We start from the raw sequence: 115,343 nt of genomic DNA on the forward strand, positions 1-115,343 counted from the left end.
GCCGAAAAAGTATCTCCGTTAGGAAAAGTAGTCGTTCCACTGCCGGTTACTAAAAAAGCATTGTCTTCCCAATTAAACCAAGTATCATAACCCGCAACCATTTCTTTTACCAACGAACCTTTTCTGGTATATACACCGCCATCATCAAAAGTAATAGTCATATCAACAGTTGCGGTAGAAACCGGATGTGCTGTTGCTAATAAGTTAGTTGTTTTTATAGTTCTAACGATGCTTTTGCTTCCCTGAAGTTTTTTGCCATTATGATAAAAACCGTCAAAAGTATAACTAATCGTTTGTGTAGAAGAAGAAAAATCGTTGGCAAACGAGACAACCATTTTTCCTTTAACCACATTTCCGTTATCAAGCGTGCATCCTTCAACACCAAAATCGACTGTTTTTGTCCATGTATTATTCGTTAAAACTGTTGTAATAGTAGCACAACTCGGCAAAAAGTTTTTTACAGGACCGCCAGGTTTAGCAGTACTATTTTGTTGTGCGTTAAATTGATCTTCGGCAATATTAGTTACATCCTCAATTGAAGCATCAATTTTAGAAGTTGTAATAATTTCACTGTTCGAAATTGCCGCAGTAGTTCCGTCATTTGTTTTTTCATCAGAATTGCAACTAACAAAAAAAGATAAAGCGACTAATGTTCCAATAAATAAAACTTTTGTTTTCATAGTAAATAGTTTAAGTGGTTTTACTTTTAAAAAATGAATTCAAATTAGGCTTTATAAAAAATGTTCTTGGTAGAGTTTTTTTGAGTTAATACTTAAATTATTGTTATACTAACTTAAAATAGACAACGTTTTTTTATTTAAAATAGTATATTTGGAATCGAAATGAATATTACTTCTCAAATAAAACAGCCCATTTTTAACGAGATGGAACTTTTTGAAAAAAAGTTCCATGAATCGATGACCTCAAAGGTGGCTTTACTGAACCGTATTACCTATTATATCGTAAACAGAAAAGGGAAACAAATGCGTCCGATGTTTGTTTTTCTGACTGCAAAAATGGTTTCAGAAGGCATCGTAAATGAGAGAACTTATCGTGGTGCATCTGTAATTGAGCTTATTCATACCGCAACTTTGGTTCATGATGATGTCGTGGATGATAGTAATCGTCGTCGCGGATTTTTCTCTATAAATGCACTTTGGAAAAATAAAATTGCCGTTTTAGTTGGTGATTATTTATTGTCTAAAGGTTTGTTACTTTCTATAGATAATGGTGATTTTGATTTACTCCGAATTATTTCTGTCGCAGTTCGTGAAATGAGCGAAGGAGAATTACTTCAAATCGAAAAAGCCCGCAGACTTGATATTACCGAAGAAGTATATTATGAAATCATCCGCAAAAAGACCGCTACACTTATTGCTGCTTGTTGTGCTCTTGGTGCAAAATCAGTAATTGAAGATGATGCTCAGGTTGAGAATATGCGCAAATTTGGTGAGCTTATCGGAATGGCTTTTCAAATCAAAGACGACTTATTCGATTATAGCGAAGAAGCCATTGGTAAACCAACAGGAATTGATATTAAGGAGCAAAAAATGACTTTGCCGTTAATTCATGTTTTAAATACTTGTACTCCGCAAGAAAAAAAGTGGTTGATAAACTCCATCAAAAACCACAATAAAGACAAAAAACGCGTCAAAGAAGTTATTGCCTTTGTGAAAAACAATAATGGTTTGGCTTACGCCGAAAATAAAATGGTAGAATTCCAACAAGAAGCTCTTTCGTTACTTCAAAATTTCGAAGATTCTGAGTTTAAAGATGCCCTTATTTTAATGGTGAACTACGTTATTGAAAGAAAAAAATAATTTTAGATCGAATCTACTATTAAGATATTAGTATTTATTTCTTCTATTTCTTTTTTCATTCTAATACAGTTTTCAAGAAACCAGTCAGCGCAAAAAATAGTAGCGTAATCAGGATCTCTTGAGTTATAGTTTTTGTCTAAATCTTCTTCCTCTTTTTCTTTGAGAAAATTTTGCTTTAACCAAACAAATTCAGCCTCTATTCTTTCAAATAACAATTTGTTTTCTTGATTTAAATTTTCAATTTTGGATATTTCTTCGATTTCTTCTTTAGAAAATAAGTGTTTATATTCACTTTTATCTAAATCAGCTTCTATAATCTTTTTCATTAAAAGAATCATGTAATCTAAAAAGCGTATAAAATCTTTAGTATCTACATTGTGTCCAGAATCCATTTCTCTTACTTCATTTAATTCGAAGTAATCAGTAAAATTTCCATATTGGAACATAAAACCATAGGCATTTCTGTTTTGTAATTCATATAGTGATTCGATGCCGTTATTGATGTATAATTCATCATACAATTTCTCATAGCTTTCTCCTTGAAAAGTTCTTCTTTCATATTCAATTTCGCTAAGCCAAAAAGTCAACTCCCATAATTCGCTTGGGAGAATAGTATTAATATTAGAACTGACTTTTTGAATTACATTGTCAAATGTTACATCAAAATCATCTCGAAACTCATTTTTTCTTTCAATAATAAAATCTTCAAAAGACTTTTTAAATTTAGTTTTAGAATGTAAATCTAAAATTAAATTAGTTTTTGCTTTTTCAGCATTTAATTTAAAAAACTCTGTTGTTCTTCCCATTTCTATTAAACTATTAATCAAATATAATTTATATATTTTTATTTTCAACAATATGATTCTAAAACCAAGAATCTATTATAGTTTTGGAATTTAGAATTTATTTTTAAAATTTTTTCAACCCCGATGCAACCATTTTGAATCGACAATCGTCTATGCTAATAGAAGACCATTGCAAAACCAAAAACCAGAAAGCTTATTAATGAAAATTATTCATTTACATCAAGAAGAAACCGAAATTATAAAGTTGGCTGTCGAAAATAATCGGCAAGCACAACAGCAAATATACAGTCGGTTTTCACCAAAGATGTTGAGTGTTTGTCGACAATATATAAAAGACATTCAATTGGCAGAAGACGTAATGATAACAGCTTTTATGAAAGTGTTTACCAACTTAAACAAATTTGAAAATAAAGGAAGTTTTGAAGGTTGGATTCGTAGAATTATGGTCAACGAATGTATCTCTTATTTAAGAGTTCAGAAAAAAGTAAAGTTTACCGAAGATGAGATTTATGTCGAAGAAAGTTTCAATGCAATTGACAGCAAGTTTTCGACAGATCAGATTCAGTTTTTAATAGACGCTTTACCGGACGGTTACAAAATGGTTTTCAATTTATACGCCATAGAAGGATACAAACACAATGAAATTGCCAAGATGTTAGGAATTAATGAAGGAACATCGAAATCGCAATTATCGCACGCCAGAAAAATGCTGCAAACACAAATTAATACATTAAAAAAACAAGATAATGGAACCGAATAATTTTGAAAAGGATTTCCGTGAAAAGCTAAACGAACGTCAGATCGAACCAAGCAATAAAGCCTGGGATAGATTAGACGCAATGTTGAGTGTTGCTGAAGAAAAGAAACCGACAGTTCGACTTCGCTCACTGCAGGCTCCAAAAAGCCGAAAATGGCTTTATATCGCTGCAAGTATTGTTGGTTTCTTGTTAGTTGGAACTTTCTTTTTTAATCAGAAGAAAAGTGTTATTGAAACTCCTAAAGAAACGGTTGTAATAGAAGAAAATGCTAAGAAAGATTCGGTTGAAAAACCAATTTTAAATGTACCCAATTCTGCTAAAGAAGAAGTGGCAGTTTCAGAAAAAACGGCAACACAAATTTCAGAAAAAGAAGGAAAAAATAAGCCTGATACTTTAAAACAAAACCTAAATCAAACGATAAAAAATGAGAAAAATCAAATAGCGGAGTCTTCAATCATCATCAAAAACAATCAAGAAAAACAATCAATCAATAATGCGAATCCAATTGTCGAAACTTTTAAAAAAGAGAATGTAGATCAGTTGTTAGATTCTGCCGAAAAAACTGTTGTTGCACAGAATTCGGTTAAACCAAAAGCAAAAATTAAAATAAATGCCAACGATTTATTAAATCAGGTCGATGGTGAATTAGAACTTTCGTTTAGAGAAAAAGTAATAACAAAAGTCAATAAAAATTACCAGACAGTAAAAGTGGCTTTAGCAAATCGGAATCAGCAAGAGTAGAGGATATAGAATCAAGAGTAAAGAGTAAAGAAGAAAGAGTAAAGAAGAAAGAGTAAAGAAGAAAGAGTAAAGAAGCAAGAGTGTAGAGGAAAGAATATAGAGTATAGATTTTTAGTTCCGGAGGAACGATCCATATTGTAGCGTCGGGTTTTAACCCGATGTAGATGGGATTCATATTTCACATTTCGCAATCTATATTTCACATTTCACATTTTACAATCGATAATCAACATTTCGCAATCAACAATTAATCATCAATAATTAACAATTAATAATCATCATCAATCAATTTTAAAAAATCAATCAATCATGAAAAATTTTACCATTTATCTCGTTATCCTTATTTTTCTATTTGTTAGTAAAGTACTTGGACAGGAAACTTTTGAATCGAAAGCAAGGCAGATTGCTAACAAAATAGAAAAGATAACTAAGGAAGAAAAAGCAACGTTAAAAGAAGAAGTTGAAGCCGTAAATGTTCAGTTATCTGAAGGGAAAATTACGCAGGAACAAGCTGATAAACGCAAAAAAGAATTAGCGGAAGTCAGAGCTACAATTATTGAGCAAAAAGTAACTGAAGCTCAAAATGAACTGAATGATTTGGTTCAGCAAAAAGTAGACGGAAAAATCAAAGAAGGAGATTCGATAAAGAAACATACTTTGGTTATTCATTGGAATGATAAAGAATGGAATGAGAATAAAAAAAGAAAAGATTCTATTCGCGGAGAAAAACGTACAACATCGCAATTTGTATTTGCAATGGGTTTGAATAATATGATGGTCGATGGAAAACTTCAGGATTCGAATTACAGTTTTATAGGTTCGCATTTTTATGAATGGGGTTTTACCTATAATTCAAGATTAATGAAAAATGATAATTTATTGCACGCTAAATACGGACTTTCATTGATGTACAATAATATACGACCAACAGATAATCGCAGTTTTGTTGTCAACGGAAATCAAACAGAGTTGCAGACAAATGCTATAAATTTAGATGAATCCCGTTTTAGAAATGTTTATATCGTTGCGCCAGTTCATTTAGAGTTTGATTTTTCTAAGCCTAAAGTAGTTAACGGAAAAACGTATTTTAGAACACATAAAAGTTTCCGTTTTGGAATTGGAGGATATGCTGGAATCAACGTAAAATCAAAACAAATTCTGAAATACGATCAAGACGATTTAGATTATAAAACAACAATAAAAGGAGATTACAACGTGAATAATTTTATTTACGGATTAAGTTCTTATATAGGATATAAAGAAATGAGTTTGTATGTGAAATATGATTTGAACCCATTGTTTCAGGATAATTTAATAAAAGAAAATAATATTTCGTTAGGATTAAGATTTGATTTAAATTAAGAATACAATCGATTAGTTAATGGAAAAAGTGCCTTGAAAAAGGCACTTTTTTTATTTGAAATCATCAGATTTCAAGATGGATTTGTGTACTTTTACAGACTTCAAATTTTTTAAATATTTTACGTTTTGATTTCACAAGCTACAATTGATTCTGTTTTTGAAACTGCTCGAGTAGAGGAGGTTATTGGTGATTATGTTAACTTAAAACGTGCAGGAAGTAACTACAAAGGTCTAAGTCCATTCTCAGATGAGCGCTCTCCGTCGTTCATGGTGTCGCCTGCAAAAGGAATCTGGAAAGATTTTAGTACAGGAAAAGGAGGGAATTCTGTTAAGTTCTTAATGGAACATTCACAATTTACCTATCCGGAAGCCATTCGATACCTGGCTAGAAAGTACAATATTGAGATCGAAGAGACGGAACAAACAGATGCTGAAAAAGCAATGACGGATGTTCGCGAAAGTATGTATTTGGTTTCGGAATTTGCAAAAGATTACTTTAATAAAACGCTTTTAAATTCTGAAGAAGGAAAAGCAATTGGACTCTCTTATTTTAAAGAAAGAGGTTTTACCAATGAAACAATCAAAAAATTTAGTTTAGGATATTCGCCTGAAACCTGGGATGCTTTGACAAAAGAAGCATTGGGTAAAGGTTATAAATTGGAATTTCTGGAAAGCACCGGTTTGACAATTGCAAGAGAAGATCGACCGTTTGACCGTTTCAAAGGCCGTGTAATGTTTCCTATTGAAAGTATGTCCGGACGTGTTCTAGGATTTGGAGGACGTATCTTAACGAATGATAAAAAAGCAGCAAAATATTTAAACTCGCCCGAAAGTGATATTTACCATAAAAGTAAAGTGCTTTACGGAATTTTTCAGGCGAAACAGTCGATAGCAAAACAAAACAATTGCTATTTGGTTGAAGGTTATACAGATGTAATTCAGTTTCATCAAGCCGGAATCGAGAATGTGGTTGCTTCTTCTGGAACAGCTTTAACACCGGATCAGATTCGTTTAATTAATCGTCTGACAAGAAATATTACAGTACTTTTTGATGGAGATGCGGCGGGTTTACGTGCTGCCATTCGAGGAATCGATTTGATTCTTGAAGAAGGAATGAATGTAAGAGTTTGTGCTTTTCCTGATGGAGAAGATCCTGATAGTTTTGCGCGAAAAACTTCGCATGATGATCTTGTTGCCTATTTAGAAGAAAATAGTAAAGATTTTATACAGTTTAAAGCATCTCTCTTAATGAAAGAAGCTAAAAACGATCCTATAAAAAAAGCCGATTTGATTCGTGATATGGTTGTTAGTATTTCGAAAATTCCGGATCGTATTCAGCGTGAAGTTTATACTCAGGAATGTGCCAGAATTATGGATATTTCTGAGCAGGTTTTGGTAAGTACTTTAGCGCAGTTGATTCAAAAAGATATTACAGAAGCTAATAAAAAACAAAAGCAGGAACAAAAACCTTTTGAAGTTTTTAGAAACCAACCTCCAGCTAATGCCGGATATTCAGGAGGAGATCCAGATGATCCAAGAACAGGGCCACCAGATGATTATTATCCGGGAGGACCGGGATATGCTGCGCCAGCACAGCAGACAGAAAAAGTTGATATTTTATACCGTTTAGAACGTAAAGTGATTGAGATTTTATTGCTTTACGGAGATACAATGGAGGAATTTGAAGATGTGCTTTTAAAGAATAATGAAGAAGGTGAGGTTATAATGGTTTCTGAAATGAGACAATATAAGGTACATCAACGAATTTATTTGAGTTTGCAGGAAGATGAGGTAGAACTATCAAATAATTTGTTCCGTGATATTTATACGGATTTAATAGCCTTTTATAATCAAAACGAAAAGTTTAGTTTAGAGCAATATTTAATGCGTCTACAGCCTGATTTTGCTCAGGAAGTAACGGATATTTTAATGGAAGATGAGCGATTGACGCTTCACGATTGGGAAGGGCAGAACATTTTTTCGAAAATGAAGCACGAAACAATTGCGCAATATGTTACGGAAACAATTATGTCTATGCGTTGGTTTTTGGTAGATAAAATCATCCAGGAATTAAAAAGCTCTATACAACCTGATAATTCAGATAATACAGAGCTTTTGTCGATGGTGGTTGATTACTCAAAACTAGTTAATTCATTTTCGAAAAAACTGGGAAGAGTAATGTCAAGATACCATTAAATAATTTCTAAAGTCTTTGCTTTGTTAACAAGATCTACTAAATTAGTAACATTTAATTTAGTCAATAATCTTAATTTGTAAGTACTGATCGTTTTTTCGTTCAGGTTTAAGATTTTAGAGATTTCATTGTTTTTCTTACCATCACTTAAGTAACGTAAAACTTCGATCTCGCGATTAGAAAGTTTTCTGTACAAACGTTCGCTTTTGCTTTGTTTCGCAATAAGAGCCATGTTTTTACGCACAGTTTCGTTGATGATAATTTTTCCTTCATGTACTTTAATAATAGAAAGACCTAAAGTTTCAAGTTTTTCTGTTTTGTGCACATACCCAGAAACTCCTGCTTTGATCGCATTTGGAGCGTACATTTGTTCAGCGAGGTCACTAAAAATTACAATTTTTGTTTTTGGGAAGTTTTTCAGAATAGATTTTACTTCAAAAATACTTGAGAGACCTTCTAATTCTAGATCTAGAATTAGGATATCGATCTCCTTCGTCTGAAGAATATCTCTAACCATTGAAAAATTGCCTACGTTGGCAACAATTGAAATTTGATCGTGGTCTTTAAAATAAGACTTAACGCCAAAGTGAGTCACAGGATGATTGTCTGCAAGACATACTTTAATCATAATTTTTACCTTTTTTAGAATTGTTCATGTTTTTGGAACTGTAAAATTAATAAATAAATTCTGTAATTAATTGCAGACAAATGTTAAAAAGTTTTATTTTAACGTTTTTGGTATAATGCAGACCGGAATTGCGTCCATTTTATGCTTGTTACTGGTGTTTAAACGTTTATAAATTTCAAAGACAGATTTTTCTCTCCCACTGTAGTCAGCTGGCGTATTTCCTGACTCCGCGGCTAACATCGCCCATTCAAGTTCGTCATAACTTGCTCCTAATTGGTCTTCATCGGTACGATTATCTCCAAATAATCCATCAGTTGGCGCAGCTGTTAAAATTGATTGCGGAATGGTTAAAAATTCTCCAAGAGCATAAACATCCGACTTCATTAAGTCGGCAATTGGACTTAAATCGACTCCGCCATCTCCGTATTTGGTGTAAAATCCTACTCCAAAATCCTCTACTTTGTTCCCGGTTCCAGCAACTAATAACCCGTGAATTCCGGCCAAATAATATAAAGAAGTCATTCGCAAACGAGCACGTGTATTAGCTAATGATAAGCTAACTTTTGCTTCGTCATCTGTTTTTGGTACAGAACTTTTAAAAGCTTCAAAAGTGGCAGTTAAATCCGTTTCTACGTTTGAAACATTCGGAAAACGCTTTTTTAATTGCTCAATATGTTCTCTTCCTCTCGAAACTTGGTTTTCGGCTTGGTGAATTGGCATTTCTACACATAAAACTTTCAAACCGGTCTGGGCACATAATGTAGACGTTACAGCAGAGTCAACACCGCCGGAAATTCCAATTACAAAACCATTTACTTTTGCATTGTTAGCATAATTTTTCAACCACTCTACAATGTGGTTATTCACTTTTTCTGTTTGAATAGTACTTTTTTTAGCCATAATAGTTCAAGATTTAAGATGCAGGGGTGTATATTTGCACAAATATTTTTAAGTAACGTTTATTTAAAATATAGGCAACACAAATCTAATTAAAATAAAATGAAAATATATCGCTTTGTAGTGGTTCTGGGCTTGTTTTTTTTGTCCTGTGATCAAAAAACTAAAGTTGAAAAAGCAGTAGAAGAAATTCCGGTTGATATTAAGGTTGAACGTTTTGATAAAGCCTTTTTTGAAAGCAAACCAGAGGATTTAGCTAAATTAAAAAGAGAATATCCTTTCTTTTTTCCGGCAGGAAATGATGATAGTGTTTGGTTAAAGAGAATGCAAGATCCGCTTTGGAGAGAAGTGTATACAGAAGTGCAAAAAAAATACAGCAATTTTGAACCAGTGCGGGAGAAATTCAATGCACTTTTTCAGCATGTAAAATATTATTTTCCTAAAACTAAAACGCCAAAAGTTATTACTGTAATTGGAGAAATGGATTATAATTCTAAAGCAATTTATGCAGACAGTCTGGTAATTGTTGCCTTAGAATTGTATTTGGGAAAAAATCATAAGTTTTATGAGTTTCCAAATTATCTAAAGGAAAACTTCGAGGAAAATCAGATTATGCCAGATGTGGTTTCTAGTTTTACGTATCGAAATATTCCTGCTTCTGCAGATAAAGATTTGCTTGCTAAGATGATTTTTGACGGAAAACAGCTTTATGCAAAAGATCTGCTTCTGCCTGAATATTCAGATGCTGAAAAAATAGGATATAAGCCGGAACAAATAAAATGGTGTGAAGAAAATGAAGCCTATATGTGGCGTTTTTTTATAGAAAGCGAAATGCTATATAGTCAGGATCCAAAATTGACGACACGTTTTATGACACCAGCTCCGTTTTCTAAATTTTATTTAGAAATAGATAATGATTCTCCAGGAAGAGTTGGTGCCTGGATTGGTTGGCAAATCGTACGATCTTATATGAAAAATAATAATGTAACGTTGCCGGAATTATTAAAAACAAACCCAAAAGAAATTTTCGAAAAGTCAAAATATAAACCGAAGAAATAATGTCAGATACAATAAACTCAGAAATTAGATTCAATATAGAATTGGACGGAAACCGCGTTCCGGAAAAATTAACATGGAGCGCACAAGATGGTGGTGTGCAAGCTGAAGAAGCAAAAGCAATAATGTTGTCTATTTGGGACAGCAAAGCCAAAGAAACGATGCGTATTGATTTATGGACAAAAGATATGCCGGTTGATGAAATGAAGATTTTCTTTCACCAGACTTTGGTTGCAATGTCAGATACTTTTAAGCGCGCAACAGACGATGAAAAGATGTCAGATACAATGAAAGATTTTTGTGATTATTTTGCAGAAAAACTAGAGTTGACAAAGTAATTTAAAATTCCAATAAAGAAATCCCAAATTCCTATAGTAAAGATGGGGATTTGGGATTTTTTCGTTTGTAATTCTTTTTTTAGAATTTAAATCTTAACTTTAGAAAGCATTTGTTCGTAAAGTTGCTTTTTGGTAAAAGTAATTTGTAGTTGAGATAGTTTTATGATCTGAAAAAAAAGAATAATATGTTGTTTCCATTTTTTATAAGCCTTTTAGGATTGTTTTTTTTACTGATAAACAGTATTCGGTTTTATAGAACGCGAAAAAACAAAGATGTGCGATATATCATAATTATGATTTATTTAATTTTTTTGTTTGTACAAGAACTACTTTGTAATATTATTGGATTTTGTTACCCCGGATCTAATTTCTTCCTTTCTCATTACTATTTCATTTTTCAATTTATTGCCTTGAGCATATTCTTCTATAGTTTGTTTTCGAATATTGTTTTAAAAAGGATAATACTTTCGTTTCTAATATTGGTTTTGATTCTATTAGTAATTCAATATTCCAGAACGCCTGATCTTTATTGGAGGTTTAATTTATTTGAAATAGGAATAACTTCAATGTTGTTAATTGTGTATGCGTTAATTTTTTTGATTGAGAATTTTAAAACGGCGAAACACAATTATTTGTATTTCTGCAATGGATTGATCATTTATCTCGCAAGTAGTTTGAGTATTTTTTTAAGTGGTAATACTGATTGGGTGATTTTTACCGAACCATTTGTGCTTGATTTGTGGTTTTTTAATTCTCTGTTTTATATACTGTATCAATTTTTAATCTATAAAGAATGGAAAGATTTGAATCATAAAGAAGTAAGCAGGGAGTCAGATCCGGTGGATACTTTTGATGATCCCGGAAAAGTGTAAGGAATAAAGTAATTAATAAATAAAAAACCCCAAACTTCAAGTTTTATAACCGAAGTTTGGGGTTTTTCTATTTAACAGATCTTTTGTCGAGATCTTTCAATATCTTTTTTAAAGCTCCAGTCATTAATTTATTTGAGCTTTTGTAAAATTTTACATTGTCGAGAAGTTTGCTTGATTTTTCTGTTTCCCACACAGATTCGTCTTTAGTTTTTCTGGCAACTCCAACAACATTTTGAGAGTAAATAATTTCTTGTAAGTTCAAGTCATAAATTTCGACAAGTACAGAAGCTTCGTTTCTTCCTGTTTCGTTATCAGATTGATAAAGTTCAATCGAAGAGAAATCACTTTTATTTTTTTTGGTCGAAATATTGATAAAGAAATCAAAACCAGTTCCTTCTTTCAGTTCCTTTAATTTTGTTTTATTTGGGTTGAAACTAATTTTTCGGGGAACAAGTAATCCGTTAACGTCGTGAATATAAGATACTCGTTCACCTAATTTCTTTTTGAAAAATTCTAAAGATTCTGCGGTCAGTTTATCTCTTTGGTTTTTAGGACTGTCTAATTCATTTAATAACCATTTTCCAGAAGTAAAATCAACACCGGATCTTGGTCCGGAAGTAAACATGTAAGTTTTTGTTGAGCACGATGAAAATAAAATAGAAAGAAAAAAAATAAAAAAGATTGGTTTGATATTCTTCATGAATTAGGTTTTGGTTCCTTCAAATGTAGTTTAAAACATACATTTTTTTAAAAATAAAGCAATAAAAAAAATCCAAATTCCAATTATAAAGTTTGGAACTTGGATTTTATATTTTTGACTCAGTTGAGTGAGCTGTTGGAATTTAAAATTGCGAATTGTTTTTAAAAACTTCCTGATTTACTTCGTCAATATAATTTAAAACATCATCTTTTCCTATTGATTCTGTAGCTGAGGTTACAAAATAGTGTGGCATTTCTTCCCAGTTATTGGCAAACATTTGTTTTTTGTATGCTGCAATATGAGAGTCCACTTTAGTCTTACTGATTTTATCTGCTTTAGTGAAGATAATACAAAACGGAATTTCACTTTCTCCCATATACGACATGAATTCAATGTCTATATTTTGAGCTTCATGGCGAATATCAATCAAAACAAAAGCGCAAACAAGCTGTTCTCTTGTTTCGAAATAATCAGTTATAAATTGCTGAAAAACCGATTTTGTTTTTTTTGATACTTTAGCATAACCATAACCTGGTAAATCGACCAAAAACCAATTGTTGTTAATCTTAAAGTGATTAATCAGCTGAGTTTTTCCTGGTCTTCCTGAAGTTTTAGCTAAGTTTTTATGATTGGTAAGCATATTGATCAACGAAGATTTACCAACGTTAGATCGTCCGATAAAAGCATATTCCGGCAAAAAATCCTGTGGACATTTTGCTACTTCGGAATTACTTATAATAAATTCGGCGGTATTAATTTTCATGTTTTTTGTTTTTAAAACCTCCTTAAAGTCGAAAGTTAGATGCTATAAATTCTTTTTAACGAGCCATTCTTCAAGAATTGTGTTGAATTCCTGAGGGTGTTCCATCATAGCAGCGTGTCCACATTTGTCTATCCAATACAAAGTTGAATTAGGCAATAATTTATCAAATTCTTCGGCAACATTGGGTGGTGTAACGGCATCATTTTTACCCCAAATGATACAGGTTTCTACTGTCATTTTTGGTAAATCTTTTGCCATATTATGACGAATTGCACTTTTGGCAATCGTTAAAGTTTTGATTAGTTTGATGCGGTCGTTTACCGTTGCATACACTTCATCAATAAGCTCGGGAGTTGCAATTGCAGGATCGTAAAATACATCTTCAGCCTTCTTTTTGATGTATTCATAGTCGCCTCTTTTTGGGTAACTATCGCCCATTGCACTTTCGTAAAGTCCAGAACTTCCGGTAATTACGAGTCCGGCTACTTTTTCAGGATACATTTTGGTGTGATAAAGAGCAATGTGTCCTCCAAGAGAGTTGCCTAATAAAATTACCTGATCAAATCCTTTAAAAGTGATAAAGTCTTTAACGTATTTAGCAAAACTTTTTACGTTTGTTTTTAAAATACTTTGGGTATAGATTGGCAAATCCGGGATAACAACTTTGTATCCTTTCGATGGGAAATATTCTGCTACAGCATCAAAGTTACTTAGGCCTCCCATTAAGCCATGTAAAATCACGATAGGAGTTCCTTCTCCAGCTTCATAATAGCTGTATTTGCCTTCTTTTTTGTAGTGTTTGTCCATTTAATTTAATGCCAATTTCAATTTGGACAAATATAGGGTTTAATAAATAAAAATGAATTTTTGCTACCGTTTTTTAACTAGATAATTTCAGTAGAATTTCTAAGTGATTAAAAATCAGGTTTTATGGGGGTTTTTTGAGGAATATCCAAATGTTAAGAAATTAGCATAATACTTATTTTTTTAAGAAAAAAGGTGCGTATTTTTTTTGATTGATCAGTGTTGTCAGGAATTGATTAATAATTAGTTAACGTATTGATTGCTTATGAATTAGGAGAGGTGGTAGGAAAGTGGTTAAACTTATTAACAAAGTGGTATATTGTGGTAAATAGTGGTAATATTTTTTATATTTTTGTCCTATAACATATTAATGAATTTTTCTTGAACACAATTGTCGGAACATATGAGTGTAAAGTCGATGCTAAAGGAAGGCTTATGTTGCCCGCACCTTTGAAAAAGCAATTGACTGCATCTCTTCAAAACGGATTTGTTTTGAAGCGCTCTGTTTTTCAACCGTGTTTAGAATTGTATCCAATGGACGAGTGGGATTTGATGATGCAAAAAATCAACAAGCTGAATCGTTTTGTAAAAAAAAACAATGACTTCATTCGAAGATTTACTGCTGGTGTTAAAATGGTAGAAATTGATGCGTTAGGAAGATTATTGGTTCCAAAGGATTTAGTAGCTTTTTCAAGTATTTCTAAAGATGTCGTTTTTTCATCTGCGGTTAATATTGTGGAGATTTGGGATAAGGATTTATATGAAAAATCAATAAGCGGCGAAGATATGGATTTTGCAGATTTAGCCGAAGAAGTAATGGGAAATATTAATGACGACGACAATGGAATATCATAATCCGGTTTTGCTTCATCCTACAGTTGATGGTTTAAATATTAAACCTGACGGCATATATGTAGATGTTACGTTTGGTGGCGGTGGTCATTCAAAAGAGATTTTGAGACGATTAGGGCCAAACGGTAAATTATTTGCTTTTGATCAGGATGAAGATGCTCTTGCAAATGCGTTGCCGGACGAACGGTTTACCTTAATTAATGAGAACTTTAGATTTATAAAAAGGTTTTTACGTTTTCATGGTGTTAAAGGAGTAGATGGAATTTTGGCAGATTTAGGAGTTTCATCACATCAGTTTGATGTTCCTGAAAGAGGTTTCTCAACAAGATTTGATGCTGAACTCGATATGCGGATGAGTCAAAAAAATGATTTAAGTGCTTACCGTGTGGTTAACGAATATGAAGAACAGGATTTACGTCGTGTTTTTTTTGATTATGGGGAGTTGAAGAATGCGCCACTTTTATCGAGAACAATTGTAGAGGCAAGAGAGCACAGGCCAATTAAAACTACAGATGAATTGAAAGATGTTCTGGCGAAGTTTTTACCGGAAAGAATTCGAAACAAAGTATTGGCTCAGATTTATCAGGCTATTCGAATTGAGGTAAATCAGGAAATGGATGTTTTGAAAGAGTTTATAGAACAGTCTTTAGAAATTCTAAACCCCGGCGGAAGATTCTCAGTAATCTCTTATCATTCTCTTGAAGACAGATTGGTAAAAAGATTTATTAAAAACGGAATGTTTGAAGGAGAACCAGAACGTGATTTTTTCGGAAATTTTTCTGTTCCTTATAAAACGATAGGAAAGTTGATTGTTCCGGATGATGCCGAAATCAAAATCAACAATAGAGCAAGAAGTGCAAAATTGAGAATTGCTGAGAAGATATAATATATATAGGTAGAAAATGAAAGGTGGAGTATTTAGCATATTAAAAGCAAGATTTCTGATTAACGATGATGCAGTAAAAAACTGGAGATTCATTGTTTTCATCATTCTTCTTGCTATACTGATGATTGCAAATACGCAACGATACGAACAGAAAGTTTTTGAAATTGCAAAGCTCAATAATGAAGTAAAAGAATTGCGATCAGAATTTGTAGATCGCCGTTCAGAATTGATGAAGTTAAAAATGGAGTCGACTATATCGGATAAAATGCTTGAAAAACAGATTTTTCCATCAACGGTTCCTCCGGTTAAAATAGAAGTTAAAAAAGAAGAAGAAAAAAGTTTCTTTAAAAGAATATGGCAGTAGACGATAAACATATATCCTACAGAATTTACCTCGTAGCAGTTTTCATCTTTGTGATGGCAATTGCTATTGTCGTTAAATTAACCAATATTCAATGGGTTGAAGGAGATTATTACAGAAAGCTGGCGAAACAACGTACGGTTAGAAATTTTGTGATTCCGGCAAACAAAGGAAATATTTATTCGGCTGATGGGAGTTTATTGGCAACATCGATTCCTAATTATGAAATTAGATTTGATGCTAAAGCGCCAAAAACAGAAACTTTCGAAAAATATGTAAAAGCATTATCAGATTCATTGGCTACAATTCTGGACAGACCGGGAGGTTATTACGAACAGGAATTAAGAAAAGCCAGAGCTAATAAGAATCGTTATTATTTGATTGCCCGCAATTTAAGTTATACTGAATATGTAAAAATTAAAGGTTTTCCATTATTCAAATTAGGTGCTTTCAAAGGCGGAATTATTATCGAACAAGAAACGGTTAGAAAACATCCGATAGGGAAAATTGCAGAAAGAACAATTGGTTACGATCGTATTGATCCGACGTCAGGAATTGAGGTTGGAAAAGGAATAGAGTGGGCTTTTAAAAGTTATCTGAACGGAAAAGACGGAAAAATTCTAAAGCAAAAAATTGCAAAAGGTCAGTGGAAACCTATTCGAGATGTAAATGAAGTAGATCCAATAGATGGTTATGATGTAATTTCTACGATAGATGTTTTTATTCAGGATATTGCGCACCACGCTTTGTTGAAGCAATTGGAAGATTATCAGGCAGATCACGGTTGTGTAGTGGTTATGGAAACTGAAACGGGACATGTAAAAGCAATTTCTAATTTAGGAAGAGCAGAAGATGGATCGTATTATGAAACTACAAACTACGCTATTGCAGAATCTCACGAGCCGGGATCGACTTTTAAATTAGTTGATTTAATGGCAATTTTAGAAGATAAAGTAGCTGATACAAGTACGGTTTATGACAGTCACGGAGGTCAGATAAGATATTATGGACGTCCGGTTAATGATTCGCACAGAGGTGGTTACGGAAAAGTTTCGTTAGCTCGTGGATTCGAACTTTCGTCAAATACAGTAATGGTTCAGGCGGTTTATGAAAATTACAAAACCAATCCGGCAAAATTTGTGGATCACATTAATAGCTACGGATTAAATAAGACGTTAGGATTGCATTTTAAAGGAGAAGGAAGACCATATATTCCGCAACCGGGAGACAAACATTGGTCAGGAATTTCACTTCCGTGGATGGCTTTTGGTTATGGAGTTTCGGTGACACCAATGCAAACATTAGCGCTTTATAATGCAATTGCGAATAACGGAGTAATGGTGAAACCTCAATTTGTTTCTGAAATTAAAGAATGGAACAAAACCATCAAGAAATTTGATGTTGAAGTGATTAATCCAAAAGTATGTTCGCAGGAAACTATTAATAAAGTAAGAGCTGTATTGCAGAATGTGGTTAAAAAGGGAACAGGTTCTAAGTTGTATTCGAAAGATTTTTCGATGGCAGGAAAAACAGGAACAGCTCAGGTAAATTATGGTGGAAAAGAAGGAAAATCAGCGTTGTATTATGCATCTTCTTTTGTTGGTTATTTCCCGGCAGATCATCCTAAATATTCTTGTATAGTTGTGGTTCATAAACCTAATACATCTAAGAATAATTATTATGGAGCAGACGTTTCCGGGCCGGTTTTTAAGAGAATTGCTCAAAAAATATTTACAGACGCACCTTCGACAAATAAAATTAAAAAGTTAGACTCAAGGATTCCGAAACAAGAAGACAATTATAATCAATATACTGTCGATGTAAATAAAAAATTAAATCAGATTCCTGATTTAAAAGGAATGCCGGGAATGGATGCAATTGCTTTACTGGAGAATTTAGGTTTGAAAGTAAAAGTAAATGGGGTAGGAAAAGTAAAAAAACAGTCTTTACAAGCTGGACAAAATATTAGTAGAAACACAACAATAGTATTAGAATTATCGTGAAAATACTTAAAGACATATTATACAAAGTAGCAATTGAATCTGTAACAGGTTCGACTGAAATTGATATACACAAAATTGATTTTGATTCAAGAAAAATTGAAGCAAATGATGTTTTTGTGGCAATTCGCGGATCACTTTCTGATGGACATGATTATATCCAGAAAGCTATTGAACTAGGTGCTATTGCGATTATTTGCGATACTTTGCCTGAGAATATTGAAAAAGGAATTACATATATACAAGTAAAAGATACCAATACAGCATTGGCTTTTATGGCGGCTAATTATTTTGGAAATCCTTCTGAAAAATTAAAATTAGTTGGTGTTACAGGAACAAACGGTAAAACAACGATTGCATCATTATTGTTTCAGTTGTTTCAAAAAGCAGGATTTAAAGTTGGGTTATTATCAACTGTAAAAATCATGGTTGATGAAACGGAATATCCTGCAACACATACAACACCAGATTCTATCATAATAAATCATTATCTAAATGAAATGATTGAAGCTGGAGTGACACATTGTTTTATGGAAGTGAGTTCACACGGAATTCATCAAAAGAGAACAGAAGCATTGCATTTTGTTGGAGGGATTTTTACCAATCTTTCGCATGATCATTTAGATTATCATCCAACTTTTGCAGAATACAGAGATGTAAAAAAATCATTTTTTGATTCATTGCCAAAAACAGCTTTTGCATTATCAAACGTTGATGATAAAAACGGAACTGTGATGTTGCAAAATACAGTTGCGAGAAAATTTACATATGCCTTGAAATCTTATGCTGATTTTAAAGCGACAATATTAGAAAGTCAATTGTCTGGTTTATTGCTAAAAGTAAATGACAATGAAGTTTGGGTAAAACTTATCGGAACTTTTAATGCTTATAATGTTTTGGCAATTTACGGAACTGCTGTAGAATTAGGAATGGATAGTCTGGAAGCGTTACGCTTACTATCTGATTTAGAGAGTGTTTCTGGTCGTTTTCAATATATTGTTTCAGAAGGAAATATTACAGCAATTGTAGATTACGCACACACGCCGGATGCTTTGGATAATGTATTAAAAACGATTAATGATATCCGTACTAAAAACGAACAGCTAATTACGGTTGTTGGTTGTGGCGGAAACAGGGATAAAACGAAAAGACCAATTATGGCAAAAATTGCTACAGATCTTAGTGATAAAGCAATTTTAACTTCTGATAATCCAAGAAATGAAGATCCTGAAGTGATCTTAGATGAAATGGAAAAAGGTGTTGAAGCTCATAATTATAAAAAAATATTAAGGATTACCGATCGTAAACAAGCTATAAAAACGGCTTGTCAATTGGCTCAGCCAAATGATATTATTCTAATTGCAGGTAAAGGCCACGAAACTTATCAGGAGATAAGCGGAGTTCGTCATCATTTTGATGATATGGAAACTGTAAAAGAAATCTTAGATCAACTAAACAAATAATAAAAATAAATTTTTAAGTTCAAATACCACCACAATGACTGGAATTTGGAATTTCTAAATTGGAATTTAAAAAATATAAAATATGCTATACTATTTATTTGAATATTTCGACAAAACACTAGACATCCCAGGAACTGGAGTTTTTCAATACATCACTTTTAGATCAGCTTTAGCGTTAATGCTTTCGTTGCTTTTGTCAACGATTTACGGAAAAAGAATTATCAATTTTTTGCGTAATCAACAAGTTGGTGAAACAGTTCGTGAATTGGGTTTACAAGGTCAAAATGAAAAAGCAGGAACGCCAACAATGGGTGGATTGATTATCATTTTTGCAACTCTTGTACCGGTTTTGTTGTTTGCTCGTTTGCATAATATTTATATCGTATTGCTTATTGTAACCACGCTTTGGATGGGAACAATTGGTTTTATTGATGATTATATTAAAATATTCAAAAAAGATAAAGCAGGTCTTAAAGGAATTTTTAAAGTTATTGGTCAGGTTGGTTTAGGACTTATCGTTGGAACTGTTTTGTATTTTAATCCGGCAGTTACAGTAAGAACTGACACAGGATATGTTGGTACTCAAAAAAATGTTAGTACAGCTGTGGTTATGCCTGCTCCAATGGAAGAGAAATCAACTGCAACGACAATTCCTTTTGTAAAAAATAATGAGTTTGATTATGCCGAATTGTTATCATGGACTGGAGAAGGATATGAAAAATGGGCTTGGTTAATTTTTATTCCGGTTGTGATTTTTATTATTACAGCAGTTTCAAACGGAGCAAATTTAACAGACGGTATCGATGGTCTCGCAGCGGGAACTTCGGCGATATCTGTCTTGGCGCTCGGAATATTTACGTTTGTTTCCGGTAACATTATATTCTCTAATTATTTGAATATTATGTATATCCCCAATTCGGGAGAAATGACTGTGTTTATATCTGCATTTGTTGGTGCTTTGATTGGATTTCTTTGGTACAATTCTTATCCCGCATCTGTTTTTATGGGAGATACAGGAAGTTTGACTATTGGTGGAATTATTGCAGTTTTGGCAATTGCGGTTAGAAAAGAATTATTAATTCCGTTATTGTGTGGAATCTTTTTAGTGGAGAATTTCTCAGTGGTTTTGCAGGTGAGTTATTTTAAATTCACTAAAAAACGTTTTGGTGAAGGACGCAGAATTTTTCTGATGTCGCCATTACATCATCATTATCAAAAGAAAGGATATCATGAAAGTAAAATCGTAACCCGTTTTTGGATTGTTGCGATTATGTTAGCCATATTATCAATTGTTACTTTAAAACTTAGATAATTTCAATTAAAAATTGAGAATTAAAAATTAAAGTATTGCATGTTCTTATAAATGAAAGAAAATATTATTCAGGATAAATCATTCCTTTTTGCAGTTAGAATAATCAATTTGTATAAATATCTAACCACTAAAAAGAAAGAGTTTGTTTTGAGTAAGCAGATTTTAAGATGTGGAACCTCAATTGGGGCAAATATAGAAGAGTCAATTGGAGGACGTTCTGATAAAGAGTTCTTATTTAAGCTTGAAATTTCATATAAAGAAGCTAGAGAAACAATTTATTGGTTGAAATTATTAAAAGCAACAGATTATATTTCTGTAAGTGAATTCGATAGTGTCTTTGGTGAGGCTGATGAAATTTGCAGAATATTAGCGAAAATTATAATAACCCTAAAAGGAAAATAGGAATTCGATTGAAAGTCATACTGATTTTTAATTTTTAATTCTAAATTTTTAATTACATAGCCTATGAGATTGGTAGTATTAGGAGGAGGAGAAAGTGGTGTAGGTACCGCTATTCTTGGGAAGAAAAAAGGATACGATGTTTTTGTATCGGATTTTGGAAAGATAAAGGAAAGTTATAAAGAAGTTCTTATCATTAATAAAATTGCCTGGGAAGAGGAACAGCACACTGAAGACCTGATTTTAAACGCCGATGTGGTGATGAAAAGTCCGGGAATTCCTGAGAAGTCTCCAATAGTACAAAAACTTATCGCTGCGGGAATTAAAGTAATCTCGGAAATTGAGTTTGCAAAACCTTTTACTGAAGCGCTGACAATTGGAATTACAGGTAGTAACGGTAAAACGACTACAACAATGTTAACGCATCATTTGCTGAAATCGGCAGGTTTGAATGTAGGTTTAGGAGGAAACATCGGGAAAAGTTTTGCCTGGCAAGTAGCCGAGAATAAATTCGATGCGTATGTTCTTGAGTTAAGTAGTTTTCAGCTTGACGGAATTATAGATTACAGACCTGATATTGCAATAATTACGAATATTAGTCCAGATCATTTAGATCGATACGAATATAAATATCAAAAATATATTGATTCAAAGTTTCGAATAACAATGAATCAAACGGAAAGCGATTATCTTATTTACGATGCAGATGATGAAGCAATTACGGAATGGTTAAAAAATAACACAACAAAAGCAAAATTAATTCCTTTTTCATTGTCTAAAACGTTCGATGAAGGGGCTTCTATAAATAACAACAAAATGGAAATAAAGATCAACCAAGAAGAGTTTACAATGGAAACAGAACACATTGCGTTAGAAGGAAAACATAACATGAAAAACGCAATGGCAGCAAGCTCCGTGGCGAAATTGATGCAGATTAGAAATGCAACAATTCGCGAAAGTTTATCAAATTTTCAAGGTGTTGAACACCGTTTAGAGAAAGTACTTAAAATTCAGAATGTACAATATATCAATGATTCAAAAGCAACAAATGTAAATGCTACATTCTTTGCTTTAGACAGTATGAATGTTCCAACGGTTTGGATTGTTGGTGGAGTTGATAAAGGAAATGATTACAACGAATTGATGTCACTAGTTCGTGAAAAAGTAAAAGCAATTATCTGTTTAGGACTTGATAATCGTAAGATCATTGAAGCTTTTGGAAATGTTGTTGATATCATGGTTGAAGTAAATAATATGAACGACGCTGTAAAAACAGCACAACGTTTAACGGAAAAAGGAGATGCAGTTTTATTGTCACCAGCCTGCGCAAGTTTCGATTTATTCGAAAATTACGAAGACAGAGGAAAGCAATTCAAACAAGCAGTACACAATTTATAAAAATAGTTTAAAGTTTCATGTTTCAGGTTTCAAGTTTGACGCCTAAAACATGAAACCTGAAACAAAAGAAACTTGAAACAAAAGGCATGAAAGAACTAGTAAACAAACTAAAAGGAGATAGAGTAATATGGTCATTCGTGGCTTTATTAGCGCTGTTTTCGTTTATGCCAGTTTTTAGTGCGAGTAGTAATCTGGCATATATTGGTCACGGAACCGGAAATACATTGGGATATTTGGTAAAACATTTAGCTCACGTTTGTATTGGATTCCTGATTATTTATTGGGTGCACAGAGTTCCGTATCATTATTTTAGAGCGATTTCGAAAATAGCCTTGCCAATTGTTTGGTTTTTATTGCTTTATACATTGTTGAAAGGAACTGTAATTGCCGGAGCAAATGCGAGTCGTTGGATTCAGGTACCTTTTATTGGTATTACATTTCAAACGTCGACTTTGGCGGCCAGCATATTATTCATATTTGTAGCGCGTTATTTGTCAAAAACCAGAGACGAGAATGAGCCGTTTCAAGCTTCATTAATACAGCTTTGGTTACCGGTTTTTATAACATTGGCACTTATTTTGCCAGCAAACTTTTCGACAACAGCGTTGATTTTTTCAATGGTTATGATGCTGACATTTATTGGTAAATATCCATTAAAATATATCGGTTTTATTATAGGTTCGGGAATTGCAATGTTAGCGTTCTTCCTTTTGGTGGCGAAAGCTTTTCCTGATTCAAGATTCTTTAGCAGGGTATCAACTTGGGAAAGTCGTATTATGAACTTTACCACAGATAAACCTGATGAAGATGATTATCAAATCGAAAAAGCAAAAATTGCGATTGCATCAGGAAAACTTGGAGGATTAGGGCCAGGTAAAAGTGTTCAGAAGAACTTTTTGCCTCAATCATCTTCGGATTTTATCTATGCAATTATTGTTGAAGAATATGGATTAGTGGGCGGAGTATCGATATTGATTTTGTATTTATTGTTATTGTTCCGATTTGTTATCGCATCGCATAAAGCAACTACTTTGTTTGGAAAATTAGTCGTCGTCGGGCTCGGGTTTCCAATGATATTTCAGGCGATGATTAATATGGCGGTTGCTGTAGAATTATTGCCGGTAACGGGACAAACGCTTCCGCTGATAAGTTCCGGAGGTAGTTCGATTTGGATGACATGTTTCTCTCTTGGAATTATCATTAGCGTGACTAAAAAAGACGAAGAAATCGCCGAAGAGCAAGAAGAAAAAGAAAGACGTAAAGAAGCACTTCAACGATTAATTGATAAAGAATTATCAGAAGAAGATTTGCCGGCTGACGAAAAAATATATGAAGAAGAAGGAATGTATTCGATTGAGGATACTTCCAGAAATCCAATGAATGCAGTATTAAATAAAGCTTAGAAACAGGATAATTTTTAAGCGTTATAATTTTAAAGAATATGACAAAGTATAAATTCATACTAAGTGGCGGTGGAACTGGAGGGCATATTTATCCGGCAATTGCAATTGCAAATGAATTAAAATTACAATTTCCTGATGCTGAATTTCTTTTTGTAGGTGCAAGAGATAAAATGGAAATGCAAAAAGTGCCTCAGGCAGGTTACGAAATAAAAGGTCTTTGGATAGCTGGTTTACAAAGAAAATTAACGTTGCAAAATTTGATGTTTCCGTTAAAATTGGCAACAAGTTTGCTAGAGTCAAGACGAATTATCAAACAATTTAAACCAAACGTAGTAATAGGTACCGGAGGTTTTGCCAGCGGACCATTATTGCAAGCGGCAGGTTCGGCAGGAATTCCAACAGTAGTTCAGGAACAAAATTCTTTTCCGGGAATTACAAATAAGTTGTTGAGCAAAAAAGCAAAAGCAATTTGTGTTGCTTACGAGAATTTAGAAAGGTTTTTTCCAAAAGAAAAAATTGTTTTAACAGGGAATCCGGTTCGTCAGGATTTAATAGATATTGAAAGTAAACGCGACGAAGCAATTGCTTTTTATGGTTTAGATCCGAATAAAAAAACATTGTTGGTTTTAGGAGGAAGTTTAGGAGCAAGAAGAATCAATCAGTTAATTGAAAAAGAATTGCAAAATATGCTTTCGCAAGATGTACAAATCATCTGGCAATGTGGAAAATTATATTTTGAAGATTATAAAAAGCACAATCAACAAAACCTTAGAGTAGTTGATTTCATAGAAAGAATGGATTTTGTGTATGCTGCTGCAGATGTGATTATTTCGCGAGCAGGAGCGTCATCGGTTTCAGAATTATGTATTGTTGGGAAACCAGTAATTTTTATTCCGTCACCAAATGTGGCCGAAGATCATCAAACAAAAAATGCGCAGGCAATTGTAGATGCAAAAGGAGCTATTTTATTGAAAGAATCAGAATTGGAAAATGAGTTTAGTATTGTTTTTGAAGCTTTATTGAAAGACCAGGGAAAACAAAAACAATTAAGCGATAATATCAAGAAACTGGCGATGCCAAATGCAACGAAAGTGATTGTGGATCAGATTAAAAAGTTGTTATAATATAACTTTTTACGAAAATTATAGAACAAAATTAAAAATTTAGAACGCTATTTTTAAGCGTTTTGAGTTGTTAAAATAATAAAATTACAAAGGCTTAATTACTAGTTTTTTATAAAATAAAGCAACTTGTAAATAGCTCAAAACTAAATAGAAATGAATTTAAATCAAATACAAAACGTTTATTTTATTGGCATTGGAGGCATCGGAATGAGTGCTCTGGCTCGCTATTTTAAAAATATAGGGAAACAGGTTTCTGGTTACGACAAAACGCCATCAATGTTAACAAGCGAATTGATAGAAAGTGGTATTGATATTCATTTTGAAGATAATATTAGTTTGATTCCGAGTGAGTATTATGCAGAGAATACGTTGGTAATTTTTACGCCAGCGGTTCCAAAATCACATTCAGAGTGGAATTATTTTATCGAAAGAAATTATGAAATTAAAAAGCGTGCCGAGGTTTTAGGAATTATTACCAAAGACACTTTTAGTTTTGCGGTTGCCGGAACACACGGAAAAACTACAACTTCAAGTATTCTTGGACATATTTTATTTGAAAGCGGAGCTGATGTTACGGCTTTCGTTGGTGGAATTGTAGAGAATTATAATTCTAATTTAATTGGAAGCGGAAAAACCGTAACAGTTGTAGAAGCAGACGAGTTTGATCGTTCATTCTTGCATTTGCATCCTAATATTGCCTGTATTACTTCAATGGATGCAGATCATTTGGATATTTACGGAACAAGTGAAGCTATTGAAGAATCGTTTGTAGAATTTGCTTCAAAAGTAGAAGACAAGAATAAGCTGTTTATAACCAAAGAATTACCTCTGGAAGGAGTTCAATGTGCTATAAATGAAGATGCTGTATATAAAGCGTTCAATGTGCGTATCGAAGATGGAAGCTATGTTTTTGATGTAGAAACTCCATCAGAAATCATGAAAGATTTGCATTTTGGATTGCCTGGAAAACACAATTTAATGAATGGCTTAATGGCTATTGCGATGGCAAAAACTTTTGGCACCCCGACCGATGCCATCGCAAAAGCCATTGCATCATTCAACGGAATCAGAAGACGTTTTTCTTATCAGATTAAATCTGAAAAGTTAGTTTATATAGATGATTATGCGCATCATCCAACAGAAATAAATGCTGTACATCAAGCGGTTAGGGAATTGTATCCAAATCGTAAAGTATTGGCAATTTTTCAGCCGCATTTATTCAGCAGAACAAGAGATTTTGCAGATGGATTTGCTGAAAGTTTATCTCAATTTGATGAAGTGTTTTTAATGGATATTTATCCTGCACGTGAATTACCGATGGAAGGAATTACATCTGATTGGTTGTTGGGTAAAATGACAAATTCGAACAAGAAAATTGTTGCAAAAAGTGATTTATTAGCGGAGATCAAAGCCAGTGATGCGCCAATAATTGTGACAATAGGAGCTGGTGATATTGGTGAAATGGTTCCGTCAATTAAAAAAATGCTAAATGAAAATATTTAATTGGACAAATATTCGATTATTTCTCATTTTAGGGCTTGTTCTTTTTTTATATTCTTTTGCTCAACATCGAAATGGAGATCGAAAATTGAAGAAATCGATGGTCGTTTTTGTAGGAGAAAATACGCTTTTTGTGAAGCCGGAAACGGTTAATAAATTGTTGATAGAAAATAAAAGAGACGCTTCCAGTATCCGAAAAGATGAGTTAGATTTGAATAAGATAGAAAAAACCCTTGATACGCAAGACATGATTGAAAAGTCAGACGTTTTTGTAAGTATCGATGGCGTTCTAAAAGCGGTAGTAAAACAGAAGACACCAATAGCGCGAGTTTATGATGGTGATCAATCTTTCTATATTGACTATGAGGGTAATAAAATGCCTTTGTCCGACAATTTTACATCGCGAGTTCCTCTTGTTTCAGGGGCAATAAATAAAAAAAATAACGAAGATTTAGCTGCTTTATTTCGCACAATTTATGACGATGCGTTTTTGAAAAAAAACATCATTGCAATACAAATTATGCCGAATGGCAGCCTAAAAATGTTTAATCGAAATTATAATTACGTCATCGATTTTGGCAGAACGATGAATGTTGATAAGAAATTTAGAAACTATAAAGCTTTTTTTCAAAAAGCAGTTTTAGATAGTTCGTTATACAAATACAATAAAATTGACCTTAGGTTTACGGAACAAGTAGTTTGCACAAAATAATAGAAAATGGAAAAAGATAACATTGCAGTAGGTCTAGATATTGGAACAACCAAAATAGTTGCCATGATAGGCAAGAAAAATGAGTATGGTAAGTTGGAAATTTTGGGTATTGGAAAATCCAAAAGTTTGGGAGTTGCACGTGGAGTTGTAAACAACATTACGCAAACTATTCAATCAATTCAGCAAGCAATACTTGAGGCAGAAAATAATTCAGGTTATAAAATTAAAGATGTGGTTGTTGGTATCGCAGGACAACACATAAGAAGTATACAGCATACAGATTACATCAGCCGTAATAATCCGGAAGAAGTAATTGGCGAAAAAGATATTCAGCTTTTGATTGACCAGGTTAATAAATTGGCCATGTTACCGGGAGAAGAAATTATTCATGTTTTGCCGCAAGAATTTAAAATCGACGGACAATCTGAAATTAAAGAACCAATTGGAATGTACGGTGGAAGACTGGAATCTAGTTTTCACGTAGTAGTTGGGCAAGCTTCTTCGATCAGAAATGTTGGAAGATGTATTCAAAGTTCAGGAATCGAATTGTCAGGATTGACATTAGAACCATTGGCTTCGGCAGATGCAGTTTTGAGTCAGGAAGAAAAAGAAGCAGGTGTAGCTTTAATTGATATTGGTGGTGGAACAACAGATTTAGCCATTTTTAAAGATGGTATTATTCGTCATACAGCAGTGATTCCTTTTGGAGGAAATGTAATAACAGACGATATTAAAGAAGGTTGTTCGATTATCGAAAAACAAGCAGAGCTTTTAAAAATAAAATTCGGATCGGCTTGGCCGGGAGAAAATAAGGACAACGAGATTGTTTCTATTCCGGGTTTAAGAGGAAGAGAACCAAAAGAGATTTCGCTTAAAAATTTATCTAAAATTATTCACGCTCGTGTTGTGGAAATTGTAGAACAGGTTTTTGCAGAAATTAAAGCTTATGGACACGAAGATCCTCGTAAAAAATTAATTGCCGGAATCGTTCTTACAGGTGGTGGAGCTCAACTAAAACATATTAAACAATTAGTAGAGTACATTACAGGAATGGATACCAGAATTGGATATCCAAACGAGCACTTAGCAGGAAATTCAAGTGAAGAAATTTCTAGTCCTTTATTTGCAACAGCAGTTGGATTAGTAATGAATAGTATCGAAAATAGTACGCAAAGTGCTGTTAGAATGGAGATTGTAAATGAGCAGCCAAGAGTGGTGTACAGAAATGTTCCGCCTCAGCAACAACAACCTGTACAACAACGATACGAAGTAGAAGAAAACTACGTTGAAAGAGTAGAAACTATTGAAGAGACAAGAGAAGTTAGAAGTAATGCCTCTAAAGAAGAATCTACCGAAACAAAAATTAGAAGATCATTTTTTGATAGGTATGTCGACAAAATCAAAGATTTTTTAGACAACGCAGAATAAGACAATAAAAGAAAAGGATTACTTTTTTGGCCCCAAGTCAAGAAGTAAAAAATGTATTAAATAAGAATTTCAAAAACCAAAAAGATGATGAGCAACTCAGAATTTGGAAGTATTTCATTTGATTTACCAAAAAACCAATCAAATGTAATCAAAGTAATAGGTGTAGGTGGTGGAGGTAGTAATGCTATTAACCACATGTTTAAACAAGGTATTAAAGGCGTTGATTTCATCGTTTGTAATACAGATTCACAGGCACTACAGAACAGTTCGGTACCTAATAAAATTCAGTTAGGTATGAATTTAACAGAAGGTCTTGGAGCAGGAGCAAATCCTGATGTAGGACAACAATCTGCTATAGAAAGTATCGCTGATATCGAGAAAATGTTGGACCGTGGTACTAAGATGGTATTTATTACCGCTGGTATGGGTGGAGGAACAGGTACAGGTGCAGCTCCGGTAATCGCACAATTGGCAAAAGAAAGAGAAATTTTGACAGTTGGTATCGTTACCATTCCGTTTCAGTTTGAAGGGAAAGTACGTCAGGAACAAGCACTTTTAGGAATCGAAAAATTGCGTAAGCAAGTAGATTCTTTAATTGTAATTAATAATAATAAGTTAAGAGAAGTATACGGAAATCTTGGTTTTAAAGCAGGATTCTCTAAAGCTGATGAAGTTTTGGCAACAGCCTCAAGAGGTATTGCTGAAGTAATTACGCATCACTATACTCAAAATATCGATTTACGTGATGCTAAAACTGTTCTTTCGAATAGTGGAACAGCTATCATGGGATCTTCTGTTGCTGCAGGTGAAAACAGAGCTAAAGATGCTATCGTTTCGGCATTGGATTCTCCGTTGTTAAACGACAACAAAATTACAGGAGCCAAAAACGTATTGTTGCTTATCGTTTCTGGATCAAACGAAATTACATTGGATGAGATTGGAGAAATCAATGATCATATTCAGGTAGAAGCAGGTCATAATGCTAATATTATCATGGGAGTTGGTGAAGACGAAACTCTTGGTGATGCTATTGCTGTGACTATTATTGCAACAGGTTTTGATGTTGAACAACAAAATGAAATTGTAAATACTGAGCCTAAAAAGATCATCCATACATTAGGAGATGATCAAAGAAGTGTTTATGATTTGACAAATAAATCAGTTACTTCTTTTGATTTAAATGCTGAAACACCAACTGCGAAATCAGAAGAAAAAATTGTTTTCGATTTAATGGATGACACTTCATTTGCGGATACGGTTGCTCCCGTAATACCAACTCCGGTTACTCCAGTTACTCCGGTTGCAGTTGCTCCATCTATGAATCAGGAAGAATTGGTTGTAATGTCTGAGTTTATCAAGAATCTTGATGTTACTTTTGAAATTGTTTCACCAATTACAGATATTGATTTTACAATTACAGCGCCAACTCCTCAAGTACAGGCTTTTCAGGAAGTAAAACCTGTTCAGCAAAGAACTTTCGAAAGAGAAGAACAAACTACTTTCTCATTTGACTTACCTCTTTACAGATCAGAACCAGAAGCTAGAAAAGAGCCTGTTGTTGAACAAGAGACTAAAATTTTATTCGAATTATCGAATGAAACACGTAATATAAAAGTGAATGATCCAGTACAATTTGTGCCGGTAACTGAAGTTTCAGAGAACGGAATCATCAAATATTCTCTAGAAGAATACATGGAGGTTGAAAATGAACTAACAGCATCAAAACCGGTTGAAAAAGTGATAGAAGATGTAATTCCTGAGGAATTAAATATCACTATGAAACCAAGAGATTTTGCAAGTGAAGCTGATTATTCTACAACATCAAATGTTTCTCCGATGGAATTAACAATTGAAGAAACATTACGTTTAAGAGCTGATGAAAGAAGAAAGAAACTAAAAGAATTTAATTATAAATTTCATAATAATGTTTCCAGAATCGATGAACTTGAAAAAGAACCTGCTTATAAAAGATTAGGAATCGATTTGTCTAATTCACAATCAAATAACACGGGTTCCAGAATATCAGTTGGGACAGATAGTAATAATGATTTGCAATTGCGTTCAAACAATTCATTTTTGCATGACAATGTAGATTAATTTTACAATCATAATAAATATGGATAACCCGAGAATTGGATTTAATTTTCGGGTTATTTTTTTTATCTTCGCACAGAATTTTAAATTTGACTTCTATACTTGACTTTTAAAGTTAATCTTGTTGTCAGTTCGAGCGGAGTCGAGAACAAATTTTTAAATTTAATATCAATTATAGGTTTTACCTATTTTAAATAAAAAATAAGATGAGCTTACAAACATTAATCATGGACGAGATTAAAACCGCCATGAGAGCAAAAGATACAGTGGCATTAGAAGCTTTAAGAGCAATCAAATCTGAAATGTTATTAGCTGCAACGGCTTCAGGTTCTAAAGAAGAATTAACAGAAGACGATGAAGTTAAATTACTTCAAAGATTAGTTAAAACTCGTAAAGAAAGCGCTAGAATTTTTACAGAACAAAATCGTCCTGATCTTGCTGAACCAGAATTGGCCCAGGTTGCGGTAATCGAGAAATTTTTACCAGCTCAATTAAGTGAAGAAGAAGTAGAGGCAGTAGTAGCAAAAATCATTGCTGAAACCGGCGCTTCTGGAATCGCTTCAATGGGTAAAGTTATGGGATTGGCATCTGCACAATTAGGCGGAACTGCTGAAGGAAAAACAATCTCTGCAATTGTAAAGAAACTTTTAGTTTAAAATAATTTTAGATTTTAGACTGTAGATTTTAGATTATCGATTGGAATCTGAAATTTACAGTCTAAAATCATAAATCACCCGACCGCGTAGTTCAACTGGATAGAATATCAGATTTCGGCTCTGAGGGTTGGGGGTTCGAACCCCTCCGCGGTCACAATCCCAAAAAATACAAGGCGTGAACATTACACTAAAGACGTGTAATGTTCACGCCTTTAGACGTTTGGGGGTAACCCGAAAAACACATACGTATGTTATTATCGTCACAAAACATCCATCACTTCCCACAAAACTTCCCAATGAATTTTAATGGGAAGTTAACAGCGAAAATAGTAATCAAAGATGATTACGTTCGCACAGACGGAACTAGTACTTTGTACCTTCAAATTTTTGTTTCCGGACAAAAGAAAAAGATTCCATTGCACATTGCTGTGAAACCAATTTATTTTGATAAAGTAAAACAGCGAGTAAAATCAAAAGACATTTTCCACAAGGATTACAATTTGATAATTGAAAAGTCACTTGCAGATCTTAATAAAATTGAAATTAAATATCGATTAGAGAACGAAAACCTAACTATGGATAAGCTACTCCATGAGTATCAAAATCCATCATCAAGAATTGATTTTATAAAATTCTGGGAAATGGAAATGGAAAACCAGAAATTAATAAGGGACAATGCAACAGTTCAACAGCAATTAAGTACATTAAGAAAAGTAAAAGGATATCAAAACTCGATTCTTTTTTATGAAATTACTAAGGATTTTTACGAAAAAATGATTTTCCATTTTGAGAAAGTTGAAAAAAACGCTCCTCACACAATTCAAACACTAGCTAAAAATTTTAAAAAGTATTTACATATTGCCAATGAGTTAGGGGTAAAAACACCATTAAAGTATCAAGACATAAAGATGCCAAAATGTGTTTCTAACAGAGCCTTTTTATTACCAGATGAAGTTTTTAAATTGTATGAATACTACAACTCACAGTTTATAAATGAATCATTAAAAAATATATTAGCCAGGTTTTTATTTTCATGTTTTACAGGCTTAAGAATTTCGGATATACGAGCAATTTCACTTGAAAATGTCGTCAATGATATTTTAATCTTTTTTGCTCAGAAAACTGGGAAATTACAACGAATACAACTTAGCGAATCAGCGCTGAAATTTATTGGAAATGATAAATTATTCTATGGTGAATATACAGATCAACATATAAATCGTGAATTAAAGCAAATTGTGAAGGCTTGTGGAATAAAAAAGAATGTTACGTTTCACGTATCTCGACACAGTTTTGCAACAAACTTTTTAATATGTGGAGGAAGAGTTGAAGATTTACAAAAACTATTAGGTCATAGTGAGATAAAAGAAACTATGGTGTACGTTCATATAGTGGAAAGTATTACAGATAAGCAAATACATAATATGAACGATATTCTTACAAAAAAACCTCTTAATTAAGAGGCTTTTTTGCTTAAAAATTGATGCTTTGGAGACTGAATTTAACTTTAAATAGATTTTGTTGCGTCTCAGTATATTCCGTAGAAGCAATAATATATTCCTGGTGATCAATAAAAATTCTTTTTAATTTCATTATTTGGCGAAGTTCAGTTTCTGTGTATGGTCCTGTAAGCTCTACGCCGGAACTATTCAAAAGAAATTTTAGAAACTTTTTCCAGAAAACTTTATAGATTCCTTTTTCTCCATTCATTTTTAGCGTCTGACCAAGAAAATCTGATGAAATATACGGTTTGTTTTCTGGGTCGTAAATCATTAATCCTGTACCGTTTTTAGAATCAAGATCTTCCGAAAGATCTGCAGTAAAAGTAATTGGTACGTATTTAAACTTAGAACTTAAATTTTGTGAGAAATTTGAAGTTTGCAAATCAAACACTTCAACTGATTCTGTCGTAATCCAAAGTGCTTCGTCTTGCTCATTATCATATTTAAGCAAAAAGGCATTATATGGCGCTTGCTCATAAGAGGTCATAATTAAAGACTTCTTTTCGATATAAGCAGCTGTTTTTTCAATAGTTTCTTCATTGAAATCTAATGTGATTTTTTTAGTAAAATCATCACTGTTAATCTCTAAATTAAAGAGATTCTGTATTTCGTTCAAATAAGTTCCAAAAGTCCAATCAGGTAAATATCGTCCTAATTGGATTGTTGGATGCATTTGGAAATATGTAGCAGGATATACAATTGTATTTTTTATACTGTAAGTTGGTAGTGCGTTTATTGGCGTATAGTATTTTATATGAATCAGTGATCCGACCTGATCTGCAGAAACTTCTATCTTAACAGTACCTTTATAAACATTTGCTGGCATACCTGGAGAATGTCGAAATACCATAAAAATCGGCTCCGTTTCTAAAAACAGTGTAAATAATTTCTGATCGATCAAACCTATTTCATATTCGTATTCAGGTTCAACAAATTCATATTCAAAAATATAAGTTCCTTCTACGGTAGTTGGCAAATAAATAAAACTATAAAAGAAATCATATAATAATTCACCTTCGTCATTATACTGAGATCCTGGAGTTAAAGTAGGAAGAGACAAATTCTCAACCGCTTTAATGGGATGCGTTTCAGTTAAATTGTTCTTACTACTGTAAAATAGTAACCTCTTTATAAATTCAGAATTAGGAAAATCACCTCCCATTGTAAAGCCTAGTGTCTGTAAAGCATAAAAAGCCGGAGCCAATAAAAAGACTTGTGGCGCAACGACATTTTTATTTTCGACTGTACAAACATCCGAAACGATAGTAAATTTATTTTCAACTAAACCGTCCGAGTTATATTCGTTTATTTTGTCTTTATATAGATACCAAGGATCATCTGATTCGAGTTTAACTCCAAATTTATTTAACCATTTCATTGTTGGAAATTGAAACTTCACAGTTGGAAAACAATGTCCCAAAAATGATAGAGGAAAAGTTTTCCAATGCTCAGAACCAACGATATTAGAATCTGTTTTTTCTGAAAACGGTACAGGATTAGTTTCGTCCGGAATAACAGAAAGAACAGGCATGAAATCAGCAATTTTCTTATTCATCAAAGTTAGAATTGCGGATGAATACTTTATGTTGCACTTTCTATAACCTGGTATGTACGATAAAATTTGTAATTCACCGGTAAATTTTATGCCATTTTCAATAACAGTTACATTAACAACTTTTTTTTTGCGTACAGAAGCAATATCACGTGTACCCAAAGCCATTTTTGTTTTTTTATTTTCAATGACTAAAAAAGGATAACTTGATGCAGATACTTTAAAATCACGAGATAAAGCATTATTATCTGTTTTAATTGATAAAGTTTCATTGACAAAATCTAATTCAAAATTATTTGCGATAATCTGGATTAACCCCATTTTTAAAGTTTTTGAATGAAAAAAGAAACAATAAATGGTTGCATGTTATTATGTGGTTGGTTTCCTCCAGTTTTTTTTGTCTTCATTAAACCACCAGAACCTGCACTGACTGTTCTCTCAGAACCACCTCCGGCTGCATTGTGACCATCAGTAGCAATATCATGATCATGCTCAGGAAGTTCATCAAATGTCAATAGATGCGTCTTAGAACCTCCAAGAGCCCCTAAAACAGGATATTCGTCACTACAACCTATTGAAGTTCTTCCTCCTCGAGGTCTTGTACCGTTTAGTCCATTACATCTAGCCCATCCTGCACGTTCATTAATACCTAATCCGGTTTCTGTGAAATTAGCTTCCACATATTCGTTTGTGCAATCAATTTCTTTAATATCTCCTGGCAAGTAAATAGATTCAATTAAATGCGATAGTAGTGTACGCATTTCTAAGGCTGTATTTTTTTCTCCGGTACCTAATCCCGCTATTAAATTTTGAAAACCTGCAAAATCCATATTTAAATTTTTAAGTTAACCAATCATTTGGTAAAAAGTCATTATCACTCCAGTCGGCTCCGCCTTCAGTTTCATAATAGTTGCTTACTTTACCATTTTTTACAAATGAGAAAGTAAGATCTTGCGCATATGAATGTTTTTTGTCTCTATATTCAAGTATTTTTTTAGTAGATGTTTGGATTTTTCTCCATTGAGAATTGATTTTAAGTAGAATATCTTGCGAATTTGCAATTTCATTTACAATAACTCTCTCATTTTGCAACAACGATCCGGTATTGATCGTGTAAGTTGCTTCTTCATTAATTTCATAAACAACTTTTGATCCGTCAGCTTCTTGATAGTCGTTTATACTCAAAGAATCCTGTATTTCGAATTCACCATCAAAGTATGCAGGGATATAGTACCCAAAATTGTTTTTGAAATATATCTCCTTTACTGGAAAATCAGGAAAACGCATTAGTTTATACATTTTGGTAACAGTAGTTAAACCGCAAATAATGCTTAGTTCAAAGTAAAGAGTGTCTTTTACAAGTGCGATAGGCGAAAAATCAAAGGCATACAAAAAAACTTTTTTTCCTGTGAATGATTCTGTTATTTGTTCATTAAGCAGATTTCCAAAGTTGTCTTTTAATTGAACTGTAGCAATCTCGCTATTTGCTTTTACATAAAATGGCACTATTATTTTTCCATTTTCAGGAACTCGAAGAACGGGAGGTGTTACACCTAAAATTTGAATTTTTGTACTATCATCAAAGTAAACTGGATTAGTATTGTACATGAAATAGAATTCCGGTAAATCAACCGTAGCAATAACAGTATCATCTGCCGAAAGTGATTTTTCCTGAATCGTTATTTTGAATTTCTTCTTTAGATGCGTTTGTTCAATTAATTGATTTTCAGTGTAAATTGTTAATACAGATTCAAAATAAGCATTATATAATTTTACCAAATCTTTTGAAGCTGTATAACTATCTTTTCTGGACCAACCCTGTTCATCAAAAAAAACACCATCAACATAAATTAAGGCTCTAAAATAGAACCCGGTGCCATTTGATGACTGGACAACAACTTCTGTATTATTTGCATCAAGCAGGACTCTATTTAATCCAGGCGCTTTAATTATTGATATCATAATTCACATATTATTCCACGAATTTAGAAGTGTTCGATCGTGAATAATAGGACAGAAAAAAAGCCGCTAAAATAACTAGCGGCTTTCAATTTACATACTTACTAAACATTTCAAATATTCAGAATATTTTTCGCTGTCGAAAACTTCAGCCTCATAAATATATAATTTCACATCAGTTATTGGATTATCAATTATCCTCTGAATCTGCGCTTTAGATAAAGTGAAATTTGCAGAATATCTATAACTATCTCTTACACCAATATAAATAGGTTCATTAGGCTTTGAAATTTGAGTCCCATCACGAAGTAATAAAATAACCCCCTTTTCTCCAGTACTTAGAGTAGATCCAGGAATATCAATTCTAATACTTATAATTGCTCCAGACTTTTTAAAACTTATCCTGTCAGTAATCGGGCTACTATATGACGTTTTTTTCGAAAATTTATCTTCGTTAATTTTTATATTATTACATAAATCGCTATTTTGTCCGTAACCTAAGTAACAGAACATCAGTATTAAAATCGTAATTTGTTTTCTCATAGACATATTTTTAAAGTTATAGTAACAAACCTACAAAATTATTATTGACTAACGATCCCGTTCTGATCAGAAGCTTCACGTTCACTATTTAAATCATTAACTCTTTTTGCATCATCATAACCAAAATATAGATTTGGCGCAATTGGATTTTCTAATCTAAAGAGTACTGCTTTTAGCAACCCCGTCATTTCTGTACTGTTTTCATTAATTACTGACTGCGGAATTGCACCTGGTGAAGTTTCTCCTCCATTTATAAATTTATTTACCCTTTTTCCAGTTCTTTCCTGTTCTAACCAAGCAATAGTATTTGCATATCGTGGAGATTGAACCATTGCTTTCGGCACAACGTATTCTTCATCATGTACCATTCCTGTCATTGGACCATATTCATCATAACCATAATGTGGGGTAGAACCAGTAAAACCACCATAAAAGAATTTAGGTGTCTTAGGCGCTTTTGCTTTTGTTATTTGTTTTACTTGTGCTGCTACAGTTGCTACAGTCGCTGCAATTTGAACGGCCTTAACTGCTGCATCTAAGATAGGATTACCCATTGAAGGCGCTGATAAAATAGAAGTAATTGCTAAAGCTCCGTTTATACCGGCCTGAGTTAAAGCTAATGCTTTTGATTGTCCAAACAATTCGCCCATTGCACCTGCCAACTGTCCAAGAGCGTTTAAGCTGGTAGTTACTTTCTGAATTTCTCGTTGTTTATCAAGTTCATCCTGTTGTTTTTTAGCTGCAGCACTAAAACGATTATATTCATCTTCAGTAATTATTTTATCTGCAAGTAGCTTCTTATAATCGGCGAGTTGTTTTTGATAATCTTGTTGTTGCTTGATTTTATCAGCTTCATATTTACCATCTGCCTCTGCCAATGCTAATTCATTATCTGCTTGTAATTGTTCCGCTTTTAAAACCTTTTGTTCTTCTTCATATTGCTTTTTTAATTCAGTAGTCGAAGTTTGAAATCCTAATTCTAAAGTTTGACGTTGCGCTTCATACTCATAATCAATTGCTAATTTTAGTAGAGCTAATTCCTCTGCTGATTTTGCATCAGCTTGTGCTTTTTCAACATCAGATAAACGTTTTTCTGCTAATGCGTCAAGTTGTCTGTCTTTTATTTTATCTAAACGACTTGTTTCTTCAGCGATAATTTCGGGAGTTAGTTTTTTTGTCGAATCAATTTTACTCCTATTTGTTGCTATGAAGAAATTCAATTCTGCTTTTGCTAGATCAGATTTTGCTTTTGCCAACGCAAGTGCACGATCTAATTCTTCTTTAGCTGCTTTTTCCTGTTCAGCACGTATTTTGTCAAGAACTTTTTGTCTTGCTTCAGCTTCTTTTCTACGTTGTTCATCTCGTATAGCCTTTTGTTTTGCAATAGCTTCTGCCAAAAGGCGTTGTTCTTCTGCTAATTCCTCGGCTGTTTTACTTGGTTTTTTAGCTTCTTCAGTAGTTTTTAAAACAATATCTTTCGATTTGAAAGAATCTAATCGTTTTTGAAGTTTTTCAACATCGATTCCCATTGCTTCGAGTAAAGGCCCAAAATTTGAAACGATACTTTTTATCGCATCAATTACATTGTTTTTTATTTTACCAAAAAAATCACTAATTGTTTTACCAAGGTTTAAAAAATAATCGCCAAATAATTTAAAGGCACCTTTTAAATCTCCAGATATGACCGCTTTAACGAAGTCAAAAACAAATTTTAAATAATTAAAAACAAGTTTTATTGCAACACCAATTATATTAAAAGCTGCAACAACGACAAGTTTTAATTGTATAAATCCATTTACCAATATAATACCAACGAGATCGATTAGTGGCTGAATGTCTTTTTTAAGATCACTTAAATAAAATATGATATCAGCAAGTGCATCCGTTGCTTGTGCTTTAATTACATCCCACATGCCACCAAAACCTTTAATTTCGAAAAGTTCAGCTTGTGCTTTATTTAATTTTTCATTAGCAGCTAACAATTCAAGTTGTGCTTTGGTTCCTGCAGACATTTCCGCTTGTGCTGTTTTAGAAACTGCTTCTAAAATTTTTAGTGCACCACCTGCGTCTTCACCCGCACCTTTAAAAACATCTGCTGTAAGTTGCGCCTGTTGTTGTTGCGATAATTGTGTTTTTTGTGATTGTACTGCAATTTCTTCTAAGGCTTCTTTTGTTGTTGTTGCACCGGCTGCAACTCTAGCCAAAATATCATCTGAAAAAGATGTACCGAACGCATTTTCAAGTGCATCTCTAGTAGCTTTCGTTTGCTCTTTTAAAGCTAAATCAGCTTCTTTTAATGCATCTGGTAGCTTGTCTGAATAAATTCCAAGATCATAACCTTTATTTAAAATATCGATAAATTCTTGCGCCGAATAACCTGCCTTTACAAAGAATTCATCGTATTCGCCAATACTGTCTAAAAATTCTTCATTTTGGGCACCTCCATTAGCTAATCCCGTTGCAATAATTTTATTGGCCTCAGACATTGAAATGCCGTAGGATTTCGCTAAAGAATTAGCTCTTTCGGCAATCTCACCAAATTCTTTATCAAAAGTTTCTGCAGTTGCTTGAATTTCAGATCGAACTCCAGACATTGCTTCAGCGGAAACTCCAAATGCTCGCAATACATCGTTTGACTTTTCTAATTCTTTATTAAATTCAAATATATATTTTGTTCCAATTACTATTGCAGATAATGCTACAATTGCCTGACCCAGTGGAGTTGCAATAAACGCTAAAGAGGTTTTAATTAAATTAGTCAACTCCATTCTTATTCCTAAAAGCCCTTCTTTTGCACTTTTAAAATCTCCCGAAAGTAAACCGTCTCTAAATTTTTTCATACTTCCTTCCGATTCATCCATTGCGCCGGAGGTTGCTTTTATCTCATCCTTAAATTCAGTTTGCCTCTCTGTCAATTCTTGAAGTTCCTTTCCTAATCTATCCAGATCTTCATTATAAGTAGCTGAATTTTTGTTTAATGCTCCAATCTCATTTCTTGTTTTTCCAATGGCACTGGTTATTCCAGTCAGGGAATTTACAACTTGCTTATCATTTATGTAAATGGATAATTCTCTAGGGATTTCTTTTCTTGCCATTATTTTTTGAATTGAATTAATGCTGTAACTTGATCTAATCTTAATTCAGAAATGTCATCGGCCAACGTGTCTAGAATTCTAGAAGAACCCAATGCTTTTTCAAAAACATCAGTTGCTTTTAATCGTTGATTTATACCATTTGATTTTTTGCCTTCAAAACCATAATTCTGCATAAATATGTAATAAGGCGCTTTCATAATAATTCGCTGCAATCGTCCGTTTTTAAATTGGCTTCCCGCACCGGAAATACGCAATCCTTCACCGGATAATTTATTGGAAGTACTCGCGACCTCTTGACGAACTGAAAGTCTCAATGTTTTTACCACCTTTGAGGCGATTTCCTTCTCTTTTTGTAGAATATCGATTCGACCTGCCATAGCTAATTTTTTAGCTAATTTATCTGTCTTGAATGCTTTACAATAGGACATAAAAAAACCTCCCATAATGAGAGGTTTTTAATTGATTATGGATTCCATTTATCGGGGTCGTAGGTCAAATCTTCGTGATTTTTTAAAAGATACATTACATTCCAACCATACATATTATCAAAAATAGGCCCTACCTTTTCATAATTAAAAGTATTTGGATCAAACTTCCCAAACAACCAAGAATTTCTATCACCATTTAATTTCTTGAGATACGAGCAAATATCGATTGCCACATTCTCTAAAAGATCCAAAACTTCTTCTTGTCTATCGTAATTATCAGCCTTTCCGGTAAAATCTAAAAGTAAAAAAGAAATACTTCGCCCGTTAAATGTCGTAGTATTATTAGCGTTTGTGTTTAAAGCTGCTGAATGACTTTCCAAAAGTAAAGCCGGTGTTTGAACTCCCGACCGAAAACTACCATTTATTTCATTCCAGTTAAAACGGTAGAATCCCTGTAATACTTTATTAGAGATAGTAATTTCTTTATGAAATTCGACTATCGGTTTATGTGTTATGTCTCTCATGGTTTTGTTGGAGGTGTTAAATCTTCTTCAAATTGCTCGAGGAAAGTATAAATGTTTACTTTTTTAATCATTTCTAATTTAGACAAATCACCTTTTGCCATACTTAGAATCACTTTAGAAAATCCATATTTCTTTTTTGGTTTAGACGCTCCCGGCTTTGGTTTTGGGAAAGCTTTTGGAAACCTTTTTACCAGGTTATTTTTGCATCCAAAATATGCCATTTCTATAGCTAGTAATTTTTGAATAGAAACCCTTGCAAACGGTGCGGCCTTTTCATGTAACTCGTTTTTATCGAATACAGGTCTTGACTTTGATTCAGTGTACAATACAGCACACATATAATGTAAAAATTCAATATTCTTAGTTTCCCGCCACTTAATGTGCAGATCATCAACAACGGCAAATTCATCTGCAGTTATGTTTGCGATTCTGTTTTGTGGAGGGAAATACTTTCGTTTTTTTACCTTGATAAATTCCGGAAAGATAGTCCGGTTATTCTCTTTAAAAATATACTCATAAGTTTTATGCAGATCAGAAAGCGGAAAGCTTCTAAGTATAATTCTGATTTTGGCTTTTTTAGCAAATTGCCACCATTTGATATCATTTAAAAGAAAAAAAAGTTTAACATAAAACTTTACATTCGTTTCAGTTGTACTAAAAAGCAAGGCAATTTTTTCTAATTGTCTACTACTCATTTCATCCCATGATTTGGGAATATATAATTTTACAGTTTTCATTCCAAATCAATATTCGCTTCACGCAAAAGCTGTTTTTCTTTTAACATGATTTCCGCAACTGTTTTCCCAAATTTGGTATAAACAATTTCATTTACCACTGAGAGCATTTCAATTTCTTCAAATTGCTGGGCTTTCTTTTGCTTTAAAACCAATATTTCTTGCGCTAAACTCATACTAAAGGATTTACTTTTTTATACTTTTTATACACTGATCTTCCGGCAAAAAACAGTATCACTGGAATTATGATCCAAAGAAAATTCCATAAACTAATCGCTTGCCGATTTGTTTCTTTTTTAGCTTCTTTTTTCTTAGCCTCGGCTTTTATTTTAGCAGCTAATTCAGTCTTTTGTTCGGCTGTCTTTTCCTGTTTTGTTTTTAGGAATTCTTCGGAATGTTGGGAATTCTGAGAATTATTACTGCTCTTATCATTTGTTTTTTTACTGACAATTTTTGCATTGTCCAGGATATGTTTTTTCCCATTTGGATCAATGTAGGATGCTGGCTTTGAAATATCTATTGGTTCTATGCTTGTTTCTTCAATTTGAATATCCTTTTGATCAGTAAGATTTGTAAAAGACCATTTCTTTAAATTAAAGTCCTGATTTAGGATTTCGTGGGAATTCCCGGAATTCCTGAAAATTCCTGAAAAATCCGTTTTTACTTTTTCTTCATTTTTACTAACGTTAGACTTTCTTGCACCACAAGAACTTACCACAGATAAAATTGATAATATTGCTAAACTAAATACTATTGTATTTCTCATTTTTAAATAATTATATAGTTGTTCTTGTCCCTTTTTTTATTCTGAAGAATTCGCCAATTGCTAAATCCAATTTTGTCGAAATGTGGCATGTCCTTAAACGTCGTCCAATTACCTCCCCAATTCCAACCATATTTAGCAAACACTTTAACACATTCATCCCAATCAGATATTTTGTCGTTGTCCCAATCAGCATGAGTGTCCCAACTAGCCGTTTTGCCATCGATAATCAAAACGATATCCACAGCAAACCCGTAATTGTGAATTGACTGGCCACCTCGGGCATTAGTAACTTTTGGACGTTTTTTATATAAGGCATCCTGCTCTTCAAAAGTTCTTAAACCTTCTGATATTCTGACCTGTGAACGTCCAGTTAAAGCCTCATTACATTCATTTATAATAGCGGTCATTTCTTGGCGCACACTAGGATGCAATTTTGAAATTCTTAATCCGGTTGCTTGATCCATTTTATAGTTATTTAGTTATTATATTACCCGAATCTGAAAAGAGATTCTTTATTTGAAAAGTTATTAATCGCCGAATTGGTCTGATAAAGTATTTCACAAAATCATTATTATTACCGATAACTTCCATGTTTTCTAAAATGGAAACAACTTCAATATAAATCATTATACAAATCATCGAATCACCAAATAAATTGGAATATTGATCCCCAAATTTGCTATCGCTAACGCTTTTAATATTCAGCAGAACCATTCCAATAATAATCGAACCACCATATTGTATGAATTTTGTAAATGTTTTACGAAATCCTTCCGAGGTTCTCGTAGTTTTAGTCAATGTTGCTTTTGTCACACCAAAGACAAAATCCAAAACAAAAAGTATAAATAATCCTATCAACAAACTTCCATCTGGGGTATATTTTAAAATCATTAGTTTAATTTATTATAGCATCAATGCAATGCTTTTCAGTTAGAATATAGACTAGTACTTTCCCGATTTTGGATAGTTTGTTTTGTTTAATGTTTTTCCCCAGAACACCCGATATCGTTTCATTGATGTTTCCGAACTGATAACCATCTGGCAGGATTAAAGTTTTATTCCAAAGCGTTCGGAATTCTCTGTTCGCTAGTTTATCAATAGTGATTGCGGAATCACGGAAATAGCCTGGCGAAGCCACTAGCGCAAAATTTATTAATGATAATGGCAGATACAAGGCATATGCAATTAAATAGAGTAAAAAATTTATCATAATTCTAAGTAGTTAATTCCCAATCTTCGGGTTCGCAACCCCAAATTGTTTTCCCGTCAGGATATAAATTTGTTTGAGTATCAATAAGCAAAGCTATCTGAAGCTTTTTATACTCCCTTTCTTCTCTTGTTAGTCCCACAAGGTCTGCAGCATAATTGTCTTCAATATATAATTCGGTCGCATCAATCTGCTCATTTGTCCAATGGACATACTTCGAAAATATCGCATTTTCGGTATTGTCTAAATTCCAGTCTATTACAAGAAATTTTCTTCCTGTTTCCGTTCTGTCATCAGGACGTACTTCAACTTTAATTTTACTTAAGGATCCATTTCTGTTTTGGATAATCTGGCGTTTTGTTTGTATCATTTAGTGTGGTATTTAATGATTATTGTTATTAGTAAACTATTTTTCGATCTCCCGTTGCAGTCTTATATTCACAGCCAACAGGCAAGCCACCGGTTAATGCAGCTGCATTGTCCGGATAAGTAGGCATGTTGTTCCAAATCATAAATCCGTTTTCATCGATATAAGCCCTCACGGTTTCAGTTTGCATATTTGATCCTGAGGCTGTTTTTGCTCCCGTAATAAATCTTAACCTACTTTTTGCGTTACCTTTTCCAGTGCCGGCAACTAAATCTAAATTTCCACCGTCCAAATTCGAGGCACCAGTTGCGTTATTTTGTTGGTAATACATATCCCCATTAGTGGTTGTATACACATTTCCATTAGGTGCAACCGCAAGACTTTGATAATTTCTAACAGTTTGCCCCATTGCAACAAAGTTTCCCATTCCGTTACTCTGTTTATATATATCAGCCCCGGCACCAGTCGTACATGCGTAAATGTCACCGGATGGGCTTGCAGCCATTGCTTTCCATATCCTTGATGTTTGACCTAACGCAACAAAATTTCCTGTACCACCGGTCTGTTTATATATATCACCATTAATAACACATGCATAGATATCACCATTTGGAGCTGCACAAATCCCTCTCCAATTTCTTGATGTTTGACCTAAGGCCACATAAGTTCCAGTTCCGCCTGTTTGTTTATAAATATCCGCACTACCTGAACAAGCATATACATCACCATTTGGAGCGACAGTTATGGCTTCCCATCCAACGGTAACACCAGTAGATACAACAGTAAAAGTTGAAGCGGCTAACGTCTTTTTAAAAATGTTAATTCCCTGTTGAATAACATATATGTCTCGATTTGGTGCGGTAGCCATAGAATTCCATCCGTATAAACCTAATTGACCGATGGCAGTAAAAATACCACCACCACCGACTTGTTTATAGATATCACCACCACTTACACCAGCATAGACATCACCATTCAAATCAACAGTAATCGACGACCAGTTTCTCGATGCTTGGTTCAGCGGGATAAAATTGACATTAGCAATGTAGTTTATTGTTCTACCGGCTGAAATCCGCAAATTTCGACCAACTGTTGTGTTATCAGAATCTTCAATACCTATCTCTCGATCAGCTTGATAACCTAAAGTGATATCTTTTAATGGAGTATTCATAGTCCCTATACCCAAAAAAGTTCCGTTATCAAATAGTCTACTAACGGTCAAAGTAGTTGCATTTAAAGACTTCGTGACATAGTTTGCAATTCCTGTAAATACAGTCTGTTTTGTAGCTATGCTTGTGTTTATTGCAGTTAAATCAGTATCATCCAATAAAGTACCGTTACGATTCTGAAAAGTGTAAGTTCTTGATGCAGTATTTGCATTGGTAAAAAAAGATGTGAATGTATTGGCAACGTTTCGCAATCCAAATTTACCCGTCAAAAATGTTTTGATTCCTGATACATTTTGATCTGTAGATTGCGTTAAATAAAAAGTGTCAAAATAAGTTTTCAGAGTTGACTTTATAGTTGAGAATTTCCAATATTTTGTTTTGTTTGAATCTTCACTATCAGAAACGCCAACTTTATCATTATCATTGATAGTTACTTTTTCGGATGCTGAACTGATTTGATATCCTAATTCTGCAGCAACTCCAACATATTCCAATCTAACATTACTAGAATCATTTGCGTTTAGATTGAATTGAACAACTTCATTATTCTTTACTGTAAAATTCAAGGTATTCGGAAAAAATATTTTCACATTACCAGTACCTGATAAATGCCACAGCTTTACGTCGTGACCTGTTTTGTTTTTGATAAAGAAAGGTTTTCCCGGACGCATAAATTCGCCTGAAACCTGAATTGATTTTACGTCTGTGATTGCACCTGTAAGAGAAATAGAACTTCTAACATCAATTAATTCGATACGTTCAATAACTGCGGTCGCACCGTAACTAGCTATAAAATCCTGACTTTCCATTTTTGTTACAAAAGTTTCAATCGGAATAACAGGTTCGTCAATTAAATCTCCAAAAACTGAAACGAAAGAAATTTTTATGGTATCCGGCGGTGTAGCAGGTTCTTCTGCAGAATCAATACTTTCGGTTCCCTGAATTTTGACTATTGTGGCAAATTTGGTGAATACTAAAATATCTATTCTTTTAAAACCTTCTGAAGCAACTGCAATTGTAGTTTCGAAAGCATCCGGATTTGTCAAGACTTGGTGATTGATCCTACAAGTAAACGCAAAAGCTGCAATTGTCATTTTATTCAAAGCTTTAACAACAGCGCCATGAACTAAAATATCATCTGGGAATCCGATATCCTCAATCTTATCTAAAAGTTGTTGTGCTGTCAATTCACAGCCACCTTTATCTGTTTTTAATCTCCAGTTATCGTCTGGATCATGTGGGAATGGGTTATTTGATGCTAGAATACTCATAAGGCTAAATTCAATATTTGTAAATTTTTTAAATAGGACATTCTTAGATTGAAAGTATTCCTGGTGTATCGTATGGTGTATATCCGGAACCTGAAGAAACTGATTTCTTAATTGGTGATTCGCATTGATTGAACTCAGATAAATTCGATTCTATTAGGTCTCTCGCCATTGCTAAATATTGAGAACCATTATTGATCTGTTTATTGACAAGATTTGTAATCTGATCAGAAGGTTTTCCCGAACTGGCACTTTCTTTTCTTCCATCTACGAAAGTTTGAAAATTGACGCGAAGACCGTTTTCATCCAAAAGAAATAAACCTTCATCTGCGACTTTTGCCACAGTAAATGCCACAATAGCTTTTTGAATTTCAATTTTAACATCGTTTACAATACCGGAAACATCAGTTTTTAAATGCTCTAGTAGTTCCGGACAAAGCAATGTCTTTACATATTGATCTTCAACTTGTCGAATGGATGGTTGAAGTGCTAAAAAGGTTTGTCTTGAGTTGAAAATACTATAGTATTTATCGAAGATTGCCGTGTTTTTAACTAGTAATTCTTTGTTTATGGTACCAAATTCTGCAGTCCAATCGGGAAAAACATCCGGATTCTTTTCAAGGATCTCCAATAAGTAATCCATTGCTTCGTGACCAGAGCGCAAAAGTTCTCGACGCATGTCATTATCACGCCACCATTCAGTTGATTTTCGTTGATCATTATTAATTGTACTTGTTCCCGAACCATCAATAATTACTGAAAGAAAAGGAAAGTAAATAAACATACCAAAGTTGGTTATTGCATTACGTAAATGCTCACGCGCTTCATTCTTTACGGCAAACGAGATATCCGGAGGTGTAGCTTCATTTGCTAAAAAAACATGAAGACTACCTACATATTTTCTTGTATAGGCATTGAATGCTTTAGTTATATATGGTTCAAAATCTGCAAAAATGAAAGACTGTGATACCGTTACATATTTTTTTAAATCGGCTGTAGTTTCTAGTATCATTATGCTGCGCTGTTTTGGGTTCCTGTTGGGTTTTTATCAAGTGTCGTTAACACAGTGTTTTCAAATCCTGCATTAATTGTTTCATCGTACTGATTATAATCCTGGACGAAATAGAATATTTCTAATGTTGTTTCGCGATTGGTTTTGAATAAAGCACAAAGTATGTTGAACGCTGCGTTTTTATCTGATCCGGATCCCGCGCCAAGTTTTCCGCCCGGTATTCCGGCACCAATTAAAGAGGGATCAACGCCCAATGAAAAAAGCACCTCTGAGTTTGCAGCCTCGGCTTCAGGTAAATAAGAACCGTCTTTTAGTTTATCATCAATGGCAGTAATAGTTATTGCAGAAACCTGTTCGCCTTTAGCATTTGTATATTTCATTGCTTGGATAGACTTTCCGGCTTTTTCGTTTCCAACTAGACTTGAATTTATGGAATCAACTAATTCAGTTCTAATTTTTTTTCGTTCCTCGACTTTCATCCTGGTCCATTCCTCTGCATATACATTTTGATAGTATGTTTCATCAACTTCGATTAAAAACTTAATCGTCATTTGATTGGCAAACAATGCTTTTTTAAGAGCAGGAACTGAGTTTGCTACATCTAACCATCCTGATTTTAAAATTGCATGCCATTCACTTTCAGGATAATACGCTTCATCAATTAAAGGATAAAATACAGGTCTTATAAACTTGGTAATTTTATTTACTTTGCAGTATTCACGAACTTCATCAGCAGACCAGTAGCTATCAATCAAAGGAATTTTTTCAACGAATTCAGACTCAACATCAACAGAACTTCCTTTTCCAAACTTCTCAGAAATATAAACGTGCTCTACTAATCCACTTTCTTCGTTCATCATTTCGAAACGACACCATGCAGCTTTTTGACGCTTTACACGGTTGATTGTCGCGTAATTCTCGGAAAGAATGTATTCTGGAAATGCGATTGAAAACCACTCAAGATCTGCAATGGTTTCTTTCCAAAAACGGGACATTTGTGATTTTTTGAAAAAAGCGTTGATTTCAGTAAGCTCCGAACCCGGAACCATTTTAATTACTTTTTTTCCATCTTCGGTAACATCATTTCTAAATAAGATCAGACCGTTACCATAATGCGCTTTACGCAAAAATCTTAAAGAAGAAGACGCGGCACCATTTTTCTTTACTTCCTTTAAAACTTGTTGGGGATAATCATTGTTTTTTCCCCATGAAGCTATCTCACCTTGTTTGTCTTTTACGTCGACTTTTACTGCTGTAACAGTTCCATCCATTTTATCAATGGAATTTTTGAACGATACCATTGCCGGTGAACCATTAAATTCGGTTATGGCGATATGATTACCTATGAATTCGGTATTTGACATTAGTAAATGATTTCTTTATTGTTAATACTTATGATAAAATCAATGATAACTGTGACAACACTATTGTCTGACAGTTCAATATTTCGGGTTCTGTTTGCGAAATGATTAGCATTTTTAGTTTTTTTGACCGGAGTTAAAACATTTTCGATTGTATCTCGATGGATTCTATTCGGATTCTTTTCTAAAAGAAGTCTCGCACCTAAGTATGATTTTAGTTTTCCTCCTTTTTTTGAGGTAGAATTAAAAGTTCTATAGGTCATATCAAACGGAATTAGCGTTCCTCTTTGATCCTTTTGATTTAGGATTGCCAAACCTTCTTTTAATGAAATCTTTTCCTTTTGCATACCGCTAAATTCATTCTTCGACAGTTTTTAAAATAGGACAGTATTTTTATGCTCAGAATTGAATCAATTACATATACTTTTTCTAGTATTTAAAATCTTATTCTTTTGAAAATCAATTTTTTGAGCCTTTAAAAAATAAAATAATTTATATTTTTCGACAAAAAAGCACGCCTGTCCCTATAAATTTCCACACTTTCCAAACCCAAAAGATCAGGATATATGAAAATGCATGGTTTAGAAGGTCTGAATACGGCTTTCGGACAGAAGGAGGCTCGAACCCTTGAAGATGTCATTGTACATCGTCATGATCGGAATATCCATTGCATCGGTAAGGTGTGGCGCGTGTTGCTGTGGAAACAAGGGGTTACGCTCGTCTTTCTTAACCTTTTCGATTCCTCCATTTAAAGATTCCTTAGCTTCGGTACGCTCGAGTGCAATGATCAGATCGGGATTGTTATGCTCATTGATTCGGATCTTAGGTAAGCGCGTTTGATGTTCTTTAAGCATTGCATTAAGCAATAGATACTTATCGGTGTGTGTGGGTGCTGCACCTTTGGTCATTGGATAGACAGTCCAACCATGTTTAGTCAGTACATCAGTGATCTGCTCAAAGTAGGTTCGGCTATCGTTTGGGAGTCTATTGTTACCGTCATGCCCCCCATACAAGTAGACGAACTTTTCCTGGTGCGGTCGATAGTAAGGTATAACCTGCTCAATAAACAAATCATCCAATAGCTTTGGTGACTTAACAAAGAATGACTTTAATACTCGGTATGTATCTTCTTGTGGCTGAGAGACAACACAACAATTAAATACACCAAAATCAACGGACATAATCAGAGGTTCATTAGTTCTTACATCATTATCCTGGTTAGAATTGAAATGTTCTGATTTGGCTACAACGCCAATTGTCTCGAGATAACTATTATTGTAGTCAGTATAGTAGTGTTTTGCCGGAATAAGATTACCATAGAATCCGTCTACAATTTCTTGTGGTCGAATATTTAATATCTCGGCATTATATAGAATCTCAGATACTGCCTGATCACGCATTTTTTTAAACCATGCGGGATTAAGGTAAGGATTTGATAACGCTGAAGCTTTTATAAATGCGTACTCTTTTGGGTTCTTTTTTGCCACTGCTTCCATATCAGTGAACCACTTTCCTTTTTTATTGATTGGTGTTGATGAAACATAGAATTCTGACCCTAAGAGAGAGCATTTTTTAAATATTTCCTTTTGCGCCCTATTAGTGGTTTTTACATTTGTAAACAGTTTTTCCGGATCCAATAAAGCCGCTTCATCTCCCAATTCCGCATAAGAATTTAGACCACGGCCAGAATTGGGGTTATCTAGCGAAACAAGCTGAAAAATTGCCCCATTAGCAAAGTGAATGATATTGTTCCATTGGTTAGGTGGCTGATATGGCATTTCAAAACCCATTTTTTTACCAGATCTTCCAACAACATAATCGACATCCTGAAACAAATTAAACATTGCCAAACCTTCAATGGCTGATGGCAATGTTCTGGATAATATCTGTGAATAAGTAGAACCAACCAGGGCGAATGATGCTTTTGGCATCTGTCGGACTAATTCGCGCTTATGATACCCGAAAATGGTCGATTTACCACCCCCACGACCAATCTCAGCATATTTGTTTTTTTGCGGTGCCAGAACCGTCGCTAGTTGTGGAATGGTGAGTTTTACAAACTTCTTGTTACTGATCATCTTCTTCGTCTGATTTTATTTCCTCATGTTCGATATCAGTTACATTCAAATTATTAAAGTCAGCTGATCCACTGGATAGCATCTCTAACAGTCGCTTTTCAACTTCTTTATCCACATTAACATGAATTTCCATATTTTCAAACTTCTCAGCATTAAATTCCGGATTATCCTCTTTAGCCAAACCACCATATTCGGCAATCAATTTCAAAGCTTTACTTTCGTTTATTCTATCGCCTTTCTGAATACATCTTTTCAAAAAATCCCTTGTATGCTCTAACCATATTGCACGAGAACCTTCTGTGTCAGCTTTTAAAATATTTCCAAAAAGCTTTTCAGAATTCCGAATATCAATGTATGCTTGTGCCTGTGATAAATCTTTTTCTTTCATCCATTTATTTACAATCTGCTGAGATGAAAAATGGTTTAATTTTAGTGCAAAAATTTCATTCAATCTGTTGAGAATATCTGTATTGGTCTGGCTTAAAGGAAAATGTTCCGGATTTATATAATGAGCCAGAATTTTATCGAATGTGCTATCGCCACGCTTTAGCAGCATACTGCGTTTATTAGTACCCATCAATTAAGTTGCTTATGGTAATTAATGTTTCGTTTTTATTGATCAGATTTTGCTCCTGCTTATTAATCATGCGCTCAATTTTTGCTCTATTAGCAACATTATCAGCGTTATTTAGTAATACCCTATTTTGTTTTAACCTGGTGTTTAGTTTAGAAATTGAAGCATAAAGAAGTTGTTGCCGCTTCAATAGTCCTGCAGGTGTCAATTCAGAAAACTCAGATTTTGGAGTGTCAGAAATAATTCGTTTTTCCAAAAACAAATCAATCTTTTGCCAACATAATTCGTTCTTTTTGAAATTGGAGTGAATTCGGATTTGAATTGCTATGGCGGCTTTTTCCGCATGCTGCGGAAGTTCATTTAGTTGAACTTTTAACATACAATTTTCCTTAAATAATTGGTTTGCTTCAAGTAATACAGGTCGCAAAGTTTCAGGAAGTTGATGAAATAAAACAGCTTGTTTTTGATCGTTTTTAGGAACTATTTCTAGTACCGGCTTTACTATTTCTAAAACTGTCTTTTGTACATTCGAAACAAAGACATTCTGATCATATTTTTCAATGAATTTATTCAATTCATATTTTAGCTTTTCCCTATTAAATGAATTGTTTTTCTTTTTGAAGTTTTTTAAAAGCAACGAATTATGCTTTGGTAGATTACCATAAATGATAATTCCAGTAGCATAATCACAGCCGTCTTTAATCCAATTTTGTAAAATTTCCATGTACAAATATGGAAAGTGTGAATTCTTTACAATAGGACATAAAAAAACCACTCATTTGAGTGGTTATGTGATTCTTTCTACTTCCTGTGTCTTTAAATCCAATTCAGTTTTCAAACACCATCCAACTTCCAGACTTTTTCGAATTTCGTAGATTGTTCTATCATCTTTTTGAATTTCACAGTAGCTTTCAACTACATAGCTAAATCGTTTGTAATTCAATTCAATAAGAATATCGTTTAATTCATAATCAGAAATACAATTAGCCGGAAATAGTCTAAAAAGCAATGCAAGTAAATCACGTGTAGTCAATTTTAAGTTAGCACTTTCCGGATTACTTGGTTTGAAGTTTTCAATTAAAAAATCGGTTATAGTTTCAATATAGTCAAGCATAAAAGTATTTTTTATCCAAATTTAATTATATTAAGATATTTTAAATAGGATAGTTAGAAGTTAAAGCTTCAGTTTTACGTTTATTACTATCACGGCTCGCACTCAGCACCATATTTTTATCATTATTAAACCAATTAAATCTTAAACGATATTCATCCAATAAGGAATTAGGATAGCTTGAAAGTAGAAACTTTCCTTTAATGCTACTCAACACAGAAAGCAATGAAGCAAAATGTTCCTGAGTATAACCACCATAATGCCCCTGATTTGCCCCTACATAAGGCGGGTCAATATAAAAGAAAGTTTCTTCAGAGTCTTGTTTTAAAATAAGCTCTATTGCATCTTTGCATTCAATCTGGGTTAATTCTAATCGTTTACTTAATTCTACATTGAACCCTTCTTTTTTATTATAATTAAGAGTACTTTCTTTACTTCTAGTTGTTGCGCTCCTCCATGAACCAATTTTATTTGAAAATCCTTGAATAGTGCCAACCCAGAAAGCCCATGCACGATGAACAGGTTTAAAGATATAGGGAATTTCATAAATTACCATTGCATTTTTATATACTTCCCTGCTATAGGGAGTTGATAAAATCAGATCCTTCAATTCAATGAAATTCGTTTTTAGTTCCTGATAAAAATTTACAACATTTCCGTTTAAATCATTTATTATTTCTACTTCAGACTGTTCTTTTGCCCAAAATACTGCGCCTCCTCCAAAGAATGGCTCAACATATATTCTGTGTTTAGGAATGAGTGGAAGAATGTGTTTTAACATTGATTGTTTGCCTCCATAGTACGAAATTGGTGTTTTAAGTTTTGTTTTTACTGGTGTACAGGTACTTAAGTTGTTTAAATTTGACTTCATTTTTTGTTCGATTTTTGATTGATGATGATTATATTTGCAATTCTCAGGATAATTTAAAAACATAATAAAGCCACCATAAGAAGACTTTTGTCCTCCAACGGTGGCTTTGTGCTAAATTAAATTACCCTGAGAAAGTATTAATTTGTTGGAGGACTTTTTTTTCCTTCCTCCTAGGATTTATTACCTTATTTTAAGGTGCAATTACGGTTAGAATATCACCTTTATAGATTGGTGATGGTCCAAAATTCTTATCAGTGATCGTAATTGTTGCAGCGTTTTCACCTTCAGCTAGTCCCTCAACAATGTGTTCACCTTTAGCACGTGCAGGGAATTTAGAAGAACCTAATTGGCGAACGTTTCCGGTACCGAATTCTTCTACTAACACTACTAATTTTTTGTTTTTAATCCAACGCAAGTACCCCAATACTTCAGCTTCAGAACCTGAAATTTTGTAAACATAATCGTTTTGGTATAAACCTCTTCCAGGTTCTCCGATTTGTACCGATTTAATATTTCCACTTTCAGTAACAGTTTCTACTTTAAAAAACTTCTTTCCTGCTTTAAAAACGTGGTCTGGTGTGATTGTGGCTAAATCGGCAAATGATGTTGCTACATTTGCGGGAACTGGATCACACATCTTTTTAGGATCGTTTATAGTTGTAAAATCATTACGCTCAGCATAATAAATTGTATCAACAAATCCTGAAACAGGTTCGCAGCTTTCGCCTCCGATATCTTCTAATGGTATCATATTAGACTTTTTTTATGAAAGGGCTATTTCCAATAATTAAAGTGGCCATAGCATCATCATTGTTTAACAATTCTTCCTTTGAGTATAAAACTCCAAACACTTTTAACTTTGTCGGAATTCGATCACTCAGCATGTAGTTTCTTCCATTAAAATGAAAGATTCCATTTGCTTTTTCAGCAGCTACTTTATCCGCTTCCGCCTTTTCAGCTGCTGCTTTCTCAGCTTCCGCTTTTTCAGCCGCTGCTTTATCCGCTTCCGCCTTTTCAGCTGCAGCTTTATCCGCTTCCGCTTTTTCAGCCGCTGCTTTATCCGCTTCCGCCTTTTCAGCTGCAGCTTTATCCGCTTCCGCTTTTTCAGCCGCTGCTTTATCCGCTTCCGCCTTTTCAGCTGCTGCTTTATCCGCTTCCGCTTTTTCGGCCGCTGCTTTATCAGCTGCTGCTTTCTGAGCTTCCGCTTTGTCAATAGTAGATAAAGCTTGATCAGTTGTAACACCAGCATCTTTTGATACTGGTGTTTGCTTTTGTTGTTGCTTTGACATAGCCAAATATTAAGGGGTTACTACCAAGTTTTCAGAATCGTAATACAATTTGTTTTGTACTGCAATTCCTAAACCTCTATCTTCATCACCAAAAGTGGCAACATAAACCAATTGATTGATAAGGAAATCATAGCCTAAGAAAAACTCCATGAAGATCTTCAATTTATAATCTAAAACCTGAGTTTCAGTTATAGCCGGCTTATCAAAAACATCAATTAAACGAACCATGTTACCATCAACAGTAGTAAAAATGACATCATCAGGAATACTTGGTAAAGCAACAATTTCCATTTTAGTTAACGGTGTTTTCATGTTTCCATCAGCTGTATAGTTTACGTTAGTACCGTATTCTTTTTCATACTGATCCGCAAAAGTCATTGCAAGAGAATCACTCATAAACAATTGTTTACATTTTTTACGAGTTTTCTTTGGCAGTTGTTTTTCAAATGATTTTACTTCATCTAAAATATTTACGGCAGTGATTGCATTCAGTGGAATTTTAAATGCAGGATGCAATACATTTGTTAATGCATTTTCAATTTGCTGAGCAATACCGTCCAATGATGAACCAAACTCACCATCTGCATTCGCATCATCACGAACTCCAGTTTGTGACAAATCTTCCAAATCATCAACAACTTTTGCCATAAGCTCAGTGATGATGTATTTAGAAATTGGATGCTCTGCAGCTGTTTTTCCAGTTGTATAGAGTTCGGCTAACCATGAATTCAAAATTTCAGAAGGAATTACCGGAAAATTGACTTTGTGATGGTAGTTTTGAAGCATTTTATGCTTGAATTGAGCCTCCCCAAGTTCTTGCCATTCTGCTTTATAACCTTGAACTACTCGAGTAAGGATAGAATGAAACTGAGGAAATTTGCCTTTAATGGCGGTCAATACTTTGCAATACTTATTCAAAGTTACCTCACCAGAATAAACACCGGCAGCAATAACCTCGGTATTGTTTTTCACGTATTCGTTGACTTCCTTAGCAACGTCTTGTACAGAAATTGTTGACATATTAATTATTTTATAGAATTAGCGATTTGATTGTGAGATGCTTCAGAATCTACAAATTCATTAATCGTTTCTGTAGATGGACCTACTTTAATAATAGTAGGTTTAGTTGCGTCGTTTTTACCCATTGCCTCAACTTTTGCACTTAATGCAGCCGTTTTTTCGGTTAATGTTCCCGTAACATCTAAACCCGCAGATGTTAGCATAGTGTCAATAGATGTTTCAATTGCAGTGACAGTTTCTTTTGAAGCTGTTAATTGATCATTTAGATCCGTATTTGCCTTTGCTGCATCTAATTCCGTTTGTAATTGCGTATTGGTTGATTCCAATGTTGCAAATTCATTTTCCAAAGCATCCAACTGTTGTGCATTTAAGTAGCTTCCTTTTTCTTCAGTTGAAGCCAATGGAGCATCTAAACCCAAAACAGCTTGTACTTTTACAAGTTGTTTAGACATATCTATATTTAAATTTTGATTACTTGATTTTTTGGCCAATTCGAAAACTTTATCGATTGCCGTTTCTAATGTTCCAATTTCATCAACCAATCCCATTGTAATAGAATCAGTAGCAGAATACGTTTTACCAGTAAAGACTTCGTCATTCACTTTTGCGCGTACTTTTTTGATGTCATTGATAAAATCTTCAGTTATAGGATCTAACTGATTTTTGATATAAGGTTGTGGATTCCCTTTTATTAATTCCTCGTAATCCTTGTTTTTATCCGTAGATTTTGTGGCATATTCAGAAATTACTTTTGCACCTTCTTTTTCATACCATCCGGTAAAATCAATGAAATAGATCATTGCACCAATACTGCCAATATGATCGGCACGTTTGTTTGCAATAATATAATCAGAGGAAGAACCTATATAATAGGCAGCAGAACACATTAAACCATCAGTATAAGAAACTACTGGTTTTGGGTATTCACGCACATAATCGTAAAATTCAGGAGTTCCGGCAACTTGACCACCACCACTATCGATATCCAAAACAATTCCTTTACAGTAAGGATCATTTTTATAACGATCCATAACACTCATTTTAGATTTGGTTCCTTGTGGTCCACATTCTTGTGAGTATTTGTAAATAGGATTTTTTAAATCAATAACCAGTACATAATCATTATTGTTGTCGCTATTACTAAAAGTAGATGCAACAACAGGAGATTTTCCAAGTGGAATAACAAAGGCTTCCGGTTTTTTATCTTCTTTTTCAATTTTAATGGAGTTCCCTTTTAAAATTGAATTCAAGGAAGGCAAAAGAGAATGTCCATATGGTTCATGAATAAACCAACGGCCATTAAGTAGAGAATGTAAATTATTTATACTCATTTGTAGAATGCTTTTTGCACTCTACAAATTTTCGTTTATTAAGGATCTTAAAATAGGACAGTGTTTTTATGGAGTATAATACACTGGTCTTTTGCGGGTTTCGCCTTTAATTTTAACCTCTGTGTAGGATTCACCATCGATTTTCGTACCATCATTTACTTTGTAATTCATGTAAATCGGTTCGAGATTAGTTCCGTATAGTTTCTGAAAATCATTATTTAACTTTCCTTTTCCAACACAAGGTTTATTGGCATATTGTTCCAAAAGTTGTTCTAAAGCTTCGCTCCTGGTTATTAATCTAAATGAAATTGAAATCTGTTGAATTTCACCATCTGAAGATTGTTTTGGATCAACATTGACGTCAATACTATCCGGATCAATTAATCCTTCAACATCATTTTCAAACGGAGTAAACACAATGTCCTTTGAATTTGTATCTGTAATGACAATTGGCCAGTTAGATGTTTCGTCCAAAAGAAAAAGTTCAAATTCTGCAAATCCGGGTAATTTTTCTTCGCAAGTAAAATTCATAATTTTTAATAATTTATTTTTATAAAACTGTCGTATTTTGCCACCTTTATACATGCGGTGTTTGGCGTTTTTTCCACTACGAATAAACTACGACATTTAACTTTTTAACTTTTATTTTTTCCTCGCAGTGCCTTTGATAGTTGCGATACATACTTTCTAACTTCATTTCATTTTCATTAATATCATATAAAAGCAGAAACAATTTTACACTTTGCCATGCATTGGTTTTACCTTTTGCCAATTCTACATCAACAAAATTGTGAAAATCTTCAAAAAAAAGCCTTTCAAGACAAACACCCAGAAATTTAAGTTTGTTTCGACTAACAGAAAAACCTTTTGTATTAAAATATAATTCCGGGATATCCATTTTATATTTATCAAAACCTTTAAAGTCGATATCGGAAGTGTCAGCCTTATTACTTATCAATTCCAATAAAAGTAAACCCAAAAATGTCTTCTTAGAAATAGTGTGAATTTCACCATATTTTTTAGTAAGATATTTTTTGACTGGCTTCTTTACCGGAATAGAAATTTGTATCATTTACATCATTTTTAGCGTGTTACGAATTTACGACAAAAATCAAAAACATATTAAAAAAAACATATGTTATATCAAAAAAGCGTATAATTTTCAAAAAAAAAGTTCCACAGTTCCACATTGCTATAAATCAACAAGTTAACAATTTTAAAAGGTGTTGAACTTGTGGAACTTGATTCGAAAATGTAGGAACTAAAAAAAATAGTTCCACAAGTTCCACAAAAGTTCCACAATTAAATTAAACAATATTTAATGTTTAATATATTGTATATCAAATAGATAATATCTATTAAAATAAGTAATATTTTATTTGTGGAACTGTGGAACTTTTTTACTCGTTTATTTTATGCAAATCAAAAATTTGAAAAATTTTTATAAATCAGGGGGTGTGGGGGATTGATGAAAAACGAAATCCGGGGTATAGTTGGTTCCTGGTGTTATATAAAATTTAATATGAATGCCCGAGGTGTTAAAATCGGTGGCCAGTCGTGCGAAATAATTACAATGCTCTATATGTTACAATTTGGAACCATCAAATATTGCATTTAAACCTAACTTTGTAGCCCTAAATTTGAGCGCTATGACAAGTAAAGAAAGAAATGAAGTTGAGGATCACATTATTAAAACAGCCGGCTTTGACCAAACAACAAAGGGCTATCAGGCAATTAAACTGCTTTTTAATAAAAATGAGTGGGATTTTTGGTTGCTGCTTGAGCCACAATTACATCAAGATTTAGCGATATGGTTGCAACAGATTGGTTTAAAAGTTGAAATCAGAGCCGATAAAGTAAATTTGACTGAAGATGCTATAATACATTATTATAGCAGTGTAATGGGATTAAAAGCTGAACCCAGAGAACAGGAAAAAAGCTATTGGGAGCGTTACAACATAATTGTAAAGAAAGATTAAATGTGATAGTTTGTAAAAACAGAAAACCCTGCTATAATACAGGGTTTAAAACAAACAAAAAAAGCCAGGCTATTGAGCGGATTTTTTAGCTAAGGAATAAAATTATTTCATCTAAATAAAAAACTACTCCAAAATAAAGGGCTGCAATTATTAAAACGATGGTAATGACAGTATTGCGTTCTCTATTGATTTTAGCCAACTTTTTACGCAACTTTTCATTTTCCTCATCTCTGATATATTGATACTTATCTGCCATTTTATGAAAGTATTAATTTAATTGTTTAGTCTTTTACGGATTTCCGTTTTCTATCGTATCGCCATCAGCATCGCAATGCACTGGAGGATATCCATGTTTTCTAATATTTAAATACCGTAAAAAGTACCTCCAACAAAACTTTAAAAAACTTATTGGAGCATATATCATTATACAGAACATTGTAAAGCAAGTGATTACTCTGTCAGTATCCCCTGAAAACATAAAGTTTAGAAATTCGATCATGGCGATTTCAATTTAAAATGTTCTGCATTGGTCAATTCATCAAAGCTGTCAGAAAGCTGCATTAAAACAGTAAAATTATATGCAGTTATCTGTTTTAAAATAATTAGCATATTAGACGTTGTTGTCTGTTTTTCTAATTGCTCAGCTAATGAATTGTATTGTTCTCGTTTACTATAAAATCTAACTTCATTTTCATTGTAGATATACGCGCAAGAATAGGTTGGATTCAGGTGAACGAAGTGTTCGCCGTGTCCTGGTGTATGTAATGAAACCGCAGCTGCAATATTATATTTTCGTAAAATCTCTTTTATTTCTTCAGCTGCTACTTTTAACATTGTATCCGGTGTGTTCATCTTCTTCTGTTTTTTGGTGATTTTTGATATCTTGTTTTACTATTAAATAACTTCTGACGGTATTTTATTTGTTCTTCAGTTGCTTCGAAAACTTCAACGTGTGACACGTCCGGATTTTTTAATTCTTGAAGCATTTCTTCCTGTGAAAAAGGCTTTAATTTGCCATAGGATCCATCGTGGTGTATTGATTGCATAATTTTAGTTATAAGAGTTATTATGTTTTTTATAATTAAATTGCTTCAAATTCTTTACTTAAAACAATTATTTGCTCATTGATCGTTGTTTTGATTAAACTTATCAAGTAATCACTAAGCACCATCGGTAATTTTATTTGCTCTCTACCATCGTCCCAATCATCAAATTCAATTATTAAATTTGGATTTAGGGAAATTGGTTTTCTTTCTTTGCTTTCTTCTTCATTTGGAACATACTCGAAACATTCAAGTGCTTTTTTAAAATCATCAAGTTTTGATTTTACATCGTTTGCTTTACGTAATTGATCTAAGTTCATATCTAAGGTGTTATTGATGATAAATATTTATTGATCACCAAGTTAATAATTGAATAAAAAAATCGTCTTTCCGATATGCCAGTCTTATTGCAATTTAATCGGGTCATGAAAGCATTGCCTATATTCTCCCGATTCTAACACATTACAAATAGCTACCTTGCCGACAAGCAAAGATTTCACATAGAATATGGCGTTATGCTTTAATTTTATTTACCATCTGAATCATTTGGATTTCATTTTTTTGAATATTAACCATCGTATTTGCGATATCACAAACTGCTTTTGCTTGAGGGATCATTCCGGGATTTGTAGATACCTTTTTTAGCATTTCCATCAGGGTCTCTTTTACGATAGCATTTTCTTTAGTTGGCTTATAATTAGAAACTTCGACACTAACAGGAGATGAATCCTCTGAAGTTGTTGCTAATTGATTTTCTTTTTCCTGAGATTGTTCTATAATTTTTTGATTTTCCATTTCGTCATTTATTTTTAATTGCTCCGGAGTAATCTCCTGAAACTTGTGTTTTATTGGTTTATCATCGTCTTTAATTAAATCAGAAGTGTCAATTGGTGAAAATGTTACTGGGATCTCACCAGACAATTCCTCCAGGTACTTTTCTACTAAATGAAGTTCTAGCGAAAAAGATGTTTCTGTAGTAATTATCGTTACGGCTTTAGTGAAAATTTTAAAACTTTTAATTGTTATAACCTTATCCTTAAAAAAGACCGCTTTTCCGGTTACAGCTTTTAACTTCTGTTCAACTTCTTCAATTCTTTTTTCATGTGGCGTTTTCATTTTTCTTGATTGTTTTAATAAGTTTATTTTTTAGGGAGATAATTTCTTTTACATCTGCAGGAAGATTTAAAAACTTATTTTGATTTCTCCTGGCATGTTCATCCTTAGTCAGTAATTCAAGAAATTCTATTGTTGGTATTTCTGGGCATCCTGATTTTTTAACAACATTATATCCTTCAGGTATAGATCCATATTCTTTTTTCCACAACCATCGATTATAATGAACATATCCGTTTTCGGTTTTAATAAATGCCATTGGATAATCTTTTACTCTCCAAATTACAATCGTGCCTATTTCGTTGCTTCCGGTAAATTCCCATCTTTTTTTATTTGCTACTGCTAATCGACCAGATTTTTTATTACGATCATGTACTTTTTGAAGTTCTGTTTTGGTACGTTTTAAATTTAGATACCTTCTTTTTTTTTCGATGTGTTTTTTTGACCAACCTTTATTTTTAGGCCATTCATTTTCGAATATTTGTGCAAGCTCCACATCTCCAATGCTTTTATAGTTTTGTTTTAAAAAATCAACTTGGTCAGATGTCCAGTACTCTAAATCCATTCGTTTAAGTCCCATAGAATAAGCTAATGTGCGTACTCTTGTTTTTTTTAAACCTAAAGAAGAAGCGATTTGATCATTGGTCATACTTTGGAAATTTTCTCTAATAAATTGAATGTCCTGTTCGGAAAATTCAATTTTGCCATATTTACCAACCGTAGCCATTAGATAAAATCTAAAGGTTTTTCAATTCGCTCAAACTCTATTACCCAAACAAATGGATTTTTATTCCAGGAATCAGATCCATTTATAGTTTCCCAAATAATTTGAAATCCAAATTTTGCAGTTAGCCAATCAGTTTCACTTTCATGTTGTATTGCACCTTCAGCAATAGAATCTTCTTCAGATATATCCTGTAATCTTTCAAGCTTTACAGATTTCACTTTCAAGAAAATTCTACAAGCATTTTTAGGCATGAAAATCGATGGTTTCCATTTTTGGTATTTTTTTAATTTCTTTAGAGTTTCAGAGGTGTAATCTGTCTTATATACAAATTTTCGACTCTCAATATCTTGGCTGTAAAATGTTTCGCGAACCCAAAGGATATCGTCAACGTTAAAAGGTGAAGTGACTAATTTCTTGATATTGGAATCTAAATTTAAAAATGAGCAAAATATCTGGTAAGTCGGATTAATTGGGGTGTCAGAAATAAAAATTGTTAATCCTTCATATTTCCATAGATCAGGATTTTCATTAATTATTTCCAGGCCTTTAGTTCTGCGAGTTTGATTTTTCCTATCTTCCAATATTCCACTAACCATTGGAGTAGAATACAATATCGGTTTAAATACATTTCCCATAAGATTTAGAGATTAAGAATTACAATGGCACCACAAACAAGGAAGCCAATTAAAAACCATAATATTCGAGAAACTTTACAATCATTGCGATAGTCTCTCAATTCTTTTTGGTGTAAACAAGCTTCCTTGTGAAGCCCGCATACGGTGCAGTTACGATTCTTCATTGCTTGTTGTTGATTTAAATAACATTGGTTTTATGACATCAGGATCCTGAACCAATAAATAAGTTTTTACAGGATAAGGAGCTTCTTTCTTAAAGTTCTTTAAATCATAACCATTTGTTGTATATCCGTTACGATCCTGGTGCAACAATGGCGTTGTTATTCCGTAGTTATTTCTTATAGCCTGATATCCTTCAAGCCATGACTGAAAATCGTTGTATTCGCCCATTTCAACAACTTTAACCTCAATTGTAATTACATTTTCCATTTGTTTAATCTTTTAAGAGTTTAAAACTTATTCTTTTGTTTCAGCAGCTTCAGCCGTTGGTTTTGCAACAGAGTCATTTTCGAAGTTTCCAGCTTCGATTCTATAATTCTTTTGATTTATAGTTTTGCTGTAATGTGTTGATGTTTTGTTTTGATTGTCCAACAATACAATTAAAGGTTTCGATTCTTTTTGAAGCGTTTTAATAGCTTCTGTTGCTTCTTCTTGCTTCGAAGTGTTTAATACTTCAGATCTGTTTTCTAGTACCGTGAATCGTTTTCTTTTTAGCGATTCAGCTTTTGGAATTTCTTTTGTCATTTCAATTTCTATTTTAGGATTATTAAATATTTCATTATAAAACTCACGAGGATCTACTTTTAAAATTTCCTTTTCGTATTTCTCAATGCTTTTTCTTGCAGAAACACGGTCTGGCAGCCAACTTTCTTTTCTGATTTTTTTTAACGCCATAATTATTCTTTTCAATTATTGGTTTACGCCTATTAATTATTTCTACATCATCAAATATTCCCGCTAATACCCAAATCTGATTTGTGCTGTATAACTCTTTAAAAACTTGCATATCAGTATTTTCATGAAAGAAATACGGTTGGTTGCAAAAAGTTCCATCGATGGACTGCTGAAAGTACATGCAGCCAAATTTCTTTTCTCCTAGACTATCTGCAAAATCAGAAGCCCTGGCAACCCTTAAATTCAATATGACAGCTTTTATTTTCATGATTATTTAACTTGTAACCATTCAGGATCATCAATTGTACTTCCGTTTTCATGTGCCGGAACGTTGCCATTCTCTCCTTTCTTTGGTGCGGTTCTTAATAGATTTAAAATTCCGTTTTCATGCATCATTGAGTAATTGAAAATGTATGCAGATGTTGACGTATCATCAAACCGATGTGATTTTACAGCGCCGATGAAATATTTTTTTGATTTAAAATAATTTCTTAAAGTGTTTTCATGAATTACATCGACACCTTCACGAGTTGAAACCTCTTTGTGGTACAATTGGTGAACAGCATTTAAGCGTAAATACATCACTTGCACTCTGTCTTTATTTTGCCAAGATTCTGCTTTTTCGTCTTTTCTTCCCTGTAATTTTAAAGTCGTTGGAACATCGATCATAAAGTGATAGTTTTCTTTTAAAAGAGGGAAAGGACTACGATCACGTAAATACTCTAAAGTTTTCCAGAACTCTGCTAAACCTTCACTTTCTACAATTAAATCAGAACTGTCAACAATTGCCTCTTTAAACTGATCATGTATTTGTTGGTATGTAAAAGGAAAAATAAACTTGTCAAACAAAATCTTAATTGGAGTCAATAAAACCGTATAATTTTGCAACATTCGTTCCTGGTATTCTGTACCTCTCAATTCCTTTTTTAACTGTTTAATGATATCTGAATAAACCTGACGATATGAAGCTTCAATTTCAGGCCTGTATTTTACTATTTCTAAAATAAAACTTGTCAAACCTTCTTCTTCCCAAGACTGCAGTAAATTATAATCCGCAACTTCCTGATCTGTGAAATTTTCCTGCGGTTTAATTACATGTTCAATTATACTTCTGGAGGTTATTGAATTATCGTCCCAACTTGATAAATACTGAGAAAGAATAATTAGAAAGCAATTTACTTTGGTAACTTTTGTTTTATTATCTCCTGTATTTTGTCCAATTTCACGACCACGATTATCATAGGATCCTTTGATGGATTGTTTGATTTTTACATCCGTTGTCAAATCGCTAAATTCTTCCAAAACAGCCATTGTATTAGTGGTCCTGCTTATTCTTCTCGAGAACGCCGAAATTGTTCCGGCATTCAAATCAAAGGCCGGTTGTTTATAGCAAAACATCGCTGCCAAACTCTCGGCAAATTTTGTTTTTCCGGATCCCTTTTCACCGGCCAGAAATAGAATTGGAGACACTTGAAAGGTCTTAACAAACAGATCTCTAAATAGTGTAAAAAAAGCACATGCAATCCCTGTAATTGCTTTTTTACCGTAAACTGTATGCAATTGCTTCATCCAGGTATGAAATGCAACCGGCGATTGCATATAAACCAAATAACGATCATTCTCGTAAGGATCATCACCTTCGCGGGAATGTTTGTACATTACTGAAGCTGAAGGCGAATAGAAGTGTTTAATATCTTCTATATAATCACTTTCCATTTTTACGCCAGTTTCTAACTGTACAATTCCGTAATCATTTGGTTCTTTTGTAATTCCATCATGATAAATAAGATTTGCATAAGCGAAAAATCCGGCATGCTGCCAACCTAATGTTTTAAGTTCGTGAGCTGTAATAAAACGACCTAGAATGTCATTTCTAAGCAGTTTAAATTGATTTGCCGTGACTTGTGAGGTGAACGTAAAATTACCTTCGTCTAATAATTTAAGTTCAAATTTTGCCATTTGCGTAAAATCGGCCGTATCAAAATCAATTAATCGTTTAGTACCATTTTCAGAAATAACTTCACAAAGCCTTTTATTTTCCTGCTTTCCATAAACGTGAAAAAGAGGTGTAATTCTAAAATTTGAACCTTTGTAAAAGCTGTCTTTTCCTCTGAAAAACACATTATTTTCATGAATTACAAAGCCCTTTTCCAAATATTGCTTATAATCACCAGTTTTTGGAAGCCCCAGTTTTTCAACGGATTCCGTTTCCGGTTTCTCTGATTGCGAAGCTTTGATTTCTGCAACTTTAAAAAAGCTTTCAATTTTTTCTTTGATTACTTTTTCAGGTTGTCTAATTATCTTTGCACACTGTTTTTGATATGCATTTCGTTTGATATCGTCTTTTATAACGGATAACATCGAAGCAATTTCGGCTACAGCATGAGATAATTCATTTGGATCGTTAGCTGCTTTATTCTTCAGTTTAATTGCTTTCCAGTTTACTGCGTCTTCTGCATTACCCAAAAGCATTTTTTCGACGTGTTTTGTTTTCCTGGCATAACTATCCGGATCTTCTTTTTCCGGAAGAATTACAATGGAAACTTTTAAACCCTCGGCTAACAAAATATTGATATCTCTAAGCGCTGCCAAAGTTCCTTTTTGATCGTTGCCTTTATCGTCTAAACCATCATTGTCGCGAAGAATAATAACATGATCAGCAAATCTGTGAATTAATTTTGCTTGTTCCGGAGTCAATGCGGTTCCTCCGGTTGCAGCAGCTAATTCACATCCATTTTGAGAAAGCCCGGTTACATCTGTATAACCTTCAACAAGGAAAGCTGTTCTAGCTTTAGCGATAAACTCTCTGTTTTCATACAAACCGTAAAGCACCTGGCTTTTATTGTAGATATCGGTTTCTTTTGTGTTGATATATTTAGGGCCCTCAACGTCATTTGCTTTTCTTCCTCCAAAACCTAATACATTCCCACGGATATCGCGAATTGGGAAAAGAAGTCTATCTCTGAAAAAATCATAGCTATTGCCTTCTTTTGATACAGATATACCAACGCTGATTGCTTGTTCTAACTTTCCTTTTTCAATTAATGGAGCTGTAACAAATTTGAAATCTTTTGGCGCATAACCAATTCTGAACTTTTCGACCGTTTTTTCGTTGATGTCTCGATCAATAAGCATTTTTTTAACCCAATGATCATCTGCAACATTTCGTAATTGCATTTCATACTTTAAGCAAGCTACAGATTGAATATCATACAGTTCCTGTTTATAGCTTCTTTTGCGCTCCGCTTCTTCAGACAGTTGTTCTTCTTCAACGACAATACCACATATATCAGCAATAATTTTTATAGCTTCACCAAATGACACGTTTTTGTAAATCTGAACGAACTTAATACCATCACCACCATGCCCGGTAGAAAAGCATTTAAACATGTTAAGTGACGGGGTTACAAAAAAGCAATCTTTACTAAAATTAAAAGGTGATTCGCAAGTCCACTTTGAACCGGCTCTTTTAAGATCACAATAGTGGCCAATAATTTGAACGATATCTGCGTTTCTAACTTCGTCTATTGATTTTTCGGTATACATGTATTATTTGATATAGAGATTATAATATTGTGAAACTGTTAAGCCGGTTGTATCAACCAAAAAGGTCTGTTCGCACGCTAATTGTTTCTGAACCGATAACGGGAAGTTGGAGGATAAGCTCGTTAATACGTTTTTGTAATTCATTCTGCTTGGTAATATAATGGGAGCGCAAAGTTTTTTTATCTTCATATGAGATTGTTGATTGTTCGAGTGCAACAAGTTGGTTGCCATATGCTAATTGTTCTTCCTCTAATTTTTGAATTTCATGGGAGGTTTTGGATTGTTCTAACATTAAATGCAATGATGCTAACGTTGCTATACTATTGGCAGGACATCCGTTACTCTTTAAATACCTTTCAAAAGCCTCCTTTGCTGAAAGATTGTAGTATTTCATTAAGCCTTTAATGAAGATCTTACCGTCTGCTATTTCTTTTTCCCACGTTTTTGGAAAAGTCGTTTTAATCATTTCAACCGCTTCCGGTCCGCTATATGTAAAAGTTGATAAATTCATGATTACTGGATTATTTTTTGGTTAATAGCTTTGGTAATTAATCCTGATTTTGATTTCACATTTGCCTTTTCAAATAGGTTTTGTTTATGTGTATTTAAGGTGCTTTTCGTAATTTTAAGTTGAGAAGCAATTTGTTTATCTGCTAAATCAGAGGCCATAAGGTTAACAATTTGGATTTCTCGCATTGTTAAAGATTTGCCGTCGATCGTTATTGATTTAGATCTCCATTTCAGGCATTCACAGCTATTGGAGCAAATAAAATTGTCCGATTTATTTAACTGTCCACTTTCGTTGAAATCTGCAATGTGATCAGCAGCGCCATAAATGCAAAAGGCATATTTTTCCGTGGCTTCCTCCTGAGGTAAATGTTTCAGATCTGCAAAAGCGATATCGTCACTAAGAAATTGCTGAAAGATTTGCGCTTTCTTATTTGGATCCAGTGCATTAAAGTTGAATGTCTGGCCATCCGAAACGAAAAAAGTTTGTTTTGTCGAACGATCTCCGAATATTTCCGTTCGCTTATCACCCAAACGCATTCCTGCCGGAATTTGGTGAATTTGATTTTTAATAGTAGATTTGCTTTCCATTAGTTTAATCTTTTATAGGTTAATACTTAATTAAGACCCGATGTTTCCAGCATCGGGTTTTTTTGTGCTAAAAATTTCTTTTCTCTTTTTAGAAATTTCCTTTACTTCTTCCAGTTTTTCCTGATAAATGGAAATTATAGTTTCCTCAATATCAAGGTTTGAATTGCGTCCGTTAAAAACGTGAGTGATGTAAGAGGTCCCAAAAGGTTCGCCTTTTTGATTTACGATTCCGTTTTGATTCAAACGAGCTAAAACTTCCTTAGCATAGCCAGTTTTAAATACCTTTTTCATTTTCTTTCTTTCAGTCAGTTTAATCATAGATAAGTGCTATTTTGAATTGATTTTTTTAATGTAATTTTACTACGAGGTAACTATTTAATTACTATTACAAATATATACAGAAATCTGTACAAAAAACATTTAATGTACAATTTTCTGTAAAAAATATTATATGAACGATATAACAATAAGATTTTTAGAGGTTTACGGTCATTTATCAGAGCGGGGTCAAGTGTCCAGTCCAAGCGATTTTGCCAAAAAAATTAATATAAGTACGTCTTTGATGACCGAAATTTTAAAAGGAAGAAGCAATGCAGGGATTAATCCTGTACAGAATACTGTAAAAGTATTTGAGGAAATTAATGCAGATTGGTTACTCACAGGGAAAGGAAATAAGCTTAAAAATGTAAGTGGAATGACCAAAATAACAGCAGGAAGTGAACAAAAAGAAAATGCCGAATCCAGATTGATTACAGAAAATGCAAGTTTAAAAGAAACAAATGATTTATTAAGATTTAAAATCGGCGTACTTGAAAAGGAGCTGTCCGAGGTGAAATATACACAGCGCGACCCCATTATTTATGAATCTGTGGCTAAAGCAGAATCAGAATTGATAAAGAAGAAAACTAAACAGAACGATGATGCTAAAAAATGATTCTGAAGAAGATGCTAGTATTGAAATTTACATTGGAGAAAATGATAGTGATTTAGTGGAAAGACTAAAGGAGATAATTAAGCAAACTTCCCAATAACTTCCCAATGAAATATGAAAAGTATTGAAAAAGAACGGTTTATATCGTTTAAAAATACCCCTCCGCGGTCACAAAAAAAGGCAAAATACATAAATAATGTATTTTGCCTTTTTTTATTTCCTTTTCTGAATATCTGAAGTATCACATTTTTTTGTGAGTCTTAATTCATCTTTCTTTATAGTAATCATTCGAACTTGAAGTTTACCATTAGCACCTCTTTTATCAATTTTTATTTCTTCTTTATTTCATTTATTCGATTCAATATTTCACTTTGAAATATTAAATCGAATTTTTCATATCTATATTTTAAGATTAAACTTGTTTGTATTTTTTTATAATTAAGATATTTCATATAAAAAGTCTTTATGTATCAATTTTAAAACTTTTGCAGGTCAAAACAGATCTTAATTACCCCAATATTTGAATAATAGAATAGTGTCAGCCCTTATGTTTAGCTGACTTGTCAACTTCTAGCTACAATAATTTTATAATCAAGAGATTATGCTTTTTGATGTAAAATCCTTAGGCGCTTAAAGCGTTTTTTTTCTGAGAATTTAAAATTAAATATTTAGTGAAAGGTGTGCGATTGTTTTTAATGAGTCGCATTAGTCTTTAAAGGTTGACAAAAAGAGTAAAAATAAAATAACCAAAATGAATTTAAAGTAAAAAAGTATGAAGTAGAAAATTAAGAAAAGAAATGAAAAATTTAAAACTAAAATGAATAGAAATAAAATAAAAATGAACAAAAATTTACTTATTGTATTAGCCTTCCTTTTATTTAATATAGGGTATGGACAAGGGGGGACAATTAATACAAGTGCTCCTGTTTTAGCATCAATAAATACTGTATATGGTACTGCATCGAATTCAGATAGCTTTTTAGTATCTGGGATTAATATTGATCAGAGGATTGAAGTTACACCTCCTTTAGGATTTGAAGTTAGTAGAAATGGAACTATTTTTACAGATACAGTCCTTATTAACACTCCTACCGGGGGTAGAGGAGATATTGGACCTACATTAATTTATATTCGATTAAAGGGGACAATTCCTGCAAACGTTTATGGAGGGATGTATTTCTCATTAACAAGCCCGGATGCTGATGATTTAGAAGTATTTATGTCACCAAGTACTGTAAATAAGGGTGCACTAACTATTTTGGCAGATAATAAAAGTAAGATGTATGGTAACTCAAACCCTGATCTTACTGCATCTTATTCAGGATTTGTTCTTGGGGACAATATAAATAGTTTAACAACTCCAATTAAGATTCAAACTATTGCAGATGAAACAAGTGGTGCTGGAATATATAATATCACAGTTACAGGAGGAGAATCTCCAAATTATATTATTTATGGTTATCCTGGTAAGTTGACTATTGGAAAAGCTCCTTTAACTATAACAACAAATGATGCTAGTAAGGTTTACGGATCATTGAATCCTACTTTTACAACAACTTATTTTGGTTTTGTCAATGGAGATAATGAAACAAAGTTAACTACAAAACCTACATTTGCTACTTCAGCAGATACCGCAAGTCCTGTTGGGAAATATGAAATAACAGCTAGTGGTGCAGTTTCGTCAAACTATAATATTAGTTATGGTACGACAAAAGGATTCTTAGATGTTACTCCTGCAAAATTATCTATAACGACAAATGATGGTAGTAAAGTTTACGGATCATTAAATCCTGATTTTACAGCAACTTATTTTGGTTTTGTCAATGGCGATAATGAAACGAAGTTAACTACAAAGCCTACAATTACTACTATTGCGGATACATCAAGTCCCGTAGGGAAATACGAAATAACAGCTGCTGGTGCAGTTTCACCAAACTATGAAATTAGTTATGGTACTCCAAATGGTTTCTTAACTGTTACTCCCGCAAAATTAACAATAAATACAAATGATACTAGTAAAGTTTACGGATCATCGAATCCTGATTTTACAGCAACTTATGTTGGTTTTGTCAATGGCGATAATGAAACTAAGTTAACTACAAAGCCTACAATTACTACTATTGCAGATACATCAAGTCCCGTAGGGAAATACGAAATAACAGCTGCTGGTACAGTTTCACCAAACTATGAAATTAGTTATGGTACTCCAAATGGTTTCTTAACTGTTACACCTGCAAAATTAACTATAACTACAAATGATAATAGTAAAGTTTATGGATCATTGAATCCTACTTTTACCACAACTTATGTTGGTTTTGTCAATGGAGATAATGAAACAAAGTTAACTACAAAGCCTACAATTGCTACTTCAGCAGATACCACAAGTCCAGTTGGGAAATACGAAATCATTGCTAGTGGAGCAGTTTCACCAAACTATGAGATTGTTTATGGTAATCCAAATGGTTTCTTAACTATTACTCCTGCAAAATTAACTATCACTACCAATGATGCTAGTAAAGTTTACGGATCATCGAATCCTGATTTTACAGCAACTTTTGTTGGCTTTGTCAATGGAGATAATGAAACGAAATTAACTACAAAGCCTACAATTACTACTATTGCAGATACATCAAGTCCCGTTGGGAAATATGCCATTACTGCTATTGGAGCGGTTTCTTCAAATTATGAAATTACCTATGATAATAAAGGATTTTTGACTGTTACTCCTGCAGCTTTAACTATTACCACAATTGATAATAGTAAAGTTTACGGATCAGTAAATCCAGTTTTAGCAGTAAGTTATGATGGTTTTGTTTCTGGAGAAAGTGAAGCAAATTTAACAACAAAACCTATAATCTCTACTGTAGCAGTTACAGTAAGTGTAATAGGGAAATATGCTATTACTGCTATTGGAGCGGTTTCTTCAAATTATGAAATTACCTATAACAACAAAGGTATTTTAAATGTTACTCCAGCAGCTTTAACTATTACCACAATTGATAATAGTAAAGTTTACGGATCAGTAAATCCAGTTTTAGCAGTAAGTTATGATGGTTTTGTTTCTGCGGAAAGTGAAGCAAATTTAACAACAAAACCTACAATCTCTACTGTAGCAATTACAGGAAGTGCAGTTGGGAAATATGCTATTACTGCTATTGGAGCAGTTTCTTCAAATTATGAAATTACGTATAACAACAAAGGGATCTTAAATGTTACTCCAGCAGCTTTAACTATCAAAGCAGATGATAAGAAAAAAGAACGCGGTATGGATAATCCAGTTTTAACATTAAGTTATGTTGGGTTTGTTCCAGGAGAAACTGAAGCAGATTTAACAACAAAACCTACAATTGCAACTGTAGCAGTTAAAGAAAGCCCAGCAGGAGAATATGATATCATTGTTAGTGGTGCAACTTCTTCAAACTATACTATTACTTTTGAAAAAGGTATTTTAACGGTGACAAAATCTAGTAATGCAGATTTGTCTAATATTGTTATTAGTGATGGTTCTCTGGATAAGCCATTTGATACAGATGCAAAAGGTTATAAAGTAGAGGTTCCGTATGAAATTAATTCATATGTAATCAATCCAATACCAGTTGATCCAAATGCAACGGTTGAAATGAAAATTGATGGAAAAGTTATTGATCCAACAGCTCCATTTGATTTAAAAGTAGGAGATAACGTAGTAACAATAGTTGTTACAGCTGAAGATGGAGTTACGCAAGAAACATATACAGTAGTTGTAACAAGAGAAGCAGCTCCGTTATCTAATGATTCAGGTTTAACAGATTTAGCGATTAGCAAAGGAACTTTAAGTCCAGCTTTTGCAGAAGGAACTACAGCTTATACCGATACAGTACCAAATGATGTTGCAGGAATTACTGTTACACCAATTACATCTGATCCTACAGCAACTATAACTGTAAACGGAAAACCAGTTCCAAGTGGAACAGCTTCAGAAAATCTTCCATTAGAAGTTGGTGAGAATGAAATTAAAACTGTAGTTACAGCTCAGGACGGTACAATTACTACTTACATTGTAGTTGTAACAAGAGAAGCGGCTTCGTTATCTAATGATTCAGGTTTAACAGATTTAGCGATTAGCAAAGGAACTTTAAGTCCAGCTTTTGCAGAAGGAACTACAGCTTATACCGATACAGTACCAAATGATGTTGCAGGAATTACTGTTACACCAATTACAGCTGATCCTACAGCAACAATAACTGTAAATGGAAAACCAGTTCCAAGCGGAACAGCTTCAGCAAATCTTCCATTAGAAGTTGGAGAGAATGAAATTAAAACTGTAGTTACAGCTCAGGACGGTACAATTACTACTTACACAGTAATTGTTACAAGAGAAGCAGCGCCAGCTCCTGATAATGCAGGTTTATCTGATATTGCATTAAGTGATGGTGCTTTGAGTCCTGCTTTTAATACAGACACAAAAGGTTATGAAGTGGATGTGCCAAATGAAACGAATTCAATTGTAATTACTCCAAAAACTATTGATCCAGATGCAACGGTTGTAATGACAATTGATGGAAAAGTTATTGACCCTACATCTCCAATAGATTTAAAGGTTGGCGACAATGCAGTTACAATTGTTGTTACAGCTCCTGACGGAACTACAGATACATATATTGTTATTGTAAATAGAGCAGATGCAGTATTACAACCAATTGTACCTACAAATATTATTACTCCAAACGGAGATGGTAAAAATGATAATTGGATAGTTCCGGGTCTTGATCAATATCCAAACAACTCAGTTAAAGTTTTTGATAGAGCAGCGAGATTGGTTTATTCTAAAAATAATTACAACAATGAGTGGGATGGTACTTATAAAGGATCTCCGCTTAACGAGGATACTTATTATTATTTAATTGATCTAGGAAATGGATCACCTAAACTTAAAGGATTCATTACAATTATTAGAGACAATAATTAAGGACAAAATAAATAAGAATAGTAAAATGGTTAGAGGATAACCACACAGAAATGAATACAATGAAAATAAAATCAATGAGAGCAATCTATATACAGGCAATTATGTTCCTGCTTATATTAGGAACAAACTCCGCACATGCGCAGTTAACAGAATACGAGTCCATGTATTTTCAAAATCAATATATTAACAACCCTGCAATGGCAGGGTTAGAACAAGGAATGAAATTCAATATTGGTTACCAAAGACAATGGGATGAAGTTCCGGGGAATCCCATATTAATGAATGCAACCTTCGAATACAATTCTGGAAACAGAACCGGATTGGGATTAAATGTTAATAGTGACAGAGCTGGTTTAATCAATAGAACAAGAATAATGGCGACTTATGCATATCACCTGCCAATAGGAGTTGATCAAAAAATCCATTTTGGATTGTCTGCAGGAGCAAAATTTTCTTCTATAGATTACAATAAGGTAGTAGGAAGTATGGATGATATTGCATTACAGAATTATAACGAAGGTGCAATTTTTGACGGAGATCTTGGTATTGCTTATACCACCAGATTATTAACTGTTCAGGCATCATTACCAAAACTTCATAATCTTTTTTATGAAAATGATAATGGCATTAAAAATTATGCAGATCGTTCGACCTTTTATTCAGCCGTGAGTTACAAGTTCTTATTGTCAAATGAGGATGAAAACTTAAATATTGAGCCATTGGTTGCTTATAGAGGTATTAAAGGGCATAAAGACATTTTAGATATGGGAGGAAGATTTAATTTTCCAGATTATAAGATGAACTTATCAGCTTTTTATCATACCAATAAAACAGTATCTACAGCGTTTGGAATTTCGCTTGATGATTTAGGTGTTTTTCTAGCATACTCTAAATATTTTGGTAGTTTGGGTGCTTATGCAAACAATACTTTTGAAGTTGGGTTAAATTACAAATTGTAATAGAAAAGTTTTTTTTAGAATAAAAATAGAAAGCAAAGGAATATGTAATGTACTCCTTTGCTTTTTTTATTTTATCATTTTCATTAAAGTCTGTATAAAATTAATCATGTTGTGTGATAGTATCGGAAGTAAGATACTTTTGCTCTCTATAGTTATCCAGCTCAAAATATAACCAGACACAGACGTCCATATAAACGGATAAAATTCAAACCTCAATTCAAGACCATCTGTTACACTAAATCCATGTACAAGACCAAATAATATACCTATGATTAAGACGCTTGGATTACCAAAAGTTTTGTCTTTAATTCTAATTTTGTCTTGTAAACAAGTTAATAAAAGCGCTAGAAGAATGCCTCTAAACATAATTTCTTCATCAATTCCAGGCATTGTCAATTGAAAAGCAAGAATCTCGATATTAAAATCTGTACGAGTATCGAAGTAAGAGAAAAAAGCAGTACAAATCAATATTGATGAGACTAAAATTGTTTTTAGCAAAGCCTTTTTATCTTGTTTGAAACGTAAGAAATTAAAAGGTTTTAGTTTTTGATACAATAATAAATAGGTCAATAAGCCAAAAGAAATTCCAAATAGTTTTCCAGTCCAGTTTCTTTTCCCATTTATGATCTGAAACGCTTTATATTCTAATGGAATTTTTAAAAGTATCTGATAACAAATAAAGATTAATACAAAAAGTACAATGGTTTTAATTTGATTTTTATCCTTTGCAAAAATAAAAATTAGAGGTAAAAGAAGTAAAACAGGCACAGCGCTTTCCAAAAGTATCTTTAATATCATTTCTTAAAGTTTAGGATCAAAAAGTACTAATATAGAACTAATTTTATTACAAAAAGGAATGATTATTTGATCTTGTAATTTAATGTGTATTTAAAAAAACAAAATGGAACAAAGAAGAGTACATCTTTTTTGTTCCATTTTTTTATTCAGGAGCTTTTTCCAGCCATTCACTATATCTTTAATGGCGTCCCGAGGCTTCGGGACCACCATTAAAGGATGTCGTTGCTGTCTGGGCTAAGGCATCTGTTTTCATAAGAAGTCTTATTTATTTTGAAGAAAATTATCAATATAATTAACTACTAATGTTACATGTTGATGTTGTGGAGCATGTCCTGTTTGCGGAAGTACGATAAGTTGTGCTGTAGAAAGTTTTCGGGTCAATGGATACCAATTTTCAACGGCAAAACTAATATCATGATCTCCGGAAATAATTAGAATTGGAGTTTTGGTATTTTCGAGTTTACCTTTAAAGTTTTCTTTGTCTTCAGTCAGACCAGCGCTTCCTTGAAAATAAAGTTGAAAAACATCCATTGTAGAAGGGATTTTAGAAACATCTAATCGCTGCGCAATTCGGTCATGCGATGCTTTAGCCTGTTTTTTACTTTCGTCAGAAGTAGGTTCGAAGAAAAGTACAATTTCATCATTAAAATCATTTATAGGTTTTAATGCAGCATCCAGAAAAGCTTGCTCAAGCGGAACAACTCTTTCACCCGGAGGTCCGGTTCCTAATAACACAGTTTGAGTAATTAGATCCGAATATTGCAAAGTCGCTACTTGTGCTACTAATCCGCCATAAGACCAACCAATAATGATTGTTTTTTTTATTTTAAGGAAATCGGCTAGATCTTTAACATCTTTGGCAACATCTTTTAGATCTGTTGCTAAAGTTCCGGTAGAATAACCAATTCCAGAATAATCAAAAGTAATTACTTTGTATTTTTCCGCAAGCTGATCTAAAAATAATGGATCCCAAGTATCAAGAGTTCCTCTAAACCGGTTTACCAAAATAATTGGATCTCCTTTACCGATAGAACGGTAAGCAATTTTTCGCCCTGAAACATCTGCAAATTCTGTTTTCGAATTTAAGGCATTAATGGATTGTGCATTCATAATGGATAAATTTAAAATTAGCATCAAAAAAATAAATGAGAACGTAAATGTTTTCATTGTTCTGAATTTTAGGTTCATGATAAATTCAGACAAACAATTTTAATGCCTTCGCTAAAAATATTTACGAATCTATGATTTTACATATAATGAGTTGATTTGTCTTTTCTGTTTTCTGTTTTATTTCGTTAAAGTAAATATGTTTTTAGCGAAATATAGAAAATTACAATTCGATTGTCTCACCAATTTTGGGTAAAAACAGTTTTAAATTTTCTTTTGTAAAAGCGTTCAGAGCCTTTTCATGATCCATGATAATAAAACCAAAAGTATCATAATGAACACCTAAGATTTTATCAACCTCTACAAGTTTTGAAGCTTCAATAGCTTCTTCAATGCCCATAGTTAAGCCATCGCCAATTGGGAGAACGGCAAAATCAAGTTTAGTAAATTTCGTGATAAGCTGCATATCGAGCGTCAAAGCAGTATCTCCGCTATAGTAAAAATTTCCGTCGACAGTGGTTAGTACAAATCCGCAGGCAATTCCGCCATATGAGCCATCCATAAAGCTACTTGGATGTTGCGCAATTACACATTTTACAGTTCCAAAATCAAAGTCAAATTTACCTCCGGGATTAATAGGATGTGCGTTTTCGATCCCGTTTTTAAGAAGCCAGTTATAGATTTCAAAATTTCCGAGAACTTTAGCTCCGGTATTTTTTGCGATCCTTTCAACGTCTAAAATGTGATCATAATGTGCATGTGAAACCAGAATATAATCGGCTTTTATAGTATCAACATCAACATCTTTTGCCAATTCGTTTGCAGTAATAAAAGGGTCAAAGAGAATATGTTTTCCATTGGCAAATACAGAAAAACAAGAATGCCCATAATACGTTACTTTCATAATAAATAGATTTTTAAAGGTGGTAATTATTTGTAAATTAAATAGTTAATTTGTTTTTTATCCAAAAAATATACCATTAAAAATCAGACTTCAGCAAAACTATTTATTCTTCAAAAACTTTTTGAGTATCAACAGAATTATTTTCCTGATATAATTTTTTACCAATCATGCCTTTGTCACCAAGAGCGCGTCCTTTTATCAGCCATGCAATTCCGAAAGAAAAAAGAGCAAGGGACTCAAAAATTAAAGTTGAATAAGTAAACAATTTTAAAGTTTCAGAAACAGGAACCATAACCACAAAAACAAGTATCGAATAACCGCAAAACCTGTAAATATTATTTTCATTGAGAATACTTTTCGGATCTCTCATTTCGTTTTTCTGACCAATCGTAAAAATGTTAATTGACAATAAAGCCATGATTAGAAAAAGCAAAGCTGCAAAACTATAATGAAGCCATCCGAGCCATTTTGCAGGATAGGGAATCAGAGTGTAAATTTTAACAGCAAAATCATCCGGATTCATTGGAACTAATGCTACACAAATAGCCATAATTCCAGCAATATTAGTAAGCAAATTATCGTTTTTCCAGATCGAAGCATTGCTTGTGCCTTTGTAACAAATCAAAAATAAACCTATAGCACATAGAGTTCCAGTAAAAATTTCTCTGAGATTCGTGAAATAATAATGACTTATAGAAGGTTGAAGTTGTGTTTTGAAAAAAGAAACAAAAGACAAACCAACCAAAAGTATCGGCATGCTAATTCCTAAATAACCAATTGCACGCCTAATTCTTCTGTAAGTAAAAATATCATCGCGCTCAATTTCGATTTCTGTGTTATTTATCTTCATTTCCTTTATCTATTTGTTTAATAGTGATAAAGTTATAGTTGTTTCATGTTAAAAAAAGATAGTACTATTGTTTTATTCCAAAAGCAGTTCGGTAAAATTCATAACCTTTTTCAGATCGATTAGGAAGAAATCTTTCCCGATATTCATTAGCTCCTAAATCTTCTATTAGTTTGATATCAAATTGATTTAAATAATCGGATAATTCATTGGGCAAGAAACCAAATGTCCATTGTTCTTCCAGCTCATTAAGATCTTTTAATAATTTTTCGCCACCTAAAAATGATTTCGGATTTTCGAGAATTTCTTTGTGTACGTAAGTAAAAATGACAATAGAGTTTTTGGCAAATTTTGAAATAAATTCAAAAGTGCTTTTAACAGCATCTGCAGATAAATAATTGGTAACGCCTTCCCAAATTACTGCAGTTGGGAGGCTGAAATTGATATCGTTCTGAACCGCCAGTTGATCCAGATTTTGTTGGTTGAAATCGATTTGGAGAAACTGAACGTTTTCTGGAAGCTGACCAAGACTGTTTTTATAGATTTGTATTTTAAAATTTGAAGTGTTAGGATGATCAATTTCTATAACAGGAATCGATTTTAGAAAATCAAGACGAAGCGGTCTGGTATCAAATCCCGCACCTAAAATCAGGACTTGTTTTATGCCATTTTGAATTGCATCTTGCAGTAAATCATCGATATATTTAGTTCTGGCAATTCCGGAAGAAAAAGCACCGGGAATTTTTTTTTGAATCGTATTTTGAATGTAATTTTTTACAGGAGCAAATTTAGAAAGGCGAGTAGCAAATCTTAGTTTAGAATCGAGAAAATCAATTGCATAAGGATCTGAAAATAAGCGATCATTTACGTCACGTTTTGTTTCTAAGGCGCGAAACAAAGCCATATATTGGGCTGTTCTACTTGTTTTTTCTGCTTTCATGATAAGCTTATTTTCTGGAAAACAAATTTTCTACAACCCAAGCCGGACCAATCATTAAAAATTGAAGATCTTTTAAGAAAGAAGGTTTTTTACCCTCAATATTATGTCCGTAGAATTGACCAATCCAGGCGATAACAAAAACTCCAATAGAAAAAATCCATAACGGAAATACCTGTCCGATGTAATAATTTATAACCAGACAAATTGCAGAGAAAATGGCAATTTTAATCGCCATTGAAACCGATAATCGAATATAAAAAACAAGAACAAAAAGAAGAACAACAACTGCCCAATTTTCGATAATAGGAGCATTTAGTTTTAAAGTGTTAGCAATAAAACCACTTGGAATGCTCATTAATAAACCAACTATCGAAAAAAAGATTGCAGGTACACAAACGTAATGAATCGCCTTGTTTTTTGGATTTTGATGACTTACTGCATATTCTTCAAACCATTGTTCTAATGTTCTCATTTGTTTTGATTTAGGTATACGTAAATCTAATAAAATTTCTTTTATGTTGACAAAAAGTGTGGAGAGTTTTAGTTAGTTTGATTTATTCTGATAATTCAATAAATTAAAAAATCTGTTGTTGATTATAGTTAAAAACACCATCCCATAATTCGTCAATTTTAATTAACGCCTGATCCAGCAGCAAAACTTCCCATTTTTCATTGGTTTCGATACCAAGTCCAATGTTCTTTAACTTTTCCAGCGCATTTTTTACATTAAAATCAAGATTAGTTTTCAGCTTTGTTTCAAACCAGGATTCAATTTGAGAGTCCAATTCTTCTGCAGTAAGAGGTTTGTTGCTTTTGTATAAAAAGGTATAAGCCAAAATAGTTTCCTTAAGAACTTCTTCTTCAGAAGAGTTTAAAAGAGAATAAAAAGCACCACTATTGTTTCCGAGATTCTTAAAATAAAGACTGTCGGAGAGTATTTTAGAATATTTAATTTTCTTATTTACAAAGTTGTTGTATTGGCGAAATAAATAAAGGGACAAAATTCCCAGCGCAATTAAACCTTGATTCAGCGACGTTTTACTGTTTAATAAATCAATGGCTTCACCTGTCTCATAAGCGTCATACATACTAATCAAAGCCGGAATTACTTTTGTACTTAACAATGAAATTCCACCAAAAATCCCCGGAATCCACAGCAGTAATTTATCTGTAGTTGACATTCTCGGAATTGCATTTGGAAAAATAGTTTCAATATCATTTTTAGGAACGCGCTTAAAGATTTTTAAAACAACAGATCCCGGTTCGATAGGCATTTTACCTAATTTGACTTTGTTTTGCTTTAAAAAATGAGTGTCATTATAATGCAAATAAATCATGACACGATCGTAATATTCGATTTCAATTTCTTTCTTCCAAAAGAAATATTTCTTCACTTTTTCTTTCGATTTATGATGTCCGCGAACGTATAATTCATAATCCTGAAAAGCATTAAAATCGATCGAAAGTTTTAAACCAATCAAATCAGAATCCTGAAATGCTTTATTTAAAGTTTCCTGATCAATACGAATATAATTTCCCTGCTCTAAAACCGTAAGCAATGTTTCCTTAAAAACCGAAAAATCACTTTTGCCTATAAAACCTTTTCGCTCTTTTAAACTCAAATCCGGATCAAACAAAGCATAGTTTTGCTTAAGATTTCGGTTTAAATTAAAAGCTTCATAATGAAAATAATGTTCGATAATATCAAACAGTTTTTTAAAATTATCAACTTTTTCTTGGTCTTCGGCGAAAGTGTTTATTTGTTGTTCGAGTAAGAATTCCTTATTGAAGGGAATATAATGTTCTCGTGTCATATTTTGTAGGTTCTGAGGTACTAAGGCTCAAAGATACAAGGTTTTTTTTAAGCTTAATTATATGGGTATTACATAATCATTATATAAAAACTATAGAAAGGTTCTATTGTTAATTATTTTAAATTTGAATGAAAGATTTTTCTTTACATAGCAAATCATTATCTGAAATGGAAAATATAGAAACTACAAACACGCAAAAATTCGTTAGAATACTATAGGGAATTTTTATGATTACGGCAGCAATAGGTCACTTTACTTTTCAGAGAAATGATTTTCAGGCGCAAGTTCCTAACTGGGTTCCGGTTGATAAAGATCTCGTTGTTATACTTTCCGGAATTGTAGAATTAGTGCTTGGCCTAACTCTTATGTTTTTAACGCGATATAAAGTAAAAGTTGGTATTTTTCTCGCTGTATTTTACGTGCTGGTTTTCCCTGGAAATATTGCTCAGTATTTAAACGGCACAAGCGCTCTGGGACTCGACACAGATTTATCGCGATTGATACGCTTATTTTTTCAGCCCGTTTTGATATTCTTAACCTTGTGGTCAACTGGCGCAATTACTTATTTTAAAAGTTCGAAAGTATAGATATACAAAGTTTTTTAGAGTTTTTTTTCTCTTTCGGAATTTTAAGATAAACTCTTCACAACTCATTTGAATTGTATTCTTTTATGATAAAAAAAGTGAGACTTTTAATCGATAGGATCGATTAGAAATCTCACTTTAATTGTTCCCAAAAAAAATGACTACATTTTTTATAATTTCCCTTTAGGGAAAACTATATTTTTAAAAGTAAAATTATTTAGCGCAATTTTACCACTTAATAAAGTTCTGACAATGCGTATTTATACGTGTTTTTGAAGTATTTGTAATTTTTGAAATGAAAACTTTACGAAGCAAATAGAATGATATTATTTAACTGAATTCAGTTTGTCTTTTTAAATTCAATTACTTTTTCAATAAATTGGATTAGATTTTTTCTTTCCAGTGAAAACAAAGCACTTTCCTCTTCAGTGCTTAGATATAAATCGGCAATACTTACCGCATCCATCTTATTATTAGAGTAATGATGCTCGGCATATTTTATCAGATTGTCTAAAAAAAGATCGCGCTGTCTCCCTTTTTCGAGTGTTTCTTCGTTGCCTTCTTTTATTTTGTCCATTTCTGATTCCGGTAAATCTATAGTAAGATAGGTATAGTCCACAGGAACATTTGACAGTATTTCTTTAGAAACTCTTCCCGTGCCAAGGCAATATGCACAAGGCGCAGGTGTCCATTTTAGTTCTCTGTTTAAACGTTTTATATCATCCCAATCAACGAAAGTTTTTCCTAAACATCTGGGGCATTCTAAATCTGATTTTCTAAATAGGAACTTAAAAATGGTCATTTTTACAATTATTTTAAACGATTAGTGGCGTTGCGAATATAATTATTTATGTAGGAAAAATTGTTTTGATAAAGGTTTTTTTTGAAGAAAAGATTTATGGGAGTTGTGAATTATAAGCTTTTAGAAAATTGGAACTTTTGTTTTGGAGCTTTTTAGTAGGATTTTTTGAGGAGTAGAGGAAACATTTGCATGACCATATGAATTATTGTTTGTGGAATAAATACATAAACTATTCACAATAAAACTACACTTCTGGCAGGAGCAATTTCAATTAGTCTACCTTACCAAAAAAAGATGGCAATAGAACAGAAAGTTCGGCTGGTTGAAGAATTGTTTGAGCGGCTTGAAATTGAAATTTCCGCATTTAAATCTGAAACTCATTTGTATTGTAATGCTGGTTGTGGCAAATGTTGTTCTAAACCAAACATAGACGCTTCTCCATTAGAATTTTTGCCTTGGGCGTTTCATTTGTTTTTAAATGGCAAAGCCGAAGAAACTTTAGAAGAATTAAACAATTCTAGTACTAAAAACTGTCTTTTATATCGACCACTTTCTGTATTAGAAAATCATAAAGGAGCTTGCAGTAATTATCGTTATCGCGGATTAATATGCCGTCTTTTTGGTTATGCCGCGAATACAGATAAATATGGAAAACTAAGATTAGCCACCTGCTCAATAATTAAAGAAGAGCAAAAGCAAAACTTTAATAAAAGTGAAGAATCAATTAATAAAGGACAATATGTACCCATTTTTACTGATTATTATATGAAGCTCGCACAAATTGATTTCAAAATGGGAATGACTTTACTTCCCATAAACGAAGCACTAAAAAAAGCAATCGAGGAGGTTTTACATTATTACGCTTACAGGCCATTTCCGGGCGGACTTGAGAATATTGCTTAAGGAGATTTTTATTAGATTTAAAATTTATTTAAAAAAGCTATCCAATAAAATCTGATATTTCCTTCCTACGGGAATAATTTCTCCATTGGAAAGTGTAAGTGTTTTGAAAGTTTTCGAAGAAATTTCGTTCGCGTTTACAATATAAGATCGGTGTACCTGAATAAAGTTGGTGCTGTTAATCTCGTCAGAAATGCTGGAGAGAGAACCGTAGATAATTTGAGGAGATTTTAATTTTTTGCTATACAATTTCATGTAATTACCCAGACTTTCGATATAGAAAATATCACTCAAAAGTGTATCAATCATTTGACCATTACTACGGTATGAAAGAGACCTTTCACTAGCGGTATTTTCTTTTTTAAGACTTTTTCCCGAGTAAAAGGTTCTGGCTTTTTCTATCGCCTTAGAGAATTTTTCGAACGAAATAGGTTTTAGTAAATAATCAATTGCATCATTTTGGTACGCCGAAAGTGCAAAGTCAGAATAGGCTGTGGTAACAATAGTTATGGGGCGATTGGGCTGTAATTCCATTAATTCAATACCTGAAATTACAGGCATATTAATATCCAGGAAAATAATATCATATTTGTTTTCGTTGAGCATTTTTACCGCTTCCATACCACTAAAGGCACTTCCGGAATATTCCAGATCGTCACATTTTGCAATATGCGAAGCCAGCGCCTTGTGTGCAGGCGTTTCGTCGTCAATGATCAGGCAACGATAGGTAAGTCCCATATATTTAATTTTACGCTAAAAGCATTTTTCTCTTTTTTGCAGCTCAGTTCATGTTTCAAACCGTAGACTTCAAGTCGTCTCTTTAGGTTTTCAATTCCAATTCCTGTTCCCGAAAGTCTGGAGCCTGATTCTAAATAATTATTTTTCAGAGTAAAAGATAAATGTCGTGATTTTACTTTTAAGTCCAAAAGAATAAAGGGTTCTGCAGTTTCACCCGAAAACTTAACAGCATTTTCTACCAAAGGTAAAAAGAATAAGGGCGGAATATTGATGCTGTTAAAATCGCCTGCATAGTTTTGAGTCACATTTAATCTTTCGTTTCGGAACGTATAATATTCAATATATTTTTTAACAAAATTAATTTCTTCGGCAACCAGAACATAATCTTTTTTAGTGGCTTCAATTTGATAACGAAGCATATCTGAAAGATTCAAAATTCTGTCCGGCAATTTATCAGGCTCAGTTAGAGATTCTCCATATAAATTATTCATTGCATTTAGCAAAAAATGAGGATTGAGCTGCTGTTTTAAAAAAGAAAGTTCGGACTTATAATTCATAATATCCTTATCTGTTTGCGAAACTTTTTTCATGATCATGATATGAATAAAATAGAAAAATGTTCCGTTAATAATAAGCGATAATATTTGTAACGTCTTAAAGTTTCCCAAGCCAACTAAAGGGAAAAACCAATTCATAAAAAAGTAAAAAGCAGTCCAATAAAGCGCAAAGAGCGTGAAGAATGTTTTAATCTTTTTTTTAAACAAGAAAGGTTTAATGATAAAAAGATTAAAAATGGTAACCCAGATAATACAAGGAAAATAACCAACTGCTATTTTACTAATCATATAAGACAAATCATGGCCGTCTAATTTGATTTCATCATACACACAGGCAAAAATGACTGCAATTATCAATGCGTTTACGATGAGATTTCGAAGAAAAAAGTTCTGATATATTTTGAGAATCGTCATAACGGCAAAATTAGCGAAATAGTATAGTTTTAGCTTTTTTCTGTGCCAAAATTATACAAACGCCATTGATATAAATAATACGCCATTTATATAATTAAGCTTTTATAATCAGGGCTTCACGTTTACATTTGCCTCGAGATTTAAACCTCTTTTCAAAAACAAACTCTAAAAATTTATTGGCTTATGAAAACAAACATCATTTGTGTTTTATTTGTATTTGCAGCAATGCGAACGGTTGCTCAGGAAAAAGATGCTCCAATAAAAACCGTTGTAAAAGTTGTAACGGATAAATTTCCAACCACTCGAATTTTAGATGTACAATACGAACAATTAGGTCCCACCAATTTTGATTCTAAGCTTTTTGGAGATCGGTTTGAAAGAGGAAGAATTGAAAGTCATAATAGATTTAAAGCAGCCATTAATGTACCTTTCTTTTCTTCAAAATCTAAACGGTTTGTTCTGACAAGTTCGCTTCGTTATAAGTATGAAACCTATGAATTTGGAGATATTTATAATTACAATTCAGCAACGACGTATACTAGAGAAAAAGAAGAAATCCATTTTTTTGCGGCGGCTTTAAGCGCAACTTATGTTTCGACACTTTTTCATAAACCAATTATTTACAATGCTACTGCAACAGTTGACGGTAATCAGGATAATTTTCAGCGTGTAAAAGGTTTTGCAACCGCTAATATTGTTCTGAAAAGAACCGCTAATACAACGCTAACTGTTGGAGTTCTGGCTATGTTAGATCCTTCATCGATTATTCCAATTACACCACTTTTGACTTATAATCATAAGTTCGAAAACTCAAAGTGGGATATCGATTTTATTCTTCCGCAGCGTTTATTATTTAGAAGAGAATTGTTAGAAAATGGAAGGATTTCCTTAGGAACTGAATTAAATACCGAAAGTTTTTACCTGAATTTAAACAATTCAAAATTGAAAGGAATTTATGAAATGAATCAACTCGAATTGAAGTCCGGAATTACATATGAATACAGCTTTGCGCCAAAATTTATCGGAATAATTAAAGCCGGTGTTAATAATGTTGTGAGTGCGCGTGTAACAGAAAAGGGTGAACGAACGTCTAAGTATGTATACGATCAAAAGGAAGATGCGCAAGGCTATTTTAGATTTGGGATTTCGTATAATCCGTTTTAAAAGTATTTTTTGATTTTAAATTAAGTAGTATTAAAATTAGCAATTATGATTGTTGAGGTTTTTAAAACAAATGTTCAAAAAGAGGCAGATAAAAATTATATTATTACTGTTATTCAAACCCATTTTCCCAATTATAAAATCAATTTCGATTTAGAAGATTGTGATAAAATACTAAGAGTCGAAGGCGTTAATCTAAAGCCTAAAAGCATAATTGATTACGTAAATCGTCTAGGATATATTTGTATAAAATTAGAATAACTGTATTATGATAAATTTTATTATTTCATGTTTTTTACTGTTGGCAGAGCAGTTTTTAAAATAAATTAAAGTTTTTGGAATTCCTTTTTGGTAATAGAATGCTTTGTTCTGTTTGTGCGCATTATTTTTCTAAATTTGTGCTCTTATGAAAAAAGCCTTCCAACTCTTCGATTTTACTCAAAAAGTCAATTATAGAAATGAAATTTTAGCCGGTTTGACAGTTGCTATGACGATGATTCCTGAATCGTTGTCGTTTGCTATTTTGGCTGGGTTTCCACCACTTGTTGGTTTATATGCGGCTTTTATCGCTGGTTTGGTTACCGCTATTTTTGGAGGAAGACCCGGAATGATTTCAGGCGGAGCCGGAGCAACAGTTATTGTTTTAATAGCTTTAATGAAATCTCACGGAATTGAATATGTTTTTGCGGCCGTTGCGCTCGGTGGTGTGGTGCAAATTTGTATTGGACTTTTTAAACTCGGAAAATTTATTCGATTAGTTCCTCAACCTGTTATGTTTGGTTTTGTAAACGGTTTGGCAGTTGTGATTTTTATGTCGCAATTAGAACAGTTTAAAACGGTAATTAATGGTCAGGTTTCCTGGCTGCAAGGAACTCCTTTGTATATTATGTTGGGTTTAGTTGCTTTGACGATTGCGATTGTGTTGCTTTTTCCAAAATTAACTAAAACAGTTCCAGCTTCTTTGGTAGCAATTTTAGTTGTTTTTGCAATCGTACTTGTATTTAATATTGAAACCAAAACGGTTGAAGATATTGCCTCAGTTCAAGGCGGATTTCCTCCGTTTCATATCCCTAATATTCCACTTTCTTTTGAGACTTTAAAAGTAATTTTTCCCTATTCGGTAATTGTTGCCGCTGTTGGCTTAACCGAAGGTTTGCTTACGCTGAATCTAGTTGACGAAATTACCGGAACCCGAGGTAATAGTAACAGAGAATGTATCGCTCAGGGAAGTTCAAATATATTAAATGGTTTCTTTTTTGGAATGGGCGGATGTCCAATGATTGCTCAGACTCTTGTGAATCTTTCTGCTGGTTCTAGAGCTCGACTTTCGGGAATAATTGCTTCTTTGACCATTTTATTAATCATACTTTTTGGAGCGCCAATAATCGGAAAATTACCAATGGCAGCTTTGGTTGGTGTGATGATGATGGTTGCAATTACAACTTTTGAATGGGCAAGTTTCAGAATCATAAACAAGATGCCTAAACATGATATTTTTGTTGGAATTATGGTTGCCGTGATTACAATTTTATTGCACAATTTAGCTTTGGCGGTTTTGATTGGAGTAATTGTTTCAGCGCTGGTTTTTGCTTGGGAAAGTGCCAAAAGAATTCGTGCTAAACATTTTATTGATGCAGAAGGAGTGAAACATTATGAAATTTATGGCCCATTATTTTTTGGTTCAATATCGGCTTTTGTAGAAAAGTTTGATGTAGCAAACGATCCAAATCACGTAATTATTGACTTTAAAGAAAGCCGTGTATCCGATATGTCAGCGATTGAAGCACTCAATAATTTAACTAAGAAATACAATCAACTTGATAAAGTAATCGAGTTACAGCATTTAAGCCCCGATTGTCGGGAATTGCTTAAAAATGCAGAAGCCGTTATCAAAGTAAATATTATTGAAGATCCAACGTATAAGGTCGTTTCTTAAATTAGAAAATGTGTCAATTAGATAATTAGATAATGATTATGCGCTATCTATAAAATTATCTAATTGACACATTTTCTAATTAGCAAATTTAAACACAGTTTTCCCTTCTTTAATAGTTTCCAAAACTTTAATATCTATAATTTTCTTTGGATCAACTTTTAAAGGATTATTATCCAAAATAACAAAATCAGCTAGTTTATCTTCTTTGATTGAACCTTTGGAATTCTCTTCAAAATATTGATAAGCTGCCCAAATTGTTATAGATCGTAAAGCATCATAAGGACTAATTCTTTCGTCAGGACCAATTACATCACCAGATCTGCTGATTCTGTTTACTGTAGAATATATATAATATCATAATACTGTTTGGAAGTGCAACTGGAGCATCATGATGTTCTGTAAAAATAATTCCTTTTTTTAATGCCGTAGCGGCTGGCGAAATGCGATAAGCTCTTTCTTTTCCTAAAGTTTCATCTCGATGCCAATCGCCCCAATAATAAGTATGCATCCCGAAAAAAGATGGTATAATTTTTAAAACTTTCATAGAATCAAGTTGATCAAAGCGAGCTGTTTGCGCATGTATAGCAACAGTTCTTCTGTCTTTTGATCCGTATAAATTGGTAGCAGTTCTTACCGCTTTTATAAATTCATCGATTGCGGCATCCCCATTGCAATGGGCTAAAATTTGCCAATTATTAGCATATGCAGAATCAACAAGAGCGATAGCATCGTTTTCTTTTGAAAAAGCTGGATAACCCGCATAAGTATTTGGTTTTCCGGGAGGCGGAACTTTGTATGGTTTTGTAAGCCAAGCCGTTTTACCTTGTGGCGAGCCGTCAAGCGAAAGTTTTACACCCGCAATTCTAAAATGATTTGTGTAATTTTTTTGAACACCATTAGTTTTCATATATGCCATTTGGGTCTGAATATCTGGATAAGCAGCAACGTCAATAGAAAGTTTTCCTTCATCGGCTAATTTCTTCCACGTATTACAAGCATCGCTACTTGCACGACCTTCTTGCGCTGTTGTAAAACCAAATTTCGTGTAAGCTGCAATTCCTGCTTCTGCAATTTTTACGTTTGCAGTCTGATCGAGAGTTCCCATAATCTTGAATAACGGAATAAACATTGCCATTTCTTCCAGAACTCCGTTTGGTTCCTGAGAGCCTTCTTTTCTTCGGATTACACCGCCTGCAGGATCTTTTGTGTTTGCATTATATCCGGCAAATTCTAAAGCTTTATGATTCATAACAGCCAAATGACCAGATTGATGAATAATTAAAACCGGAACGGTTGTCGAGACTTTATCGAGATCATCAGCAGTTGGTGGAAGTTTTTCTTTTAGTTGTGCATCATCATAGCCAAAACCAACAATCCAACCATATTTTCCAACGGCTTTTGGGTTCTTAATATTCCATTCTTTTAATAAAGAAATAAGTGTCGGAATATCGTTTCCAGTTCCATCTGGAGCCGGAAGTAAATTTGCAGATACAGCCTGAAAACCAGCATTCCATACATGACCGTGAGCATCTATAAATCCGGGAAGTAATGTTTTTCCTTGCAAATCATTCATTTGAGTTTTATCACCATGAAATTTTTCAGCTTTGGTTTTTGATCCAACGAAAATAATTTTGCCTTCTTTGATTGCAACGGCTTCTGCATAATTTGGCTTATTACCTTCCATAGTTATAATATCGCCTCCAAAATAAATCGAATCAGCAGGATTGGCAACTTCTTTTTTACAACTTATTAAAGTAAACAGAAATATAAGGCTAAGTATTTTTTTCATTTGGCGGATTTTTAGTTTGCGAATAAAAACAACTTTGGAATATCCTTAAAGTTAAATAAAATACTTTTATGTTTTAAATGTTTTATTTTCAGAATGTTGTGCTTTTAGTTAAAGGATAAAAAAAGCGCCAAATAGAACTCTCTATTTGGCGCTTTTCACTTTAATATAATTTTCTAATTGATATATTCTCTAATTCTTCAGCATGTTTTTTACTTCACTAAACTTTCCATCTACTTCATCAATTTGCAAACCTAAAATATGAGCAATTAGAGGATAAACCGAAACGTTTTGAAATGAACCAACTTCTTTATTTACTTTGAATGCCGGACCTTTTGCATAGAAAATAGCCTGCATATCTTTTGTTCTGTTGTCATAACCATGAGTTCCGCCTTTTGTATCTTGAGTTTTGTTGCTTGCCAAACTATATCCTTTTTTAGCTTCAATAACAAAATCATGAACTCTTGGATTTGTACCATAATGAAATCTTTTAGGAACTTCACTTGATTTCCAGAATTTGATATGAGGCACTTTTTTCAAAGCTTTTGCGATAGAATCCTGATATCCCGGTTTTGCCTGAAGGCTCATAATGGGGTTAATAACAGCTTTGTATCCCAACCATTCCGGTTTTAAATAATCCAGAATAACTACTTTTTTATCGTTACTTATATCAGTCATTCCATGATCTGAAACGATAATTAAATTAATTTGTTTTCCGATGGACAATTGATCCAGTTTAGAAGACAATTGTCCCATAATTGTATCCATTTTGTGAACCATTTTTTCATTTTCTTTTGAAAGAGGTCCAAAAGTATGTCCGGTATGATCAGGTTCATCAAAGTATAAAGTGATTAAATGAGGTCGTTGTTTTTCAGGAAGCTGAAGCCATTTTATAACAGTATCGATTCTGGTTTCATATGGAATTTTAGCATCGTAGTTTTTGTAAATTCCTGGTCTTTTTTTATCCGTATCAGATCCTGGCCAAAAGAAAGAAGCTGCTTTGACACCTTGTTGTTCCGCAACATTCCAAATTGGATTTCCGCCATAAAAACGAGAATCATTTTTAGCATTTGTGGATAATGAAAAAGATTCGTTTAAAGCTGAGTCATAAAAAACATTGTTGATGATACCATGATGATCCGGATAAAGTCCGGTTACGATCGCATAATGATTCGGAAATGTTTTACTTGGATAAGAAGGACGCATAGATTTGGCATGAACGCCTTCTTTTGCTATTTTATCAAGATTTTGAAGTTTGAAATGTTTCGCATAATCCCAACGAAATCCATCCATAGAAACTAAAACAACATAATTGTCTTTATTAGATTGAGAATAGGAAAAAGAGGTAAGGAGTAAGAATGTAAAAAGTAATAGGTGAGTTGTAAATTTTCTCATTTTGCAATTTTAATAGAACTGCAAATTTACTGATAAACGATTTTTTAATGAAAAAGAGAATGTTAAACTAAAGAAAAGTTTGCAAAGAAAGAATGAAATTCGTGGCAAAAAAAACGCCGGATTAATATCCGGCGTTTTAAATTTTAAGAAAAGAATGATTACATCATTCCTGGCATACCGCCACCCATTGGCATTCCGCCAGCGCTTTCTTCTTTAATATCAATTAATGCACATTCTGTAGTTAAAATCATTCCCGCAACAGAAGCAGCATTTTCTAATGCTACACGAGTTACTTTTTTAGGATCAATAATTCCAGCTTTAAGCATATCTACATATTCGTCAGTTTTAGCATTATATCCAAAATCACCAGAACCTTCAGCAACTTTTGCTACAACTACAGAACCTTCAAGACCTGCATTTTCAACAATAGTTCTTAATGGAGATTCAACAGCACGAGATACAATCTGAATTCCTGTTGCTTCATCAGCGTTGTCAGCTTTAATTCCTGCTAATACAGCTTTTGCTCTTAATAAAGCAACACCACCACCAGCAACAATTCCTTCTTCAACAGCAGCACGAGTAGCGTGTAAAGCATCGTCAACTCTGTCTTTTTTCTCTTTCATTTCAACCTCAGATGCAGCACCAACATAAAGAACAGCAACACCACCAGCTAATTTAGCTAAACGCTCTTGCAATTTTTCTTTATCATAATCAGATGTAGTAGTTTCCATCTGACCTTTAATTTGGTTTACTCTGTTTTTGATGATATCAGCTTCACCAGCACCACTTACAATTGTAGTGTTGTCTTTATCGATAGAAACTCTTTTTGCAGTTCCTAACATTTCGATAGTTGTGTTTTCTAATGTATAACCTCTTTCTTCAGAAATTACAGTTCCACCAGTTAAGATTGCAATATCTTCTAACATTGCTTTTCTTCTGTCTCCAAAACCTGGAGCTTTTACAGCAGCAATTTTAAGAGCACCTCTTAATTTGTTTACTACAAGAGTCGAAAGAGCTTCTCCGTCAACATCTTCAGCAATAATCAATAATGGTTTTCCTGATTGAGCAACTGGCTCTAAAACTGGAAGTAATTCTTTTAAAGAAGATACTTTTTTGTCGTATAATAAGATGTATGGAGAGTCTAATTCAACTTCCATTTTCTCTGGATTTGTTACGAAGTAGGGAGAAAGATATCCTCTGTCAAACTGCATACCTTCAACAACATCCACAAAAGTGTCAGTTCCTTTAGCTTCTTCAACAGTAATAACACCTTCTTTTCCAACTTTTGCAAAAGCAGTAGCGATTAATTCACCAATAACTTCGTCATTATTTGCAGAGATAGAAGCAATTTGTTTGATTTTATCAGAATCGCTTCCAACAACTTTAGCTTGTTTTGCAAGGTCAGCAACGATAGCTTCAACAGCTTTATCGATACCACGTTTCAAATCCATTGGATTTGCTCCTGCAGCAACGTTTTTTAAACCTTCTTTTACGATTGCCTGAGCTAAAACTGTAGCAGTTGTAGTTCCGTCACCCGCTAAATCATTAGTTTTAGAAGCTACTTCTTTAACCATTTGCGCGCCCATATTTTCTAATGGGTCTTTTAATTCGATTTCTTTTGCAACAGAAACACCATCTTTAGTAACCGTTGGTCCACCAAATGATTTTCCAATAATTACATTACGACCTTTTGGTCCAAGAGTTACTTTTACAGCATTTGCTAATGCATCAACACCACGTTTTAATCCGTCACGTGCTTCAATATCAAATTTTATATCTTTTGCCATTTTCGATGTGCTTTAGGCAGTAGGCTTTAAGCTTTATGCTTTCTACTGCTGAATTAATTTTTGTTTTAATTTGTAAATTTTGCTTTTTATACTGTTAATTTTCTGTATCTGATTTTCTGCAATTTCATTATTCAGATATTGCAAATCTTTAGCTAAAATTAAAAGATATTCTGTTTCATTGGCAGAACCCAAAGCTATGTTGAGAAATTGATTAAATTCTTTGTCGCTATTTCTTCCACATCCTTCACTAATATTAGTGGGAATTGATGCAGATGCTCTTCTAATCTGACTTGTCAATCCATATAATTCTTCTTTAGGAAATAAAGAAGTCATTTTGTAGATTTCTAAAGTAAAAGAATGACTTAACGACCAAATATCATATTTTTTAAAATCTCTCATTTGTTTTGCATTAGGCTTTAGGCAATACGCTTTAAGCTTTTTGTTAGAGCCTAAAGCCTACAGCTTATAGCTTAAGGCAATTTTAGATAATCGCAAGGATATCGTCCTCACGCATAATCAAATAATCAGTTCCTTCAAGTTTTAATTCTGTTCCTGCATATTTACCATAAAGTACAGTATCACCAACTTTTACAGTCATAGTGTGATCTTTAGATCCATTACCAACAGCTACAACAGTTCCTTTTTGTGGTTTTTCTTTGGCAGTATCCGGAATAAAAATACCTGAGGCAGTTTTTGTTTCAGCTGCAACAGGCTCAATAAGTACGCGATCTGAAAGCGGTTTAATGTTTAAGGCCATGATTTTATATTTTATATTTATTATAAGTTATACGATTTATATGTTCTATTGGATTTCAGAAATTGTGCCATGCTCTTAAAACTGACATTATTTCTTAAAAAAAATGCCAGCTTTGACAGGCTGGCATTTTATATTTATTTCAAAATTATTATTTTGCTGCAGGAGTTGCCGGAGCAGGTGTTTGTTGAACTGGAGCAGCTGGCGTATTAGCAGGAGCTTCAGTTTTTTCAATGATTTTAGAATCAGTATCGCTTAATGATCCTGAAAAGCTTAAGCTTGAAAGCAAAATTAAAGCAATCAAAATAGTTGCTAGTGTCCAAGTACTTTTATCTAAAAAGTCTGTTGTTTTTTGTACTCCACCTAACATTTGAGTTCCGCTGATAGTAGACGATAATCCGCCTCCTTTAGGGTTTTGAACCATGATTACTACGATCAATAGAAAACAAACTATTGTGATTAAAACTAAAAAAATTGAAAATGTGCTCATTGCTTAATTATTATTGTTATTTTGTTGTAAAATCTTTATATCCGAAATACGGTCTGCAAAGAAACTAATTTTTTCTGGATATTTCAAAATTAATATTTCATATGCTTGTATTGCTTTTGTATATTTTTTTTGTTCCAGATAAACTCTCGCCAAAGTCTCTGTCATTAGATACGAATTATCCTCTTGATTTATGTTGAATTGTACTGCCGGAGTTATTGCAGTTTGCTTTATAGGCGAAATTTTCGGGTTCGTTTCAATGAATTTATCGATTATTTCTGCCTTTTTCTTCTTCTCTTCGTCCAGTTCTTCGTCGTCAGCTTTTATTTCAGTTGGCTCTTCCGTTTTTTTTTCTTCTTCTTGTGGAGTTACTTTTTCCTGAGTTTCTTCTGTTCTGTCAATAGGCTCAGTTTTTGCTAATTGCAGCCATTCCTGAAAAGAGTGTTTTTCATTAACCGAAAAATCCAACGGTTTTCCTATTTCCAGATTCTCTTCTGCATTTTTTACAGTTTCTGGAATTTCAATTTCTTTAGGTTCTTCAATTTCTGCTGCTTTTTCAAAAACTGTAGGTGAAGCTTCTGTGGTAGAATTTAAAACTGATTCTTCAATTGGATCAATTTGTACTTCTGGAATTTCATCATCAACTGTTTCGTCAAAAAAGGTCGAAGTTGCTATTTTAACAGGCTGTTCGATAATAGACTCAACTTTTTGTTCCTCGATTTTTGCAGGTTCTTCAAGAGTTATGTTTGTTTCTTCTATATCAGAAGTTAAAACAGCTTGCTCAACTATAAAGTCAATTTTTGGTTCGTCAGTTTCTGCAGATTCTTCAAAAGTTATGTTTGTTTCTTCTATATTAGAAGTTAAAACAGGTTGCTCAATTATAGAGTCAATTTTAGGTTCTTCAGTTTCTGTAGATTCTTCAAAAGTTGTTGTAACTTCTTTAAAAGAATCTAAAATTGCTTGCTCGCTAATTGCTTCAACTATAGGTTCCTCTGTTTTTACAGGTTCTTCAAATGTTATGTTTGGAACTTCTTTAAAAGAATCTAGAATTGCTTGCTCATCAATCAGCTCAATTTTAGGTTCTTCTGTTTTAATAGCTTTTTCAAAAGTTAGGGTTGAAACGTCTTTAAAAGAGTCCAAAATTGCTTGCTCGCTAATAGATTCAATTATAGGTTCTGCTGTTTTTATAGGTTCTTCAAAAGTTGTTGTTACTTCTTTAAAAGAATCTAAAGTTGGCTCCTCAATGATTACGGGTTTTTCAAAAGTAACAGATGTAGCTTCTTTAATAGAATTTAAAATTGATTTTTCAATTGGATCAATTCGTACTTCCGGGGTTTTTTTGCTTTGTTCAGCCGAGATTATTTCACTGTCAAAAACAGTAATATTCAAAAGATGTTTCAGCTTTTGGTCGTAATATTCACTTTGTATAGAAGTAAATGTTTCTGATGTTATAAAATCAAACAAAACCGAACGATCACAAGTATGAGCCGCTGTTACTTTTAGAGCATAATTATACTTAAAGCTGTTTTGATCATAAAGTCCTTTTAATCGCAATGCACGTGCACTTTGAAAATACGGAAATTCATTCAAGACACCTCCTAATGCATCCGTTTGCTTTTCTGTAATAGCATCGGGTTTGTTCATTAAGTAAGTATAATCAGTTACGTTCATTATTTATTGTTTAATCGTTTTATTATTGTTTAACTGTGTATTTGTTTAATTGTTCAAATCGATTTAACGATTAACCGATTAAACAAATCAACGTTTTTTACCATTTTGCAAGTGACTCATTAAAGATATCCTGAGTAATTCTTTCAAAAATAACTTTTAGCGCTTCATTTAAAATTGCTCCTGTAGGTAAACCTGATCCAGGAAAGTCATAGTAAAATTCAAATGACTTTTCAAAATCATCAGTCTCTTTCTTTTTATTGGTAAATCTAACTTGTACTCTAATTGTTAAACGGTTTTGTGCTGCTCCTACATCACCACCTGATGTCACAGCGGTTGCAGTCATAGGAGTTGTTCTGTAATCTACAATTTCTCCTTCATAAACTAAATCGCCGCCGTTACTAACTAAGTTTAAGTTAGTTTGCCCCATAATTAAATCCTGAAGAGCAAGTGTAAATTGTCTGTCGATTCCAGGCTCAACTAAATCAGCATTATTTTGAAAAAAATTAACCTGAAAAGTTTTGGCGTCAATTTTTCCTGTTCCTGTAAAATTATAAACGTTGCAACCGCTAAAAGTTGTTGCTATTAATAGAATTAGAAGATATTTTAAGTTTTTCATTTTTTACTTTAAGAGTTCAAAGATATTCATTTTCGTCTAAAACATTTGTTGTCTTTGTGACAAAACTACAAATCAAATTGTTTAATTTTTCTATATAAAGTTCGTTCAGAAATGCCTAATTCGTCTGCAGCGGCTTTTCGTTTACCTTTATTTTTCTCTAATGATTTTTTGATCATTTCGATTTCTTTTTGTTCTAAACGCAAAACTTCTTCTTCCTCAATTGTTTCGGCAAACAAATAATTATCATCTTGCATTTGATAATTTTCTTCACGTGCTGTTGGTGTCATTACAGCCGTTCTTGGTTCTTCTTCAAAATCTATTTCGCTTTCGTTTTCCTGAGAACCATATATTTTCTGAATCAGATTCGGATTGATATCCTGCACTTTTGATGTTCCGTTTTTCATCAATTCCAAAGTGAGTTTTTTCAAATCATTCAGATCACTTTTCATATCAAAAAGCACTTTGTACAAAATATCTCTTTCAGTGCTAAAATCGCTGTCTTTTTTCTTGTCACTAATTACAGAAGGCAAATTGCTTCCTTCATTACTAGGAAGATAAGATTGTAAAGTTGCCAAAGAAATATCGCGATTGGTTTCCAGAACCGAGATTTGTTCCGCTACATTTCGCAGCTGACGAATGTTACCATTCCATCTGAATTTTTGCAAAAGCTGAACAGCATCATCGTCTAATTTCAACGGAGGCATTTTATATTTGTGTGCAAAATCTGCAACAAACTTTCTGAATAACAAATGAATGTCTTCGTTTCTTTCGCGTAAAGGCGGTAAAGTAATTTCGACAGTTGTTAAACGATAATACAAATCTTCACGGAATTTTCCTTTTTCAATAGCATTGAATAAATTCACGTTTGTTGCCGCTACGATTCTAACATTTGTTTTCTGAACCTGAGAAGAACCTACTTTTATAAACTCACCATTTTCAAGAACACGAAGTAAGCGAACCTGAGTTGTTAACGGTAATTCACCAACTTCGTCAAGGAAAATAGTTCCGCCATCTGCTACTTCAAAATAACCTTCACGCGTACTTGTTGCGCCTGTAAAAGCACCTTTCTCGTGACCAAAAAGTTCACTATCAATAGTTCCTTCAGGAATTGCTCCACAGTTTACAGCAATATATTTACCGTGCTTTCTATGCGAAAGCGAATGTATTATTCTTGGAATATTTTCTTTACCAACACCACTTTCTCCAGTTACCATTACTGATATATCAGTAGGAGCAACCTGAATCGCTTTTTCGATGGCACGATTTAACTTAGGATCATTTCCAATAATTTCAAATCGCTGTTTAATTGCTTGAACTGTTTCCATTTGTTTTTTGTTTCAAGTTTTTTATTTGTTTCAGGTTTCAAGTTTCTATACTTTGAGCCTTAACTTTTTAAACTCTTTTTTATATCGATCGAATTAAAAAGCTGTTTTAATTCGTTATATTGATTCTCTTTAAGATCTTCTTTAATAATTGGTAAAGCAGAAGTTTTATTTAAATAGATCAAAAACCAATCTTTGGTTTCTTTAATTTGAAAAGATTCTTTCCAAAAATTTTCGATTTTAAAACTTTCAGCCTCTTGGGTAAACGAATCTTTTGTAATAGTTATTTTTTGAGATTCTAAGTTTTTTTTATTTTTAAGAATATTCTTTTTGATGCTGTACATTGTTAAAAAGTATACAGTAATCCATACAAGAATTACCATTCCAAAAGGTAAAAGATCAAAAAAGTCCCATTTTATATTAGTCACAGATTGTGTAGCTGATAAAGCTATGTTTTGCAAAAGGACAAAAAAGAAAATAAAAATAATAAATTTCACAAAACGCATTCTCAAAAGCAGATATTTAGAAACTTTAACTAATGTGTCTGTATTAGGCTTGTATTCAATAATGATTTCTTTTTCCATTCTTAAATTTATAACTTGAATATTTGATTATTTAATATTTTTCAAGTTACAGAAATAACCTGAAACATGAAACCTGAAACAAACTAATTCATTTCAGAATATCCAACTGCTTCACCTTTTAAGGTTCCAGAAGTACAACTTGTAATTTTTACGTTTACGAAATCTCCAATTTTATAATTCTCTTTAGGGAAAACTACCGTAATACTTTGAGAATTTCTTCCTGAGAATTCTTCAGTTGATTTCTTAGATACTTTTTCGACTAAAACTTCAACAATTTGTCCCACGAATTCTTCACTGCGGAACCAAGCATGTTTTTGTTGCAAATCGACAATTTCCTGCAATCTTCTGGCTTTCGTTTCTTCCGGAACATCATCTTCCATTTTTCTTCCTGCCAAAGTTCCCGGGCGTTCAGAATACGAATACATATAACCAAAATTATATTTCACATATTCCATCAAGCTCATTGTATCTTGGTGATCTTGCTCCGTTTCTGTTGGGAAACCGGCAATCATATCTTGCGAAATCGAAGCATTCGGAATAATAGCTTTAATTTTATCAATCAAAGTCATGTATTCTTCACGAGTATGCAAACGATTCATTTCTTTTAGAATTCGGTCACTTCCAGACTGAACAGGCAAGTGAATATGTTTACAGATATTTGGATATTTTGCAATAACATGCAAGATGCTTTCGTGCATATCCTGCGGATTCGAAGTCGAAAATCTAATACGCATTTTTGGGAAACCAACAGCAACCATTTCAAGCAATTGATCAAAATCAACCGCTGTGGCTTTTTGCATTTCAGTAGCATTTACGAAATCTTTTTTCAAACCGCCGCCGTACCAAAGGTAACTATCAACGTTTTGACCTAAAAGCGTAATTTCCTTAAAACCTTTGTCCCATAAATCCTGGATTTCCTTCATAATACTTTGAGGCTCACGACTACGCTCACGACCACGAGTAAAAGGTACAACGCAAAATGTACACATATTATCGCAACCACGAGTGATCGAAACCAGCGCCGTAATTCCGTTACTCATCAAACGAACAGGCGAAATATCTCCGTAAGTTTCCTCTTTCGATAAAATAACATTAATAGCGTCGCGTCCTTCTTCAACTTCCGCCAATAAATTTGGCAAATCCTTGTAAGCATCAGGTCCCACAACAAGATCTACTATTTTTTCTTCCTCTAGAAACTGACTTTTCAAACGCTCAGCCATACAGCCCAAAACGCCCACTTTCATCTTTGGGTTAATACGTTTTACCGCATTATATTTCTCCAGACGTTTACGAATAGTTTGCTCCGCCTTATCTCGAATCGAGCAGGTATTTACCAGAACTAAATCAGCGTCTTCAAGAGTTTGAGTAGTATTATATCCGTTTATTGATAAGATGGAAGCTACGACTTCACTGTCCGAAAAATTCATCGCACAACCGTAACTTTCTATAAAAAGTTTTTTAGTATTCTCAGGTTTATTCTCCAAAACAAGACTTTCGCCCTGTTTGCTTTCCTCAATAATCTTTTCCATTGTATAATTTCAAAGTGCAAAGATAACGTAAATGCGGTCAATGTGACAAGATGGCAGAGAAAAGATTTTATAATTTAGAGTTAAGATTATTGGAATTTTAGATTTTAGAGTTCAGATTTTAGATTGTTGGAACAAACAAAGAATAAGGGAATCTAAAATCAACAATTTAAAATAATAATAGCCACAGATTAAAAATAATTCTCAAAGCTTTGCGAACTTCACCTGAAATCTTCAGCTCAGATTAAAAATTAGCGAGCTTAGCGGGAAACTTTGTGAACTTTGCGGCTAAATCTTTTTTTAAGAAGCTATTTCCGGCTTTCCGCTGCAAGTCCTCATAAAAAACGCAAAGTTTCTAATATTTTAAAAAGAGCTTCTCCCGACGCTTCGGGAGTCGCTTTTTTAAAACAAGAAACTTTTGCATTTTTTACTCCGGGCTTTCCACTATAATCCGGGCTAGGGGTTTACGTTAAAAAAAGAACATTTCTCGGTCATAAACCCTTAAAAATTGTACCTATATATATTATAGGTAGGAATACAGATAAATCTTCAATTTTAAGAAACATAATATTAAAATAACTCAAAAATGCATTAGCAAGGCTGATATTTAAAAAAAATAGATACTTTTGTTGCAGAAAAATAGAGCAATGGCAAAGAATTTAGTAATAGTGGAGTCACCTGCAAAGGCGAAAACGATAGAGAAATTTCTAGGAAGTGATTTTCAAGTAGAGTCAAGTTACGGACACATAGCGGACTTACCCTCAAAGGAAATAGGGGTAGATGTAGAAAATGGATTTAAACCTAAATACGAAGTTTCTCCAGACAAAAAAGCCTTAGTAAGTAAACTGAAAACACTATCTAAGAATGCCGAAATGGTTTGGCTAGCAAGCGATGAGGACCGCGAGGGAGAAGCTATTTCATGGCACTTGGCGGAAGAATTAAAACTAGATACTAAAAAAACAAAGCGAATTGTTTTTCACGAAATTACAAAATCAGCGATTCTTAAAGCAATCGAGAATCCAAGAGAAATAGATTATAATTTAGTAAACGCACAACAAGCGCGTCGTGTATTAGACCGTTTAGTAGGTTATGAATTATCTCCTGTTTTATGGAGAAAAATTAAAGGTGGACTTTCTGCCGGACGTGTTCAATCAGTTTCAGTTCGTCTAATTGTTGAGAGAGAACGCGAAATCCAAAACTTTAATGCAGTTGCGAGTTATTCTATCGTAGCAGAATTTGTGAATGAGGCAGGAAAAACTTTCAAAGCCAAATTACCTAAGAACTTCAATACTAAAAAAGAAGCCGAAGATTTTTTAAATCAAAACATCGGATCACAATATAAGGTAGCGGATTTAGAGACTAAACCTACCAAAAAATCACCAACAGCACCATTTACAACTTCGACCTTGCAACAAGAAGCAGCAAGAAAATTGTATTTGCCAGTTGGAATCACAATGCAGCTTGCACAGCGTTTGTACGAAGCCGGACTTATTACATATATGAGAACGGATAGTGTGAATCTTTCTGCTGAAGCAATGAGTGCTGCAGAAGCTGAAATCATAAAATCATACGGAAAAGAATTTTCTAAACCTCGTACTTTTGCTAACAAAAGCAAAGGAGCACAAGAGGCGCACGAAGCAATTCGTCCAACAGATATGTCTCGTCACACGGTAAATATCGATCGTGACCAAGCGCGTTTGTATGATTTGATCTGGAAAAGAACATTGGCATCTCAAATGAGTGATGCACAATTAGAAAGAACAAACGTAAAAATTGAAGCGAATAATCACAGTGAAATTTTTACAGCTTCTGGAGAAGTTTTACTTTTTGAAGGATTCCTAAAAGTTTATTTAGAAGGTCATGATGACGATGAAGAAGAACAAGAAGGAATGTTGCCTGCGCTAAAAGTAAATGAAAAGTTAGTTAACAATTATATTACAGCAACCGAAAGATATTCAAGACCTCCGGCAAGATATACTGAAGCTTCGTTGGTTAAGAAATTAGAAGAACTAGGAATTGGTCGTCCGTCTACATACGCTCCAACTATTTCGACTATCATCAACAGAAATTATGTTGAAAAAGGAACTCTTGAAGGTCAGGAACGTAATTATACCCAACTTACTTTGCAAGCTAATAAAGTAGGAGAGAAGTTGCTGAAAGAAAATACAGGTTCAGATAAAGGAAAGTTAGTTCCAACAGATATCGGTACAATCGTTACGGATTTCTTAGTGAAGAACTTCGGAAATATTCTGGATTATAATTTTACTGCAAAAGTAGAGCAGGATTTTGATGAGATTGCCGAAGGAAATATTGACTGGGCAATCATGATGCAGGAATTCTACAATAAATTTCATCCAAATGTAAAAGAGGTTGAAGCAAATGCAGAACGCGAAAGCGGAGAAAGAATCCTTGGAAAAGATGCTGACGGAAGACAAGTTTCTGTTCGTTTAGGGAAATTTGGACCAATGGCTCAAATTGGAGAAGCGGATGATGAAGATAAAAAGTTTGCTAGTTTAATGTCTGATCAAAATATCGGAAACATTACACTTGAAGAAGCTTTGAATTTATTTTTATTACCTAAAAACTTAGGAGAATATAAAGGAGAAGAAGTAGAAGTTAGTAATGGTCGTTATGGGCCTTATGTACGTCACGGAAGTGTATTTATTTCTTTGCCAAAAGGAGAAGATCCATTAAGTCTTTCTAAAGAAAGAGCTCAGGAATTAATTGACGAAAAAGCTATTGCTGATGCACCAATCGCTGTTTACAAAGGCGAAGGAGTTCAGAAAGGTGTGGGACGTTTTGGTCCGTTCATCAAATGGAATGGTCTTTTTGTTAACGTAAGTAAAAAATACAATTTTGATAATTTATCTCAACAAGATGTTGAAGAACTAATTGAAGATAAATTACAAAAAAATATTGATAAAGTACTTCACAATTGGGAAGACGAAGGAATTTTGGTTGAAAAAGCGCGTTGGGGACGCTCGGTTATTACAAAAGGTAAAATCAAAATTGAATTAAGTAAAGATGTTGATGCAACAAAATTGACATTGGAAGAAGTTCAGGAAATGATTGCCAAAAAAACACCGGCAAAGAAAACACCAGCAAAAAAAGCAACAACAACTAAAAAAGCTCCAGCTAAAAAAGCAGCTGCAAAAAAGAAATAAAAAATGGAATTTGATTTTCTAGAACCAGTTAACGACGGAGTTTTAAAATTCATTAGTTCGTTGTCTTCACAAGAATTGGGAAGCAAAATAGTTTTGCATACCCAAGATCAATTTCCGGATATTAGCAGAATAAACATTGCTATTGTTGGTGTTTTAGAAGACCGTCGCAGCAGTGATATGATCAATGAAGTGAATCTTACGGCAATTCGTAAAAAGATTTACAGCATGTTTCCCGGTAATTGGGATGCTTCGATTGCAGATCTAGGAGATATACTTGCTGGAGACTCTGTAGAGGATACTTATTTTGCATTAAAAAAAGTAACTTCTAGATTAATTAAGAATAAAGTGATTCCTATAGTCCTAGGAGGTTCCCAGGATTTGACCTATGCAATGTATCGTGCTTATGACGATTTAGAGCAAATGGTAAACTTGGTTTCTGTAGATAATAAATTTGATTTTGGAAAAGAAAACGAAACTGTTTCGGCTAATTCTTTTTTGACTAAAATCATAATAGATGAGCCTAATAACCTTTTTAATTATTGTAATATAGGATATCAGACTTATTACAATTCGCAGGAAGAAATTGATTTGATTGAAAAATTGTTCTTTGATGCGTATCGTTTGGGTGAGATATCAAATAAGATAGCCTTGGCAGAACCTGTTTTTAGAGATGCTGATTTAGTTAGTATTGATTTGAATTCGGTAAAGTCTTCTGCTTCAGGTAATAATGTTTATTTTGAGCCAAATGGTTTTAATGGAAAAGAGATTTGTTCTCTAGCAAGATATGCCGGAATCAGTGATAAAGTTTCCTCTTTTGGAGTGTTTAATCATAATAGTACAGCACAGGAATCAGGTATAATTGCTCAGATTGTATGGTATTTTATAGAAGGATATCATTACCGATCAAAAGAGTATCCGTTTGGAAGCAGAACAAACTATTTAAAATATATTGTTCCGCTTGAAGAAGAAGAATTAATTTTTTATAAAAGTGATAAAACGGAACGTTGGTGGATAGAAATTCCTTACGAATCGAACGGTCACAATAAATTGAAAAGAAATACGTTATTACCGTGTTCCTACGACGAATATCTCTCGGCTTGCAACCAAGAATTGCCTGAGAGATGGTGGAAAGCACAAAGAAAAAATGCTTTATGAAGTAAAGCTTTACAATAAATTTTGCGGTTTTTGTAATGTAAAAAAATCATTAAGAATTATTAGTAAGAGAAGGTTTACAAAATATAAAATTTAACGTTTTACGTCGATTTTTTAAGTCAGTTTGTCGAGGAAATATTTTTTTTTTATTTTATTTAACATTATTTTTGAACGGTAAAATAAATTTCGCAACTAGTATTGTTTTTTAGATAAATAATAAATACGTTTACGAACTTATAATAATGAATAGATAATCCAAATTTATATGAAGAAGTTTATTGCATTTGCAGCAATGTTAACACTGGTAATTGGCTGTGGTAAGTCAGGAGACAAAGGAGAATTGGTTGGTGTTACAGGAGGGAAATGGCATCCTGAAAAACCTTATGGAATGACTTTGGTTCCAGGTGGATCTTTTATAATGGGTAAGGCTGATGCTGATTTAGCTAATGTGGAGGATGCTCCGACTAAAACAGTAACTGTTCGTTCGTTTTATATGGATGAAACCGAAATTACAAATAGCGAATATCGCCAGTTTGTGGAGTGGGTAAAAGACTCTACAATGAGAGTTCGTTTAGCTATTTTGGCTGATGAAACTGGGCAAAAAGCTTCAGGTGACGCTAAAGGTAAAAAAGGCGGTAGTATCGCTGATTATGCATTTAATGATTCTGAGCCGGACAAAATGACGGCTTATGATAAATATATGTATGATAACTATTATAGTGTAGGAACAAAAGATGATCCTTATGCTGGTAGAAAATTGAACAAAAAAGTTAAGTTAATTAAAGATACTAAAGCTTATCCAGATGAGTATTATACTGAGGTAATGGACTCTATGTATTTGCCAATTGAAGAATCATATAATGGTTTAAGAACAATTGATGTAAATAAATTGAAATTCCGTTATTCTTGGATGGATATTCAGGCAGCTGCAAAAGCCAAAGTAGGAAAAAGAAAAGACTTCGTTAAAACAGAACAAGTTAGTGTTTATCCAGATACAACAGTTTGGATTAAAGATTTCGCTTACTCATATAATGAGCCAATGCATAATGATTATTTCTGGCACAAAGCTTACGGAGATTATCCTGTAGTTGGTGTGACTTGGAAACAAGCTAAAGCATTCTGCGCTTGGAGAACTTTAAATAAAAACAGCTATATCAAATCTAAGAAAAAAGGACGTGATTTAGTAAATGCTTTCAGATTACCAACTGAAGCAGAATGGGAATATGCTGCCAGAGGTGGTCTGGAATCAGCAACTTATCCTTGGGGAGGTCCTTACACTAAAAGTGACAGAGGTTGTTTCTTAGCAAACTTCAAACCAAACAGAGGAGATTATGCAGCTGATGAAGCTTTATATACTGTTGAAGCTAAATCTTATGAGCCAAACGGTTACGGATTGTACAACATGGCAGGAAACGTTTCAGAATGGACAGATTCAGCTTACAATCCAAATGCATACGAATACGTTTCTACAATGAACCCTAACGTGATTGATGGAAACAACCAAAGAAAAGTTGTTCGTGGAGGATCTTGGAAAGATGTTGCTTACTTCCTACAAGTAAGTACTCGTGATCACGAATATGCTGATTCTGCAAGAAGTTATATTGGTTTCAGAACTGTACAAGATTACATGGGAACTCAAACAACCGGAAGCGGAAAAAAGAAAAAGTAATTTATAATTAATATCAATAACCAAATCGAATCTATTTAAAATTAAAACCTAAAAAAAAGTATTATGGCATTATTAAGTAAAAAAGCAATGAATTTCGCTTATGGTATGGGAGCGGCAGTAGTAATTATTGGAGCATTATTCAAAATTACTCACTTTGAAATTGGACCATTAACTGGTACATTGATGCTTTCTGTGGGATTAGTAACTGAGGCGTTAATCTTTGCTCTTTCTGCTTTCGAACCAGTTGACGATGAATTGGACTGGACTCTTGTTTACCCGGAATTGGCTAATGGTCAAGCTAGAAAAAAAGCGGACAAAGTTGAAACTCCAACTGATGCTCAAGGATTGTTGTCTCAAAAATTAGACACAATGTTGAAAGAAGCTAAAATTGACGGAGAATTAATGTCAAGCTTAGGAAACTCAATCAAAAATTTCGAAGGAGCTGCAAAAGCAATTTCTCCAACAGTAGATTCTATCGCTGGACAAAAGAAATATGCTGAAGAAATGTCTATGGCTGCTGCACAAATGGAATCATTAAACAGCTTATACAAAGTACAATTAGAAAGTGCTTCAAGAAATGCACAAGCAAACAGCGAAATCGCTGAAAATGCTTCTAAATTAAAAGAACAAATGCAATCAATGACTGCAAACATTGCTTCTTTGAACAGTGTTTACGGTGGTATGCTTTCTGCAATGAGTAACAAAGGATAATTAGTTTTTAACTATTATATTAAAATTATTAATAAGAACTAATTAGAAAAAAATGGCAGGAGGAAAATTAACCCCTAGACAGAAGATGATTAACCTGATGTATCTGGTTTTTATCGCAATGTTAGCAATGAATATGTCAAAAGAAGTTTTATCTGCTTTTGGCTTAATGAATGAAAAATTTGAAAGCGCTAATACCTCTTCAGAGCAAACAAATGCTGGTTTATTGACATCTTTAGATCAAAAAGCGGCTGAAGCAAAAGGAGAATTCGCAACTGCTGCAGTTACTGCTCATAAAGTTGAAACAATTTCAAAAGAATTTTATGCATACATCGGATCTCTAAAAGGTGATGTTTTAAAAGGATTTGAAACTGATAAAGAAACTGGTAAATTGCCTTATGAGTCTATGGACAAAGGTGATAATATCGACAACTGGTTTACTGGTGAAGGATATACTGCAAAAGGAAATGATGTCATTTCTCATATTGAGAAATATAAAGCAGATATGAAGGCTGCTTTGACAGATTCGAAGAATAAATATGGAACTATTATAGCTGAAATTGAAAAGAAATTTGATGTTTCAGATGTAAAAAACAAAGAAGGTTTAAAAGATAAATATTTAGCTTACCACTTTAAAGGTTTCCCAGCTGTTGCTTCATTAGCTAAACTTTCAGCTTGGCAAAATGACGTTCAAAAAGCAGAATCTGATGTTTACAGTGCTGCTTTAGGAAAAGCTGCAGTTGCTGCTGCTTCTTATAGCAATTACCAAGCAATTGTTGTTTTAGACAAAAATGCTTACTTCCAAGGAGAAAAAGTTACAGGTAAAGTTGTTTTAGGTCGTTATGACGAAAACACAAAACCAACTTCATTCCAAGGTCCTGGACAAATTGTTAACGGACAAGCTGTTATTTCATTGACTGCTGGAGCTGTTGGAGAGCAAAACATTAATGGACAATTTACTTTCTTAGAAGATGGTAAAAACATTCCACTTAAATTTGCTGGAAAATATATTGTAGTACCAAGACCAAACTCTGCTACAATTTCTGCAGACAAAATGAATGTTGTTTATAGAGGTGTTGTTAACCCAATCTCTGTATCATTCGCTGGTGTTGCTGATAATAAAGTTGTTGCTAGTGCTCCGGGATTATCTTCAGCTGGCAAAGCAGGAAAATATAACATGAACCCAGGTTCAGGTACTGAAGCTACTATTTCTGTAACTGGTACATTGCCAAACGGAGATAAAGTTTCAGATAAGAAAACATTTAGAATTAAAGGTATTCCTGGGCCAACAGGAACAATTAGAGGTGAAATGGGTGTTGTTAAAGGACCTAGATCTAACTTAGAAATTGCTACGATTGGTGCTAAATTACTTGATTTTGATTTTGAAGTTGGTTTAGATGTTGTTGGATTTAACTTGAAAATTGCTGGACAACCTACAGTTGTTGTTACTGGTAACAAATTAAATGCACAATGTAAACAAGTTCTTTCAAGAGCAGGAAAAGGAGATCAGGTTACTATTTCTGAAATTAAAACTAAACTTGTTGGAGCTGGTAGTTATTTATTACCAAGAACTGCACCGGTAATTTACGAAATACAATAATATAGTAGGTAAAACTACGCTCAATATCTCATAATGATATCATGATGAAAGTAAGAAATTTTTTAATAGCTATTGTTTCTATCGCTGGAGGTTTTGCTTCTAATGCGCAATCTAATTTGCTTAATGCTAAAACACCTGCTCAGATAGGACTTAAGACCCCTGCACAACTTATCTCAGACAATGATAAGCCATTGGCTTACGGTTATGTAGATGATAGAGATGTCTTGATGGGAAAAACTACTTGGGAGATTATTGATTTGAATGAAAAAATCAACTTTCCATTATATTTTCCTGTAGATACAGCTAATATTGGTTCAGACAGACGTTCATTATATGACGTTTTGACGAAAGCCGTTAAAAACGGTAAGATAACTGAAGTATATAGCGACAGTTATTTCAATACTAAAAAATCTATGAAAGACATCGAAGGTGCATTATCACGTATTGACACAACAGATGCTGGTAGAGAATTGATCAACCAATACCCAGATGATTACAAATCTCACGTAGTGAAGAAAAAAGTAGTTACTGGTACAGGTAAAAAGAAAGTTGTTACTTATGTTGATGAAACAGTTGGTGCAACAAGAACAGTTCCTTCTGAGTATATCTTGAAACAAGATCTTACTGCAGCAGATGTTACACAATATAAAATTAAAGGATACTGGTATTTTGACAAACGTCAAAGTGAATTGAAATATCGTTTACTTGGACTTTGCCCTGTAACTCCAGACGTATACACAATGAACAGTGACGAAAAGGATTATATTGAGTTATTCTGGGTTTTCTTCCCTAATGCGAGAGAAGCATTACATGAAGCAAAAGCTTTTAACGATAATAATTCGGCACTTCCAATTTCATTTGATCAAATCCTAAACTCTAGACGTTTCAATTCAGAAATCTACAAAGAAGAAAACTTGTACGGAGATAGAGCAATTAGCGATTACATGAAAGATAACGCTCAAAATCAGTTGTTAGAATCTGAAAGAGTTAAAGAGAAGATTCGTAACTTCGAACAAGATATGTGGAACTACTAAGTATCCAAATTACATTATAATAAAAACTCTTACTACCTGTGTAGTAAGAGTTTTTTTTTGGCTTTTAATGAAGTAAAACGGATGTTTTGTGTGTAAAATACTGAGGTTCTTTTGTTTGTGCTCCTTGTGATTTGGGGAGTTTTAATGAATTTTTATATGATGTAAGAAAAATAACAATAAAAAGCGTAAATTTACGTTTACTATGTTCTAATAATATCATTATGAAAGTAAGAAGTTTTTTATTCGTTATTTTTTTGATTGCAGGAAGTTTTGCCTCCAACGCACAATCAAATTTGCTTAATGCAAAAACGGCTGACCAGATCGGACAAAAGAACGCTGCTCAGCTCATTGCAGACAACGATAAACCATTGGCTTATGGTTATATTGATGACAGAGATGTTTTGATGGGAAAGATGGTTTGGGAAATCATTGATTTAAATGAAAAAATAAACTTCCCTTTATACTTTCCGGTAGATACAGCTAATATTGGTTCTGATAGGCGTTCGCTGTATGATATTTTGACGAAAGGTATTAGAACAGGTAAAATAACAGAAGTTTATAGTGATAGTTATTTTAATACAAAGAAAACTTTAAAAGACATTCAAGGAGCTTTATCCCGAATTGATACAACAGATGCTGGTAGAGAATTAATTAATCAGTATCCGGATGACTATAGAACACATGTTGTAAAGAAAAAAGTAGTAACTGGTACAGGAAAAAAGAAAGTTGTTACTTATGTTGATCAAACTGTTGGAGCAACAAGAACGGTTCCGGCTGAATATATTCTGAAGCAGGATCTAACAGCTGCTGATGTTACACAATACAAAATAAAAGGCTACTGGTATTTTGACAAACGTATGAGCGAGTTGAAGTATCGATTATTAGGAATTTGTCCTGTAACTCCGGATGTATATACAATGAATAGTGACGAGAAGGATTTTATTGAATTATTTTGGGTCTTCTTCCCCAATGCTCGAGATGTATTAAACCAGGGAAAAGCTTTCAATGATAGTAATTCAGCTATTCCAATTTCATTTGACCAAGTTTTAAATTCGCGACGTTTTAACGCTATTATTTATAAAGAGGAGAATATGTACGGAGATCGTGAGATCAAAGATTACATGAAAAACAATGCACAAAATCAGTTGTTAGAATCGGAAAGAGTAAAAGAAAAGATTCGAAACTTCGAAGAAGATATGTGGAACTACTAAGTATCCGGACCGTATTAAAACAAAAACTCTTAGTACCTTTGTGCTAAGAGTTTTTTTATATTTTATCTTTTACACATGTTAGATTATTTAATTATCGGATCTGGATTGGCTGGAATTTCATTTGCAGAAATTGCCCTTAAAAACAATAAATCTATTTTAGTAGTAGATAATATGTCTCAGGTATCTTCGAGAGTAGCCGGAGGATTCTATAATCCGGTTATTTTAAAGCGTTTTAGCGAGGTTTGGAATGCTCAGGAACAATTAGTTGTAATGAATGAATTTTACGATCAGATTGAAGATAAGTTGCAAACCAAGTTTAATTTTAAACTTCCTATTCTAAGAAAATTTTTCTCTATAGAAGAGCAAAACAATTGGTTCGCTGCTTCAGATAAAAGAAACTTGGCGCCTTTTTTATCAACTAATATTATAACTAAAAAATATAAAGGAATTAATTCTCCCTATAATTATGGTGAGGTATTGCATACAGGTTATGTAGATACAATGTTGCTGTTAGATACTTATAGAGAATATCTAAAGCAGAATAACTTATTATTAGAGCAGGCTTTTGACTATGGTTATATTGAGTTTTTTGATTATGGAATTCAATATAAAAATATCCAGGCGCGAAATATAATTTTTGCAGAAGGCTTTGGATTGCATAAAAATCCTTTTTTTAATTATTTACCATTAGATGGAACCAAAGGAGAAATGTTCATAATAAAAGCTCCGGATTTAGATTTGGATGTTATTATGAATACAAGTGTTTTTATATTGCCTTTGGGTGATGATTTATTTAAAGTTGGCGCGACATATAACTGGGAAGACAAAACAGATTTACCTACCGAAGCAGGAAAGCAAGAATTAATAGAGCGAATAAAAGAAATTATTGATTGCGATTTTGAGATCGTGGAACATTATGGCGGAGTTCGTCCAACTGTTAAAGATCGAAGACCTTTGATAGGAACGCACGAAGAGTTTAAATCACTCCATATTCTGAACGGATTAGGAACAAGAGGAGTGATGCTCGGACCAGCAATGGCAAAAGTTCTATATGATCATATCGAAAATGAAATTCCTTTCGAGCGAGAAATAGATATTAAGCGCTTTCGCAAAAGATATTTAAAAAGTCTTAACCCTGACCAGCATTAGGATCGTAAGAAACGAACATATTAATGTATAAATTTCTTGAAAGTCGCAAAACAAACGGAAATAACAGAATTAAAGTAACAACAATTGCTATAAATGATTCTTCGATTGAGGTTTTAAAAAATACAAACGAAACAATAAATGCGGCAATTCCTACGGCTACATTTAAACCGTAACTCACATACATTGCACCGTAAAAAAACGAAGGTTCAATTTGATATTTTAATCCGCAATGGCTACAATGATCGTTCATTTTGAGAACTTTAGTCAAATGAAGTGGGTTTCTGTCCGAATACATACTTTCTTTTTGGCATTTTGGACAACTTCCTGTTAAAATACTATTTAGTTTCGATCCTTTTTTTAACATTTGCAAAAAATTAAATTACCCCATTAAATTGGGAGTGTAAATTTACACAATCAATTAGTTATAAAATAACATTACATGCTTAATATACACAATTTATCGGTTTCTTTTGGTGGTACTTATTTATTCGAAGAAGTTACTTTTCGTTTAGGTGCCGGAGATCGAGTTGGACTTGTCGGGAAAAATGGTGCTGGAAAATCAACAATGCTTAAAATGCTGGCAAGAGATTTTGCTCCTGATTCCGGAGTTATTTCTCAGGAGAAAGATATCCGAATGGGATTTTTACGTCAGGATATTGATTTTGAACGTGGAAGAACAGTATTAGAAGAAGCTTATGAAGCTTTTACAGATATTAAAATTGTAGAGAAAAAATTAGAAGAAATCAATCATCAATTGGTTACCAGAACCGATTATGAAAGTGAAGAATACGGCCAAATAATTGAAGATTTATCTGATTATACACACCGTTTTGACCTTCTTGGAGGTTACAATTATGTAGGAGATACAGAGAAAATTCTTTTAGGATTAGGTTTCAAAAGAGAAGTATTCAATAACCAAACCGAAACATTTTCAGGAGGTTGGAGAATGCGTATCGAGTTAGCAAAACTATTATTACAATCAAATGATGTATTGCTTCTGGATGAGCCTACGAATCACTTGGATATCGAAAGTATCATTTGGTTAGAGAGTTTCTTGCGCAGTTATCCCGGAGTTGTCGTAATTGTTTCGCACGATAAAATGTTCCTGGATAATGTTACGAATCGTACAATCGAAATTTCATTAGGAAAAGCATATGATTTCAATAAACCATATTCTCAATATTTAGAATTGCGTCATGAAATCCGTGAAAAACAATTGGCAACGCAAAAGAATCAGGCGAAGAAAATTGAAGAAACAGAAAAATTAATCGAGAAATTCCGTGCAAAAGCTTCAAAAGCTTCAATGGCGCAATCGTTGATTAAAAAATTAGATAAAGTAGAGCGAATTGAAGTTGACGAAGACGACAATTCAGTAATGAATATCTCTTTTCCAGTTTCAAAAGAACCTGGAAGAGTAGTTGTAGAAGCGGACAACGTAACTAAATCATACGGAGATAAAACCATTCTAAAAGATATTAGTTTGTTAGTAGAACGCGGAAGCAAAATTGCTTTTGTGGGACAAAATGGTCAGGGAAAATCGACTTTTATCAAAGCAATTGTTGATGAATTCGAATACGAAGGAAGCATCAAATTAGGACATAACGTGCAATTAGGATATTTTGCTCAAAATCAGGCTGAATATCTTGATGGAGAAATTACACTTCTTCAAACGATGGAAGATGCTGCAATGGACACAAACCGTTCTAAAGTTCGTGACATGTTAGGATCATTTTTATTCCGCGGAGACGATGTAGAGAAAAAAGTAAAAGTACTTTCAGGAGGAGAGCGTAACCGTTTGGCACTTTGTAAGTTGTTATTACAGCCAATCAATGTTTTGCTAATGGATGAGCCTACGAATCACTTAGATATTAAATCTAAAAACGTATTGAAAGCGGCACTTCAAAAATTTGGAGGAACCCTATTACTAGTTTCTCACGATAGAGATTTCTTGCAGGGAATGTCGAATATTGTTTACGAATTCAAAGATCAAAAGATAAAAGAATATTTAGGAGATATCAATTATTTCTTAGAGCAACGCAATCTTGAAAACATGCGTGAAGTGGAGAAAAAAGACGTTGAAAAAGCTGCTGCTCCAAAAGAAAATAACAAAACATCATACGAAGATCAAAAAAAAGGAAAAGCGCTTCAAAACCGATTGAGTAAAGTTGAAAGTCAGATCAAGCAATTAGAAAAAGACATTCAGCATGACGATAAATTGTTGTTATCTAATTACGACAAACATATCGAAGATGCTTCATTTTTTACAGCATACAACAAAAAGAAAAAAGATTTAGATCAACTACTTCTTGACTGGGAAGTCGTTCAGGAAGAAATTGATAATTTTAACGCTTAGTTGAGTTTTCAGTCTCGGTCAAAGTTTACAGATGCCTTTGTCAAAGTTTCGAACTTTGACAAAGGTTTTTTTAGTTTTTAGGAGCTATTTCCAGCTTTCTGTTTCAAGTCCTCACTAAAAAAAATATTTTTCTAAGCCATAAAACGAGCTTCCGTTGGTCGCTGTTTTCTAGCAAGAAAAATTAGTTTTTTTTGCTCCGGGCTTTCCTCTTCAATCTGGGCTAGAAAACGGAGTTTCAAGTGCTTTTTGTTTCAGGTTTCAAGTTTAACACAAAGCATGTCATTGCGAGGAACGAAGCAACCACATTTGCATAATCAAACTTTCCGTCAATTACTAGTGAGATTGCTTCGTTCCTCGCAATGACAAAAACGAGAATAAAAAATCCGTGAAAACCAGTTAAAATCCGCGTCATCCGTGTGCCAATAAACACAATCCCTAAATAAGCCCAATACTTTTTGAATGCATAATCGCTTCGCTGCTATGTTTATAATAGCAAACAGAAACCTCCAGATTTTCTAAGTTTTTCATGATTTTTTTGGTGGCTTCCTTTTGATGATTACCCGTTTGTCTGATATAAACCGCTTTTACGGTTACAGGGAATATTTTGCAAATTCGTTCATATAAAACCGGATCGTGTTGCGAATCATCGCCTAATAAAACATATTTCAGGTTAGGATAAAACTCTAAAACGTGTTTTATTTTATCAAACTTATGATCATGATTTCCACGTCCGCTCATGAAGAAATCTGTGATACCTCTTTTAATGTCTTTCAGTAAAATAACAGCCCTTGGCAAATGATGTATTTTGGTAAATTTCACAATAAACCGATACAAATTCCATTCACTGCTGGAAACGTAGAAAAAAGCATTTTCCTCTTCTTTATTATGTCGGCCAGCGGAACTTAAAGCTTG

115 protein-coding genes and 1 tRNA gene (2 of these 116 cut by a window edge) are annotated in these 115,343 nt (G+C 33.4%); 44 read left to right on the plus strand and 72 right to left on the minus strand.

Annotation, left to right across the window (positions count from 1 at the left end):
• On the minus strand, positions 1 to 680 hold the 5' portion of the coding sequence (locus CLU81_RS16935) for a hypothetical protein (RefSeq protein ID WP_099710886.1). 181 nt of this gene lie to the left of the window's left edge; 680 of the gene's 861 nt are visible here — the first part of the coding sequence; its start codon is at positions 678 to 680; the stop codon falls past the left edge of the window.
• A 162-nt stretch (positions 681 to 842) separates the two neighbouring features.
• Between CLU81_RS16935 and CLU81_RS16940 the strand changes: the two genes are divergently transcribed.
• The gene (locus CLU81_RS16940) at positions 843 to 1,820 is read left to right on the plus strand and encodes a polyprenyl synthetase family protein (protein ID WP_099710887.1); all 978 of its coding nucleotides are present in this window, start codon (positions 843 to 845) and stop codon (positions 1,818 to 1,820) included.
• Positions 1,821 to 1,822: 2 nt separating this feature from the next.
• On the opposite strand, the gene CLU81_RS16945 is transcribed toward CLU81_RS16940, so the two are convergent.
• Complete coding sequence (locus CLU81_RS16945; RefSeq protein WP_099710888.1) at positions 1,823 to 2,626, minus strand: hypothetical protein; 804 nt, start codon at positions 2,624 to 2,626, stop codon at positions 1,823 to 1,825.
• 199 nt (positions 2,627 to 2,825) lie between these two features.
• On the opposite strand from CLU81_RS16945, the gene CLU81_RS16950 reads away from it, so the two are divergent.
• From CLU81_RS16950 to dnaG (CLU81_RS16965), 4 genes are all read left to right on the plus strand, one after another.
• The gene (locus CLU81_RS16950) at positions 2,826 to 3,386 is read left to right on the plus strand and encodes an RNA polymerase sigma factor (RefSeq protein ID WP_099710889.1); all 561 of its coding nucleotides are present in this window, start codon (positions 2,826 to 2,828) and stop codon (positions 3,384 to 3,386) included.
• Entirely contained in the window at positions 3,373 to 4,125 is a 753-nt protein-coding gene (locus CLU81_RS16955; protein WP_099710890.1) for a hypothetical protein, read from the plus strand. Before CLU81_RS16950 ends, CLU81_RS16955 begins: the two co-directional genes overlap by 14 nt.
• A gap of 309 nt (positions 4,126 to 4,434) precedes the next feature.
• Entirely contained in the window at positions 4,435 to 5,487 is a 1,053-nt protein-coding gene (locus CLU81_RS16960; RefSeq protein WP_099710891.1) for a hypothetical protein, read from the plus strand.
• A gap of 126 nt (positions 5,488 to 5,613) precedes the next feature.
• Positions 5,614 to 7,683: a DNA primase gene (gene dnaG, locus CLU81_RS16965; protein WP_099710892.1), complete on the plus strand. Its 2,070-nt coding sequence runs from the start codon at positions 5,614 to 5,616 to the stop codon at positions 7,681 to 7,683.
• On the opposite strand, the gene CLU81_RS16970 is transcribed toward dnaG (CLU81_RS16965), so the two are convergent.
• Together CLU81_RS16970 and nadE are read right to left on the minus strand one after the other, a co-directional pair.
• Positions 7,680 to 8,309, minus strand: a complete 630-nt coding sequence (locus CLU81_RS16970; protein WP_026730588.1) for a response regulator transcription factor — start codon at positions 8,307 to 8,309, stop codon at positions 7,680 to 7,682. The genes dnaG (CLU81_RS16965) and CLU81_RS16970 overlap by 4 nt on opposite strands.
• A 93-nt stretch (positions 8,310 to 8,402) precedes the next feature.
• Positions 8,403 to 9,209 carry an NAD(+) synthase gene (gene nadE / locus CLU81_RS16975; RefSeq protein ID WP_099710893.1) on the minus strand — a complete coding sequence of 269 codons (807 nt, stop codon included), beginning with the start codon at positions 9,207 to 9,209 and terminating at the stop codon, positions 8,403 to 8,405.
• A gap of 99 nt (positions 9,210 to 9,308) precedes the next feature.
• Between nadE and gldB the strand changes: the two genes are divergently transcribed.
• The 3 genes from gldB (at position 9,309) to CLU81_RS16990 (ending at position 11,472) form a co-directional block, all read left to right on the plus strand.
• On the plus strand, positions 9,309 to 10,265 hold the full coding sequence (gene gldB, locus CLU81_RS16980) for a gliding motility lipoprotein GldB (RefSeq protein WP_099710894.1): 957 nt from the start codon (positions 9,309 to 9,311) through the stop codon (positions 10,263 to 10,265).
• Positions 10,265 to 10,600, plus strand: a complete 336-nt coding sequence (gene gldC / locus CLU81_RS16985; RefSeq protein ID WP_165877224.1) for a gliding motility protein GldC — start codon at positions 10,265 to 10,267, stop codon at positions 10,598 to 10,600. Before gldB ends, gldC begins: the two co-directional genes overlap by 1 nt.
• 410 nt (positions 10,601 to 11,010) lie before the next feature.
• Positions 11,011 to 11,472, plus strand: a complete 462-nt coding sequence (locus CLU81_RS16990; protein ID WP_144444512.1) for a hypothetical protein — start codon at positions 11,011 to 11,013, stop codon at positions 11,470 to 11,472.
• Between the two features lie 67 nt (positions 11,473 to 11,539).
• Here CLU81_RS16990 and CLU81_RS16995 read toward each other — a convergent pair whose 3' ends face one another.
• From CLU81_RS16995 to CLU81_RS17005, 3 genes are all read right to left on the minus strand, one after another.
• Positions 11,540 to 12,172 (minus strand): hypothetical protein, encoded by a 633-nt coding sequence (locus tag CLU81_RS16995; protein WP_099710896.1) that lies wholly within the window; start codon positions 12,170 to 12,172, stop codon positions 11,540 to 11,542.
• A gap of 142 nt (positions 12,173 to 12,314) precedes the next feature.
• Positions 12,315 to 12,935 carry a ribosome biogenesis GTP-binding protein YihA/YsxC gene (yihA, locus tag CLU81_RS17000; protein WP_055094971.1) on the minus strand — a complete coding sequence of 207 codons (621 nt, stop codon included), beginning with the start codon at positions 12,933 to 12,935 and terminating at the stop codon, positions 12,315 to 12,317.
• Positions 12,936 to 12,977: 42 nt separating this feature from the next.
• Complete coding sequence (locus CLU81_RS17005) at positions 12,978 to 13,742, minus strand: alpha/beta fold hydrolase (protein WP_099710897.1); 765 nt, start codon at positions 13,740 to 13,742, stop codon at positions 12,978 to 12,980.
• A gap of 378 nt (positions 13,743 to 14,120) precedes the next feature.
• Here CLU81_RS17005 and mraZ point away from each other — a divergent pair, with 378 nt between their 5' ends.
• From mraZ to CLU81_RS17090, 17 genes are all read left to right on the plus strand, one after another.
• Positions 14,121 to 14,594 (plus strand): division/cell wall cluster transcriptional repressor MraZ, encoded by a 474-nt coding sequence (gene mraZ / locus CLU81_RS17010; RefSeq protein WP_099710898.1) that lies wholly within the window; start codon positions 14,121 to 14,123, stop codon positions 14,592 to 14,594.
• Entirely contained in the window at positions 14,569 to 15,477 is a 909-nt protein-coding gene (rsmH, locus tag CLU81_RS17015) for a 16S rRNA (cytosine(1402)-N(4))-methyltransferase RsmH (RefSeq protein ID WP_199174574.1), read from the plus strand. The genes mraZ and rsmH overlap by 26 nt, the downstream gene beginning before the upstream one ends.
• Positions 15,478 to 15,493: 16 nt before the next feature.
• Positions 15,494 to 15,841, plus strand: coding sequence for an FtsL-like putative cell division protein (locus CLU81_RS17020; RefSeq protein ID WP_099710899.1), 348 nt, complete (start codon positions 15,494 to 15,496; stop codon positions 15,839 to 15,841).
• Positions 15,832 to 17,841, plus strand: a complete 2,010-nt coding sequence (locus CLU81_RS17025) for a penicillin-binding protein (RefSeq protein WP_099710900.1) — start codon at positions 15,832 to 15,834, stop codon at positions 17,839 to 17,841. The genes CLU81_RS17020 and CLU81_RS17025 overlap by 10 nt, the downstream gene beginning before the upstream one ends.
• Entirely contained in the window at positions 17,838 to 19,301 is a 1,464-nt protein-coding gene (locus tag CLU81_RS17030; protein ID WP_099710901.1) for a UDP-N-acetylmuramoyl-L-alanyl-D-glutamate--2,6-diaminopimelate ligase, read from the plus strand. The genes CLU81_RS17025 and CLU81_RS17030 overlap by 4 nt, the downstream gene beginning before the upstream one ends.
• A gap of 82 nt (positions 19,302 to 19,383) precedes the next feature.
• Entirely contained in the window at positions 19,384 to 20,613 is a 1,230-nt protein-coding gene (mraY, locus tag CLU81_RS17035; protein WP_099710902.1) for a phospho-N-acetylmuramoyl-pentapeptide-transferase, read from the plus strand.
• Between the two features lie 51 nt (positions 20,614 to 20,664).
• Complete coding sequence (locus tag CLU81_RS17040; RefSeq protein ID WP_099710903.1) at positions 20,665 to 21,015, plus strand: four helix bundle protein; 351 nt, start codon at positions 20,665 to 20,667, stop codon at positions 21,013 to 21,015.
• A 63-nt stretch (positions 21,016 to 21,078) separates the two neighbouring features.
• Positions 21,079 to 22,410, plus strand: a complete 1,332-nt coding sequence (gene murD, locus CLU81_RS17045) for a UDP-N-acetylmuramoyl-L-alanine--D-glutamate ligase (RefSeq protein WP_099710904.1) — start codon at positions 21,079 to 21,081, stop codon at positions 22,408 to 22,410.
• An 86-nt stretch (positions 22,411 to 22,496) separates the two neighbouring features.
• Positions 22,497 to 23,813 carry an FtsW/RodA/SpoVE family cell cycle protein gene (locus CLU81_RS17050; protein WP_099710905.1) on the plus strand — a complete coding sequence of 439 codons (1,317 nt, stop codon included), beginning with the start codon at positions 22,497 to 22,499 and terminating at the stop codon, positions 23,811 to 23,813.
• Positions 23,814 to 23,851: 38 nt separating this feature from the next.
• A complete protein-coding gene (murG, locus tag CLU81_RS17055) occupies positions 23,852 to 24,937 on the plus strand; it encodes an undecaprenyldiphospho-muramoylpentapeptide beta-N-acetylglucosaminyltransferase (protein ID WP_099710906.1) in 1,086 nt (361 codons plus the stop codon).
• 153 nt (positions 24,938 to 25,090) lie between these two features.
• Positions 25,091 to 26,440: a UDP-N-acetylmuramate--L-alanine ligase gene (murC, locus tag CLU81_RS17060; protein ID WP_099710907.1), complete on the plus strand. Its 1,350-nt coding sequence runs from the start codon at positions 25,091 to 25,093 to the stop codon at positions 26,438 to 26,440.
• Entirely contained in the window at positions 26,427 to 27,149 is a 723-nt protein-coding gene (locus tag CLU81_RS17065; RefSeq protein ID WP_099710908.1) for a cell division protein FtsQ/DivIB, read from the plus strand. Before murC ends, CLU81_RS17065 begins: the two co-directional genes overlap by 14 nt.
• 6 nt (positions 27,150 to 27,155) lie before the next feature.
• The gene (ftsA, locus tag CLU81_RS17070; protein WP_099710909.1) at positions 27,156 to 28,577 is read left to right on the plus strand and encodes a cell division protein FtsA; all 1,422 of its coding nucleotides are present in this window, start codon (positions 27,156 to 27,158) and stop codon (positions 28,575 to 28,577) included.
• Between the two features lie 84 nt (positions 28,578 to 28,661).
• The gene (gene ftsZ, locus CLU81_RS17075) at positions 28,662 to 30,674 is read left to right on the plus strand and encodes a cell division protein FtsZ (protein WP_099710910.1); all 2,013 of its coding nucleotides are present in this window, start codon (positions 28,662 to 28,664) and stop codon (positions 30,672 to 30,674) included.
• A gap of 203 nt (positions 30,675 to 30,877) precedes the next feature.
• A complete protein-coding gene (locus CLU81_RS17080) occupies positions 30,878 to 31,327 on the plus strand; it encodes a GatB/YqeY domain-containing protein (protein ID WP_074659845.1) in 450 nt (149 codons plus the stop codon).
• A gap of 80 nt (positions 31,328 to 31,407) precedes the next feature.
• Positions 31,408 to 31,481 (plus strand) — tRNA-Arg (locus tag CLU81_RS17085).
• 94 nt (positions 31,482 to 31,575) lie between these two features.
• The gene (locus tag CLU81_RS17090) at positions 31,576 to 32,787 is read left to right on the plus strand and encodes a site-specific integrase (protein ID WP_099710911.1); all 1,212 of its coding nucleotides are present in this window, start codon (positions 31,576 to 31,578) and stop codon (positions 32,785 to 32,787) included.
• A gap of 13 nt (positions 32,788 to 32,800) precedes the next feature.
• Here CLU81_RS17090 and CLU81_RS17095 read toward each other — a convergent pair whose 3' ends face one another.
• The 23 genes from CLU81_RS17095 to CLU81_RS17205 all read right to left on the minus strand — a co-directional run bounded on the left by CLU81_RS17095 (position 32,801) and on the right by CLU81_RS17205 (position 54,199).
• On the minus strand, positions 32,801 to 34,702 hold the full coding sequence (locus tag CLU81_RS17095) for a hypothetical protein (RefSeq protein ID WP_099710912.1): 1,902 nt from the start codon (positions 34,700 to 34,702) through the stop codon (positions 32,801 to 32,803).
• A 2-nt stretch (positions 34,703 to 34,704) separates the two neighbouring features.
• On the minus strand, positions 34,705 to 35,211 hold the full coding sequence (locus CLU81_RS17100; protein ID WP_099710913.1) for a hypothetical protein: 507 nt from the start codon (positions 35,209 to 35,211) through the stop codon (positions 34,705 to 34,707).
• A gap of 10 nt (positions 35,212 to 35,221) precedes the next feature.
• Complete coding sequence (locus tag CLU81_RS17105) at positions 35,222 to 36,343, minus strand: hypothetical protein (protein ID WP_099710914.1); 1,122 nt, start codon at positions 36,341 to 36,343, stop codon at positions 35,222 to 35,224.
• Between the two features lie 90 nt (positions 36,344 to 36,433).
• Positions 36,434 to 36,883 carry a hypothetical protein gene (locus tag CLU81_RS17110; RefSeq protein ID WP_144444513.1) on the minus strand — a complete coding sequence of 150 codons (450 nt, stop codon included), beginning with the start codon at positions 36,881 to 36,883 and terminating at the stop codon, positions 36,434 to 36,436.
• A gap of 41 nt (positions 36,884 to 36,924) precedes the next feature.
• Positions 36,925 to 39,978, minus strand: coding sequence for a phage tail tape measure protein (locus CLU81_RS17115; protein ID WP_099710916.1), 3,054 nt, complete (start codon positions 39,976 to 39,978; stop codon positions 36,925 to 36,927).
• Positions 39,978 to 40,421, minus strand: coding sequence for a hypothetical protein (locus tag CLU81_RS17120; protein ID WP_099710917.1), 444 nt, complete (start codon positions 40,419 to 40,421; stop codon positions 39,978 to 39,980). The genes CLU81_RS17115 and CLU81_RS17120 overlap by 1 nt, the downstream gene beginning before the upstream one ends.
• Before the next feature lie 20 nt (positions 40,422 to 40,441).
• Positions 40,442 to 40,930 carry a hypothetical protein gene (locus CLU81_RS17125; RefSeq protein WP_099710918.1) on the minus strand — a complete coding sequence of 163 codons (489 nt, stop codon included), beginning with the start codon at positions 40,928 to 40,930 and terminating at the stop codon, positions 40,442 to 40,444.
• Positions 40,927 to 41,667 carry a hypothetical protein gene (locus CLU81_RS17130; RefSeq protein ID WP_099710919.1) on the minus strand — a complete coding sequence of 247 codons (741 nt, stop codon included), beginning with the start codon at positions 41,665 to 41,667 and terminating at the stop codon, positions 40,927 to 40,929. Before CLU81_RS17130 ends, CLU81_RS17125 begins: the two co-directional genes overlap by 4 nt.
• Positions 41,664 to 41,840, minus strand: coding sequence for a hypothetical protein (locus tag CLU81_RS26835; protein ID WP_158235341.1), 177 nt, complete (start codon positions 41,838 to 41,840; stop codon positions 41,664 to 41,666). Before CLU81_RS26835 ends, CLU81_RS17130 begins: the two co-directional genes overlap by 4 nt.
• Entirely contained in the window at positions 41,837 to 42,430 is a 594-nt protein-coding gene (locus CLU81_RS17135; protein ID WP_099710920.1) for a hypothetical protein, read from the minus strand. The genes CLU81_RS26835 and CLU81_RS17135 overlap by 4 nt, the downstream gene beginning before the upstream one ends.
• A gap of 2 nt (positions 42,431 to 42,432) precedes the next feature.
• A complete protein-coding gene (locus CLU81_RS17140) occupies positions 42,433 to 42,894 on the minus strand; it encodes a M15 family metallopeptidase (RefSeq protein WP_099710921.1) in 462 nt (153 codons plus the stop codon).
• 7 nt (positions 42,895 to 42,901) lie between these two features.
• Entirely contained in the window at positions 42,902 to 43,321 is a 420-nt protein-coding gene (locus tag CLU81_RS17145) for a phage holin family protein (protein ID WP_099710922.1), read from the minus strand.
• A 323-nt stretch (positions 43,322 to 43,644) separates the two neighbouring features.
• A complete protein-coding gene (locus CLU81_RS17155) occupies positions 43,645 to 44,007 on the minus strand; it encodes a hypothetical protein (RefSeq protein ID WP_099710924.1) in 363 nt (120 codons plus the stop codon).
• 28 nt (positions 44,008 to 44,035) lie between these two features.
• Positions 44,036 to 46,444: a hypothetical protein gene (locus CLU81_RS17160; protein ID WP_099710925.1), complete on the minus strand. Its 2,409-nt coding sequence runs from the start codon at positions 46,442 to 46,444 to the stop codon at positions 44,036 to 44,038.
• A gap of 43 nt (positions 46,445 to 46,487) precedes the next feature.
• Positions 46,488 to 47,453 carry a DUF6712 family protein gene (locus CLU81_RS17165; RefSeq protein WP_099710926.1) on the minus strand — a complete coding sequence of 322 codons (966 nt, stop codon included), beginning with the start codon at positions 47,451 to 47,453 and terminating at the stop codon, positions 46,488 to 46,490.
• Positions 47,453 to 48,817, minus strand: coding sequence for a hypothetical protein (locus tag CLU81_RS17170; RefSeq protein WP_099710927.1), 1,365 nt, complete (start codon positions 48,815 to 48,817; stop codon positions 47,453 to 47,455). The genes CLU81_RS17165 and CLU81_RS17170 overlap by 1 nt, the downstream gene beginning before the upstream one ends.
• Complete coding sequence (locus CLU81_RS17175; protein ID WP_099710928.1) at positions 48,817 to 49,161, minus strand: hypothetical protein; 345 nt, start codon at positions 49,159 to 49,161, stop codon at positions 48,817 to 48,819. Before CLU81_RS17175 ends, CLU81_RS17170 begins: the two co-directional genes overlap by 1 nt.
• Positions 49,162 to 49,395: 234 nt before the next feature.
• A complete protein-coding gene (locus CLU81_RS17180; RefSeq protein ID WP_099710929.1) occupies positions 49,396 to 50,892 on the minus strand; it encodes a hypothetical protein in 1,497 nt (498 codons plus the stop codon).
• Complete coding sequence (locus CLU81_RS17185; protein ID WP_144444514.1) at positions 50,882 to 51,448, minus strand: hypothetical protein; 567 nt, start codon at positions 51,446 to 51,448, stop codon at positions 50,882 to 50,884. The genes CLU81_RS17180 and CLU81_RS17185 overlap by 11 nt, the downstream gene beginning before the upstream one ends.
• 10 nt (positions 51,449 to 51,458) lie before the next feature.
• Positions 51,459 to 52,190: a hypothetical protein gene (locus CLU81_RS17190; protein WP_099710931.1), complete on the minus strand. Its 732-nt coding sequence runs from the start codon at positions 52,188 to 52,190 to the stop codon at positions 51,459 to 51,461.
• Between the two features lie 63 nt (positions 52,191 to 52,253).
• Entirely contained in the window at positions 52,254 to 52,580 is a 327-nt protein-coding gene (locus CLU81_RS17195; RefSeq protein WP_099710932.1) for a hypothetical protein, read from the minus strand.
• Between the two features lie 40 nt (positions 52,581 to 52,620).
• Entirely contained in the window at positions 52,621 to 53,448 is an 828-nt protein-coding gene (locus tag CLU81_RS17200) for a DNA adenine methylase (protein WP_099712794.1), read from the minus strand.
• Positions 53,449 to 53,638: 190 nt separating this feature from the next.
• Positions 53,639 to 54,199 carry a hypothetical protein gene (locus CLU81_RS17205; RefSeq protein WP_099710933.1) on the minus strand — a complete coding sequence of 187 codons (561 nt, stop codon included), beginning with the start codon at positions 54,197 to 54,199 and terminating at the stop codon, positions 53,639 to 53,641.
• A 158-nt stretch (positions 54,200 to 54,357) separates the two neighbouring features.
• Between CLU81_RS17205 and CLU81_RS27315 the strand changes: the two genes are divergently transcribed.
• The gene (locus CLU81_RS27315; RefSeq protein WP_158235375.1) at positions 54,358 to 54,645 is read left to right on the plus strand and encodes a pentapeptide repeat-containing protein; all 288 of its coding nucleotides are present in this window, start codon (positions 54,358 to 54,360) and stop codon (positions 54,643 to 54,645) included.
• Positions 54,646 to 54,746: 101 nt separating this feature from the next.
• Here the strand turns inward: CLU81_RS27315 and CLU81_RS17215 are convergent, their stop codons facing one another.
• From CLU81_RS17215 to CLU81_RS17230, 4 genes are all read right to left on the minus strand, one after another.
• Positions 54,747 to 55,757 carry a hypothetical protein gene (locus CLU81_RS17215; RefSeq protein ID WP_099710934.1) on the minus strand — a complete coding sequence of 337 codons (1,011 nt, stop codon included), beginning with the start codon at positions 55,755 to 55,757 and terminating at the stop codon, positions 54,747 to 54,749.
• Positions 55,758 to 55,762: 5 nt separating this feature from the next.
• A complete protein-coding gene (locus tag CLU81_RS17220; RefSeq protein WP_099710935.1) occupies positions 55,763 to 57,088 on the minus strand; it encodes a S49 family peptidase in 1,326 nt (441 codons plus the stop codon).
• Positions 57,089 to 57,154: 66 nt separating this feature from the next.
• Positions 57,155 to 57,619 carry a hypothetical protein gene (locus CLU81_RS17225; RefSeq protein ID WP_099712795.1) on the minus strand — a complete coding sequence of 155 codons (465 nt, stop codon included), beginning with the start codon at positions 57,617 to 57,619 and terminating at the stop codon, positions 57,155 to 57,157.
• Positions 57,620 to 57,695: 76 nt separating this feature from the next.
• Positions 57,696 to 58,160: a hypothetical protein gene (locus CLU81_RS17230; RefSeq protein WP_099710936.1), complete on the minus strand. Its 465-nt coding sequence runs from the start codon at positions 58,158 to 58,160 to the stop codon at positions 57,696 to 57,698.
• A gap of 577 nt (positions 58,161 to 58,737) precedes the next feature.
• Here CLU81_RS17230 and CLU81_RS17235 point away from each other — a divergent pair.
• Entirely contained in the window at positions 58,738 to 59,067 is a 330-nt protein-coding gene (locus CLU81_RS17235; protein WP_099710937.1) for a hypothetical protein, read from the plus strand.
• Between the two features lie 85 nt (positions 59,068 to 59,152).
• On the opposite strand, the gene CLU81_RS26845 is transcribed toward CLU81_RS17235, so the two are convergent.
• From CLU81_RS26845 to CLU81_RS17295, 14 genes are all read right to left on the minus strand, one after another.
• Entirely contained in the window at positions 59,153 to 59,323 is a 171-nt protein-coding gene (locus tag CLU81_RS26845) for a hypothetical protein (protein WP_158235342.1), read from the minus strand.
• Positions 59,324 to 59,562: 239 nt separating this feature from the next.
• Positions 59,563 to 59,919, minus strand: a complete 357-nt coding sequence (locus CLU81_RS17240) for a hypothetical protein (RefSeq protein ID WP_099710938.1) — start codon at positions 59,917 to 59,919, stop codon at positions 59,563 to 59,565.
• On the minus strand, positions 59,916 to 60,113 hold the full coding sequence (locus tag CLU81_RS17245) for a hypothetical protein (protein WP_099710939.1): 198 nt from the start codon (positions 60,111 to 60,113) through the stop codon (positions 59,916 to 59,918). The genes CLU81_RS17240 and CLU81_RS17245 overlap by 4 nt, the downstream gene beginning before the upstream one ends.
• A gap of 35 nt (positions 60,114 to 60,148) precedes the next feature.
• Entirely contained in the window at positions 60,149 to 60,430 is a 282-nt protein-coding gene (locus CLU81_RS17250; RefSeq protein WP_099710940.1) for a hypothetical protein, read from the minus strand.
• 193 nt (positions 60,431 to 60,623) lie between these two features.
• Entirely contained in the window at positions 60,624 to 61,226 is a 603-nt protein-coding gene (locus tag CLU81_RS17255) for a hypothetical protein (RefSeq protein WP_099710941.1), read from the minus strand.
• Entirely contained in the window at positions 61,210 to 61,872 is a 663-nt protein-coding gene (locus CLU81_RS17260; RefSeq protein ID WP_144444515.1) for a hypothetical protein, read from the minus strand. The genes CLU81_RS17255 and CLU81_RS17260 overlap by 17 nt, the downstream gene beginning before the upstream one ends.
• A 77-nt stretch (positions 61,873 to 61,949) precedes the next feature.
• Positions 61,950 to 62,585 (minus strand): hypothetical protein, encoded by a 636-nt coding sequence (locus CLU81_RS17265; protein ID WP_099710943.1) that lies wholly within the window; start codon positions 62,583 to 62,585, stop codon positions 61,950 to 61,952.
• 150 nt (positions 62,586 to 62,735) lie between these two features.
• A complete protein-coding gene (locus tag CLU81_RS17270) occupies positions 62,736 to 63,014 on the minus strand; it encodes a hypothetical protein (protein WP_099710944.1) in 279 nt (92 codons plus the stop codon).
• 27 nt (positions 63,015 to 63,041) lie between these two features.
• On the minus strand, positions 63,042 to 63,479 hold the full coding sequence (locus CLU81_RS17275) for a hypothetical protein (protein ID WP_099710945.1): 438 nt from the start codon (positions 63,477 to 63,479) through the stop codon (positions 63,042 to 63,044).
• Complete coding sequence (locus tag CLU81_RS26850) at positions 63,412 to 63,747, minus strand: hypothetical protein (protein ID WP_158235343.1); 336 nt, start codon at positions 63,745 to 63,747, stop codon at positions 63,412 to 63,414. The genes CLU81_RS17275 and CLU81_RS26850 overlap by 68 nt, the downstream gene beginning before the upstream one ends.
• A gap of 2 nt (positions 63,748 to 63,749) precedes the next feature.
• On the minus strand, positions 63,750 to 67,025 hold the full coding sequence (gene dnaG, locus CLU81_RS17280; protein ID WP_099710946.1) for a DNA primase: 3,276 nt from the start codon (positions 67,023 to 67,025) through the stop codon (positions 63,750 to 63,752).
• A gap of 52 nt (positions 67,026 to 67,077) precedes the next feature.
• Positions 67,078 to 67,536 carry a hypothetical protein gene (locus CLU81_RS17285; protein WP_099710947.1) on the minus strand — a complete coding sequence of 153 codons (459 nt, stop codon included), beginning with the start codon at positions 67,534 to 67,536 and terminating at the stop codon, positions 67,078 to 67,080.
• 2 nt (positions 67,537 to 67,538) lie between these two features.
• Positions 67,539 to 68,123, minus strand: a complete 585-nt coding sequence (locus CLU81_RS17290) for a response regulator transcription factor (protein WP_099710948.1) — start codon at positions 68,121 to 68,123, stop codon at positions 67,539 to 67,541.
• A gap of 30 nt (positions 68,124 to 68,153) precedes the next feature.
• Positions 68,154 to 68,414, minus strand: a complete 261-nt coding sequence (locus tag CLU81_RS17295; RefSeq protein ID WP_144444516.1) for a hypothetical protein — start codon at positions 68,412 to 68,414, stop codon at positions 68,154 to 68,156.
• A 160-nt stretch (positions 68,415 to 68,574) separates the two neighbouring features.
• Between CLU81_RS17295 and CLU81_RS17300 the strand changes: the two genes are divergently transcribed.
• From CLU81_RS17300 to CLU81_RS17310, 3 genes are all read left to right on the plus strand, one after another.
• Positions 68,575 to 69,057, plus strand: a complete 483-nt coding sequence (locus CLU81_RS17300; protein ID WP_099710950.1) for a hypothetical protein — start codon at positions 68,575 to 68,577, stop codon at positions 69,055 to 69,057.
• Positions 69,058 to 69,892: 835 nt separating this feature from the next.
• Complete coding sequence (locus CLU81_RS17305) at positions 69,893 to 74,002, plus strand: MBG domain-containing protein (protein ID WP_158235344.1); 4,110 nt, start codon at positions 69,893 to 69,895, stop codon at positions 74,000 to 74,002.
• 59 nt (positions 74,003 to 74,061) lie between these two features.
• Entirely contained in the window at positions 74,062 to 74,961 is a 900-nt protein-coding gene (locus CLU81_RS17310; RefSeq protein WP_158235345.1) for a PorP/SprF family type IX secretion system membrane protein, read from the plus strand.
• Positions 74,962 to 75,027: 66 nt separating this feature from the next.
• Here CLU81_RS17310 and CLU81_RS17315 read toward each other — a convergent pair whose 3' ends face one another.
• The 7 genes from CLU81_RS17315 to CLU81_RS17345 form a co-directional block, all read right to left on the minus strand.
• Positions 75,028 to 75,759, minus strand: coding sequence for a CPBP family intramembrane glutamic endopeptidase (locus CLU81_RS17315; RefSeq protein WP_099710953.1), 732 nt, complete (start codon positions 75,757 to 75,759; stop codon positions 75,028 to 75,030).
• A 261-nt stretch (positions 75,760 to 76,020) separates the two neighbouring features.
• Complete coding sequence (locus CLU81_RS17320) at positions 76,021 to 76,869, minus strand: alpha/beta fold hydrolase (RefSeq protein WP_099710954.1); 849 nt, start codon at positions 76,867 to 76,869, stop codon at positions 76,021 to 76,023.
• 220 nt (positions 76,870 to 77,089) lie between these two features.
• On the minus strand, positions 77,090 to 77,770 hold the full coding sequence (locus CLU81_RS17325) for a metal-dependent hydrolase (RefSeq protein ID WP_099710955.1): 681 nt from the start codon (positions 77,768 to 77,770) through the stop codon (positions 77,090 to 77,092).
• A 103-nt stretch (positions 77,771 to 77,873) separates the two neighbouring features.
• Positions 77,874 to 78,620 (minus strand): hypothetical protein, encoded by a 747-nt coding sequence (locus CLU81_RS17330; protein WP_099710956.1) that lies wholly within the window; start codon positions 78,618 to 78,620, stop codon positions 77,874 to 77,876.
• Between the two features lie 64 nt (positions 78,621 to 78,684).
• Positions 78,685 to 79,557 (minus strand): SAM-dependent methyltransferase, encoded by an 873-nt coding sequence (locus tag CLU81_RS17335; RefSeq protein ID WP_099710957.1) that lies wholly within the window; start codon positions 79,555 to 79,557, stop codon positions 78,685 to 78,687.
• Positions 79,558 to 79,564: 7 nt separating this feature from the next.
• Positions 79,565 to 80,029, minus strand: coding sequence for a DUF962 domain-containing protein (locus CLU81_RS17340; RefSeq protein ID WP_099710958.1), 465 nt, complete (start codon positions 80,027 to 80,029; stop codon positions 79,565 to 79,567).
• A 103-nt stretch (positions 80,030 to 80,132) separates the two neighbouring features.
• Entirely contained in the window at positions 80,133 to 81,371 is a 1,239-nt protein-coding gene (locus CLU81_RS17345) for a DUF3754 domain-containing protein (protein WP_099710959.1), read from the minus strand.
• A gap of 227 nt (positions 81,372 to 81,598) precedes the next feature.
• Between CLU81_RS17345 and CLU81_RS17350 the strand changes: the two genes are divergently transcribed.
• Positions 81,599 to 81,958, plus strand: a complete 360-nt coding sequence (locus tag CLU81_RS17350; RefSeq protein ID WP_099710960.1) for a hypothetical protein — start codon at positions 81,599 to 81,601, stop codon at positions 81,956 to 81,958.
• A 337-nt stretch (positions 81,959 to 82,295) separates the two neighbouring features.
• On the opposite strand, the gene CLU81_RS17355 is transcribed toward CLU81_RS17350, so the two are convergent.
• Positions 82,296 to 82,757, minus strand: coding sequence for a hypothetical protein (locus CLU81_RS17355; protein WP_099710961.1), 462 nt, complete (start codon positions 82,755 to 82,757; stop codon positions 82,296 to 82,298).
• A gap of 294 nt (positions 82,758 to 83,051) precedes the next feature.
• Here CLU81_RS17355 and CLU81_RS17360 point away from each other — a divergent pair, with 294 nt between their 5' ends.
• Positions 83,052 to 83,660 carry a YkgJ family cysteine cluster protein gene (locus CLU81_RS17360; protein WP_099710962.1) on the plus strand — a complete coding sequence of 203 codons (609 nt, stop codon included), beginning with the start codon at positions 83,052 to 83,054 and terminating at the stop codon, positions 83,658 to 83,660.
• Between the two features lie 24 nt (positions 83,661 to 83,684).
• On the opposite strand, the gene CLU81_RS17365 is transcribed toward CLU81_RS17360, so the two are convergent.
• Positions 83,685 to 84,395, minus strand: coding sequence for a LytTR family DNA-binding domain-containing protein (locus tag CLU81_RS17365; RefSeq protein ID WP_099710963.1), 711 nt, complete (start codon positions 84,393 to 84,395; stop codon positions 83,685 to 83,687).
• Complete coding sequence (locus CLU81_RS27135; RefSeq protein WP_233209729.1) at positions 84,371 to 84,886, minus strand: sensor histidine kinase; 516 nt, start codon at positions 84,884 to 84,886, stop codon at positions 84,371 to 84,373. The genes CLU81_RS17365 and CLU81_RS27135 overlap by 25 nt, the downstream gene beginning before the upstream one ends.
• A 663-nt stretch (positions 84,887 to 85,549) precedes the next feature.
• Here CLU81_RS27135 and CLU81_RS17375 point away from each other — a divergent pair.
• The 3 genes from CLU81_RS17375 (at position 85,550) to CLU81_RS17385 (ending at position 88,463) form a co-directional block, all read left to right on the plus strand.
• The gene (locus tag CLU81_RS17375; RefSeq protein ID WP_099710965.1) at positions 85,550 to 86,530 is read left to right on the plus strand and encodes a DUF6268 family outer membrane beta-barrel protein; all 981 of its coding nucleotides are present in this window, start codon (positions 85,550 to 85,552) and stop codon (positions 86,528 to 86,530) included.
• Between the two features lie 45 nt (positions 86,531 to 86,575).
• On the plus strand, positions 86,576 to 86,788 hold the full coding sequence (locus CLU81_RS17380; protein ID WP_099710966.1) for a hypothetical protein: 213 nt from the start codon (positions 86,576 to 86,578) through the stop codon (positions 86,786 to 86,788).
• A 145-nt stretch (positions 86,789 to 86,933) separates the two neighbouring features.
• Positions 86,934 to 88,463: a SulP family inorganic anion transporter gene (locus tag CLU81_RS17385; protein ID WP_099710967.1), complete on the plus strand. Its 1,530-nt coding sequence runs from the start codon at positions 86,934 to 86,936 to the stop codon at positions 88,461 to 88,463.
• A 75-nt stretch (positions 88,464 to 88,538) separates the two neighbouring features.
• On the opposite strand, the gene CLU81_RS27245 is transcribed toward CLU81_RS17385, so the two are convergent.
• From CLU81_RS27245 to miaB, 12 genes are all read right to left on the minus strand, one after another.
• Positions 88,539 to 88,811 (minus strand): amidohydrolase family protein, encoded by a 273-nt coding sequence (locus CLU81_RS27245; RefSeq protein WP_369804818.1) that lies wholly within the window; start codon positions 88,809 to 88,811, stop codon positions 88,539 to 88,541.
• A complete protein-coding gene (locus tag CLU81_RS17390) occupies positions 88,774 to 90,252 on the minus strand; it encodes an amidohydrolase (RefSeq protein ID WP_255410517.1) in 1,479 nt (492 codons plus the stop codon). Before CLU81_RS17390 ends, CLU81_RS27245 begins: the two co-directional genes overlap by 38 nt.
• A 189-nt stretch (positions 90,253 to 90,441) precedes the next feature.
• Positions 90,442 to 91,644 (minus strand): ectonucleotide pyrophosphatase/phosphodiesterase, encoded by a 1,203-nt coding sequence (locus CLU81_RS17395; protein WP_099710968.1) that lies wholly within the window; start codon positions 91,642 to 91,644, stop codon positions 90,442 to 90,444.
• Between the two features lie 158 nt (positions 91,645 to 91,802).
• Positions 91,803 to 93,431: a chaperonin GroEL gene (gene groL, locus CLU81_RS17400; protein ID WP_099710969.1), complete on the minus strand. Its 1,629-nt coding sequence runs from the start codon at positions 93,429 to 93,431 to the stop codon at positions 91,803 to 91,805.
• 42 nt (positions 93,432 to 93,473) lie between these two features.
• Positions 93,474 to 93,830, minus strand: a complete 357-nt coding sequence (locus CLU81_RS17405) for a four helix bundle protein (RefSeq protein WP_099710970.1) — start codon at positions 93,828 to 93,830, stop codon at positions 93,474 to 93,476.
• Between the two features lie 82 nt (positions 93,831 to 93,912).
• Positions 93,913 to 94,188 carry a co-chaperone GroES gene (gene groES, locus CLU81_RS17410; RefSeq protein ID WP_012023920.1) on the minus strand — a complete coding sequence of 92 codons (276 nt, stop codon included), beginning with the start codon at positions 94,186 to 94,188 and terminating at the stop codon, positions 93,913 to 93,915.
• Between the two features lie 148 nt (positions 94,189 to 94,336).
• Positions 94,337 to 94,675, minus strand: a complete 339-nt coding sequence (gene secG / locus CLU81_RS17415; protein WP_099710971.1) for a preprotein translocase subunit SecG — start codon at positions 94,673 to 94,675, stop codon at positions 94,337 to 94,339.
• Between the two features lie 3 nt (positions 94,676 to 94,678).
• Positions 94,679 to 96,343 carry a tetratricopeptide repeat protein gene (locus CLU81_RS17420; protein ID WP_099710972.1) on the minus strand — a complete coding sequence of 555 codons (1,665 nt, stop codon included), beginning with the start codon at positions 96,341 to 96,343 and terminating at the stop codon, positions 94,679 to 94,681.
• A gap of 97 nt (positions 96,344 to 96,440) precedes the next feature.
• Positions 96,441 to 96,959: an LptE family protein gene (locus CLU81_RS17425; protein ID WP_099710973.1), complete on the minus strand. Its 519-nt coding sequence runs from the start codon at positions 96,957 to 96,959 to the stop codon at positions 96,441 to 96,443.
• Positions 96,960 to 97,024: 65 nt separating this feature from the next.
• Positions 97,025 to 98,284: a sigma-54-dependent Fis family transcriptional regulator gene (locus CLU81_RS17430; protein ID WP_099710974.1), complete on the minus strand. Its 1,260-nt coding sequence runs from the start codon at positions 98,282 to 98,284 to the stop codon at positions 97,025 to 97,027.
• Positions 98,285 to 98,343: 59 nt separating this feature from the next.
• On the minus strand, positions 98,344 to 98,865 hold the full coding sequence (locus CLU81_RS17435; protein ID WP_099710975.1) for a YcxB family protein: 522 nt from the start codon (positions 98,863 to 98,865) through the stop codon (positions 98,344 to 98,346).
• A gap of 83 nt (positions 98,866 to 98,948) precedes the next feature.
• The gene (miaB, locus tag CLU81_RS17440) at positions 98,949 to 100,394 is read right to left on the minus strand and encodes a tRNA (N6-isopentenyl adenosine(37)-C2)-methylthiotransferase MiaB (RefSeq protein WP_099710976.1); all 1,446 of its coding nucleotides are present in this window, start codon (positions 100,392 to 100,394) and stop codon (positions 98,949 to 98,951) included.
• 644 nt (positions 100,395 to 101,038) lie between these two features.
• Here miaB and topA point away from each other — a divergent pair.
• The 8 genes from topA (at position 101,039) to CLU81_RS17480 (ending at position 112,078) form a co-directional block, all read left to right on the plus strand.
• A complete protein-coding gene (topA, locus tag CLU81_RS17445) occupies positions 101,039 to 103,555 on the plus strand; it encodes a type I DNA topoisomerase (RefSeq protein ID WP_099710977.1) in 2,517 nt (838 codons plus the stop codon).
• Between the two features lie 3 nt (positions 103,556 to 103,558).
• A complete protein-coding gene (locus tag CLU81_RS17450; RefSeq protein ID WP_099710978.1) occupies positions 103,559 to 104,710 on the plus strand; it encodes a formimidoylglutamase in 1,152 nt (383 codons plus the stop codon).
• A 262-nt stretch (positions 104,711 to 104,972) separates the two neighbouring features.
• Complete coding sequence (gldK, locus tag CLU81_RS17455; protein ID WP_099710979.1) at positions 104,973 to 106,376, plus strand: gliding motility lipoprotein GldK; 1,404 nt, start codon at positions 104,973 to 104,975, stop codon at positions 106,374 to 106,376.
• 63 nt (positions 106,377 to 106,439) lie between these two features.
• Positions 106,440 to 107,087 carry a gliding motility protein GldL gene (gene gldL, locus CLU81_RS17460; RefSeq protein WP_099710980.1) on the plus strand — a complete coding sequence of 216 codons (648 nt, stop codon included), beginning with the start codon at positions 106,440 to 106,442 and terminating at the stop codon, positions 107,085 to 107,087.
• Positions 107,088 to 107,139: 52 nt separating this feature from the next.
• Positions 107,140 to 108,684 (plus strand): gliding motility protein GldM, encoded by a 1,545-nt coding sequence (gene gldM / locus CLU81_RS17465; protein WP_099710981.1) that lies wholly within the window; start codon positions 107,140 to 107,142, stop codon positions 108,682 to 108,684.
• Between the two features lie 44 nt (positions 108,685 to 108,728).
• Positions 108,729 to 109,718, plus strand: coding sequence for a gliding motility protein GldN (gene gldN, locus CLU81_RS17470; RefSeq protein ID WP_099712796.1), 990 nt, complete (start codon positions 108,729 to 108,731; stop codon positions 109,716 to 109,718).
• Between the two features lie 221 nt (positions 109,719 to 109,939).
• Entirely contained in the window at positions 109,940 to 110,929 is a 990-nt protein-coding gene (gldN, locus tag CLU81_RS17475; RefSeq protein ID WP_099710982.1) for a gliding motility protein GldN, read from the plus strand.
• Positions 110,930 to 111,004: 75 nt separating this feature from the next.
• The gene (locus tag CLU81_RS17480; protein ID WP_099710983.1) at positions 111,005 to 112,078 is read left to right on the plus strand and encodes an FAD-binding oxidoreductase; all 1,074 of its coding nucleotides are present in this window, start codon (positions 111,005 to 111,007) and stop codon (positions 112,076 to 112,078) included.
• Here CLU81_RS17480 and CLU81_RS17485 read toward each other — a convergent pair.
• The gene (locus CLU81_RS17485; protein ID WP_099710984.1) at positions 112,059 to 112,442 is read right to left on the minus strand and encodes a DUF983 domain-containing protein; all 384 of its coding nucleotides are present in this window, start codon (positions 112,440 to 112,442) and stop codon (positions 112,059 to 112,061) included. The two genes, CLU81_RS17480 and CLU81_RS17485, sit on opposite strands and share 20 nt — an antisense overlap.
• A gap of 75 nt (positions 112,443 to 112,517) precedes the next feature.
• Here CLU81_RS17485 and CLU81_RS17490 point away from each other — a divergent pair, with 75 nt between their 5' ends.
• Positions 112,518 to 114,431, plus strand: coding sequence for an ABC-F family ATP-binding cassette domain-containing protein (locus tag CLU81_RS17490; RefSeq protein ID WP_099710985.1), 1,914 nt, complete (start codon positions 112,518 to 112,520; stop codon positions 114,429 to 114,431).
• Positions 114,432 to 114,866: 435 nt separating this feature from the next.
• Here CLU81_RS17490 and CLU81_RS17495 read toward each other — a convergent pair whose 3' ends face one another.
• Positions 114,867 to 115,343 carry the end of an App1 family protein gene (locus CLU81_RS17495; RefSeq protein WP_099710986.1) on the minus strand. 483 nt of this gene lie beyond the right edge of the window, so only the last 477 of its 960 coding nucleotides appear in the window; its start codon lies off the right edge, out of view — the gene reads right to left on this strand; it ends in the stop codon at positions 114,867 to 114,869.

It is taken from the genome of Flavobacterium sp. 9 (assembly GCF_002754195.1).
Lineage (GTDB): Bacteria > Bacteroidota > Bacteroidia > Flavobacteriales > Flavobacteriaceae > Flavobacterium.

Coding starts and splice junctions, on each gene's coding strand:
- CLU81_RS16940 (WP_099710887.1), top strand. CDS start 843: ATGAATATTACTTCTCAAATAAAACAGCCCATTTTTAACGAGATGGAA.
- CLU81_RS16945 (WP_099710888.1), bottom strand. CDS start 2,626: ATGGGAAGAACAACAGAGTTTTTTAAATTAAATGCTGAAAAAGCAAAA.
- CLU81_RS16950 (WP_099710889.1), top strand. CDS start 2,826: ATGAAAATTATTCATTTACATCAAGAAGAAACCGAAATTATAAAGTTG.
- CLU81_RS16955 (WP_099710890.1), top strand. CDS start 3,373: ATGGAACCGAATAATTTTGAAAAGGATTTCCGTGAAAAGCTAAACGAA.
- CLU81_RS16960 (WP_099710891.1), top strand. CDS start 4,435: ATGAAAAATTTTACCATTTATCTCGTTATCCTTATTTTTCTATTTGTT.
- CLU81_RS16970 (WP_026730588.1), bottom strand. CDS start 8,309: ATGATTAAAGTATGTCTTGCAGACAATCATCCTGTGACTCACTTTGGC.
- nadE (WP_099710893.1), bottom strand. CDS start 9,209: ATGGCTAAAAAAAGTACTATTCAAACAGAAAAAGTGAATAACCACATT.
- gldB (WP_099710894.1), top strand. CDS start 9,309: ATGAAAATATATCGCTTTGTAGTGGTTCTGGGCTTGTTTTTTTTGTCC.
- gldC (WP_165877224.1), top strand. CDS start 10,265: ATGTCAGATACAATAAACTCAGAAATTAGATTCAATATAGAATTGGAC.
- CLU81_RS16995 (WP_099710896.1), bottom strand. CDS start 12,172: ATGAAGAATATCAAACCAATCTTTTTTATTTTTTTTCTTTCTATTTTA.
- yihA (WP_055094971.1), bottom strand. CDS start 12,935: ATGAAAATTAATACCGCCGAATTTATTATAAGTAATTCCGAAGTAGCA.
- CLU81_RS17005 (WP_099710897.1), bottom strand. CDS start 13,742: ATGGACAAACACTACAAAAAAGAAGGCAAATACAGCTATTATGAAGCT.
- rsmH (WP_199174574.1), top strand. CDS start 14,569: ATGACGACGACAATGGAATATCATAATCCGGTTTTGCTTCATCCTACA.
- CLU81_RS17020 (WP_099710899.1), top strand. CDS start 15,494: ATGAAAGGTGGAGTATTTAGCATATTAAAAGCAAGATTTCTGATTAAC.
- CLU81_RS17025 (WP_099710900.1), top strand. CDS start 15,832: ATGGCAGTAGACGATAAACATATATCCTACAGAATTTACCTCGTAGCA.
- mraY (WP_099710902.1), top strand. CDS start 19,384: ATGCTATACTATTTATTTGAATATTTCGACAAAACACTAGACATCCCA.
- CLU81_RS17040 (WP_099710903.1), top strand. CDS start 20,665: ATGAAAGAAAATATTATTCAGGATAAATCATTCCTTTTTGCAGTTAGA.
- murD (WP_099710904.1), top strand. CDS start 21,079: ATGAGATTGGTAGTATTAGGAGGAGGAGAAAGTGGTGTAGGTACCGCT.
- CLU81_RS17050 (WP_099710905.1), top strand. CDS start 22,497: ATGAAAGAACTAGTAAACAAACTAAAAGGAGATAGAGTAATATGGTCA.
- murG (WP_099710906.1), top strand. CDS start 23,852: ATGACAAAGTATAAATTCATACTAAGTGGCGGTGGAACTGGAGGGCAT.
- murC (WP_099710907.1), top strand. CDS start 25,091: ATGAATTTAAATCAAATACAAAACGTTTATTTTATTGGCATTGGAGGC.
- CLU81_RS17065 (WP_099710908.1), top strand. CDS start 26,427: ATGAAAATATTTAATTGGACAAATATTCGATTATTTCTCATTTTAGGG.
- ftsA (WP_099710909.1), top strand. CDS start 27,156: ATGGAAAAAGATAACATTGCAGTAGGTCTAGATATTGGAACAACCAAA.
- ftsZ (WP_099710910.1), top strand. CDS start 28,662: ATGATGAGCAACTCAGAATTTGGAAGTATTTCATTTGATTTACCAAAA.
- CLU81_RS17080 (WP_074659845.1), top strand. CDS start 30,878: ATGAGCTTACAAACATTAATCATGGACGAGATTAAAACCGCCATGAGA.
- CLU81_RS17090 (WP_099710911.1), top strand. CDS start 31,576: ATGTTATTATCGTCACAAAACATCCATCACTTCCCACAAAACTTCCCA.
- CLU81_RS17095 (WP_099710912.1), bottom strand. CDS start 34,702: ATGGGGTTAATCCAGATTATCGCAAATAATTTTGAATTAGATTTTGTC.
- CLU81_RS17100 (WP_099710913.1), bottom strand. CDS start 35,211: ATGGATTTTGCAGGTTTTCAAAATTTAATAGCGGGATTAGGTACCGGA.
- CLU81_RS17105 (WP_099710914.1), bottom strand. CDS start 36,343: ATGATATCAATAATTAAAGCGCCTGGATTAAATAGAGTCCTGCTTGAT.
- CLU81_RS17110 (WP_144444513.1), bottom strand. CDS start 36,883: ATGAGAAAACAAATTACGATTTTAATACTGATGTTCTGTTACTTAGGT.
- CLU81_RS17115 (WP_099710916.1), bottom strand. CDS start 39,978: ATGGCAAGAAAAGAAATCCCTAGAGAATTATCCATTTACATAAATGAT.
- CLU81_RS17120 (WP_099710917.1), bottom strand. CDS start 40,421: ATGGGAGGTTTTTTTATGTCCTATTGTAAAGCATTCAAGACAGATAAA.
- CLU81_RS17125 (WP_099710918.1), bottom strand. CDS start 40,930: ATGAGAGACATAACACATAAACCGATAGTCGAATTTCATAAAGAAATT.
- CLU81_RS17130 (WP_099710919.1), bottom strand. CDS start 41,667: ATGAAAACTGTAAAATTATATATTCCCAAATCATGGGATGAAATGAGT.
- CLU81_RS26835 (WP_158235341.1), bottom strand. CDS start 41,840: ATGAGTTTAGCGCAAGAAATATTGGTTTTAAAGCAAAAGAAAGCCCAG.
- CLU81_RS17135 (WP_099710920.1), bottom strand. CDS start 42,430: ATGAGAAATACAATAGTATTTAGTTTAGCAATATTATCAATTTTATCT.
- CLU81_RS17140 (WP_099710921.1), bottom strand. CDS start 42,894: ATGGATCAAGCAACCGGATTAAGAATTTCAAAATTGCATCCTAGTGTG.
- CLU81_RS17145 (WP_099710922.1), bottom strand. CDS start 43,321: ATGATTTTAAAATATACCCCAGATGGAAGTTTGTTGATAGGATTATTT.
- CLU81_RS17155 (WP_099710924.1), bottom strand. CDS start 44,007: ATGATACAAACAAAACGCCAGATTATCCAAAACAGAAATGGATCCTTA.
- CLU81_RS17160 (WP_099710925.1), bottom strand. CDS start 46,444: ATGAGTATTCTAGCATCAAATAACCCATTCCCACATGATCCAGACGAT.
- CLU81_RS17165 (WP_099710926.1), bottom strand. CDS start 47,453: ATGATACTAGAAACTACAGCCGATTTAAAAAAATATGTAACGGTATCA.
- CLU81_RS17170 (WP_099710927.1), bottom strand. CDS start 48,817: ATGTCAAATACCGAATTCATAGGTAATCATATCGCCATAACCGAATTT.
- CLU81_RS17175 (WP_099710928.1), bottom strand. CDS start 49,161: ATGCAAAAGGAAAAGATTTCATTAAAAGAAGGTTTGGCAATCCTAAAT.
- CLU81_RS17180 (WP_099710929.1), bottom strand. CDS start 50,892: ATGATCAGTAACAAGAAGTTTGTAAAACTCACCATTCCACAACTAGCG.
- CLU81_RS17185 (WP_144444514.1), bottom strand. CDS start 51,448: ATGCTGCTAAAGCGTGGCGATAGCACATTCGATAAAATTCTGGCTCAT.
- CLU81_RS17190 (WP_099710931.1), bottom strand. CDS start 52,190: ATGGAAATTTTACAAAATTGGATTAAAGACGGCTGTGATTATGCTACT.
- CLU81_RS17195 (WP_099710932.1), bottom strand. CDS start 52,580: ATGCTTGACTATATTGAAACTATAACCGATTTTTTAATTGAAAACTTC.
- CLU81_RS17200 (WP_099712794.1), bottom strand. CDS start 53,448: ATGAAGTCAAATTTAAACAACTTAAGTACCTGTACACCAGTAAAAACA.
- CLU81_RS17205 (WP_099710933.1), bottom strand. CDS start 54,199: ATGATACCATTAGAAGATATCGGAGGCGAAAGCTGCGAACCTGTTTCA.
- CLU81_RS17215 (WP_099710934.1), bottom strand. CDS start 55,757: ATGTCAACAATTTCTGTACAAGACGTTGCTAAGGAAGTCAACGAATAC.
- CLU81_RS17220 (WP_099710935.1), bottom strand. CDS start 57,088: ATGAGTATAAATAATTTACATTCTCTACTTAATGGCCGTTGGTTTATT.
- CLU81_RS17225 (WP_099712795.1), bottom strand. CDS start 57,619: ATGAATTTTACTTGCGAAGAAAAATTACCCGGATTTGCAGAATTTGAA.
- CLU81_RS17230 (WP_099710936.1), bottom strand. CDS start 58,160: ATGATACAAATTTCTATTCCGGTAAAGAAGCCAGTCAAAAAATATCTT.
- CLU81_RS17235 (WP_099710937.1), top strand. CDS start 58,738: ATGACAAGTAAAGAAAGAAATGAAGTTGAGGATCACATTATTAAAACA.
- CLU81_RS26845 (WP_158235342.1), bottom strand. CDS start 59,323: ATGGCAGATAAGTATCAATATATCAGAGATGAGGAAAATGAAAAGTTG.
- CLU81_RS17240 (WP_099710938.1), bottom strand. CDS start 59,919: ATGAACACACCGGATACAATGTTAAAAGTAGCAGCTGAAGAAATAAAA.
- CLU81_RS17245 (WP_099710939.1), bottom strand. CDS start 60,113: ATGCAATCAATACACCACGATGGATCCTATGGCAAATTAAAGCCTTTT.
- CLU81_RS17250 (WP_099710940.1), bottom strand. CDS start 60,430: ATGAACTTAGATCAATTACGTAAAGCAAACGATGTAAAATCAAAACTT.
- CLU81_RS17255 (WP_099710941.1), bottom strand. CDS start 61,226: ATGAAAACGCCACATGAAAAAAGAATTGAAGAAGTTGAACAGAAGTTA.
- CLU81_RS17260 (WP_144444515.1), bottom strand. CDS start 61,872: ATGACCAATGATCAAATCGCTTCTTCTTTAGGTTTAAAAAAAACAAGA.
- CLU81_RS17265 (WP_099710943.1), bottom strand. CDS start 62,585: ATGGGAAATGTATTTAAACCGATATTGTATTCTACTCCAATGGTTAGT.
- CLU81_RS17270 (WP_099710944.1), bottom strand. CDS start 63,014: ATGGAAAATGTAATTACAATTGAGGTTAAAGTTGTTGAAATGGGCGAA.
- CLU81_RS17275 (WP_099710945.1), bottom strand. CDS start 63,479: ATGGCGTTAAAAAAAATCAGAAAAGAAAGTTGGCTGCCAGACCGTGTT.
- CLU81_RS26850 (WP_158235343.1), bottom strand. CDS start 63,747: ATGAAAATAAAAGCTGTCATATTGAATTTAAGGGTTGCCAGGGCTTCT.
- dnaG (WP_099710946.1), bottom strand. CDS start 67,025: ATGTATACCGAAAAATCAATAGACGAAGTTAGAAACGCAGATATCGTT.
- CLU81_RS17285 (WP_099710947.1), bottom strand. CDS start 67,536: ATGAATTTATCAACTTTTACATATAGCGGACCGGAAGCGGTTGAAATG.
- CLU81_RS17290 (WP_099710948.1), bottom strand. CDS start 68,123: ATGGAAAGCAAATCTACTATTAAAAATCAAATTCACCAAATTCCGGCA.
- CLU81_RS17295 (WP_144444516.1), bottom strand. CDS start 68,414: ATGAAAAAGGTATTTAAAACTGGCTATGCTAAGGAAGTTTTAGCTCGT.
- CLU81_RS17300 (WP_099710950.1), top strand. CDS start 68,575: ATGAACGATATAACAATAAGATTTTTAGAGGTTTACGGTCATTTATCA.
- CLU81_RS17305 (WP_158235344.1), top strand. CDS start 69,893: ATGAACAAAAATTTACTTATTGTATTAGCCTTCCTTTTATTTAATATA.
- CLU81_RS17310 (WP_158235345.1), top strand. CDS start 74,062: ATGAAAATAAAATCAATGAGAGCAATCTATATACAGGCAATTATGTTC.
- CLU81_RS17315 (WP_099710953.1), bottom strand. CDS start 75,759: ATGATATTAAAGATACTTTTGGAAAGCGCTGTGCCTGTTTTACTTCTT.
- CLU81_RS17320 (WP_099710954.1), bottom strand. CDS start 76,869: ATGAATGCACAATCCATTAATGCCTTAAATTCGAAAACAGAATTTGCA.
- CLU81_RS17325 (WP_099710955.1), bottom strand. CDS start 77,770: ATGAAAGTAACGTATTATGGGCATTCTTGTTTTTCTGTATTTGCCAAT.
- CLU81_RS17330 (WP_099710956.1), bottom strand. CDS start 78,620: ATGAAGATAAATAACACAGAAATCGAAATTGAGCGCGATGATATTTTT.
- CLU81_RS17335 (WP_099710957.1), bottom strand. CDS start 79,557: ATGAAAGCAGAAAAAACAAGTAGAACAGCCCAATATATGGCTTTGTTT.
- CLU81_RS17340 (WP_099710958.1), bottom strand. CDS start 80,029: ATGAGAACATTAGAACAATGGTTTGAAGAATATGCAGTAAGTCATCAA.
- CLU81_RS17345 (WP_099710959.1), bottom strand. CDS start 81,371: ATGACACGAGAACATTATATTCCCTTCAATAAGGAATTCTTACTCGAA.
- CLU81_RS17350 (WP_099710960.1), top strand. CDS start 81,599: ATGATTACGGCAGCAATAGGTCACTTTACTTTTCAGAGAAATGATTTT.
- CLU81_RS17355 (WP_099710961.1), bottom strand. CDS start 82,757: ATGACCATTTTTAAGTTCCTATTTAGAAAATCAGATTTAGAATGCCCC.
- CLU81_RS17360 (WP_099710962.1), top strand. CDS start 83,052: ATGGCAATAGAACAGAAAGTTCGGCTGGTTGAAGAATTGTTTGAGCGG.
- CLU81_RS17365 (WP_099710963.1), bottom strand. CDS start 84,395: ATGGGACTTACCTATCGTTGCCTGATCATTGACGACGAAACGCCTGCA.
- CLU81_RS27135 (WP_233209729.1), bottom strand. CDS start 84,886: ATGAATAATTTATATGGAGAATCTCTAACTGAGCCTGATAAATTGCCG.
- CLU81_RS17375 (WP_099710965.1), top strand. CDS start 85,550: ATGAAAACAAACATCATTTGTGTTTTATTTGTATTTGCAGCAATGCGA.
- CLU81_RS17380 (WP_099710966.1), top strand. CDS start 86,576: ATGATTGTTGAGGTTTTTAAAACAAATGTTCAAAAAGAGGCAGATAAA.
- CLU81_RS17385 (WP_099710967.1), top strand. CDS start 86,934: ATGAAAAAAGCCTTCCAACTCTTCGATTTTACTCAAAAAGTCAATTAT.
- CLU81_RS17390 (WP_255410517.1), bottom strand. CDS start 90,252: ATGAAAAAAATACTTAGCCTTATATTTCTGTTTACTTTAATAAGTTGT.
- CLU81_RS17395 (WP_099710968.1), bottom strand. CDS start 91,644: ATGAGAAAATTTACAACTCACCTATTACTTTTTACATTCTTACTCCTT.
- groL (WP_099710969.1), bottom strand. CDS start 93,431: ATGGCAAAAGATATAAAATTTGATATTGAAGCACGTGACGGATTAAAA.
- CLU81_RS17405 (WP_099710970.1), bottom strand. CDS start 93,830: ATGAGAGATTTTAAAAAATATGATATTTGGTCGTTAAGTCATTCTTTT.
- groES (WP_012023920.1), bottom strand. CDS start 94,188: ATGGCCTTAAACATTAAACCGCTTTCAGATCGCGTACTTATTGAGCCT.
- secG (WP_099710971.1), bottom strand. CDS start 94,675: ATGAGCACATTTTCAATTTTTTTAGTTTTAATCACAATAGTTTGTTTT.
- CLU81_RS17420 (WP_099710972.1), bottom strand. CDS start 96,343: ATGAACGTAACTGATTATACTTACTTAATGAACAAACCCGATGCTATT.
- CLU81_RS17425 (WP_099710973.1), bottom strand. CDS start 96,959: ATGAAAAACTTAAAATATCTTCTAATTCTATTAATAGCAACAACTTTT.
- CLU81_RS17430 (WP_099710974.1), bottom strand. CDS start 98,284: ATGGAAACAGTTCAAGCAATTAAACAGCGATTTGAAATTATTGGAAAT.
- CLU81_RS17435 (WP_099710975.1), bottom strand. CDS start 98,865: ATGGAAAAAGAAATCATTATTGAATACAAGCCTAATACAGACACATTA.
- miaB (WP_099710976.1), bottom strand. CDS start 100,394: ATGGAAAAGATTATTGAGGAAAGCAAACAGGGCGAAAGTCTTGTTTTG.
- topA (WP_099710977.1), top strand. CDS start 101,039: ATGGCAAAGAATTTAGTAATAGTGGAGTCACCTGCAAAGGCGAAAACG.
- CLU81_RS17450 (WP_099710978.1), top strand. CDS start 103,559: ATGGAATTTGATTTTCTAGAACCAGTTAACGACGGAGTTTTAAAATTC.
- gldK (WP_099710979.1), top strand. CDS start 104,973: ATGAAGAAGTTTATTGCATTTGCAGCAATGTTAACACTGGTAATTGGC.
- gldL (WP_099710980.1), top strand. CDS start 106,440: ATGGCATTATTAAGTAAAAAAGCAATGAATTTCGCTTATGGTATGGGA.
- gldM (WP_099710981.1), top strand. CDS start 107,140: ATGGCAGGAGGAAAATTAACCCCTAGACAGAAGATGATTAACCTGATG.
- gldN (WP_099712796.1), top strand. CDS start 108,729: ATGAAAGTAAGAAATTTTTTAATAGCTATTGTTTCTATCGCTGGAGGT.
- gldN (WP_099710982.1), top strand. CDS start 109,940: ATGAAAGTAAGAAGTTTTTTATTCGTTATTTTTTTGATTGCAGGAAGT.
- CLU81_RS17480 (WP_099710983.1), top strand. CDS start 111,005: ATGTTAGATTATTTAATTATCGGATCTGGATTGGCTGGAATTTCATTT.
- CLU81_RS17485 (WP_099710984.1), bottom strand. CDS start 112,442: ATGTTAAAAAAAGGATCGAAACTAAATAGTATTTTAACAGGAAGTTGT.
- CLU81_RS17490 (WP_099710985.1), top strand. CDS start 112,518: ATGCTTAATATACACAATTTATCGGTTTCTTTTGGTGGTACTTATTTA.